The 115,343-nt window shown below is 41.2% G+C and carries 70 protein-coding genes, 1 tRNA gene and 1 pseudogene (2 of these 72 cut by a window edge); 27 read left to right on the top strand and 45 right to left on the bottom strand.

What is annotated here, in order from left to right; all coding sequences use genetic code 11:
- The 4 genes from DW036_RS22175 to DW036_RS22155 all read left to right on the top strand — a co-directional run.
- On the top strand, positions 1–1,056 hold the 3' end of the coding sequence (locus DW036_RS22175; protein ID WP_233560516.1) for a TonB-dependent receptor. Its footprint begins 2,004 nt before the window's first position; 1,056 of the gene's 3,060 nt are visible here — the last part of the coding sequence; its start codon lies off the left edge, out of view; it ends in the stop codon at positions 1,054–1,056.
- Positions 1,057–1,076: 20 nt separating this feature from the next.
- On the top strand, positions 1,077–2,801 hold the full coding sequence (locus DW036_RS22170) for a RagB/SusD family nutrient uptake outer membrane protein (RefSeq protein ID WP_118466229.1): 1,725 nt from the start codon (positions 1,077–1,079) through the stop codon (positions 2,799–2,801).
- 321 nt (positions 2,802–3,122) lie between these two features.
- Entirely contained in the window at positions 3,123–4,658 is a 1,536-nt protein-coding gene (locus DW036_RS22160; protein ID WP_233560515.1) for a glycosyl hydrolase family 79 C-terminal domain-containing protein, read from the top strand.
- Positions 4,659–4,660: 2 nt separating this feature from the next.
- Positions 4,661–6,736, top strand: a complete 2,076-nt coding sequence (locus tag DW036_RS22155) for a polysaccharide lyase family 8 super-sandwich domain-containing protein (protein WP_233560514.1) — start codon at positions 4,661–4,663, stop codon at positions 6,734–6,736.
- A 53-nt stretch (positions 6,737–6,789) separates the two neighbouring features.
- Here the strand turns inward: DW036_RS22155 and DW036_RS22150 are convergent, their stop codons facing one another.
- Entirely contained in the window at positions 6,790–10,845 is a 4,056-nt protein-coding gene (locus DW036_RS22150; RefSeq protein ID WP_118466227.1) for a response regulator, read from the bottom strand.
- A 242-nt stretch (positions 10,846–11,087) separates the two neighbouring features.
- Between DW036_RS22150 and DW036_RS22145 the strand changes: the two genes are divergently transcribed.
- The 10 genes from DW036_RS22145 (at position 11,088) to DW036_RS22100 (ending at position 34,021) form a co-directional block, all read left to right on the top strand.
- Entirely contained in the window at positions 11,088–13,763 is a 2,676-nt protein-coding gene (locus DW036_RS22145; RefSeq protein WP_118466226.1) for an alpha-L-rhamnosidase, read from the top strand.
- Between the two features lie 530 nt (positions 13,764–14,293).
- Positions 14,294–17,455: a TonB-dependent receptor gene (locus DW036_RS22140; RefSeq protein ID WP_118466225.1), complete on the top strand. Its 3,162-nt coding sequence runs from the start codon at positions 14,294–14,296 to the stop codon at positions 17,453–17,455.
- Positions 17,456–17,467: 12 nt separating this feature from the next.
- Positions 17,468–19,156, top strand: coding sequence for a RagB/SusD family nutrient uptake outer membrane protein (locus DW036_RS22135; RefSeq protein WP_118466224.1), 1,689 nt, complete (start codon positions 17,468–17,470; stop codon positions 19,154–19,156).
- A 33-nt stretch (positions 19,157–19,189) separates the two neighbouring features.
- Positions 19,190–19,567, top strand: a complete 378-nt coding sequence (locus DW036_RS22130) for a hypothetical protein (protein ID WP_118466223.1) — start codon at positions 19,190–19,192, stop codon at positions 19,565–19,567.
- 73 nt (positions 19,568–19,640) lie between these two features.
- The gene (locus tag DW036_RS22125; protein WP_118466222.1) at positions 19,641–21,071 is read left to right on the top strand and encodes a glycoside hydrolase family 28 protein; all 1,431 of its coding nucleotides are present in this window, start codon (positions 19,641–19,643) and stop codon (positions 21,069–21,071) included.
- A 184-nt stretch (positions 21,072–21,255) separates the two neighbouring features.
- Complete coding sequence (locus tag DW036_RS22120; protein ID WP_118466221.1) at positions 21,256–23,955, top strand: glycoside hydrolase family 2 TIM barrel-domain containing protein; 2,700 nt, start codon at positions 21,256–21,258, stop codon at positions 23,953–23,955.
- A 4-nt stretch (positions 23,956–23,959) separates the two neighbouring features.
- Positions 23,960–26,554 carry a glycoside hydrolase family 2 protein gene (locus DW036_RS22115; RefSeq protein WP_118466220.1) on the top strand — a complete coding sequence of 865 codons (2,595 nt, stop codon included), beginning with the start codon at positions 23,960–23,962 and terminating at the stop codon, positions 26,552–26,554.
- A gap of 25 nt (positions 26,555–26,579) precedes the next feature.
- Positions 26,580–27,770, top strand: a complete 1,191-nt coding sequence (locus tag DW036_RS22110) for a glycoside hydrolase family 88 protein (protein ID WP_118466219.1) — start codon at positions 26,580–26,582, stop codon at positions 27,768–27,770.
- 13 nt (positions 27,771–27,783) lie between these two features.
- On the top strand, positions 27,784–29,247 hold the full coding sequence (locus DW036_RS22105) for a glycoside hydrolase family 28 protein (protein WP_118466256.1): 1,464 nt from the start codon (positions 27,784–27,786) through the stop codon (positions 29,245–29,247).
- Between the two features lie 10 nt (positions 29,248–29,257).
- On the top strand, positions 29,258–34,021 hold the full coding sequence (locus tag DW036_RS22100) for a family 78 glycoside hydrolase catalytic domain (protein ID WP_233560513.1): 4,764 nt from the start codon (positions 29,258–29,260) through the stop codon (positions 34,019–34,021).
- Between the two features lie 587 nt (positions 34,022–34,608).
- On the opposite strand, the gene DW036_RS22095 is transcribed toward DW036_RS22100, so the two are convergent.
- From DW036_RS22095 to DW036_RS22070, 6 genes are all read right to left on the bottom strand, one after another.
- Complete coding sequence (locus DW036_RS22095) at positions 34,609–35,940, bottom strand: TolC family protein (protein WP_118466217.1); 1,332 nt, start codon at positions 35,938–35,940, stop codon at positions 34,609–34,611.
- 107 nt (positions 35,941–36,047) lie between these two features.
- Positions 36,048–38,219 (bottom strand): peptidase domain-containing ABC transporter, encoded by a 2,172-nt coding sequence (locus DW036_RS22090; protein WP_118466216.1) that lies wholly within the window; start codon positions 38,217–38,219, stop codon positions 36,048–36,050.
- A 120-nt stretch (positions 38,220–38,339) separates the two neighbouring features.
- Positions 38,340–39,020: a hypothetical protein gene (locus tag DW036_RS22085; RefSeq protein WP_233560512.1), complete on the bottom strand. Its 681-nt coding sequence runs from the start codon at positions 39,018–39,020 to the stop codon at positions 38,340–38,342.
- 7 nt (positions 39,021–39,027) lie between these two features.
- Positions 39,028–39,258 (bottom strand): hypothetical protein, encoded by a 231-nt coding sequence (locus tag DW036_RS22080; protein WP_118466214.1) that lies wholly within the window; start codon positions 39,256–39,258, stop codon positions 39,028–39,030.
- Between the two features lie 128 nt (positions 39,259–39,386).
- A complete protein-coding gene (locus DW036_RS22075) occupies positions 39,387–39,623 on the bottom strand; it encodes a DUF1653 domain-containing protein (RefSeq protein ID WP_118466213.1) in 237 nt (78 codons plus the stop codon).
- Positions 39,624–39,700: 77 nt separating this feature from the next.
- On the bottom strand, positions 39,701–40,888 hold the full coding sequence (locus DW036_RS22070; protein WP_118466212.1) for an HlyD family efflux transporter periplasmic adaptor subunit: 1,188 nt from the start codon (positions 40,886–40,888) through the stop codon (positions 39,701–39,703).
- Positions 40,889–41,064: 176 nt separating this feature from the next.
- Here DW036_RS22070 and DW036_RS22065 point away from each other — a divergent pair.
- Positions 41,065–42,323 (top strand): annotated as a pseudogene (locus tag DW036_RS22065) (AAA family ATPase).
- 1,668 nt (positions 42,324–43,991) lie between these two features.
- Here DW036_RS22065 and DW036_RS22050 read toward each other — a convergent pair.
- From DW036_RS22050 to DW036_RS25645, 7 genes are all read right to left on the bottom strand, one after another.
- Positions 43,992–44,309, bottom strand: coding sequence for a hypothetical protein (locus DW036_RS22050; RefSeq protein ID WP_118466209.1), 318 nt, complete (start codon positions 44,307–44,309; stop codon positions 43,992–43,994).
- A 51-nt stretch (positions 44,310–44,360) separates the two neighbouring features.
- Positions 44,361–44,552: a hypothetical protein gene (locus DW036_RS22045; protein WP_118466208.1), complete on the bottom strand. Its 192-nt coding sequence runs from the start codon at positions 44,550–44,552 to the stop codon at positions 44,361–44,363.
- Between the two features lie 12 nt (positions 44,553–44,564).
- Complete coding sequence (locus DW036_RS22040) at positions 44,565–44,771, bottom strand: class IIb bacteriocin, lactobin A/cerein 7B family (protein ID WP_118466207.1); 207 nt, start codon at positions 44,769–44,771, stop codon at positions 44,565–44,567.
- 57 nt (positions 44,772–44,828) lie between these two features.
- Positions 44,829–44,999, bottom strand: coding sequence for a hypothetical protein (locus tag DW036_RS25655; RefSeq protein ID WP_158585985.1), 171 nt, complete (start codon positions 44,997–44,999; stop codon positions 44,829–44,831).
- A 22-nt stretch (positions 45,000–45,021) separates the two neighbouring features.
- Complete coding sequence (locus tag DW036_RS26210) at positions 45,022–45,147, bottom strand: hypothetical protein (protein ID WP_255421323.1); 126 nt, start codon at positions 45,145–45,147, stop codon at positions 45,022–45,024.
- 148 nt (positions 45,148–45,295) lie between these two features.
- Positions 45,296–45,469, bottom strand: coding sequence for a hypothetical protein (locus tag DW036_RS25650; protein WP_158585984.1), 174 nt, complete (start codon positions 45,467–45,469; stop codon positions 45,296–45,298).
- Between the two features lie 733 nt (positions 45,470–46,202).
- Entirely contained in the window at positions 46,203–46,364 is a 162-nt protein-coding gene (locus tag DW036_RS25645; RefSeq protein WP_158585983.1) for a hypothetical protein, read from the bottom strand.
- A 132-nt stretch (positions 46,365–46,496) separates the two neighbouring features.
- Here DW036_RS25645 and DW036_RS22035 point away from each other — a divergent pair, with 132 nt between their 5' ends.
- Both DW036_RS22035 and DW036_RS22030 read left to right on the top strand, forming a co-directional pair.
- Positions 46,497–47,798, top strand: a complete 1,302-nt coding sequence (locus tag DW036_RS22035; protein ID WP_118466206.1) for a sensor histidine kinase KdpD — start codon at positions 46,497–46,499, stop codon at positions 47,796–47,798.
- A complete protein-coding gene (locus DW036_RS22030) occupies positions 47,795–48,493 on the top strand; it encodes a response regulator transcription factor (protein ID WP_118466205.1) in 699 nt (232 codons plus the stop codon). Before DW036_RS22035 ends, DW036_RS22030 begins: the two co-directional genes overlap by 4 nt.
- A gap of 212 nt (positions 48,494–48,705) precedes the next feature.
- Here DW036_RS22030 and DW036_RS22025 read toward each other — a convergent pair whose 3' ends face one another.
- The 7 genes from DW036_RS22025 to DW036_RS21995 all read right to left on the bottom strand — a co-directional run bounded on the left by DW036_RS22025 (position 48,706) and on the right by DW036_RS21995 (position 64,167).
- Entirely contained in the window at positions 48,706–51,492 is a 2,787-nt protein-coding gene (locus DW036_RS22025) for a glycoside hydrolase family 2 protein (RefSeq protein WP_118466204.1), read from the bottom strand.
- Between the two features lie 18 nt (positions 51,493–51,510).
- Entirely contained in the window at positions 51,511–53,145 is a 1,635-nt protein-coding gene (locus DW036_RS22020; RefSeq protein WP_118466203.1) for a glycoside hydrolase, read from the bottom strand.
- A gap of 82 nt (positions 53,146–53,227) precedes the next feature.
- Positions 53,228–54,844 (bottom strand): RagB/SusD family nutrient uptake outer membrane protein, encoded by a 1,617-nt coding sequence (locus tag DW036_RS22015; protein ID WP_118466202.1) that lies wholly within the window; start codon positions 54,842–54,844, stop codon positions 53,228–53,230.
- Between the two features lie 19 nt (positions 54,845–54,863).
- Positions 54,864–57,875, bottom strand: coding sequence for a TonB-dependent receptor (locus tag DW036_RS22010; protein ID WP_118466201.1), 3,012 nt, complete (start codon positions 57,873–57,875; stop codon positions 54,864–54,866).
- A gap of 19 nt (positions 57,876–57,894) precedes the next feature.
- A complete protein-coding gene (locus tag DW036_RS22005) occupies positions 57,895–59,235 on the bottom strand; it encodes a hypothetical protein (RefSeq protein ID WP_118466200.1) in 1,341 nt (446 codons plus the stop codon).
- Positions 59,236–59,358: 123 nt separating this feature from the next.
- Positions 59,359–62,682, bottom strand: a complete 3,324-nt coding sequence (locus DW036_RS22000; RefSeq protein ID WP_118466199.1) for a DUF5107 domain-containing protein — start codon at positions 62,680–62,682, stop codon at positions 59,359–59,361.
- Between the two features lie 99 nt (positions 62,683–62,781).
- Positions 62,782–64,167: a sugar porter family MFS transporter gene (locus DW036_RS21995; protein ID WP_118466198.1), complete on the bottom strand. Its 1,386-nt coding sequence runs from the start codon at positions 64,165–64,167 to the stop codon at positions 62,782–62,784.
- 183 nt (positions 64,168–64,350) lie between these two features.
- Here DW036_RS21995 and DW036_RS21990 point away from each other — a divergent pair, with 183 nt between their 5' ends.
- Positions 64,351–65,229, top strand: a complete 879-nt coding sequence (locus tag DW036_RS21990) for an AraC family transcriptional regulator (RefSeq protein WP_118466197.1) — start codon at positions 64,351–64,353, stop codon at positions 65,227–65,229.
- Between the two features lie 90 nt (positions 65,230–65,319).
- Here the strand turns inward: DW036_RS21990 and DW036_RS21985 are convergent, their stop codons facing one another.
- A complete protein-coding gene (locus DW036_RS21985) occupies positions 65,320–67,833 on the bottom strand; it encodes a YfhO family protein (RefSeq protein ID WP_118466196.1) in 2,514 nt (837 codons plus the stop codon).
- Between the two features lie 109 nt (positions 67,834–67,942).
- The gene (gene ahcY, locus DW036_RS21980) at positions 67,943–69,361 is read right to left on the bottom strand and encodes an adenosylhomocysteinase (RefSeq protein ID WP_187374662.1); all 1,419 of its coding nucleotides are present in this window, start codon (positions 69,359–69,361) and stop codon (positions 67,943–67,945) included.
- Positions 69,362–69,532: 171 nt separating this feature from the next.
- Here ahcY and DW036_RS21975 point away from each other — a divergent pair, with 171 nt between their 5' ends.
- Complete coding sequence (locus DW036_RS21975) at positions 69,533–70,705, top strand: PAS domain-containing sensor histidine kinase (protein ID WP_118466255.1); 1,173 nt, start codon at positions 69,533–69,535, stop codon at positions 70,703–70,705.
- 75 nt (positions 70,706–70,780) lie between these two features.
- Here the strand turns inward: DW036_RS21975 and DW036_RS21970 are convergent, their stop codons facing one another.
- The 4 genes from DW036_RS21970 to DW036_RS26110 all read right to left on the bottom strand — a co-directional run bounded on the left by DW036_RS21970 (position 70,781) and on the right by DW036_RS26110 (position 76,626).
- Positions 70,781–72,427 carry an AMP-binding protein gene (locus DW036_RS21970; protein ID WP_118466194.1) on the bottom strand — a complete coding sequence of 549 codons (1,647 nt, stop codon included), beginning with the start codon at positions 72,425–72,427 and terminating at the stop codon, positions 70,781–70,783.
- A 110-nt stretch (positions 72,428–72,537) separates the two neighbouring features.
- Positions 72,538–73,113 (bottom strand): helix-turn-helix domain-containing protein, encoded by a 576-nt coding sequence (locus DW036_RS21965; RefSeq protein WP_022391605.1) that lies wholly within the window; start codon positions 73,111–73,113, stop codon positions 72,538–72,540.
- Positions 73,114–73,232: 119 nt separating this feature from the next.
- Positions 73,233–75,587 carry an outer membrane beta-barrel protein gene (locus DW036_RS21960; RefSeq protein ID WP_118466193.1) on the bottom strand — a complete coding sequence of 785 codons (2,355 nt, stop codon included), beginning with the start codon at positions 75,585–75,587 and terminating at the stop codon, positions 73,233–73,235.
- An 811-nt stretch (positions 75,588–76,398) separates the two neighbouring features.
- Entirely contained in the window at positions 76,399–76,626 is a 228-nt protein-coding gene (locus tag DW036_RS26110; protein WP_233560519.1) for an outer membrane beta-barrel protein, read from the bottom strand.
- Between DW036_RS26110 and DW036_RS26105 the strand changes: the two genes are divergently transcribed.
- Positions 76,564–76,764: a hypothetical protein gene (locus tag DW036_RS26105; protein WP_233560511.1), complete on the top strand. Its 201-nt coding sequence runs from the start codon at positions 76,564–76,566 to the stop codon at positions 76,762–76,764. The genes DW036_RS26110 and DW036_RS26105 overlap by 63 nt on opposite strands.
- Positions 76,765–76,870: 106 nt before the next feature.
- Here the strand turns inward: DW036_RS26105 and rpsO are convergent, their stop codons facing one another.
- Complete coding sequence (rpsO, locus tag DW036_RS21950; protein ID WP_009132440.1) at positions 76,871–77,140, bottom strand: 30S ribosomal protein S15; 270 nt, start codon at positions 77,138–77,140, stop codon at positions 76,871–76,873.
- A 157-nt stretch (positions 77,141–77,297) separates the two neighbouring features.
- Here rpsO and typA point away from each other — a divergent pair, with 157 nt between their 5' ends.
- Positions 77,298–79,097, top strand: a complete 1,800-nt coding sequence (typA, locus tag DW036_RS21945; RefSeq protein ID WP_118466192.1) for a translational GTPase TypA — start codon at positions 77,298–77,300, stop codon at positions 79,095–79,097.
- An 84-nt stretch (positions 79,098–79,181) separates the two neighbouring features.
- On the opposite strand, the gene DW036_RS21940 is transcribed toward typA, so the two are convergent.
- The 3 genes from DW036_RS21940 to pckA form a co-directional block, all read right to left on the bottom strand.
- Positions 79,182–79,829 carry a nitroreductase family protein gene (locus DW036_RS21940; RefSeq protein ID WP_118466191.1) on the bottom strand — a complete coding sequence of 216 codons (648 nt, stop codon included), beginning with the start codon at positions 79,827–79,829 and terminating at the stop codon, positions 79,182–79,184.
- Positions 79,830–79,913: 84 nt separating this feature from the next.
- Complete coding sequence (locus tag DW036_RS21935; RefSeq protein WP_118466190.1) at positions 79,914–81,218, bottom strand: DNA mismatch repair protein MutS; 1,305 nt, start codon at positions 81,216–81,218, stop codon at positions 79,914–79,916.
- Between the two features lie 135 nt (positions 81,219–81,353).
- Positions 81,354–82,961: a phosphoenolpyruvate carboxykinase (ATP) gene (pckA, locus tag DW036_RS21930; RefSeq protein WP_118466189.1), complete on the bottom strand. Its 1,608-nt coding sequence runs from the start codon at positions 82,959–82,961 to the stop codon at positions 81,354–81,356.
- A gap of 285 nt (positions 82,962–83,246) precedes the next feature.
- Between pckA and upp the strand changes: the two genes are divergently transcribed.
- Positions 83,247–83,900: a uracil phosphoribosyltransferase gene (upp, locus tag DW036_RS21925; protein ID WP_118466188.1), complete on the top strand. Its 654-nt coding sequence runs from the start codon at positions 83,247–83,249 to the stop codon at positions 83,898–83,900.
- 75 nt (positions 83,901–83,975) lie between these two features.
- On the opposite strand, the gene DW036_RS21920 is transcribed toward upp, so the two are convergent.
- The gene (locus tag DW036_RS21920) at positions 83,976–85,754 is read right to left on the bottom strand and encodes a LuxR C-terminal-related transcriptional regulator (protein ID WP_233560510.1); all 1,779 of its coding nucleotides are present in this window, start codon (positions 85,752–85,754) and stop codon (positions 83,976–83,978) included.
- A 108-nt stretch (positions 85,755–85,862) separates the two neighbouring features.
- On the opposite strand from DW036_RS21920, the gene DW036_RS21915 reads away from it, so the two are divergent.
- Positions 85,863–89,351, top strand: a complete 3,489-nt coding sequence (locus DW036_RS21915) for a hypothetical protein (protein ID WP_118466186.1) — start codon at positions 85,863–85,865, stop codon at positions 89,349–89,351.
- Positions 89,352–89,467: 116 nt separating this feature from the next.
- On the opposite strand, the gene DW036_RS21910 is transcribed toward DW036_RS21915, so the two are convergent.
- Positions 89,468–90,076: a hypothetical protein gene (locus DW036_RS21910; RefSeq protein ID WP_118466185.1), complete on the bottom strand. Its 609-nt coding sequence runs from the start codon at positions 90,074–90,076 to the stop codon at positions 89,468–89,470.
- 133 nt (positions 90,077–90,209) lie between these two features.
- On the opposite strand from DW036_RS21910, the gene DW036_RS21905 reads away from it, so the two are divergent.
- Positions 90,210–91,412, top strand: coding sequence for a sensor histidine kinase KdpD (locus DW036_RS21905; RefSeq protein WP_118466184.1), 1,203 nt, complete (start codon positions 90,210–90,212; stop codon positions 91,410–91,412).
- Positions 91,413–91,469: 57 nt separating this feature from the next.
- On the opposite strand, the gene DW036_RS21900 is transcribed toward DW036_RS21905, so the two are convergent.
- The 4 genes from DW036_RS21900 to DW036_RS21885 form a co-directional block, all read right to left on the bottom strand.
- The gene (locus DW036_RS21900; protein ID WP_187374661.1) at positions 91,470–94,904 is read right to left on the bottom strand and encodes a bifunctional proline dehydrogenase/L-glutamate gamma-semialdehyde dehydrogenase; all 3,435 of its coding nucleotides are present in this window, start codon (positions 94,902–94,904) and stop codon (positions 91,470–91,472) included.
- 251 nt (positions 94,905–95,155) lie between these two features.
- Entirely contained in the window at positions 95,156–96,025 is an 870-nt protein-coding gene (locus DW036_RS26100; protein ID WP_233560509.1) for a hypothetical protein, read from the bottom strand.
- Positions 96,026–96,426: 401 nt separating this feature from the next.
- A complete protein-coding gene (locus tag DW036_RS21890) occupies positions 96,427–97,431 on the bottom strand; it encodes a 2-oxoacid:ferredoxin oxidoreductase subunit beta (protein WP_022392641.1) in 1,005 nt (334 codons plus the stop codon).
- Between the two features lie 24 nt (positions 97,432–97,455).
- A complete protein-coding gene (locus DW036_RS21885; protein WP_118466183.1) occupies positions 97,456–99,303 on the bottom strand; it encodes a 2-oxoacid:acceptor oxidoreductase subunit alpha in 1,848 nt (615 codons plus the stop codon).
- A 449-nt stretch (positions 99,304–99,752) separates the two neighbouring features.
- Between DW036_RS21885 and DW036_RS21875 the strand changes: the two genes are divergently transcribed.
- Positions 99,753–99,824, top strand: a tRNA-Arg gene (locus DW036_RS21875).
- A 62-nt stretch (positions 99,825–99,886) separates the two neighbouring features.
- Here DW036_RS21875 and secDF read toward each other — a convergent pair.
- The 5 genes from secDF to DW036_RS21850 all read right to left on the bottom strand — a co-directional run bounded on the left by secDF (position 99,887) and on the right by DW036_RS21850 (position 107,825).
- Positions 99,887–102,886, bottom strand: coding sequence for a protein translocase subunit SecDF (gene secDF, locus DW036_RS21870; protein ID WP_118466181.1), 3,000 nt, complete (start codon positions 102,884–102,886; stop codon positions 99,887–99,889).
- Positions 102,887–103,035: 149 nt separating this feature from the next.
- A complete protein-coding gene (locus DW036_RS21865) occupies positions 103,036–105,120 on the bottom strand; it encodes a M3 family metallopeptidase (protein ID WP_118466180.1) in 2,085 nt (694 codons plus the stop codon).
- Positions 105,121–105,154: 34 nt separating this feature from the next.
- A complete protein-coding gene (locus DW036_RS21860; protein ID WP_187374667.1) occupies positions 105,155–106,255 on the bottom strand; it encodes an endonuclease/exonuclease/phosphatase family protein in 1,101 nt (366 codons plus the stop codon).
- 15 nt (positions 106,256–106,270) lie between these two features.
- Complete coding sequence (locus DW036_RS21855; RefSeq protein ID WP_118466178.1) at positions 106,271–107,161, bottom strand: rhomboid family intramembrane serine protease; 891 nt, start codon at positions 107,159–107,161, stop codon at positions 106,271–106,273.
- On the bottom strand, positions 107,142–107,825 hold the full coding sequence (locus DW036_RS21850; protein ID WP_187374666.1) for a rhomboid family intramembrane serine protease: 684 nt from the start codon (positions 107,823–107,825) through the stop codon (positions 107,142–107,144). The genes DW036_RS21855 and DW036_RS21850 overlap by 20 nt, the downstream gene beginning before the upstream one ends.
- Before the next feature lie 292 nt (positions 107,826–108,117).
- Between DW036_RS21850 and DW036_RS21845 the strand changes: the two genes are divergently transcribed.
- Both DW036_RS21845 and argS read left to right on the top strand, forming a co-directional pair.
- Positions 108,118–108,390, top strand: a complete 273-nt coding sequence (locus DW036_RS21845; RefSeq protein WP_007661934.1) for an HU family DNA-binding protein — start codon at positions 108,118–108,120, stop codon at positions 108,388–108,390.
- A gap of 125 nt (positions 108,391–108,515) precedes the next feature.
- Positions 108,516–110,333, top strand: a complete 1,818-nt coding sequence (argS, locus tag DW036_RS21840; protein WP_118466177.1) for an arginine--tRNA ligase — start codon at positions 108,516–108,518, stop codon at positions 110,331–110,333.
- A 76-nt stretch (positions 110,334–110,409) separates the two neighbouring features.
- Here the strand turns inward: argS and topA are convergent, their stop codons facing one another.
- The 3 genes from topA to DW036_RS21825 form a co-directional block, all read right to left on the bottom strand.
- On the bottom strand, positions 110,410–112,767 hold the full coding sequence (gene topA / locus DW036_RS21835) for a type I DNA topoisomerase (RefSeq protein ID WP_118466176.1): 2,358 nt from the start codon (positions 112,765–112,767) through the stop codon (positions 110,410–110,412).
- Between the two features lie 134 nt (positions 112,768–112,901).
- Complete coding sequence (locus DW036_RS21830; protein ID WP_118466175.1) at positions 112,902–114,557, bottom strand: TonB-dependent receptor; 1,656 nt, start codon at positions 114,555–114,557, stop codon at positions 112,902–112,904.
- 41 nt (positions 114,558–114,598) lie between these two features.
- On the bottom strand, positions 114,599–115,343 hold the final stretch of the coding sequence (locus DW036_RS21825) for a tetratricopeptide repeat protein (RefSeq protein ID WP_118466174.1). 2,288 nt of this gene lie beyond the right edge of the window; only the last 745 of its 3,033 coding nucleotides appear in the window; its start codon lies off the right edge, out of view; the stop codon is at positions 114,599–114,601.

Below are 115,343 nucleotides of genomic sequence, written 5' to 3'. Positions count from 1 at the left end.
GGGTTGTTGTCAAAGAAGTATTATAATTATAAAGATAATATGGTAATTGGTTATACTTCCTCCAGCTTGCCGGATAAAACATTGACTTGGGAAACTACCGGACAATGGAATGTAGGTGTTGACTTCAGTTTTTTCCGTGGACGTTTGAGTGGAACAGTTGATGCTTATCTGCAAAATACACATGATTTGCTGCTTGACCGTCAGTTACCTGCTGTCTCTGGCTATACGAGTGTACTTACTAATGTTGGTAAGACGAGGAATAAAGGTATTGAAGTTAGTTTATCTACTGTAAATATACAAAATAAGAACTTTACATGGTCTACAGATTTTATGTATTCAACTAATAAGGAAGAAATTGTAGAATTGTATAATGGGAAAGTAGATGATATAGGCAATAGCTGGTTTATAGGCGAAGCGCTTGGGGTATATTATGACTATAAGAAAATTGGTATTTGGCAGGATACTCCGGAAGATCTTGCAGAAATAGAAAAATATAATAAGAATGGTCACAAATTTGCGCCAGGAATGATTAAATTGCTAGATATTGACGGAGATCATAAAATTACTGCGGATAATGATCGTATGATCCTTGGACAAACACGTCCCAAACATATTTTTAATCTTAGTAATACATTTGTTTATAAAGGCTTTGATCTGAATGTTGTTCTTTATGGAACTTTAGGCGGAATGTTGAGAAATGCAATTCGCGTGAATCACCAGTCTTATCGTAATAATAGTGTGAAATTTGATTATTGGACTCCAAATAATCCGACTAATGCTTATCCGCGTCCTAACAGGTTGTATGATAATATAGAGTATGAGTCTTCATTGTATTATGAAAAATCAGATTTTTTACGTGTTAAAACAATAACATTAGGGTATACATTACCTAAGAGTCTGGTTAATAAAGCAACCTTGTCTAATTGTCGCTTATATGTTACTGCACAGAATCCTCTTGTGTTTACGAATTATACAGGAGTCGATCCGGAAGGAGCGGCAACCTATGCTTCACCGAGTGTAAGCAGTTGGATATTTGGTGTGAATGTTTCTTTTTAAACTAATAAAATAAGAATAAAATGAAAACTATAAAATATAGAAAAAGCATCGGCATAATTCTTACGATGGTTTGCGGATTTACTTCCCTGATAAATACAGGTTGTGATGATTTTCTCTCAGAGAAAGAAGTTCCTCGTATCACAAGTGATTTTTATAAAACAGAACAAGGCATACTGGCTGCTGTTGATGCGACCTATGCTTATATGCGCTTTGGAGTTGGTGGGGAGTTCTCTAATGTTTTTACAGAGTTAGGCACTGACTTGATAACAGGTGCGGAGGGAGCATTAAGTTATCCGTATAACTTATATAGTGCGACTTTGTCACCAACAGAATCGAAATTGTATAGTTTATGGGAAAACCATTATAAAGCTATCGGAGTGACAAATCTTGTCTTAGATGCCCTGCCGGAGGCGAGTATATCGGAAGCAGAGAAAGAGAGTTATGGAGCTGAAATGAATTTCTTTCGTGCATACTTTTATTTCGATTTAGTTCAGCAATTTGGCAAGATACCTTTGGTTACTGAAGCAATCCAAGAACCTCAGACAGACTTTAAACGTTCCTCTGTTGCAGATGTTTATAAACTAATTGTTAGCGATTTAAGATATGCAGCAGAACATCTCAGGGAATCAGCTACAGGTGCAGACCAAAGTAAGGCTACTAAATACGCTGCTGCTCATTTATTATCTAAAGTTTATCTTACACGTGGTAGTGCAATAACTGATCAGCGTGGGCAATTGTCAACTGATATGGATAGCGCTTATTACTATGCTAGAAGAGTGATAGATAGCTCTAAATATACTCTATTGAACAACTATTCAGATTTGTGGGATGCTAACAATATGGGAAATCAAGAGGTTATCTTTGCTATTCAGTTCACTCTTGATCCGATATATAATGGAGATGGAAATAAATCTCATTTATATTGGGGATCATGGTATGAAGATCAACCAGGTATGATGCGTGATATAGCTAATGGTCGTCCTTATCGTTTTCATCGCGCTACCAATAAAACGATGTTTGAATTGTTTGACCGCAAAAATGATTCTCGCTTTTATAAGAGTTTTAAATGGACTTATTATTGTAATAAAGCAACTTCTTCTTTAGCTATAGGAGATACTGCAATCTATTATAGCTTAAATGCTCCTAAAAATAGAACATATAAGTATAAATATTTTCAATGGGATAAGAATGATCCAAGTAAGAATAACAGATATTATCCTATTTTGCTGAAATATGAGGACCCATTAAGAGAAACAGCAAATGAACAAAAAGGTGTACGTGAATGGGTGCGCATGCGTCTTGGTGAGACTTATCTGATTGCTGCGGAAGCGGCAGGACGTAGGGGAGATTACAATTTGGCTGCTGATTTGATTAATGTTATTCGTGAACGTGCTTCTTGGAAGTCTGGTGAGAAAAAGGTACCTCAATATTGGTTGGAAGAAGGTGGAGAAATGGACAACACGGAATCTACTTATGAAAATATAAAAGTGACAGCAGATGATTTGAAGGTAAACTTTGTAGATTTTATGTTGGATGAAAGAGGACGTGAGCTTTTAGGTGAATACACAAGATGGGAAGACTTGGTACGTTGCGAGAAATTAGTTGAGTATGTAAAAAAATGGAATCCAGATGCAATGAAGAATATTCAAGAGTATCACAAATTGCGTCCAATTCCTCAAAAGCATATTGACCGACTGAATCCTCGTGGTTCTGATGAGGAAGAACAGAATCCTGGATATTTTTAATTATAACTAAGTAGTTATGCAATGTAAGGAGTTAGTTTATTATTTAGCTGACTCCTTACTAAAGATGGTCTCATTTTTTGTAAATTAAGAACCTAACATTTAATGCCGTGAACTTGACTAAATATTTTAAGGGAAGTGCCATTCTTTTATTGTTTTCTTCTTTTATTATTTCCTGTCATGATAATGATGTGATTGAAAAAGAAGAGGATGGTCAGAGCCCTGATACAGAATAAACTGTCAATTTGGCTTTAGGAAAGACCGTCGAAACCAGAATTAATAGCATAGCTGGTTCAGGCTTCTAATACTGAAAAAGCAAATCTAATGACTGATGGTGATTTAACAACGTATTGTGAATTTGTTGACTCATATAAACATTCTATTCTAATTGATTTAGGGAATGTATTACTATACAAAATATGTCTCAAACAGGTTTTTGGAAAGATATCAATGATGAAAAAGTTGCGCTTCATTATTATTGTGTTCCTTTTTACCCGAACAACTGTTTTATTTGGGCTGGATATAAAAGGTGAAAAAGAAGTACCTGTTACAGTGACTGTACTTTCCGATTATCGGTTACATACCATCATACCTTCTGACTTTTTGGGGTTCAGCTATGAAATGTCTCAGTTGACCGATAATTCCTGTTATCTGCATCCTGATAATCTTGTATTGATTCAAATGATGAAAAATTTAGGAAATGGAATCTTACGGTTAGGAGGAAATAGTAGTGATAAGATTTCATGGACAGGTATGCCTCGTATTGATTATATGAGAAAGGATTCTTTAACTACTACAGATGTAGATACTTTTTCAAAATTTGTAGATTTAACTGGATGGAAGGTTATTTGGGGACTGAATTTGGGAGAGAATAATCCTGAGAAAAACTCGGATGAAGCTGCATATGTAACAAAACGCTTAAAGAATGCTCTTTATGCTCTTCAGATAGGTAATGAACCTGATTTATATTACAAACATCTGCGCCCTGTAAATTATACAGTGAGCGATTATGAAAAAGAATGGTTTCTACATTATATGAAGATAAAGGAGAGGTTACCTGACATTGCTATAGCAGGACCAGCAGTTGCTGGAGATATCCGTTGGTTTGAGTCTTTCTTGAACAGTTATTCTGCTAAAATAAGTTTGATGACCGGACATCATTACAATTCACCGGGTAAAAATGCTACAGTGAATTGGAAAACTATATTGGAGCCGGATAATCATTTATCAGGTTATTTACAAGTATTGAATTGTTTATGTCAAAGATACGGGACTACTTATCGTATGGCAGAATGTAATACAGTCTCTCAAGGTGGAAAAATAGGAGTGAGCAATGTTTTTGCTTCTGCTTTGTGGGCGTTAGACTATATGTGGAGTGTAGCTTTGAATAATGGGGTGGGAGTGAATTTTCATGGTGGTAGTGTTAGCAAATATGCACCTATTGTATTGAATGAGAAAGGAATTCCTACTCCTCGTCCTATCTATTATGCGATGCTTGCTTTTAAATATGGAAGTGAAGGTGGCAACATTGTTCCTTCTGTGATTTCACCTTCTGTTCCTAACAGTAGTGCTTATGCTTGTGTCAATGGCAAAACGTTGAAAGTTACTCTTTTAAATAAAAGTGAAGATGATATTTCCTTTACAGTTCGGCTGAATGACACTCCTGCTTCGGTTCAGTTGCTTAGACTTACAGCACCCTCTCCGGTTTCTTCATCTGGAATACGTTTTGCCGATGCCGAAGTAGAAGCTGATGGAAGTTTTCAACTAAATATGAGAGAGAAATATCAACCACAGAATGAATATATTAAAGTCTCCGTTCCGGCAATGAGTGCGGCGGTGATGATTATAGATAAAGAATGATTATGAAAAGGTTACTACTTATATGTTTGGTGTTATGCCTTTGGGGAGAATACGGCTATGCTGTAGAGAAACAGAAGGATATAGAGATTTTATATAATAGATTGTTGAAGGAATATTTGTCGGATTCGGTAGACGTTTCTCAAGCGGAAAAGGATTTGGCTGTTATGCAAACTGATGGTAGCTGGAAAGATATTGATTATAAGACAGTGACTTTCTATTTCGATGCAGAGCGTCATCTCAAGAGATTAAAGAACATGGCATTGGCTTATAGTAAACCCGGAAATAAATTATTTCATGAGCAGGAATTGCGAAAGAAAATAATTCTTGGGTTAGATTATTTCCGGATAGCTAATCCAGATTCTGGAAATTGGTGGTACCGGGATATCGGTGCCCCTTCCCAATATATGATTCCTCTTCTTTTGCTGAAGAAAGAGTTGAAAAGAGAAGATGTGACGAGGCTTTCTTCTTATCTGGCTGATAAGACAGATAATGTGGCCCATAAAGGAAAGAATAGAACATGGGTATCTGCAGTCTTGATACATAAGGGCTGTATAGAAGATAATTATGAGTTAATTGCCAAAGGATTTTCTTCCATTGCTTCTACCATATATGTAGAAGAGAAAGATGATGAAGGAATGAAAAGAGATAATAGTATTCATCAGCACCGTCCTCAACTTTATTCGGGTGGATATGGAATGTCACTACTGTCCGACTTGGCAGAGTATATTACTTTAGCTAATAAAACATCTTTTATGAAGTTCTTCACTTCGGATAAGATTAAGTTGGTATCAGATGTTTTTCTGAAAGGGACACAGATGTTCGGATATAGAATGGCATATGATTTTGGAACGATTGGGCGGGGGATATGTCGCCCGAATTGCTTGAGTAATATGTCCACGCATACATTGGATTTAATGAAAGAAGTTGATCCCGCTCATGCAGAAAATTATGAGGCATGGAAGCGGCATATTAGTGGCGAAGCCTTTCCGGTACCAGGAAATACACACTTTTGGAAATCAAACATCATGACTCATCATGGATCTGATTATTATATGTCTGCTAAAGTCATATCTGTACGAACAAACGGTACGGAAATGCTGAACGGGCAGAATTTGAAAGGTTATTATCTGCCGTTAGGAGCAACTAACATAATGACTACCGGTCATGAATATGATGACGTCTTTGTTGTCTGGGATTGGACACGGGTACCGGGAACAACGGCAGTTGCTAATCAGTCGACTGCCGATCTACGTTGGTATTTGTTTGGTTCGAATCAATTTGGCGGAGGTGTTAGTAATGCTCATAATGGTGTAATGGCTTATGAACATGCCTATCAGGGTGTGGAAGCTCGGAAAGCTTACTTTTTTATGGGAGATGCTATGGTATGTATGGGAAGTGGCATTAAGGCGGCCCGTACGCAGGAAGTTCGTACTTCGGTAAATCAATGTCTGGCAAATGGTGAGGTTACATATGGCTTGTCAGGACATGCATACCGGCTAACGGATAACTTGTCCGACAAAAAGATAGACTGGGCTTACCATGATAATGTAGGGTATATTTTCCCGCAAAATGAGAGTGTAACGTTGAGAAAAGCCAAGCAAACGGGTTCCTGGCGAGAACTTGAAGTAACGGCAAGTGAGAAACCTGTTACAAAAGAGGTTTTTAGTTTATGGATTTCGCATGGCACTACTCCACAGAATGAGGATTATTGCTACATAATAATGCCTGATAAGCCTCTCTCTTATTTTACAGATAAGAAGTTTGAGAATGAAATCAAAATTATAGCCAATACGGAGCGGTTACAAGCGATTACCAATGAGAATAAGAGACAGTATGCTGTCGTCTTTTATGAACCGGGTGAAATACGGTTCTCAGATGATCTGGTAGTGGCAGTCAATAAAAAAGTTTTGTTATACATTGAGAAGAAAGACGGACAATATGAAATAGCTGTAGCTGATCCTCTGTATAAAGAGAAGTCTGTTCAATTAAGCCTGAATGGAGAACAGATGGATATAACATTCCCTTCCGGTGACTATTCCGGTAGTTCGGTGATAAAGCATATAGCCCAAAAGCATTAATAAGTACGCAAAGGCACTACTTACGTAGTGATTGCTAAGAAATAAAGACCTCGTCAAATAAGGGAATCATCTTTTTGCTTATTGGCTTCCCTGTACTCCCTGGGAGTTTGATTATAACGTTTGGCGAATTCTTTATAAAAATGCGATCGGTTGGTAGCCGCTATCCGGTACATGATTTCTTGTATATTTAATGTTGTTGTTAACAGCAATTTTGCAGCATATTTCATTTTTTGCTCTTTTATGAAGTCTTTGGGAGATGATTGGTTTAGTTTTTTGAACTTTCGGTATAAATTTCTGCCACTGGTTTGCATCGCCTTGGCTAATTCATCGGGCCCGAACTCTGCATTATCCATATTTTCATTGATAATCTCTATAGCGGTTTGCAGGTATTCTTTATCCTCATTCTGTAATAACTGTCCTCCACTATAGTCAAATGCACTTGCAGAAGAGTTATAGTATTGCTTTAACTCTTCTTGTTTTTTTATAAGTTGTTTGATAATGGTTCTAAGGTATTGTGTATTGAAAGGTTTGGGAATGTAAGCATCCGCTCCGGATTCTATACCTTCTATTTTCTCATCGGTTGTATTCTTGGCCGAAAGAATTACCAATGGAATGTGCGCAGTATGCTTATTGTTTTTCAGCTGTTTAGTCAGGGTGATTCCATCGATTTTAGGCATCATGATATCTGTGATAATCAGATTCGGAGTTTCTTGTTTCAATAGTTCCAACCCTTCCTCTCCGTTTTCGGCAGTTAAGATTGTATATTCGTCTGATAATATATCTTTCAACATCCACAACAATTCTTTATTATCATCAATAATCAGTATTGTGTTTTCCGGTTGGTTAGTTTCTTCTTCGTTATTGACAGTTTCGGGCAGTGTTACCTCTGTTTTATAATTGGGCAGTTCAATTTTGGCAGTTTCGTGTGGTTGTATATTTCCCATTTTTTCTGTGGCTTCAAGCGCAGGCAGAGTCACAATAAATTGGGCATATTGATTTACTTCACTTTCTACGTTAATGGTTCCATGTAGCAATTCTACCATACTCTGGCAAATGGCAAGCCCTAATCCGTTTCTGGATGATAAGCCTTTTATACTATTTTCTTTGATGTTGTCGAGTATACTGTACCGGTTAAATATTAACGGAAGGTTTTCTTTACTGATACCTTTTCCCGTATTATACACTTTAATGCTCAGTTTATTTTCTTCTTTTTTTATGGATATACGGATAGTCCCATTTTCCGGTGTGTATTTGAAAGCATTGGAAATAAGATTATTGAGGATTTTAGTAAAGCCGTTGTGGTCACTTCCCCAAATGATATCCGGAGTGATGTCTGTTTCCAACTGAATTCGATTCTGTTCGGCCAATTCATCAAATGATTCAATGATTCCGTTACCCAATTCGCTGATATTCAATTCTTGTATGTGGCATATCTGGTTACCGGTTTCCATACGGCGGAAATCGATGACTTCTTGTATCAGGCTGTTAAGCCGCTCGGTATTTGATTTTATAATCTGGGCATATTTTTTTATAAAGTTATCACTATGTTCATAATTGAGTATCCTTTCGCATGGTCCGTAGATAAGTGTGAGCGGAGTACAGAATTCATGTGTTATATTGGTGAAGAAACGTAACTTCCCTTCATACATTTCTTCTTTATATTTTTCTTTCAGCCTTCTGTCGATAGAAGCTTTTCTCCGTTCGTACTTCCAACGAATATATCGGAAAAGCCCTACCCCTGCTCCTATAAGTAGTAGAACGTAGATTGTTTGAGCAGCAATACTCCAGTACCAGGGAGGAAGGATGGTGATGTATATACTTTGAGTTAAGTTTTCATTACTACTGATCCCATCATTATACTTCACTCGCAAGATGTAGTTACCGGGAGGAATATTGGTAAATTGCGCTTCATTGGAGCGCGTGTCCATCCACACATTGCTAAAATTTTCCAGTTTATAGGAGTACTTGCTATTTTCTCCATTGATGAAGTCCATGGCAACAAAAGAAACAGCAAAGAAATTTTGATCGTGCTTCAATACAATTTCTCTTTTATTACCTTTGCTTTTTTCAAATTCGGATATGTTATAGTCTTTATTGAATATCCTGAGCTTGGTAAAGAAAATATCCGGAATGAAATCTTTTCTTTTTTTCCCCCCATTTTCTATCCATACAATACCATCTACGCCTCCAAAGAAATATCGTTTTTTTGTATTGTCTTGAAAGTAAGCGTTATCACTAAACTCTATAACCTTTAATCCTGTTTTATGATTAAGGTTTCGGAATGTATTCTTATGTGAATCAAATAGAATGATACCAGTATTACTGCTTAACCATAAGTTACCTTGAGGATCTTCTGCGATACCATGTATTGTATTATTAGGTAATCCTTCATTTTCATTGAAGTTTTTATAATCGTATTCACCATTGGGTAATAAAGTCAATCTGGTGAGGCCGTAACTGCTGCCTATCCATATAATTTTATTTTTGTCTTGATGTATACAGAGAATGTCGTTCATTGGAGCTATTCCATTTTTATCGAATGAGATAAGCTGATAGGCTTCGGTCTGTGTATTCAGGCGAATGACTCCATTTCCCCGCATTCCAATCCAGAGAATAGAATCATTCTCCGGATAAATGGAATATATTTGATTGTACTGCTGTCTGTTGGGGACTCTGAAATAAATGGTACGTATATCTTTGGCTTTAATCGTATTTCCATGTGCTTCAATGCTGATTCGGAGCAATCTGCTTCCAGAACCTACCCATAGCAATGAGTCGCAGGTCTCACTCATGGAATGTACGCGTGCAATTCTAGAGTTTGTATTGTTAATAAGCGAGTGTATTTTGTTGTCCCGATATGAATAATAGTTTAGTTCAGGACCGTCCGACCCAATCCATAATATAGGATGGCTCTTACTTTCAGTAAAAGCAAAGACTGCATTATTGGTTAATCCGTCTTTGACAGTGAAATGGGTTATATTAGCTGTCGAATATTCCTGAGCAACATCGTAATCTTTAATTCTGATGATGCCATTATCTTTAGTTCCCAACCACAGAGTGTTTTGTTGATCTGTATGAATGGCCCGGATGGGTCTTCTTTTATTTATGGGCAATTGATTTAATGACAGGTTGTTGAAAGCGTACTCATCTTTGGTCCATGCATATATACCTTGCCCGTCTGTACCAATCCAGATAATGTCTTGTTGTTCATCTTTCCATAATGAGAATACTCCACAATTAATTTCTATTTTTTCCAATTCATATCCTTTAGCTGCATCAAGCCGAATGAGGCCATTAGTTCTAAAGCCAATGAGGAGATCATCGTTATCGAAAATAATAGAGCCGATTTCTCCGCTCTCATTAATAAGCTTATTCAGATTTTTAACAAAATGAATGCCTTGGGTTGTTATATAATAAATGTCTCCGATAGAATCGACTATGATGATTTTCTCCTTATGGTAGAATGCATACTCTATGGGCTGAGCATGTTTAAAATCACTATGCCTTTTAATGTTGGGTTGATCAGAGCCTGTGTCAGATACAGTATATCTCTCCAGAATTCCTTGGTGATTGATCCAAATAGTATCTTGGGCATCAATCAGCATACCCAACACTGTATTATGTTCTATTCCTTTATGTACAGGAAGGTCGATAAATTTATTTTCAACTTTAGAATAGAAAGACAAGACATCCGGTTTGCTAAGAACATACAAATTATCGTGGCTGTCTTTAGCCATATAAGAGTTTTCTCCGAATTCATTGTAATACGCCTCTATGGTATTGCTTTGTTGCGATAGCTTGTTAAGTCCCCACTTGGTGCTGATCCACAGATAAATGCTGTCTGTCTCTATAATATTTCTGATAACATTGCTTGATAAACTGTTTTGGTTGTTGATATCGGGCTTATAAATATAGATATTCCGGCTGTCATACATATTAAGCCCGTCATATGTTCCGATCCATAAAAAACGTTCATTGTCTTGAAACAGGCAAGTGACAGAACTGTTGGATAAACCGTCCCGATTACTGATCTGTCTCAGATTGTACGAACAAATGTTGCTTGTTAAACAAGAAAAAAATAATAAAAGCAGCAATGTATGTTTTCTCATGGGGTTATTCGTATTTATTTAAGTATTAGAATGCAAACAAAGATATGTTTTTTTTCTGTGCTTCAATCTGAAAAATATGCTTTAAAATGGTATAATTATGTCTTAGGACGATAACCATACAAAAATGGCGAAGATGGGCACGTTCTTTGTCTTGTCAGCGTATACTATTGGCGCTTTTGTAGATATTACTATATTGATTATTGCCTATTTTTGTATCATTCACTAAAAAAGTAATCTATATTATGAAACGAATCTTATCAGTATTCTTTTTTATTTCATTATTTCATCTATCATTATTAGCCGGATCAACGGGGAAGCTTGATGTTCTTCGCTGTGAATATTTAGTTGCCCCGTTAGGAATAGATGTGCCTTCTCCGCGTTTGAGCTGGCAATTGCCAGTTGATGTTGATGTTCAGGAAGCCTATCAGGTCATTGTAGGCACAGATTCCGTTCGGGTTGCTCAGGGGATGGGTGATAGCTGGAACTCCGGTAAACAGACTATATCAAATGTTCTGGCTGTTTATGCCGGACAAAAACTTCAACCTTATACACGATATTACTGGAAGGTGTGTGTCTGGGATAGTAATAAGATGTATACAAGTGATGTAACTTACTTTGAAACCGGAGTAATGGATGAACATAACTGGAAGGGGAACTGGATATCAGATACCCATAATATACATTTGAAGCCCGCTGCATATTTTAGAAAAGAATGGGATGCAAAACGTACTATTCGGGAAGCCCGTGCATACATTGCTGTTGCTGGATTATATGAACTTTATATTAATGGCTCACGGGTTGGAGATCATCGTCTGGATCCTGCATATACTCGCTTTGACAGACGTACCTTATATTTGACACATGATGTAACGCAACTATTGAAGCAAGGAAATAATGCCATTGGTGTACTGTTGGGAAATGGCTGGTACAATCACCAGTCTACTGCTGTGTGGAACTTCAATCAGGCGCCTTGGCGTGGCAGGCCTAAATTCTGTATGGATATCCGTGTGGTATATGAGGACGGAAAGGTAGAATTTATTTCTACTGGTCAGGACTGGAAAACCTCTTTGAGCCCGGTAATTTTCAATAGTATTTATACGGCTGAACACTATGATGCACGGTTGGAACAACCTGATTGGAACACTCCGGGATTTGATGATAAGAAATGGAAAAATGCAAGTTGCACTTCCGCTCCGTCACCTCTGATTGTGTCGCAGCAGATGCATCCTATCCGGGACGTGGAGATGCTCCGTCCGGCAAAGATGATTAAACTTTCCGATTCTATTTATTTATTTGACTTGGGCAGGAATATAGCAGGTGTCAGCCAATTGACAATCAAAGGAAAACCTGGTACGGAAGTTCGTTTGAAGCATTCTGAGAGAATCGGAGAAGATAATAGAGCAGATATGTCTAATATTGATTATCACTATCGCCCTACAGATGATTCAGATCCTTTTCAAACGGATATCTTTATTCTGAGTGGTACGGGAGAAGAAACATTTCGTGCCCGTTTTAATTATAAAGGTTTTCAGTATGTTGAAGTAACAAGTAGCGAGCCGGTTGAACTGACTGATAATAGCTTGAAAGCCTATTTCATGCACAGTGATGTTCCTGTTGCCGGCAGAATCTCATCATCTGATGAATTATTGAATAAGATATGGAAGGCGACGAATGCTGCATACCTGTCAAACTTGTTTGGCTATCCTACGGACTGTCCTCAACGGGAGAAGAATGGGTGGACGGGAGATGCCCATATTGCCATTGAGACCGGACTTTATAATTATGATGGCATCACGGTCTATGAAAAATGGATGGCCGACCATCAAGATGAACAAGCCCCTAACGGAGTGCTCCCTGCCATTATTCCTACTGCCGGATGGGGGTATCATTGGGGGAATGGTGTTGACTGGACAAGTACGGTAGCTATCATCCCCTGGAATATTTACCTGTTCTATGGAGACAAACATTTGCTTCAATCTATGTACAACAATATCAGAAGATATGTGGATTATCTGAATTACACATACCCTTCGGGCATCACGGACTGGGGATTAGGAGATTGGATTCCTATAAAGTCACATTCCTCTAAAGAGCTGACTTCATCCATCTATTATTATGTCGATACGGATATTTTGGCTAAAGCAGCCAGAATATTGAACAAACAACAAGATTATGAAAAGTATTCTGCTTTAGCGCAAAAAATAAAGAATAGCATCAATGCCCGCTTTTTGAATGAGGATACAGGTATCTATTGTGGTGGAAGTCAGACCGAGTTAAGCGCACCACTCTATTGGGGAATAGTCCCTGAACATCTGAAAGAATTGGTGGCTTATAACTTAGCAGAGAAAGTGAGTAAAGACGGCAGTATGGATGTAGGCTTACTGGGTAGTAAAACTATTCTGAATGCTTTGAGTGCGAATGGATATGCAGATTTGGCTTATCAACTTGCTTCTAAAGGAACCTATCCGTCCTGGGGCTGGTGGATAAAGAATGGAGCAACTACTCTTTATGAGAATTGGCGTATTGATGGGAAAAAAGATATTTCATTAAACCACATCATGTTTGGAGAAATCAGTGCTTGGTACTATAAAGCATTGGGAGGGCTTTACCCTGATTCTTCAATGCCCGGCTTCAAACATATTATATTAAGACCCAATTTTGTAGCAGGTTTGGATGCTTTTGAGGCAAGTCATATTTCCCCTTATGGAGAAATAGTTTCATCATGGAAAAAGAACAGGGGCAAGGTGCAATATACGATTACTATTCCTTCAAACAGCTCTGCTACCTTATATATAGATGAGGCTTATAAAATAGAATGTAAAGAGATAAATGCCGCTACTTTATCTGCCATGCGCAAGAAGGGAGGTGGCATCGAACTGCTAACCGGTAATTATCATTTTGAAATTAAAACTAAATAATTGAGGGCACAGCTTTGGAGCTGTGCTTTTTTTATCTTCTCCTCACTTACTCCCTACCTTCTCCTTGTCCTATATAAGGGGAAGGTAGGGGGCAGATACAATTCTGATGCAGTTTAAACACGTCTGAAGTACCGATTTATTCCGTAATACATGTCCAGTCTCGCCCAAGATGTATGTTTTTTCAATATGTCCGTTTTTGTCATATTAATGGCAATGTTGGATGCGTTTATGTACCATTAACCGTCTAATTTTGCTGGTATAAACAACATCATTAGTATGTTTTCAATATGCATTGATTACGCATTAAGGTAAAAAAGATTTCTAGTAAAGTGAGGAGGTGAAGATTGCATGTACATGATTCACCTCTCCTTTCAAAGAGTAGAAAAACATTTATTTAACCTTTAATATTTTTATAAGTATGGAAAAACACTCTCCTTGATTTTCTTAGAGTAAGAAGAATTTATTCTTTGCTATACTCTCTTTTGGTAAGTTTCTTAATGAACTATTTCTAATATTAATAATACACAATTATGCGAAACAAACTCAATGTCCAAAAGAAAATGATTCTTAGGCATTACTGGCTGAAAGATATCATGCCACTTTCTAAGAAGTCCATTTTAATGGCGACACTTTTGTCGCTTGGCTTAGTTACAACTGCTGACGTTTATGCTGCTAAAGACAATCAGACACACATCGGCGAAGTCGTGGCAAGTACTCAAGGTGTTATGCAAACTGCTAAAAAACTAACAGGAAAAGTAGTGGATGCAAAAGGTGAGTCTATCATTGGTGCAACAATTAAAGTGAAAGGAACCACGCAGGGCGCTATCTCTGATATTGATGGTAACTTTAATTTGCCTGTTGATGGTCCTAATCCCGTAATAGAAATTTCATTTGTTGGTTATCAAACCAAAACAATGAAGGCTACGGCTGGAGCATCTCTGGTTATTACTTTAGAGGAAGACACCCAATTACTTGATGAGGTGGTGGTGGTTGGTTACGGTACTCAGAAACGTATGACAATGAGCTCGGCTGTTGCCACCGTACAGGGGGATAAGATTAAGGCTCCTGTTGCTAATGTGTCCAATCAGTTGGGAGGACAGATACCGGGCATTATTACCCGTCAGACTTCCGGTGAGCCGGGAAAAGATGAGGCGACTGTGTTGTTGCGTGGAAATAAACCGCTGGTTCTGGTCGATGGTATCGAACGCCCGTGGGAAAAAGTAAACCAGGCTGATATTGAATCTATTTCTGTACTGAAGGATGCTGCTGCGGTTGCTCCTTACGGTTTGAAAGGGGCCAATGGTGTAATCCTGATTAATACGAAACGAGGAAAAGAAGGTAAAGTAACCTTGACTTATGATGGTTCGGTTGGTTTCCAGACTCCGATGAATACTCCTGATTTCCTGAATGCTTATGATGCATTGACCTTATACAATGAAGCATTGAGAATGGATGGACGTGACAAAGAAGTATATGGTGATGATCTGCTGCAGAAGTATAAGGATGGTACTGACGACCGTTACAAAAATACAGACTGGATGGATGAGTACATGAAGACTACCACTACTACTCGTCACAATGTCTCTCTGAGTGGTGGTAATAAGTTTATCAATGCGTTCGCCTCTTTCGGATATATGTATCAGGGCAGTATGATGGGTAAAGATACCGGATATGACAGATTTAATCTCCGTTCTAATGTCGATTTCCATCCGATAGACATTACTAAAGTGAGTGTTGATATCAATTTGGCTTACGATACTAAAAAGAGCCATTATTATGATGGTAAAAAGATGATGGAAGACCTGTATCGTTTGTGTGCTCCGACAGTTCCCAATATGGTTGGCGGAAAACCGGCCATGCAGGGTGGTGGTTCCAGTATGTATATGGGAGTACATGATGGAGCTGATAAGACATACAATAATAACTTTCAGAATATAACAGTTTCTTTAGATCAGCAACTGCCATTTCTGAAAGGTTTGTCTGCAAAAGCTTTATTCAGTTATGACCGTCAGATTTATGATGCAAAAGAATGGCAATATCCTTTCACGGCTTATGCCTATAATGATGCCGGTGAAATTGAAGAACAACAAGGTGGTGAAGCGAAACCGTCTCTTAACATCACAAATAAGCAATGGACTTATTATACTATTCAGGCTCATTTGAATTATGAAAGAAGATTTGGTAAGCATGAGGTTGGTGTATTAGGTGTATTTGAAAGGAGATGGGGGAATACGGTAGAAACCAAAGCCGGTAGAAAGAACTATGATTTTATGATTCCGGAATTGAATATGGGTAGTCCGGTTGCGGAATTTATCAGCAACTCCGGTACCACCACCCGCTTTGGTCAACAGGGATATGTTATGCGTCTGAATTATAACTATGCCCAGAAGTATATGCTTGAATTAGCAGGACGTTATGACCAGACTTACCAATATGCTCCTGACCGTAGAAGTGCATTTTTTCCTTCCGTATCTTTAGGTTGGAGACTTTCTGAGGAATCATTTATAAAAGATAATTTCTCATTTATCAATAACTTAAAGTTGAGAGCTTCTTATGGTAAATCTGGTAATCCTGTCGGTGATGCATTTTCTTATCTTTCACAATATAAAATTGAAAATGGTGCAGTGTTCGGCAAAAATCCTACCCAATTGCAGAGTTTGGTGGAGGGGGCTGAACCTAATATTTTCCTGACTTGGGAAACAGTATGGAAAGCTAATATAGGTTTAGACATAAATTTTTGGAATGATTTGTTGATTGCTGAGTTTGATGTATACCGGGATAAGCGCACGGATAAAATTTTGAGTCCGAATGCGATCGTATCTTCTGAATATGGTATTGGACTGGCTAAGGAAAACGCTGGTGAGGATGAAAGATATGGTTTTGATGCAGCATTGAGTAGCCATTATACTTTCAATTGTGGATTAAAGATGTCTAATTCGATTTCTTTCGGGTTTACTCGTGACAAGCAGATTGAGATTCGTGAAGCTCCCGGAACTAAGAATAATCCAAGAAAGCGTAAGACCGGGCAACCGAGTGGACGCACGTGGGGATATAAAGCTGCCGGATTATTTAAGGATCAGGCAGATATTGATAACTGGGCTTATCAGAAGGGCGTATTACCTGGTGATATCAAGTATGTGGATATCAATGGTGATGGCAAGATTGATAGTGAAGACCAAGTTATTATTGGTTTCAACGAGACTCCTGAAGTGATGTGGGGGTATAACCTTCGTTTGGAATATAAGAACTTCGATTTCAGTATGTTCATTCAGGGAGCTGGTGGTTCTGACTATTATTTGGGTAGCAATGGAGACCGTAATGTCCGTTATCCATTCAAGGATGCCATTCATCCGCGCCGTGAGCACTTGGATTCATGGACAGAAGCTAATCCGAATCCAAATGCAAAATATCCGCGTTTGTCTGCCTCTATCCGTAACCAGAACTATGAAACGTCCTCTTACTGGATGGTAAATACTGCTTATGTGAAACTAAAATCATTGCAGATTGGCTACACTTTTAAACCGCAATTACTGAAGAAAGCCAAGATGCAGAGTTTACGTTTATATGCTGATTTCTATAATTTGTGGACCATTTATAGCAAAATGCCTGACGACTTTGATGTTGAAAACCAAGCTTTCAACTCATATCCACAACAGATTATCAGCTCTTTTGGTGTAAGTGTAACCTTTTAATGCATTAAAATTATGAAAAGAATAATATATGGTATCCTTTGTTCCATACTTTTGTTGAATGCTTCGTGCACGGATTTTATGGACAATATAAAACCAACGAATTCTGTTACCGATGAAGGTATCTGGTTGACAGAGTCGAGTGCTATGCTGTTTATGAGTAAAGTTTACAGAGACTTGGATGGACCTTATTATAGCGTAAATGGCTTGAACGACCATGCTGTTGATATCCTGTTTACGGATGATTGTATCCAGATTGGTGAGAAGGCGTCTAATCAATGGAATCTGTTTGACTTCAATGCTTCTTCTGCTCCGATTGACAGATGGGGTAATCGTTATTCTTCTATTCGTAGAGCTAACATTGCTTTGAAGAACTTGCCGGACTCTCCGTTACCTGCTAATGTGAAAGAACGTTTGATGGGAGATTCATACTTTCTGCGTGCAATGTTCTATCTGGAATTATTCCGTTATTATGGAGCGGCTATACTGATTGACAAACCGCTTGATCGCAATACAGATGATATTTTCCTGGCTCGTGCTACACCGGAGGCTACATTGCAGTTCATTATTTCTGATTTCCAGAATGCTGCCGACCGTTTACCGGTGACGGTGCCTGATGACGAATTAGGGCGTGCGACTAAGGGAGCTGCATTGGGTATGATGGCGGCCACTTATTTATATGCAGCCGGAATCATAGATTCCAAATATTATGCAGATGCGGCTAAAACTGCCCGTGTTTTAGTTAGTGGTGATCTGAAAGGTACTTATTCTTTGTACCAGAATGGGTTTGCTGAGATGTTTTATGAGGATAATGAACACAATAGTGAAGTTATTTTTGATATCCAGTTTGCATATCCCTATAGATGGTCGAGTGCACAGACGGTTTTGGCTCCGCCTGAGCCCGGCACACCGGCTGAATATGGATGGAGCAAAGACCACCCGACTGCAAGTCTGGCTGATGAATTTGAAATGGCTACCGGTGAACCTTTTGATTGGAATAATCCGGAACATGCTGCAGCTCCTTATGAGAATCGTGACAAGCGCTTCTATGCAACTCTCCATTACAATGGAAAACCTTGGAAAAACAAGATATTGTATACAGCCCAGAATACTCCGGGTAATCTGAATCTGAAGGAGAACCCCAACGGAATGTATAGTGCTGGTAAACCTTCATGCACAAAAACCGGGTATTACATTGGGAAATATATGAATCAGGATGTGCTCTGCGGCTATGATAATCGTGGGCGTGGTGTAGGCGGCGGACATAACTTTATCGTTTTGCGTTATGCAGAAATGTTGCTTACCTTGGCCGAGGCAGAGAACGAAGTGAATGGACCGACTGCTGAAGTATATGGTGCAATAAATGAAATACGTGCCCGTGCCGGACAACCTGCACTTCCTGCAGGCTTGGACAAAAGTGAAATGAGAAAACGTATTCGTCATGAGCGTCGTATAGAACTGGCTCTTGAAGGTAAAAGATGGTTTGATATTCAGCGGTGGAAGATTGGTGAGGAAGTGTTGAATAAGGATGCACAAGGTTGCCTTGTGACTTACATTCAACGCCCTGATGGAGAAATCGTTCCTACTTATGAAACGGTATTTGTATGCAAGAAGACATTCATGGCACCTCGCGACTATTTGCTGCCGATTCCACAGTCTGCGCGTGACAAAAATCCTAATTTGGACCAGAATCCTTTGTGGTAAATGATGATTGTATAATTTAAAAGTAGCTATAAGATGAAAAAGATACTATTTTTTATGTTCGTTGCTTTGGCGCTGACTTTTGTGTCATGTGGAGATGATGACTATGCAGTAGACGAAGCTTATGAAAAAGCAGAGATTACAAATGTGACAGTATATAATAGAGCAGAGGGAGTTATGAGTGATAAGACTCAGATTGACTCTGAAGCTGGGACTGTCACGGTTACTCTGAAAAAAGACGCTGATATTACTGATCTGAAGATGATAGCAACCATTTCTGCGGGAGCAACCCTGACTCCGGGTATGGCTGTTGGTTTTCAAGATTATTCTACTCCCCGTACATATACGGTGACTTCACCGGGTAAAACGGTCGTGAAGCAATGGACGGTGACTGTAATACCTGCAGATAACTAATTAATTAATAACTATGATGAGGCTGTGTCAATATTATTTTGCCGCAGCCTTATTCATTTAAAGATTTTGAATAATGAATAATACTATAGCATGGGGACTGTTTTGCTTCTGTTTACTGTTTATGGCTTGCACCAATAAAGAACAGAATAGTTCGGAACCTATAACAGACAAGTATGCGATTCACGCAGATGGGAAGACCTTAACGACTGCTGGTCTTCAAAAAGCAATTGATGACTGTGCCAGACAAGGGGGAGGCGTTGTATCTTTACCTGCCGGAAAGTATCTGACCGGAACACTGGTGTTGAAGAGGAATGTTACTTTAAATCTGGAGAAAGGTGCCACAATTCTGGGTAGTAAGAATATTGCTGATTATCCTGATAAAGGAAGACGCAAAGCTCTGGTTTTTGCAGAAAGAGCAGACAATATTTCAATTACAGGCGAGGGAGAAATAGATGGTAATGGATCGGCTTTTAATAAAGGGAATGATGCTCCGAACCGTCCCACTCTGGTACTCCTGTTCGATTGTAATAAGGTTCATGTAAATGGAGTGAAATTATCAAACTCTGGGTTTTGGACATTCCGTTTTGTGCGTTGTGATGGGGTTGATATCAGTAAAGTGTATGTGGAAGGACATGCAAACTGGAATAATGATGGCTTTGATATTGAGAGCCGGAATGTTACTATCACAGATTGTGTAGTTGATACAGATGATGATGCCATTTGTTTCAAGAGTGAAGATCCGGATTATGTTGTCGAGAATGTTACAGTGAAGAATTGTGACCTGTCTTCTAATTGTAATTTTATTAAATTTGGTACTGCCAGTGCCGGAGGATTTCGCAATATCCGGGTTTCTGACTGCACCCTTCATAAATGTAGCAAATCTTTGCTTCGCTTTTGGGAAAAACGCGTTCCGGGAGTTTCAGACCCGATTACTGGTATAGCGGGTATGGCCCTTGAAGTGGTTGACGGCGGTTTTATGGAAGATGTTGTCATTTCCGATCTGACGATGGAAGATGTGCAGACACCCTTATTTATTCGCTTGGGTAGACGTAAAACTTCAGAGAAATCTTATCTGAAGGATGTATTGATAAAAAATATCACAGCAAGTTCTGCCAGTTATGTTGCAAGCTCCATTACAGGTGTTCCCGGACTTCGTGTTGACAATGTGGAGATTCGTGATATAGACTTTAAGTTGAAAGGCGGAGGAAAAGTTTCGAATACGATGGTAGAAGTACCGGAGGTTGAAGATGCCTATCCTGAGAATCGGATGTTCGGCATGATGTTACCTGCTTATGGGGTTTATATACGACATGCTGACAATATTCGTTTTATAAATATGAAGCTTTCAACCGTTGGTGATAAGGAAGAACGGCATGCGGTTGTTGCTGAAGATGTAAACGGACTTGAAATTACCGATTCAGCAATGCAATCTCCGGGTAGTGAACTCTCTGTGATTCGCTTGAAAGATTGTAAGAATGTGAAGGTGCCTAAAGAATTGCAATAGCTATAATTGATAAATAGCCAAAGGGCGGCTTGCTTTTTTATATAGAAACTTGTATGTATCCTTGTCAAAAATGTATGCTGTGTGTATTTTCCCTTTTTCTATCTATATCTGGCAAGAATGCGCACGTCTCGTTTGGAACTCATTGGCTATATTTGCTTGCAGAAAAAAATAAATAAAAAATAAGATGAATAAACTATTGACTTTTTTGCTTTTGTTCCTGCCTCTCTCATATTCTGCACAGGGCAGTAATACAAACTATGCAAAGCCAACCGATAGAATCTGGTTGGATTCGAAAGAAGTGCATCAGGGAGAATATATCTGGAAGATGATGAAAGTGGGAGACGTGAAAGCATCGGCTGAGGAAATTTCATCACTTGGGTATAATACGAGCAACTGGTTGCCGGCCATTGTTCCGGGAACTGTGCTTAACTCTCTTGTGTACAATAAGAAGTATCCCGAACCCTATTACGGGTTGAACAATAAAATAGAATCCAATAAGATACCGGATATTTCAAAAGTAGGTCGTGAATTTTATACTTATTGGTTCCGCACAGAATTTGAAGTCCCTGCTTCTTTCGCAGGAAAAAATATATGGTTGCAGCCTGACGGCATCAATTATCGGGCAGAAGTATGGGTAAATGGTAATTTGCTGAGTACAATCAATGGAATGTTTGTCAATGATTACATTAATATAACCGACTTTGTGGAAGTAGGTAATAAGAATGTTCTTGCCGTCAGAGTTTATCCGGTAGATGTGCCGGGAACTACTATGCCAAAGCCTTGGGGTGCTGTAGGTGAATTCCATAATGGAGGCAATGGAAACATTGGCTTAAATACTACCATGCTTATGAGCGTTGGATGGGATTTTACCTTTATGGATGGTATTCGTGACCGTAATACTGGTATCTGGAAAAGTATATCCATGTATACTACAGGGACATTGGCATTGCGTCATCCGTTTGTGAAGTCGGAACTACAAAAGCCGGGGTATGATGTAGCTCATGAAACTATATCCGTTGAAGTGGTTAATCCGCTTAATTCGATGGATACGATCAGCGGAGTGATCAGAGGAGAGATTACGGGAGAGAATATTGTAGTGGAAAAAACTTTCCGTATATTGCGGGGTGAGGAGAAAATGGTTACTTTCACTCCGGAAGAGTTTCCTCAGCTTACTATCCGTAATCCACGCTTGTGGTGGCCGGTCAACAAAGGTCCTCAGAACTTGTATGAACTGAAATTGACAGTAAACGTAAAAGGTGCAGTTTGTGATTCTGTCAAGACACGATTTGGCATCCGTGAGATTACCTCTGATACAAATACTCCCGATAAATCGCGTGTATTTTACGTGAACGGTAAACGTATTTTTATTCGTGGCACAAACTGGATTCCTGAGGGAATGCTGCGTACTTCGGATGAACGTACCTATGCTGAGTTGAGGTATACCCGTCAGGCAGGTATCAACTTAGTTCGTTTCTGGGGTGGTGGCATAGCCGAGTCTGATTATTTTTATCAACTTTGTGATGAACTGGGATTATTGGTCTGGCAAGAATTCTGGATGACGGGAGATACACGCCATCCGCAGGATAAGAGTGTATATCTGAATAATGTGGCATCTACTGTGAAACGTATCCGCAATCATCCGGCTCTGGCCTATTATGTGGCGTCGAATGAGAGTTCCGAAGTTAGCGGTACGCCTGAACTGCTGAAACAACTTGATGGAACACGTGGCTATCAGATGCAATCGGAATGTGCAGGTGTGCATGATGGAAGCCCATATAAACAGGTGAATCCGATGCAACATTATGAAAACACTGCTTCTGCGAGAGGTAGCCGTGTGGATGGTTTTAATCCCGAATATGGTGCTCCTACACTTCCTACGGTAGAAATTCTCCGGGAAATGATGGACGAAAAAGATTTGTGGCCTATTAATAAAGAGGTTTGGGATTATCTGGATGGGAATGGATTCCATCTGATGTCTACCATGTATACTGACTTGGTTAATAATTATGGGCAATCTTCTTCTATTGACGAGTTTGCACAAAAAGGGCAGTTTGTAGGTGCCATGAATTCAAAAAGCATTTGGGAAGTATGGAATTATAATAAACTTGATTATGGTGACCGTTTCTGTTCCGGTTTACTATTCTGGTATCATAATTGCCCGGTGCGTCAGGTCTGTGCCCGTATGTGGGATTGGTCGTTGGAACCAACGGCTTCACTCTATCATACAGCTAATGCTTTGGAACCTTTGCATGCACAATTCGATTATCTGAAGAATACGGTATCAGTAGTGAATGATTTCTATCAGGAATTCAAAGGTTATACAGTAGTGGCTCAGGTTTATGATATCAACAGTAAAAAGGTATTCGAAGGGTCCGCGAAGGTTGACCTTCCTTCGGATGGTGTGGCAAATGATGTATTGGCCATTCGCTTTCCTGAAGATATTTCACAGGTACATTTTATTAAGTTGAGATTGAACGATGAGAAAGGCAAGGAAGTCTCATCTAATTTCTACTGGCGTTCCAATGATAAGTATGAAGGTAAGGAAACACTGACCGGGCCTACTTCTTCAGGCTTTGAAACATTGTCTCAATTGAAAAAAGCCAAATTGAAGACTACTTATAAGATAAGAAAGGGCGAAGGCAAGTATTTCGTGGATGTTACAGTGAAAAATGTGTCCGGTTCTATCGCCTTTTTCAACCAGTTGCAATTTCTCGATCAGGATTTGAGACCTATCCGCCCTTCTTTTTATACGGATAATTTCTTTTCTTTGATGCCGGGTGAAAGTAAATCCGTGGTTATCGAAACGAATGCTGAAAAGATAACTGAAACACCGGTATTAGTGGTGAAAGGATGGAATGTAGACCGTAAGCAAATAAATAAATAAAGAAATGAAGACGAAAGTAAAGAAAAGAACCTGGATAGCCTTATTGAATTTGCTATTTCTGTTTACAGCAGTCAATGCGCAGCCTGTCCGTCAGTACCTGCATGAAGGATGGAACTTCCGGCAGGCGAGGGGGACTAACTGGTATGCAGCCACTGTTCCAGGAACAGTTCATACAGACCTGATGGATAACAAACTGATAGATGATCCTTTTTACAGGCTCAATGAGCGCGGTGTGCAGTGGGTGGATAAAGAAGACTGGATTTATCGGACGACGTTTGATGTAACCCCTGAGTTGCTGGCAAAGAAGAATATTGTGCTACATTTTGAGGGACTGGATACGTATGCTGATGTAACATTGAACGGAAAGAAGATTCTTTCTGCTGATAATATGTTTTGTAAATGGCAGGCGGATGTCCGTTCTCTCTTAAAAGAGCATGGCAATGAATTGCAGGTTTATTTGCATTCTCCCATTAAGATAGCTATGCCGAAATGGGAAGCTGTTCCTTTCCAGTATCGCAGTTCGAATGACCAGTCCGAGAATGGAGGTTTGCTTAACCGCAAGGTCGGAGTGTTTGTTCGTAAAGCGGGTTATCATTTTGGTTGGGACTGGGGACCTCGTTTGGTTACTTCGGGTATCTGGAGGGCCGTTAGCCTGGAAGCATGGGATGAGGCTCGGATAAATGATGTTTTTTATAATCAGCAGTCGGTGACAGCCCAGCGGGCCGTAGTGGATGTCACGGTAGAAGTATTGGCAGATAAGGAGACAGAAGCAAAGGTAACTGTGATTAATCGTACGGATAATCGCGCCGAGTGCCGGAAATTGATTCGTTTGAATAAAGGTTTGAATAAAATTCCGGTATCTTTTACCATGAAGAAGCCCCGGTTATGGTGGACTAATGGTTTGGGAGAACCTTTCTTATACGACTTTGCTACAACACTGGAACTGAATGGAAAGCAAATAGATATAACAGAAGAAAAACTGGGGATCCGTTCATTGAAAGTGGTAACGGCTCCTGACGAATATGGTGAAAGCTTTTATTTTGAACTAAATGGAAAACCTTTGTTTGCCAAAGGAGCGAATTATATTCCTTGTGATAACTTTCTGACTCGTGTTACCGATTCCATTTATGAAAAAACAATCCGGGATGCAGTCAGTGCAAATATGAATATGCTACGCGTGTGGGGTGGCGGAGTTTATGAGAAAGATATCTTTTATGACTTGTGTGATAAGTACGGTATTTTAATCTGGCAAGACTTCATGTTTGCGTGCAGCGTATTTCCCGCCGAAGGCGAATTGCTGGAAAGCATTCGCAGGGAAGCCATTGATAATGTACGACACTTGCGCAACCATAGTTGTATAGCCCTCTGGTGTGGTAATAATGAATGTTTGGATGCCTGGTTCAACTGGAATTGGAAAAAGACATATGACAAACAAAATCCTGCTTATTCGGATATTATATGGAAACAGTTCAAGGATCAGTATTTTGTGACGTTGCCGGCTGTGGTAGAAGAATTCCATCCGGGTGCGTGTTACCGTAAGTCGTCTCCTTATTCAGATGACAAGGGAACACGCAATCACACGGTGGGTGATATGCACTATTGGGAAGTCTGGCAAGGGCTGAAACCTCTTTCTGAATTTAATCATGAGCGGAGCCGTTTCTTCAGTGAGTATGGTTTCCAATCATTTCCGGAATTCGAGTCAATCAAACGGTATGCACCTTTACCTGAGGATTGGAATCTGACTTCGGAAGTAATGATGTCGCATCAGCGAGGGGGAACAGCAGCTAATAAGCGTATCAATGATTTCCTTGTATCGGAATACCGTCAGCCGAAAGATTTCCGTTCGTTTACCTATATGAGCCAGCTTTTGCAGGCTGATGCTATGAAAATGGCTATGGAGGCACATCGGAGGGATATGCCCTATTGTATGGGGTCGTTGGTATGGCAGCATAATGACTGCTGGCCGGTGGCATCCTGGTCCAGTCGTGATTATTACGGGCGTTGGAAAGCGCAGCATTATTTTACGGTAAAGTCTTTCGCCGATTTGCTGGTGTCGCCAATAGAAAAGGAAAATATATTGCAGATACATATGGTATCGGACAGGCTGAAAAGTACTTCTGGTAAATTAACGGTCTGTATGCTCAGGCTGGATGGTAGTGGAGTAGTGAAAGAATTCAAGAAACAGATAACTGTTCCGGCTAATACAAGTACAGTCGTATGGAAGGAAACAGTGGATGGATTATTGAATGGAGAGAAAAAAGAAGATGTGGTTATACACGTTCTTTATAAGGATAAAACGGGAACAGAGTATACTAATGATTATTTTCTGGCAAAGCAAAAAGATATGCATTATGCAGGGGCCCGGATTAATAAAGACTTTGTTCCGGTAGAAGGGGGTTATGAGGTGACTTTGTCTTGTGATGTGTTTGCGAGAGGGGTTTTCTTGTCACTCCAAGGAGATATCGACAATTTCATATCCGATAATTATATGGATATTTTACCTGGTAAACCGGTTACGGTTAAAGTGACTACTAAACTATCTTCGCTGCAGTTTGCCGAAAGATTGCAGGTCACTTCTTTCTCGGATGCAGTGGAATAATAGAATATAAATTTAAAATATAACCATGAAAAAGAGTACATTATTGTTTGCTACGATTCTAATTAGTTTTTTTTCTTCCGGTGATTTATTCGCCGGTGGTAAGGTAAAAGTAGATAAAGCATTAGAGCATGCTGCTCGTCAATATCTCTATATGAGGGGTGAACTGCAGGGAAGTAACCAGTTCCCTAAGACGTATGACAAACACATGCAACGTCTGAAAACCAGTAACTCGGAATGGTGGTGTAGCGGCTTTTATCCCGGAACTCTGTTCTATCTGTACGAGAATACAGGGAATAAGGAGTTGTATGCTGAAGGAGTACGTATGCTGAAACTGCTGGAACCGGAACAATACAATGTGAATACACATGATGTCGGTTTTATGATGTATTGCAGTTATGGCAATGCTAACCGCATTGTTCCGAAACCTGAGTATAAAGATATTATGGTGAACAGCGCCCGTTCGTTGATTTCCCGTTTCAGCCCCGTGGTAGGCTGTATTAAATCACATAATCGCAAACCGGATGACTATGTCGTTATCATTGATAATATGATGAACCTGGAATTGCTTTTCTGGGCTACTCAGGCCACAGGAGACAGCACATTTTATGATATTGCTGTGAAGCATGCCGATACAACTTTGAAGAATCACTTCCGGGCGGACAATAGTCTTTATCATGGATTGAATTATAACCCGGTGACCGGTGAAATAAAGCACTACCAAGCCGGGCAGGGCTTTTCCGAAAAATCTGCTTGGGCTCGTGGACAGGCTTGGGGATTGTATGGCTATACAATGATGTACCGTTTTACCAAAGACCGGAAATATCTGGAGCAAGCTATAAAAATAGCAGAATTTACGTTGAACCATCCTAATATGCCCAAAGACCTGATTCCTTACTGGGATTATAATGCTCCTGATATACCGGATGCTTTGCGTGATGCTTCTGCGGCAGCTATCAACTGTTCGGGATTATTGGAACTATCTCAGTATGTATCTGGAGAACGGGCTAAGAAATATTATAAGGCAGCCGAAAAAATGCTCCAGACATTATCCTCACCGGCATATACGGCAGAGGAGGGAACTAACGGCGGATTCATTCTGAAACATTCGGTAGGGAACATCCCTTCTGGTACAGAGATAGATATGCCTTTGACCTATGCTGATTATTACTATGTAGAGGCTTTGTGCCGATATAAATCTTTAAATGATAAACCCTAAAAACAATGATATCATGATGAATAGATGTAATATAGTCTTGTTTGCAATATCTTTGCTGTTTTCTTCTTCCCTTATAGCCGGAACAATTGATGTGACTAAGCGTGGAGCTAAAGGAGATGGTGTAACGGATAATACAATTATTATACAGAAAGCCGTAGATGAATGTTCGAAGAAAGGAGGCGGAACTGTTTTGATACCATCCGGATCTTATTTGATACGTCCCATTGAACTGAAATCAAATGTGAACCTTCATCTGGATTTTGGCACTTTATTGTTGGGGAGTACACGTTTGTCGGATTATGATCATGCTTTTCCCTTCAAGGATGGTAATATGAATCAGTCTTCCGGACTTTTGTTTGCACGTGGACAGAAGAATATCTCGATTACCGGATTCGGAACGATTGACGGACAAGGTGGAAATAAAGCGTTTCAATTCGGCAATGATGCGGACGGCGGACCGAAACGCCCTAAGATAATCTATTTTGTAGAGTGTCAGGGTATCGTTGTGACCGATGTCACTCTCCGTAATTCTGCCTATTGGGTGCAGCATTATGAGAAATGTGAAGATGTAACTATCCGTGGCTTGAAGGTATTCAGTCATTGTAATTATAATAATGACGGGCTTGATATAGATGCTAAGAATGCGACTATATCCGATTGCTACATTGATGTGGAAGATGATGCCATTTGTTTCAAGAGTGACCATCCTGATTTTTGCGAGAACATAACGGTTACGAATTGTGTCACAGCAAGTAATTGCAATGCAATTAAATTTGGTACTGCCTCTCATGGAGGCTACCGGAACATCGCGGTTTCCAATTGTGTTGTTCGCCGGGCAGCGGAAGATAATATTCGTCATTGGAGTAAACAGCTTGAACATATTTCGGCCGATGTTACCGTTATTTCGGGTGTTGCCATAGAAATGGTTGATGGAGGCATTATTGATGGCATCACCGTTTCCAATATTTCTATGCGCGATGTCCAGACTCCCATATTCATCCGTTTGGGAGACAGACACCGCACTTACCGGAAAGAGGGTGGTGTATTGAAGAATATAAATATCAGCAACATTGTAGCAACCGCAGAAAGCCTGATAGCCTGTTCAATAACTGGTGTGGAGACAAGCTATGTAGAAAATGTTTCGATCAATAACGTGCAAATCAGCTATCCGGGGGGCGGGACCTCGGACATGGTTAATAAACCCGTTCCGGAAATGACTAAAAGCTATCCTGAGAATCGAATGTTTGGTAATACATTACCGGCTGCCGGTTTCTATGTACGCCATGCCAGGAATGTGAGATTTAATAATGTACGTTTTGATGCGATGAAGCCCGATGTACGTCCGTTATTCTTTCTGGATGATGTTGTCGGGGCAGAACTGAACCAATGTAAAGGTGCCGCTCCTGCTGATGCGAAATTTATTCGTACAGTGCATAGCTCAGGGATAGTAGCTGATGGTAAGTATCTGGATAAATAGGAGTATGTTTATGAAATGCTTGAAACTAATATTCTGTTTGCTTTATCTTTGTTGCTCTTTGGCTGAGGCTAAAGAGGTGCAAGTTGATGCGCAAAAGGAAGTGGACGAAATGACAGGGAGGCTGGTCGCTTCCTATTTGGAAACGAAGGTGGATGAGGACATAATAGCGGGTTATGCGAGTGCGTTACGCTCGGACGGAAGTTTTCCGGATCTGGATTATGTAACTGTACACGAAGGTTCTTTTTATCCGGCCGGTTCTCATTTGAAACGGTTGAAATCAATGGCTATTGCATATCGGAAACCTGGAAATAAGTATTATAATTCAGGAAAACTGTTGAAACAAATCGTTGCAGGTATCGATTACTGGTATAAAGTACGTCCTAAATCCAGGAACTGGTGGTTCGGTGATATTGGTGCTCCCCAGGACTACATGGTTCCGTTAATTCTGCTGAAAGGCAAAATTAGTGAAAAGAAGCTATTGCATTATTCTTCTTATCTACAGGATTTGACTGGAAATAAAGGACATAAAGGCAAAAACCGTACATGGGTATCTGCCGTTACTATTCATAAGGGATGTATTGAAGATAATATAGAGCTGATACGAACCGGAATTGAGTCCATAGCTTCTACTATTAAGATTGTTCCGGAACAAGGCGACGAAGGTATTAAGGTGGATGGCAGTTTCCATCAGCATCGTCCCCAATTATATTCTGGCGGTTATGGTTTATCGTATGTAGATGATATTGCATATTATTTACGGTTGGTGAAAGGAACTGTCTTTGAATCTTATTTTACACAAGAGAAGAAAGAGATATTTATTAATCTCCTGATGGGTGGTCATCGGTTGTTGGGTTATCGGGAAACGTTTGATTTTGGTGCAATCGGTCGTAATATATCACGTTCAGAAGGATTGAGTAATATTTCTCCTGTCACACTGGAATACATGGAACAGAATGATCCTGAACGTGTTGCTGATTATTCGGCTTGGAAGAAACACCTTTCCGGTGCTCCCTTTCCTGCTCCCGGCAATAAGTACTTCTGGAAATCGGACATAATGGTTCAGCACGGTGCTGGCTATTATCTTTCAGCTAAGGTGATTTCTACCCGGACCAATGGAACCGAAATGCTCAATAATGAGAACCTCAAAGGCTATAACTTGCCGCTTGGTGCTACGAATATCCTTACTTCCGGAAAAGAATATGGGGGTATCTTCCCTATATGGAATTGGAATAAAATACCGGGTACTACAGCTATCCAACATCCAGACTCTGCCCGTCTTGAAGGATATCTGTTCGGAAAAAACCGGTATGGAGGTGGTGTAAGTAATGGCAAGAATGGAGTCATTGCTTATGAGCATTGCTATAAGGGTGTAAAGGCTAAGAAAGCTTACTTTTTTATGAATGATGTGCTTTTGTGTTTAGGAACAGATATTGCGTCAAATGCTCCCGAAGAAGTGGTTACAACTGTTAATCAGTGCCTTTTTAAAGGCGAAATGGTAGTTGGCAAAGAGGAAGGGACTACGTCTGTTTACAAAGAAAATGCATCTGCAAAGAATCCGGCTTGGGTATATCATGATAAAGTTGGTTATTTATTTCCTTCAGGAGGAGATGTAACTGTCAGCAGCCCGAAACAAACGGGGGCTTGGAAAGATATTAATATCAGTGGAAGTGGAAAGAAGATTTCTGCTGACATCTTTAATCTCTGGATTAGTCATGGTGTAAAGGCTAAGGAAGGGAAGTATGCGTATATGGTGGTTCCTGACAGGTCTTTGAAGGAGTTCCAGACATTTGCAGCTACACAGAATTATAAGATTATTCAAAATAGTTCTGCGGTGCAGGCTGTTAGGGTGAATCATCAGTATGCCGTTGTTTTTTATCATCCGGGGATAATTGATTTAGGAGAGGGACTTACACTGGCTGCTGATAAACAGGTGATTGTCTATCTTGAGCAGAAGGGAACTGATTATGATATCTGGGTTGCTGATCCGCTTTATAGTCAGAAGAGAGTTTGTCTGACTCTTAATGGCAGAGAAGTGCAGATTGCTTTTCCGGGGGATGAACTGACCGGCAGTACGGCTTTCACCAATATTGCCACTCTCCAACCTTTTGATTTGCGATGTGAATATCTTAGTAATCCTTTAGGTATTGACATACAGCAACCCCGTTTGAGTTGGAAAATGGGAGCCACTGTTCCGGCACGCGGGCGGAGACAGACTGCTTATCAGATTCTTGTAGCAAGCTCCCGGGAATTGCTCGATGCAGATCGTGGAGATCTTTGGGACAGCGGTCGCGTTAATTCGGCTGAGTCGGTGAATATTGTTTATGAAGGAGTGCCTTTGTCTGCCGGAAAAAGATGTTTCTGGAAAGTCCGTTTCTCAGACGAACATAATCATTGGTCGGCATGGAGTACTACTGCGAACTGGCGTATGGGGCTATTTGCTGCCGATTGGTCGGCACGATGGATAGGCAGTGCAGAAATGGAGTCGCAGAGTGTAGGAGGCAAGAAGGTGAATAATGTAATGGCAGATCCTTGGTTTCGCAAGACCTTTGAACTGTCGGAAATTTCGCAGGATGCTATTATTTATGTAGCTTCCATCGGTTATCATGAACTGTATGTCAATGGACGGAAAGTGGGGGATGCTGTCCTTTCACCTTCGGTGACGGACCATAAATCACGTGCCCGCTACATGACATATGATATCAGGAACTATCTGAAAAAAGGTACTAATGTTATTGCCTTGTGGCTGGGCACTTCCTGGGCTGTTTTTCCGGCTTATCAGCAGAAGGACAGGCCGGCTATTCCGATGGCATTGGCTCAAGCTGAGATCACATTATCTTCCGGAAAGAAATTACGAATTGTTTCAGATAATACTTGGAAGACTCATGCTAGTCCCAATACCTTGTTAGGTTACTGGGAGGCGCATCACTTTGAAGGAGAATGTTATGATGCTGCTTTGGAGAAGGATGGGTGGAATACTCCGGAGTTTGATGATTCCGGTTGGGCTATGGCAAAGGCTTATTCTACCGACGTTACAGTATCATCTGACCGTACAGAGCCTAACCGGTTACTTGATGAAATAAAACCACTTTCTGTTCAGGAGATAAGTCCTGGAGTCTATAGGGTTGATATGGGAATCAATTATGCAGGCTGGTTTGAGATGCAGCTCCAAGGCCAGCCCGGTGATTCCATTGTATTCCAATTTTCTGAAAGGGAAAAGGATGCTTGCAGCTATGGTATACATAGCATTTATAAAGTCGGTCCCAAACGGAAAGGAACCTTCTGTAATCGTTTTAATTATATGACAGGACGTTGGATACAAATTACCGGTCTCCGGTATAAACCGCAATTAGACCAGATACGTGGTTGGATGATTCGTCCGGATTATTGCCGGAGCGGTGAATTTGAATGTGATGTTCCTCTGTTAAATGATATTTATCGTACCACTTTGTGGACGTTTGAAAATCTTAGTTTGGGTAACTATGTGGTCGATTGTCCTCACCGTGAGCGTTGTGGCTACGGGGGAGATGCACTGGCTACTACACGCACAGCTTTGGGAAATTATCAATTGGGGGCTTTTTATAACAAATGGATGGAAGATTGGCGTGATGTACAAGATCCCGAAGGGAATGTTCCCTATACCGCTCCTACCCGCATTGGTGGAGGCGGACCATCCTGGAGTGGTTTCTGCATTACTTTACCTTGGGAGTTTTATCGTCAGTATGGTGATGTACGTATTCTTTCAGAAAGTTTTCCTACTATTCAGCGCTGGCTTTCTTTTGTAGAAACCAAGTCGCAGAATGATATGTTGGTACGTTGGGGAGGTAAATGGAGTTTTCTGGGTGACTGGCTCTGGCCGGATGCATGGCCGGAAAGGTCGGCTATGGAGAAACAGGGAAAAGCACTTGGAGATACTCGGGAAACTTTATTCTTCAATAACTGTCACTGGATTTACAGTCTTGAAACTGCTGCACAGATAGCCGATGTGTTGGGAAATGAAAAGGCAGCTTCCACCTATCGGAACCGGGCGTCAAAAGTGCGTAAGGCTGTCCATGCTACTTTCTTCAATTCGAAAGATAATAGCTACGTGAATGGCTATCCTTCTTATCTGGCTATTGCATTGATGGTCGATTTACCCCCGAAGCATCTGAAAGCAAAAGTCTGGAAACGTCTTGAACAAGAAATACAGGTAAAGCGCAAAGGACATTTCTGGGGAGGCATTACTGCCGGTTCGTTCCTGCTGCACACTCTATTGGATAATCATCGTAATGATTTGATTTTTGAGATGGCTACCAAAGAAGATTTTCCCGGCTGGGGAGATATGCTGAAGCATGGCAACGGTACATTCTTTGAAGATTGGCAATGTCGTGGTTCGGGTCTGCATAGTTCCTATTTGTATATAGGTAGCTGGTTTATAGAGGCTTTAGGAGGAATCCGCCGTCCGGAGGCCGGCTATAAGGAATTTACCATTGAACCTTGGATCACGGAGAAAGGGCCTCAGCAGGTTCGTTCACATTATAATTCGATGTATGGGAATATAGTGTCCAACTGGGCGGTGAATTCTGGTGTCCTGAATCTTGAAGTTACTGTACCTGCTAATACTACGGCTATTTTGAAGCTGTCCGATATAGATTTGGGAACTCTAAAAGAAGGAGATTCTATATGGAAAGAAGCGAAAGGAGTTAGCTTGTACATGCAGAAGGGAAAGACTATCTCGCTTGCACTGCAGTCCGGAACCTATCGTTTTTCAGTTACCATGAACTCAAGCGTTCAATAAAAAGTTGGATCAAGTTACTCTCACTTTCACAGTCGCCCCATATCGGGGCGATACATTTATTTACTCAAGTTTCGCAAGCTTTGATAAGGTTTATAAATGATAATTTAGGGAACTGAATACCTGAAATCAAGACAGGCTGAAAGCCTGATATTACATAGCGTAGGGCAACGCCCTACGTGATTATGTATATCTTTAATTTAAGCCCTGAAAGGGCGCAATTAAGCATCAACCTTTATATCGCCCTTTCAGGGCTTAGAAATGGGGATGCACATTACGTAGGGCGATGCCCTACGCTATATAATGCAAGCCTTTCAGGCTTAAAATTCAGCCCGCTAAATTATCATTTATAAGCTTTATACAAAGCTTACGAAACTTAAATTATTTACTTTATGGCAGATGTTATTCTGCTAATAGCCAGAGGTATATCCCTTTGTTCTTAGAGATTTCCGGGTGTTGACCAAGGTTGGCAGGCCGGTTGACCAAGGTTGACAGGGCGGTTAAACAAGGTTGACAGGCCTGTCAGTCAAGGTCAACACCCGGTAGTGCTTACTGTGGAGATGCGAAACAAGCCGGGCAAAAAGAAATAATCAATGGCTTAGCGCTGATTCTCTGCACGAGTAGAATGCCAATACCCGCTCCTTTAGCAGATATGCATATTTTGCTTGTGATTGTTTCGATAACGCCTCTGCCAGTTTCATCTTTATCTCGTTGTATTCATATACGGCCGACTTGCCGGAGGCATACTTCTCCAAAGCATAGCGATGTGCCTCTTCATTGGCAACGACGGCTTTGGAGGTCGATTCGTATTTTTCCAACGCGTTCACCGCATCTGTATAAGCCTTTTCAATCTCTTTATATAGATTCTTTTTCTCATTTTCCAAAGACAGACGGGCATTGCTCTCTTCTATTCGTGCGGCGCGGACTTCATTCCGGGTTGAAAAGCGGTCGAAGAGAGGGATACTCAGTGATAAATAGACACTTTTCTGCATATTGTTTTGGAGTTGCTGCCTGAAGGATGGATTTATACTGTTCCCCGAATGATAATAGCCGGTGCTGATACCCGCACCTAATGAAAGGGTAGGGTAATATCCTGCTTTGGCTACTTTGATGGCTTTTGAACTGCTTTGCAGTGAATAATAGGCCTGTTTTATTTGAGGCATGCAGTTCAGTGCGGCTGCATAGATGGTTTGGGGCATGATGGTATCTGTCCGGGATATGTTCTCATCAAGAGAATCTATGTCGAACTCTTCATGTTCTTGCAACTCCATGAGCTGTATGAGGTCGAGTAGGGAGAGACGGAGCGAGTTCTTGGCTTCCGTTGCCGTCAGTTCATCGTCTGCCAATTGGGCTTTGACGTCATATAGTTGAGATTGCGGCGCCTTGCCGTTTTCTATCAGAAGCAATGTCCGGTCTTCCTGCTCCCGGGTCAGACGGATTTGTTCCTGAGCAATCTTATGAATTTCCTTGTTCAGCAGAATCTGGAAATAGCAGCTTGTGACATTCAACGATAAGTCGTTTTCTATAAGTTCCTTATCAGCTTCGGCTGCCATCAGGTCGAACTTGTTGCGTGATACGGATGCACTCCGCCTGAAACCTGTAAAAAGAGGCATTTCTGTGCTTACGGAGAAGGAGGAACTTTGTGTATTGCTGTCTTCGTATGCGTTGCTGCGGTTGAGCGAGCGTCCGAAGTCGAACTTCTGAGAAGTTCCGGCACTGAGGTCGGGCAGGAAGCTGTTTTTTAAAGTACTTTTTTCTACTTTTAGTTTTTCAATGCGGTTCCGGCTTTGTTTTACTTCAATGTTGTGCCGGATGGCGTGGTCGATACACTCTTGGAGAGACCATCTTTTATTTTGCGCCTGTACATTACCGGCAAAGGTGAGACTTACAATTGCCAGGCCTATCATCATTAATTTTCTCATAAAAATAACATTGTTTGATTACTGTATGGTTCTATCTTTTTGTTGTTGCAAAAGTAGGACAATGACAGGTCAAACAATGTTATAAGAATGTTATCGCTATGTTAAGATTATTCGAACATGGCAAACTGTTCGTTCCACAGTCTGAAGTAGGGTCCGCCTGCATCGTAGAGTTGGCTGTGCGTACCGGTTTCCGCCACTTTCCCCTTATCAATCACTACGATGTTGTCGGCACATCTCACTGTGGTCAGGCGGTGGGCGATGATGATGACCGTCTTGCCTTTCCCGGCCAGTGCATCCAGTGTTTCTTTTACGTAACGTTCGGCTATGGAATCCAGTGACGAAGTGGCTTCATCGAAAATCAGGATTTCCGGTTCTTTATACAGGGCACGGGCAATGGCAAGTCTCTGACGCTCGCCTCCGGAAAGGGTTGCGCCATGTTCGCCTATTTGAGTCATATAGCCGTTGGGCAATCTGTCAATAAAGTCCATCAGGCCGAGCTGCCTCATCAGGCTGCCAATCCGTTTCATATCGGGTTCCATGTCACCAAGCGCGATGTTTTCAACAACGGTTCCGGCAAACAGTTCAATCTGTTGGGGGACGGTGCCCACCCGGCGGCGGAGGCTGCGGTTGTCAATCTGTGCAATGTCATAGTCTCCAATGCGGATACATCCGGACTGGATGGGATAGATGTGCTGCAATAGAGAAATCAATGTTGTTTTGCCCGAACCGCTTTCTCCGATGACGGCGGTAGTCTTGCCCTTTTCTATGGTCAGATTCAAGGAGTCGAATACTTCCTTGCGCGAACCATATCTGAAGGAGACATTCTCAAAGGTGATGTCGCCCATCATATCCGGTTCCAGAATGATCTTTTGTTCATTGTCCTGCTCTCTTTCCAGATCCATAATCTGAAACAGGCGGTCGGCGGCTATCAATGCATCCTGAATAGTCTGGTTGGATGATATCAGCGAACCGATGGGCGAGATGACGTAACCCACCAGAGAATAGAATACCATGAGCGTGCCGGGTGTCATCTCCTGATCGATAACCAGAATACTGCCCAGCCACAAGATGGCGATTGTGATTCCTGTAGATACGAATTGGATGCCTCCTTGCGCCATGATGGAGCCGTAGATGCTTCGGTAGGTATTCTTCAATAAATGTACAAAACGACTTTCTGTCTTCAGGTTGGCATACTCTTCGATGCCGAAACGCTTAATGGTTGAAATGGAGTTGATGGATTCTACTAATTGGGATTCCAGATCGGCACTGCTTTCCATGATGCTGCGTTGGTACTTCCGGTTCAGTTTGTTGAACCCCCAGAAGATGAGCAGGAATAGCGGCGCTGATATCAGGGTCATGACTGCCAGCTTCCAGGAATAAATGAACATCAGGCACAGGGAGAACACCAGTATCATGATATTCACTACCAGATCGAGCGATACGTTGTTGATGAAGTTACGTATTTTTACGGCATCGTTCACGCGTGAAATGATTTCTCCTACGCGCATGGTGTCAAAGAATTGTTGAGGCAGGGTCAGCAGATGTTTGTAATATCCCAAGATCAGGGCCGCGTCGATTCTTTGTCCGGTTTTCAGTGCCAGAATGCTTTTCATTGCACCGATGAAGGTACGCAGCAACAGGATAATGAGCATAATCACTCCCATCAGATTCAGCAAATTGGTGTTTTTGTCGACCAGTACATAGTCTGTGATTTTGCCTACATAGATGGAAGTGGACAATCCCAAAATACTGAAAACAAGCGCACCGAAGACGGCTTGCAGCATTACGGACTTGTGGGGCGCCATCAATGAAAGGAATTTCTTGCTCATGCTGGTCTGCTGATTTCCCTTTTTGAAGGTCTCTTCCGGTTCCATCAATACCAGTATGCCTGTCCAGTCGTGCCGGAAGTCTTCGTGCCATACCTTATGCATCCGTCCGTCTCCGGGATCCATGTATGTGATGTGTGTCTTCGTCACTTTGTAGATTACAACAAAGTGTTGAAGTTGTTTGTGATTTACCAGCACATGTGCAATGGTTGGCTTGGGAATCGTGTACAGTGCATCGAACTGTGCGCGGACGCCTTTAGCGGACAATCCCAGTTTGTTGGCGGCTTCTATCAGTCCTAATACATTCGTACCTTTCTGGTCGGTGAATGCATATTGGCGGATGCGCGATACCGGGAAGCGCAGTCCGTAGTGTGCACATACGGAAGCCAGACAGGCTGCTCCGCAATCGGTGATATCATGTTGTTTGATCTTAGTACCCTTGTTTAAAAACATATCTTCTTTTTTTAGTGGTTAATACATTTGTTTCAATAATGAGACAAAATTACACTGATAAAAAAAGAAGGTATGTTATAGGAATGTTATTGCTATGTTAAAAGTGGATGGTAGTTGATTTTACTTGGTGCGTTCTCTCACTAAATGTGGAATATATCTATTCTTTTCATGAATATCTCCTAATCCTAATTTAGGATACACCATGCCTCCGATTCCTGGTATGACCTGCCCATGCTCATCCCTTTCGGTATCAATTGCGAAAGTTAAGAAGTTGAATTTGCTACTTATATCTTCCGGAAATTCCATTTTCAGGTTTGATTCTGCATCTTTATACATGACGGGAGATACAACGAATATGTATTTGGGCGTTATTTCGTTTACGAGTCGGGTTAATTGAGTTTTTACAACACAAGAAGTGCTGATAATGGATTTTACAAGAATTAATGTCTCACAATTATGGATAGGCTCTATATATGATTTTACGATAGGGCTATATTCAATCTTTTTTTCCGCATCGAAAGAAAGTCTTTCGTTCCAGAACACTGCCAATGAAACTTTTTTTGGGGTAAGAGAATTCAGTACCCCATGCGCTAACCAGTCTGCGTCTTCAGAAGCACATGCCAACATTGTGTTTCCCAATTTATCATGCATCTGCTGACTCAGCAGGAGCCCCAATGCTTTCCCTAATTGATAAAATGCATCACGATAACTTTCAACACTGGTGTGTGAGTCAATCAAGGCCAGCATTGAGTCAATAATGCTATGCTTATTGTCATTTGTGATATTTACATACGTTCTCATACTCATTTTATCCTAATAATTCGATTAAAGCCCATTTATCTGTGGGATTTATATTCTGTATTATACTTTCTAACTCTTCAGCCCAGGGAGTACTTCCGGTCATATATCCACACGACCAATATAAAGTAGTTCCATTTACGTTATAGGTGAATCCTTCTATTTTATTGAATATATCTTGGCATTCTTGTGAAATGGCTCTGGTCGGATAGGTAACCATGTTTACATATCCTTTTCCCATTTTCTGTATATCGTCGACAATCTGCTGTAGAGAGATGTTCTCTTGTGCGCAGGAATACCATACCCCTAAAATAGCAGATGCGATTCCGGATAATACTTCATCTGTAGCCTCCTGTACCGTTATTTGTTTTATAGCATCTTTAAATGGAGGATAACGTTTTTTGATATTTCTTTAAAACGATTTACTTTAATATTATTATAGATAACCATGTCGAAGAACATAGATTTAGGGCGGACCCAAATACTATGCTCTCCGTATAAGGCTTGGTAGACGATCATTTCCTCCAGCGTTTCGCTGTGTTTGGCTATGCCTAACATTTTATATAATCCACCTTTAAAATGTAAGAAATATCGTTCCTCGTTCATACTGTTATGCATTATTTGAATATAAAAGTAGTAATTTCTCGAAGAATAATATCTATCTCACTTGATTATTTGTTTTTTTAACGTTGTGTAACTGGTGCTTTTACGCTTGCCATCATCTCGTTAGCGGTGTATTGTCTTGGATTTGCCCAGTCGTCAATCTTCTGATAAAGCAGATCGAACAGGGAGCGGCGTGTCACCATGAAGTGTGCGCTGGCGGTCATACCTTTTTTCAGCTTTCCTATCTGTCCGTTTTTCAGTGTCAGGTAATCTTGTTCCATTTCACATTTCACTTTATAGAAAGAGTTGCCTTGATTGTCCGTCAGGAAGTCGGAGGAGATTTCTTTTACCTTTCCGGGCAGTGTGCCCCATTCGTTATAATTGAAAGATTCCACTTGCACATTGACCGGCATACCTATGCTCATAAAACCGATATTCCGGGGAGTGACGTATACTTCGAGGCAGAGTGTGGAGTCGGGGCTGATTACTGCCAGTGATTGTCCGGCTTGAATGCTACTTCCCCGGTATATGCCGGAGAACTGGTCGAGCGTGCCGTCTACCGGACTGCGGACAATGTACATATCCTGGTCTTTCACCTCTTGCTTGAGGCTGGTACTCATCTCATTGCGTGAATTGCGGTAGCTGTTCAAGTCAGCTTGCCAAGTGCTGAGTTGACTCTGTGTCAATGAAGCCAGTTCGTTTTGCTGGGTTTGATATTGATAGTAGTATTTGTCATATTCTTCTTCTGAAATTACTTTCTTCTCAAACAATGTCTTGTTCCGTTTATACTCTTTTTCCGCTTGTGTCAGGGAGGTTTCAAGTTCTTTCTTCTTTTTGGTGAAGTAAGTGTACTCCTGCCGGCGAACCGGAGAGCGGAATGTGGCAGGATGCTCGCCTTTTGCCAGATATGCCAGGTCGGCAAGATGTGCCTCGTAATCATTCAGACGGTTAGTCTGGTAGTTGATTTTGTAGTCGGAACTGTTTGTGCGGAAACGCAGAAGGATATCGCCCTTGCTGACTTGTTCGCCTTCGCGAACATAAATGGAGTCTACCAGTTCCGTGATAGCTGATTTAATTTCAGTCTTTTCCGTTACGGGGCGCACTACTCCACTGCCTTGTACGGAAATGTCTACATAAATAAAGGGAAGTGCGATCATGGTTGCCGTAATGGCTAATAGAACGACCCAGTAAATAATCTGGGACTTTGTGGTGTGCTGATAGATGTAAGTTTCTAAACTGTTTTCTATCCATTCGTTTGGTAATAGCATATCTTTTTGTCTTTTAGTGATTTATACTTTTCTTTTTTTTCTGTGAAGCAAAGGTACGGGGTTGGCGGCGGAAGATAGGTTATAGGAATGTTATCGCTATGTTAAATAGTTCGTGAGTTGAATTATCCGGAAATAATGATTAACTTTGAATTACTAAAAAAGGAAAAACTATGGCAATGAATGACATACTTCGTAAACTTCCTATCGGAATACAGACCTTTGAAGATATACGGACAGGTAATTATCTGTATGTGGATAAGACGGCTTTTATCTGGAAGATAGCCAATACCGGCAAACCTTATTTCCTTAACCGTCCCCGCCGCTTCGGTAAGAGTTTGTTGCTTTCTACTTTCGAGGCTTACTTCGGAGGAAGAAAGGAGCTCTTTGAAGGACTTGCCATCGAACAAATGGAGACAGAATGGAAAAAGCATCCTGTGCTGCATCTTGACTTGAATGCGGAAAAGTATGATTCATCGGAGCGGTTGTATGATATTCTCAGTCGCCAACTGAGTCAATGGGAACTTCAATATGGTAAAGGAATTGATGAAAATACTCTTTTCGGCCGCTTTTCCGGCATCATCCGCCGTGCCAGCGAGAAAACCGGATGCAGTGTCGTGGTTCTGGTTGACGAATATGACAAACCACTGTTACAGGCCCTTGGCAATGATGAGCTGCTGGAAGACTATCGTAAAACTCTGAAAGCTTTTTATGGTGTTCTGAAAAGTGCCGACCGTTACCTGCGTTTCGCCTTCCTTACGGGAGTCACGAAATTCTCGCAAGTCAGCGTATTCAGTGATTTGAACCAGTTGCAGGATATCAGCATGAATTATTACTATTCTGCTGTGTGTGGCATTACGAAAGAGGAGTTGTGCAAGGTCTTTGTCCCGGAAATAGAACATTTTGGTGAGATAAACAATCTCACGTTTGACGAAACGGTAGATGCACTGACCAAAAACTATGACGGCTATCATTTCCACCCGAGAGGAGAAGGTATGTTCAATCCGTTCAGTGTTCTGAATGCATTCAGCAATATGGAGCTGGGAAGTTATTGGTTTCAGACCGGTACTCCGACTTTTCTTGTTGAAATGTTGCAGAAGACGGAGTACGACTTGCGCACCTTGCTCGATGGCATTGAGGCACCCGCTTCCGTATTCTCCGAGTATCGGGTAGATTCCAACAATCCTATTCCGCTGATTTATCAGAGCGGTTATCTGACAATAAAGGGTTTTGATGAGCGTTTCCGCAACTACCTGTTGGAGTTTCCTAATGATGAAGTACGCTATGGCTTTGTGGATTTTCTTGTGCCTTGAAACAGATTGATGAAAAAGGCTACCTGATACCTTATCAGGCGGATGGACGCGAAGTGATAAAGCTCGGTGTGGAGTTCAGCGCCGAAGAACGCAATATTAGTCGTTGGCTTAATGAAATTCCTTGAATCTTATTAGGAAATTGTTCTATTGTATAATTTTACTCCATTTAATACAATCATCCGGCTCAGAACTTTAAGTAATAATGCCGAAGAGCCTGTTCCGGAAAGAAAGCGAAGTGATCGGAAAATTAGGGATATAGTTGCAAAGAGTCATCAGAATAGACTATAAACTAACAACTACTGTTTCCAAAAAGTATAAAACAGAGACTTATCAACCGGATTACAGCCTATATATGTAGCATATTCACATCTTTCTTTTCGAATATGGAGAATTGAATCGTTGGATATATATATCTTGCAAGTCAGTTCCCCATATCCGGTGCGTCCGGTCTCTATTTCCTGTGCGTTGGATATAGAGATCCAGCACATTGGATGTTGATATCCTGTAGATAGTATCTTAATACTTGGCACATTGCTTGTTCCGATGCAGCAGATTGCTTGTTATTTTACTGTAGAATGATTGTACGTATTTCTGTATCGAACTGTCAAATAGTAGATTACGGATTTTTATTCCCGTCTTTCCTTTGCAACGTCCTTCCGGGCGTAAAGAAACGATTCTCGGAGGGGTGATAATACAAAATGTCAGAATGATCACTTTACCTCATAACTCTACCGATATGAATTAATTCCGCCAACAGGTTGCCTTATTATTTTTGAAGAGCACTTATTGTTTTACCAACTTCTTTTCCGCCATAATAAAATAAACAGAATATAGCTGCTGCACACCCTATAATAATGAGGTATCTAAAAAAGTCATTTTGTATAAAAAGCTCTTTGAGCTTAATTATTTTTTTTTCAATGTAAAACATAATCATATTGGTTGTGAGATTCTATTGAGATCTTTTGGTTTTTCAATAGAATCTCGGGATTTATTTTTTAGTTGCTAATCACCTTTCATTGCGGCATATGCACCAATAAACATGCAAATAAGAAAAACAATAAAAGCAAAAGTTATTAGCATCTTTTTACTTTGAGAGTTCATATCAATAGTTTGTTATGCTCTGAGTTAATGGACGAAATTAACTAATATTTCGTGATAAAAATCAGTGCGTTGATTAAATCGGTGGTAAATATAAATAAATTTCGTGAGAGTTTTATGCTGGAGTACTACTTTTCAACCATTAATCAACGAGCTATCTTTAATATTGGCCATTCAATGAAATTCCTTGAACCTTATTTGGAAATAGTTCTATTGTATGATTTTACTTCATTTTAAACGCCAGTTTAAAATGAAGTAAGTACATATACCGCTTATGATAATGGCAATGATGTCATATAAATCAAAAGTGCCATGTATATTGAGAAGACCCAGAAGCTCATAGAATATATATGTCAGTGTGATTATAAGAGTGAGCTTCCCAATATAATATTTATCAGTGAATCCATAAAATAATAAAGTAGCGGCAGGTACGCAAACAATGCTCCCGATAGTATCGGCAATATGAAAATCGTATATGTGATTCTCGTATATGTAAGGGCGGTACGTATGTGATAGGATTAATCCTATTATCCCAACTGAAACTCCTGATATTATATACTTTTTGTTTATCATATAATTAAAACTTTGAAGTAATTTCTAATTGTACAAATATATAGGCCTCATTCCCTTTTTGCTTAATTCGGTAACGGAGAAAAGAATTTTTCTAACTGGGGAAAATAAGGGAGCAATAGACTTCAACGAATAAATAGGTTATTCCTTTTTATTATGAGAAGAATGCAACTCATACAGATAGAACCTGCTATTTTGTATAGGTCTCCATACAGTCCACAAAAAGCAATCCCGAATGTGACGATTGTCAGTAACTCTTTTCCTGACAATGTTCTCTCAAGAAACAAACGAGAGATGAAAAAGGCAGTCAACAGAAACGCCATGCCGTAAAGAATGTCACCGATATGGTGGTCATCCGGAACAACAGTTTTCCATACATTCCCCAAGAAGGCTATGAAAAGAAAGCAACAGACCAATCCGGTCAATATCCATTTAGTTTTCATTTTATCTATATTTTAGAAGGAGAAGTAGTTACACTTCTCCTTTGGGTTTATTTATATGCCTCTTATCGCTTGATGGGTAAATTCACCATCACTTAGGGCGGCCATAGCCGAACTTATTGATTCTGCAACGTTAGCTACATATCCGGCGGCTTTTCCTAACAAAGCCGAAAAAGAGAAATTCGGTGATTCCTTACCACCGTAGATGTTTTGTATCTCTTGTCTTGATAATTCTTGATAGTTCATATGCTTCACTTGTTAATTTCTTACACTGTTGTATCCTGCCTGAAAATTAGCTGCGGCTTGGTCTGAGTCATATATCACTTCAGCTGCAAATCCTGTGACAATGGTAGACACCGCTACTTTAACAATTAGGACAATTAGGGGAGCGATTCCACCATTTACTTCTTTCATCTCTTGCAAGCTCATTTCTTGCATTAATGTGTTTTCATTTAAATTTCTCATAATTCTTAGTTTTTTATTGTTATTAAAATAGTGTTTATTTTCAATAGAACTGCCTGATCAATACCATTTGGTGAAATCTTTCAGACTATCCAACTCTTTAGAAACATCTGGAAGACCTGTGCTCGGATTAATGATGAGGCGATTTCCGTCTTGAGCGAATCCTCCTGATACGTTTCTCTGTTCTTTTTCATTCAATGGTTTTACCATGTAATTTTCATTCTTTTTCATAACTGTGTTTGATTTTTATTTGTTAATACTGATAATACTTTTGGAAAGTATGGGGCGTTACAAATACACTGATTATACTGGTTTCTTCGCTGTAGTTGTAACAGCCGCCATACGTATTGATACATTCTTCTAAAGTTAATGCTTTCATGATTTACTATGTGTTGTATTGTCACATCACCAATATTGGCTTTTCTTTTTTTAAAAGCAAGAGACAAACGTTTCTGCTTTAAAGATTTGTTCGAAGATTCCTGGTGTTCCCGGACAATGACCATGTGGTGGGATGCAATTTGTTTCTGTTAAATGAAGATAGGTGGTCTGCCTATATCGAATGGGGAATCTATTCCTGGTATTTTAAAAATATCTTCTATATGTGGGCGGCCATCCGGATCCGTTATAAAATCATAGCCGTATCCGCCATTTACATTTCTCAGTTCATTCGCGCTAAGCGCTTTCATTGTTTTTGTCTTCATAATAATTGTATTTTAGTTATTAAATTGTTTGTAAGATATTTCTTTTGTTTCTTGTTGATGTTGCAAAGTTAAGCGATTTCTTTCAGTGCTTATGTTATTGCTTTGTTATCGTTAGGTTAAATATCTTTTGTTATTTTGTTGAGAGTTCATCTGATACATTATATATTGTATTTTTAAATTCGGGCAATCTCTCGAACGGGTATTGCAGTTAATAAATCTCTTTGTCTTCATATAATCTCTTTTTTAAGTTTGTTTCTTTGTTTCTGATTGATGTTGCAAAGTTAAGCGGTTTCTTTCAGTGCTTATGTTATTGCTTTGTTATCGTTAGGTTAAATACCTTTTGTTGTTTTGTTGAGAGTTCATCTGATACATTATATATTGTATTTTTAGATTCGGGCAATCTCTCGAACGGGTATTGCAGTTAATAAATCTCTTTGTCTTCATATAATCTCTTTTTTAAGTTTGTTTCTTTGTTTCTGATTGATGTTGCAAAGTTAAGCGGTTTCTTTCAGTGCTTATGTTATTGCTTTGTTATTATTAGGTTAATATTTTCTTGTTTTGTTCTGAAGAATTCACTCGATACATTATATAATGTACAGACCTTGGAACCTCCTGAGATTTGTTTGGTTTCCCAAACATTCAAATCATTTAGATACTTCTTGCTTTTCATGATTCATTTTCTTTAATTTGTTTTTCTTGTTCTGATTGATGTTGCAAAGTTAAGTGCTTTCTTTTACTGCTTATGTTGTTGTTCTGTTATCGGAAGGTTAATATTTGCAGAAGAAACTGATGTCTTAACCATAATCCATTCTCCATTAGAAAATACCCATTTATATGCACCACCATAAATTGCCACTTTTTCTTCTTGTGTTAATTCTTCTATAAGCTGTTTCATAATTTATAATTTTTAGTTATTTCTTTGTTTTTTGTTTGACGTTGCAAAGATATAGGCGTTTTTTTTTAGAAAATGTTATCTAAATGTTATCTAATATTATCCAAATGTTTTTTATCTTTGCAAAAAATATACATGAATAGAAAACACATTATATTATTTACAACTTTAGGATTAATAGCTATATTGTCATTACAAACGATATGGCTATATAATACTTTTATACTGGTTAGAAATAATATATATGGAGAAACTAATAATATTTTAGATGAAGCATTAACTGAGGCCATTGCAGATTTTAGTAAGTTAGGCGTTCCTGAGGGGACGACAATTTCATCCGGACCTATAAATGATTCCATACCGGCAAATACTTATTTTTATGATGGCTTGTGGAAATTAGGGATTGAAGTCCCTTTATGTGAGGTAGACTTTTTTGCTTTTAAATTGTTGAAGAGAGCTGGTCTTGAAAGTGAATTTCTTTCATGTTTGGCTGATCCCAAAAGCGGAAAGATTTATCAAAAGAGTAAAGTGCAAACTATACCTGTGTGGGGAGTTATTAAATCTGATATAATCCCTATACGAACAGATTTATCCCAAGGTATTCAGCTTGTATTGCTGAATCCTTATTGGGCTATCTTTGAGCGTATGGGCCTCTTAATGATAGCTACCGCCATCATGATGATAATGGTAATCACCTGTATCATCTACCAGATTAAGATTATCATCCGTCAGGATAAGATAGCCAAAGTACGTGAAGATTTCTCTTATGCCATGATACATGATATGAAAACTCCTCTCAGTTCCATTCTGGCTTGTACGAGTTTCCTGCATAGTGGCAAAATGGAGAGTATGCAACTGAAAGAGCGATATTTTTGTATTATAGAGGACGAGACCGGACATTTGCTAAATTTGACAAATAAGGTACTTACGCTTTCTAAATTAGAGAACCATAAGTTGGAAATGTCAAGAACGGTATTTCCGCTGGAGCCTATGATAGACGATTTGATAGAGAAGTTCTCCACTAAGTGTACCAAGCCACTGCATTTCACTACGAATCTTCAGGCGAAGGAAGTTTGCGCTGATGAAGAATATTTGAAAGAGGCTATCAGTAACCTGATAGATAATGCTATCAAGTACTCTAAAGAATCGGTTGAGATAGATATAAGTTCGCTCAGCAATGCTACGCATACCCTTATCAAAGTGCATGATAACGGTATCGGTATTTCGGAGAAAGACAGGAAACATATCTTTGAGAAGTTTGAGCGTGCCTCGGCTTTCAAGCGTTCCAGGCTTGGCAAAGTTGCCGGTTTTGGGCTGGGGTTGAACTATGTTTATCAAGTGATGGATGCCCATGAGGGTAGTGTGACTGTGAACAGTGTTGAAAAAGAGTTTAGTGAATTTGTTTTGTATATACCGATAAAAAACGAAAAACTATGATTAAATTGTTAGTAGTAGAAGACGATCCTACTTTGCTTTATATTGTGAAAAGCGGATTGCAGGAAATTATTGGGGGATATGAAGTTTTTACGGCAACCAATGGCGCCGAAGGACTGAAGGCATGGAAAGAACATCATCCGGATATCATTATGTCCGATGTGGATATGCCGGTAATGGATGGTTATGAAATGGTGGCGCGCATCCGTGAAACGGATGGCAATACACCTATTCTGTTTGCTTCGGCCATGAGCTCGCCGAAGGATGTGACGAAAGGTTACGATATAGGAGTGGACAACTACATAAAGAAACCTTTTGTGCCCGATGAACTGGATGCTCATATTCGTTCTTTGCTCAGAATGAAGGAAGGGGCAAAGTCGCGTAATGAAAGCGACCATTGCAGGATGGGTAGATATTTGCTGGACACCAAACATGCTACTTTGCGGGATGATAAAACCGGTTCTATCAGAGTGTTGACCATCAGGGAGGCGAAGATTATACATTTGCTTTACGAAAACAGGGGCGAAACAGTGGATAGAAGTGCCATACTCAGCCGTTTCTGGGAAACGGAGGATGATTTCTTTGCATCACGCAGCTTGGATGTGTTTATGAGCAAAATACGGAAGTATCTGCAAGATGAACCCTGTGTCGAAATAAAGACGGTGAGAGGGGTAGGATTTATGATGCCGTTGGATTAATGTCTCAGCATATATCGTTTCCTTATTTGGCTATTCCGTCGACAAAACCTCCCCTTTCGTAGATTTTATTTTCAGCTCTTCTTTCTCTCCCTTACATTTGCATTAAAGTTTGTAGAGACTCTCTCTAAATAGCGTTTTTTCATGTATTATTGACTGTGCCGTTCCACCCCCGTGAGGGGAGGGAACGGTTTTATTGATTTTAGAAATTTAAATTACTCATAGATTGATTTCTTTTCTTCCTTTGTCCGGTTCACATTATGGAGCACCTGCTTTATCTGCTTAAATGCAACCTCTTCTTGTGGATTGAACTTATCACTTTCCATATATTTCAGGAGGCTATAGCGTAATTGGCGGGCTACAGGTCGGGTATTGAGATTCTTTGCCAAGTCTGAACTACATACTAATAGCTTTCCGTCTCCTGCTTTTACCTCGAATAGTAAACCTAAGTTTCTGTTCTTATAGAAGTTGTCTACCATTCTGACAATCGGTTGCATATTGTTCTTTAAACTGTCGAGTTCCATGGTTGTAGCATTCTTGCAAATATCCCACCATTGCCAGTTACTGTGCATTTCAGTTGGAAAGTCGGCTAATGCCGGATGGGCGGGATCACAGAGGATTCCCATTGTTCCCGGTTGGTTAGGGAAGTGCACAGGACTCCAGAATACTTGTACAAATTTGCCTTCCAGCCCATTAATTTCTTCTTTTTCCGGGTTTAGCAATACCTTTTTCCCTTGACTTAATGCTTTCTCTGCATCGGCAAAGCTACGGGTGTAAAAGATTTCCTTACCAACTTCCGGTACTTCCTGAGGATATACCCAAACATTCCAGGAGTTTTGATACTGGGTTCCTGTAAAACGGATGGATAAAGTTAATTGGTCGGCAACGGATATGGATTCCAGAGGAACAGAGATGCTTCCCAGATTAAATGCATTCCCCACAGGTATTTCTTGCTTATCCAGATAGCCTTGTGCAATGACCGTTCCTTTTGAATCACTTAATCTCCATTCCGGTTGAATATCACTCAGGACTTTATCGCTGAAGTTTGCAGCTTCAAACTGAGCTTTAAAGGTTTCGTTATTTACATAGGTCGCTTTCTCAAAGCGTGCTAATGGTACTATCGGAGAACAGAAATTCCGGAATTCTTCAGGAGTGATTAAACCTTTGCTCTCCCAGAATGCATCGATAATACCAACGAGTGCAGTGCCCTGTCCGGGGAAGTCATGCAGGTCCAATAGTTGGAAACCACTGAATCCGGGAGTCTTTAGTGCCCGTTCTATTTCCTCTTTATATAAAATAGTTGCCAGTTTGCCACTTGCCATCAGGTTGTCTTCTGCCAAATGAAGCCGTCCTTTCTTCTTAAGGTCTGCGGCTACGGCTTTGAAGTTTAATGGTATCAGATTACCTGTATATTTATCAATCTCTTTTAGATTGGGGAATACACTGTATTGTCCGATTTCGTGGGTAATAAGTGGGACAGGCAAACCCTCTATAGCACTGGAGAAGTCTTTATTGAAACTTACAGGTTGATCGTCGAAAATTCCTTGTCCGCGTACCCAGCCGTTTTTAGTCCACTGTGTAACCCAGAAGTCGTCATTAGGTTCGGGCCAGCTACCATGTCCTGGTTCGAAGGTAAATGTAGTAGTCATATACAAATGACGGCTATCCTGCTGCTTAATGGTGGTGAGTAATTTATCCATGACACTAAAATTTCCTTGTAGTTCATTACCCAAACTCCAGAAACAGAATGATGGGTGATTACCATATTCTTTCATGATGTGGGCAGCTTCGTTATACAGAAAATCGACAGTGCCTTTATCTTCACCTACGTTGAGTGTCCATAGAGGCAATTCAACCTGAATGTAGAATCCCATTCTATCAGCTACGTTGAAAGCTGCTTCCGGAGGACACCAGGAGTGGAAGCGCAGGTGGTTCATGCCATAATCACGGGCTGCACCGAATACTTTTTCCCAACCGGATTCGTCCATCGGTGGATATCCCTTTAGCGGGAAAATGCAACACTCCAGTGTTCCTCTGAGGAAGAGTCTTCTGTTATTAATCTGTAGGAGAGCATTTTGGTTCGTCAGTTTTCTCATACCGAATGTCTCACATTTCGAATCAGTCATGCCTTCCGTTTCAAGAGTTGCGGTTGCTTCGTAGATATTAGGGTTGAATTCATCCCACAACATTGGGTTGTTAATGGGATAAGTGAATGTCATTTCAGTGTTGTTTATTTGTATTTCTTTATCTGCCAGCTTATTTCCTTTAGGGTCTTTGACAGCGAACAGAAGTTTACCGGATACCGGGGATGAACCGTTACTTCCGATTTTTATACTGACATTGACCGTTTGGTTATCAATATCGGGTGTTAAGCGCAATTCCTCAATCTGTACCTTATCTTTTGCTGTTAATGCTATTTTTCCGAGGATGCCATTCCACATAGTCTGGGTATCGTTCGTATAAGCATGTGCAAGGTTTTTGACTGATATATCATGTTGTCTCCGGTTATCGATGCGTATAACGATTTTGTTATTCTCTCCTGGAACAAGATACTTACTCAAATTGAAGTAGTGAGGAGTGGTAAGGCTTTCATTGAATCCTTCTACTTTAGTACCATTGATCCATACTTGTGAATTCCATATCACGCGTTCAAGAGTGAGGAAGACTTCTTTTTCGTTCCATTCTGCCGGAATGAAGCATTCTTTCTTGTACCAGGCTGGACCAAGATAGTCGAATTTACGTTTCAAATTTAAGAATATCTCCTTGTCCATGGTAGGTTCGAGGGTACATGGAGTTCCATAGCTGGCATCACAAAGTGTTCCGGGGAGGGTGATCTTATCTGGAAACGATTCCAGATACCATTTTCCTGCAATGCCTTTATCCAGACTGTCCAGTGCTACTTCCCATTCTCCGGAGAGATCAATCTCGCGTACTACTTGTTTACACGAGGTTATTAATAGGGCTATGATGCCCCAGGCGATTAAAACTCTATTTATTCTCATAATGTAAATTTAAAGTATTTATTCCACTTCTCCAATATAAGTCACGATTGATTTAGCAGGGATGACTATATTATCTACAGCAACTTCTTTACCTTTCTCCAGGTTTGACCCCTCGGAGGTAATATAAGGAATCAGACTTTGATTCTTTATTTGTCCGTCAATATCGAGTTGATATGTACGTTCATTTTCATTCGTATTGATGGCTACAATTACAAGTATCTTGGTTGCTGCATCTTTGTATGCACTGATCATGACATCTGTTGCTGCCTGTACCGGGTTTTGATTTTCAACTTCTATCCTTTTCATACCCGGACGTATAAAGCGTGAATAGTTTCCCAAAGCCCACATCAATTTAGAAGGGCGGGCATATCCGTCTTTCTTGCAATATTCCGGACTTTGTGAGCCGGTACTGTTACCATCGTCCAGATAGATAAGTCCGTCTTTGTAGTCGGCTCGCGTAAGAGAAGTCCACCATTGCCAGGATGATGCGTTTGCAACCGCCAGGTCGTTATGGATAATACGGGCTACAAAAATGGCAGTCTTCATTCCTAAATCGCGTTGGCCGCCACCTCCGCCGGGAATTTCACCCTCACCGGGATTCTCAAGAACGCAATACTCTGTTTGCCAATATTTAAGACCAGGGTATTGTTTGACTTTTGCGTTTAATTTCTGGCGATATTGTACCTGATCGTTGGTAGGCCAGACAGAGAAATAGCTGTGTCCGGTTATTACATTCTCCACATTCGGCAGTGAAGTGATAGATAGGGGTGATGAGGTTTTCCAGAATTCATCGATCTGATTGTCGCGTGTTTCACCATTCACATTTTCGTATAAATAATTAATGGCGGCTGCTTCTCCCAGTGCTATTTTAGTTGTAAGTCCGCGGTTGTGCAATCTTTCAGATAACAATGAGGTAAGCTGATATACTTCTTCATTGGTAGCAGGAGTACCTTCTTGACTTGCCTTTCCGTTATTGCCGGCCATCCAATCCCATTGAGGTTCATTTACCGGACTTAAATAGTTGAATGTAATTCCTTCATTTTTCTGTAGGTTATCAATACAATCAACTAAGAAATCTGCATAAGCAGGCATCATATCTTCTTTGATATTCATTTTTTGCTTCTGAGATGAGAAAGCTTTTCCGTTCAATGTCATATGGACTGGTGCACTGATTGTAAAAGCCAGATATTTTTCAACTCCCCGTTGGCGGGCAGCTTGCAGAAACCATCTTTGTCCTTCTTGCTTCTGCCAGTTGTATGTGCCATCGGCAGCCTGGAAACATTCGGCACGGCGCCATTCATCGGAAATGTCACTTTCAGGTCCTTGTTCCATACTGCCTGCACCCAGATAAAATCTCCAGATAGATAATCCTATTCCTTTAGGATTGCCTTTTTCGTCTACTTCTTTACTAAACAGTAAATCGGCTATGGCATTCTTTTTTGCTTCCGGCCAGTATTTACCTACCATTTGACAGCGCCAGGCATCCGATGCGCCGAAACCGTCAATGGTTTGTTGTTCCTGATTCAACCTAATGGTCATTGTTCTCGTATCGGAATAGACTGGCGGGGGAGGTGTTTCTAACTTTGAAGCACATGATGCAAATGCGAATGTAGCACCTAATATAATTTCAATGATGTTGATTCTATATTTCATTCTTATAATCTATTAATGTTTCATCCGAAAGTTATATGATCATGGTGATCAGATGTGTTTCGGATGAAACGATTCTACATAATTAATAATTCGGATTCTGTGTAATCTTGCCGAAGCTACGGTCTATTTCTGATTGTGGGATCGGCCATAACAAGTGTTTGTTTGGATCGAAATTGATGCCTTTATCTTGCAATTCCTTTTTATTGGTAGTCTCATATTCGTCTGATGACTGTGCCGTGTTATACAAAACAAAACTACCATTAGGTCCCATCAAGCCATTAATGACTGGCTTGTTGGTTGCCGGGTCTATTTGTCTTCTTATGTCGAACAAGCGTAATCCTTCAAAAGCAAGTTCCATGCGGCGTTCTTTCCAGATGGCATATAGAATGTCTGTTCCTGATATTGTTCCTTTCTTGGGAGCAAGTTTTACTCTGGCTCGTATGAAATCTATATCATCCATAGCTTCTGTGAGTTTATTCAAATGGTAAGCAGCTTCAGCTCTGGTAAGGTACATCTCTGCTAAACGTATGATAGGAGTGTTAAGAGGAGCGTTCATTCTTTTATCTACCAATATTCTTCTTGTAGCAATCGGGAGATAATATTTACGAATAATGCGACCAGACTTATTTTGGGCAAGATCGAAGATGTGAGTTGGATTTAACTCTTCGTCACCGTAAGCGGCCTCTCCACATCTTGTAATAGTGCTGCGACGTCTGACATCATCACCTTCGGACAAATAGCAATTCTCTAAATTGCTGGTAGGTGTACACCATCCCCAACCATCCATGACATCATCTGTGCTGTTGCTGGGAAAGTTCTCTTTCTTTTCTCCACGTGCTCCGGTAAATGTACAAAGTTGGTTACCTAATTGTTTGTCAGAGTCAGTGCCCGTTTGTGATTCGATAATAGACTCTACTCCATTATGATTGTTCACGCTCCATATATCTACGAAATTAGGTTCAAGCTTGTGTCCGCTATTTACGATGGTGGTGTCTGCATAATGATAAGCTTCTTCCCATTTTCCCTGATAAAGGTTAACACGTGCCAACAAAGCAGTGCATGCCCATTTACTGGCTCTTCCTTTATCTGAATCACCATATGACGTTTTTACTTTTAATAAAGCTGCTTTCAGGTCACTTTCAATTTGTTGATAGATTCTTTCTTTGCTGTCACGTTCCTTATCCATTTCACTGGATGACAGAACATTGAGAATTAGTGGAACATCTCCGAAATTAGAAACCAAATCTAAGTAATTGTATGCACGCAAGAACAAGGCTTCACCTATATATTGTTCTCTTTGTCCTTCGGATATGGGTGAATTGGGGATGGAATTGATTGCAATGTTACATCCCATTATATTCTCATAGCGTATTTTATACAGAGAAGTAAGATATCCCATTCTGTTGGGAGTTATCAGATATTGGGCAGCAGGTTCGAAATCTGCTGCACTTTGTCCGGTGTTTCCCATCCAGGCATCATCGGTGGCAGTTTCATTAGCCAGCCTGGCGGCAACTATCTGATTCCAGTCATAATGCATGAAGGCACGTTTATATAAGTCGTTTACAAATTCCTGACACTCTCCGTCTGTTATGAAATAGTTGTCCAGGTTTTGGGTTCCTCTCTCATCATGCTCGATAAAGTCTTCACAGGAAAAAAGTCCTAATGATACTGTTATGATTGCCAATATTATTTTTTTCATAATTGTTCTCTTTTATTAGTTAGAAAGTGATGTTTACTCCTGCTGCATACATTCTTTGTACAGGATAATTCCATCCGCCGAAACCGAAACTTAGTACATCACCGGATACCTCAGGTTCTACGCCCTTATAGCCGGTCAACGTAAACAGGTTTTGTGCAGATACATACAGGCGTAATTTTGTGAGCCCGGGAATTTTCTTGAAAGTATATCCCAATTGAAGGTTTTTCAGACGGAGGAATGAACCATCTTCGATATAGAATGACGAGAATTTAGAGAAATTCTGGTTGTTATCTGTAGTTGACAGACGTGGAATATCGTTTGATGTTCCTTCACCATGCCATGCTTCATTAAGCAAGCCGCTTAATTTGTTAGTTTTTCCTACTGCATTGTTGAGCTCATCCTTATTCTGATTCACAAGATCGTTACCTATGCTGGCATAGAAATTGGCAGCCAAGTCGAAGTTCTTATAACTGAAGTTCAGATTCAATCCCATTGTGGCATCAGCCCATGGCGAACCAATTTTAGTGCGGTCATCAGCATTTAAAACACCGTCTCCATTGATATCAAGGAATCGGATATCTCCTTCTACTGCATAAGGTTGCAGGAATTCTCCCTTGTTATTAGTATGTCTGTTGAGTTCTGTTTTATTCTGGAAGATTCCATCAGCTTTGTATCCATAGAAGAATCCTGGTTCTTCTCCTTCAATGGTCATTGTCTTTTCGCCGTTTCCATATAATGGTTCTTTATCACCTGTCAACTCGGTCATTTTTACATTGAACGTAGTCAGAGTGAAGTTTGCTCCCCATTGGAAATCACCGATTTTATCATTATAACCAATGCTTACCTCGAAGCCTTTGCTACGCATTGATCCCACATTGGTCCAGATTTTTGCATCGCTGGGGTATCCGGAATAGCTGGGATAAGCTTTTTGGAAAAGCATATCTTTAGTGTTCTTTACGTAGTATTCCAATGAACCGCTCAGTTTACCTTTAAATAAGCTGAAGTCAATGCCAGCATTGATATCTTCCACTGTTTCCCAACGAATGTCTTCATTTTTAATGGCACTCGGATAGGTGGTATTAACTGTATTATCACCGAATACATAATAATTTTGTCCCAGTTTGGACATGTATACACTTGATGGAAGATTTTGATTACCTACACGTCCCCAACCTACTCTTACTTTCAGGTCATTGATGATTTCTGCAGTACTGCTCATGAACGGTTCGCTGGATACACGCCATGCAAGGGATGCGGACGGGAATGATGCCCATTTATTTTTCTTCATGAACTTGGAAGAACCGTCTATACGATAGGTTGCTGTAAGATAATACTTGTTATCGTAATTATAGGTAATTCTCCCTAAATAGGACATAACGGAATTTGTATAAGAGCTACCACCGGTTTTCGGGTTTAATGTACCGGCATCCAGTTCTTGCAGGCTATCGGAGTTATTAGGAATCTTTTCCTGGCTTCCCGAAAGTGATGTTCCATTCCATTCTTCAAGTGTATTACCTACCATAAAACTTACATTATGTTTTTCTACAAATGTTTTCAGGTAAGTCAATGTGTTCTGTAAACTCCAGTTACGATACATCGGTTGGCTACGTTCTACTTTATTGTTTGTTTGGAACTCATGGGCCGGGTCAATTACAAAATCGGGGGAGAACTTATCGGTAATACGTGAATCCAGTTCAATGGAGAATTGGGAACGGAAGATAAGGTCTTTTATAGGCTTAATCTGCAAATAAGCAGAAGATGACAAAGCATAGCTCTTATTACTCTCTTTCCATCTTTTTACAGTAGCTACAGGGTTCCATACATAGGACGGAGAACGGGCGTATATACTATATTCATTTTCTTCTCCTGTCAGTTCTTCAGCAGGCTTATAGATTGGAGTGATAGGGTCTATACGGTCAAAATCGGCCCAGTTTGTCGGGTTACCCCATGATTCGTAGCGTGGATTCAGCATAAAGCCGACAGACACAACTTTATTAAAGATGTAGTCGTTCGTGAAACGAGAAGTAAATCTCTTATATCCTCCTTTATCATAGAAAGAGTCCTGGCTGTAATAGTTTAAACTTACGGCATATTTATTCTTCTCAGTTCCGCCTTGTACACCGAGGCTGACATTCATTTGCGGAGAATATTTACGAATGCCTGCTCCCCACCAATCAGTGGTTTTGCCTGTGTAATCTGCCGGATTATCGAATTCCTTGGGGTAGCCTGCATTTTCGGCTGCCTTGTTTAATATCTCAGCATATTCCACTGCGTTGGCCATATTATACGGGTTTTTCATCTCTTGTACTCCGTAGTTCATATCCAGGTAAAAAGCAGGTTTTCCTTCCACGCCTTTACGGGTGGTAATCATAATAACTCCGTTAGATGCACGGCTACCGTAAATAGCACTGGCAGAAGCGTCTTTTAGTATTTCCATACTCTCGATTTCGTTCGGATTAAGGAAGTTAATTCCTCCACTCATCGGCACCCCGTCCACTACATAGAGGGGATCGGTAGTAAGGTTGATGGTAGAGATACCTCTGATGAGAACTTTCGGTTGCCCACCCGGATTTCCTGCTCCGATGATTTGTATTCCGGCAACCTTTCCCTGAAGACTTTCAGTAGCATTACTGACATTCATACTCCTTACATCACTACCTTTGACGGAACTGATAGAGCTTGTCAGATCACTTTTCTTCACGGTACCAAAGCCTACTACCACGACTTCTTCCAATGCTTCTGCATCTTCTACTAATGTGACGTTAATGGTACTTCTTTGCCCAACTTTCTGGGTTACCGTTTTGTATGAGATATATGAGAATGTGAGTTCAGAGTTACTATTGGCAACCGTAATAGTGTATGCTCCGTTTATGTCGGTAATAACCCCGTTGGTGGTTCCTTTCTCTACAATATTAACTCCTACCAAAGGTTCGCTGAGTGCATCGACAACAGTACCTTGTACTTTTATTTGTCCTTTTGCCGTAAGGCATGATAATGACAAAAATATGATTGATATTAGAATGTTCTTCATTTTAGTATGCTTTTAAATATTATTCTTTCACTAAGGTAGCACGTTCTAATTCGGTATCCATTACGAATTTATAAGTGCCTTCTGCTCCTTTATATGAGAAGTTTGCTCCGCCGAGTAATACGGTTATTCCATTTTCATCCAGACGCCAGAAAGGACTTCCCCATCCTGGTGATGTGATAGTTATTGCTACATCGCCTCCGGTCAGTGTCAGTGTTCTTTCCAGTTGATATGGGTTATCCGGGTTTGTGGATAATAACAAATCTGTATTATTGGGGTCCCAGTCACCTAATGCCATACCATTACCGCAAATGGTGATGCGGGCAGGATCATATACAGTGGATGTCGGAGTGTATTGAGTTGCTGTATAGCTCATTGTAGATACATCAACAGATATTTCATAATATCCTTTTTGGGGAAGTATAACCGGTTGGGCTGAGGTGCTGTTTTCCAGTTTACCTTCTTCCGGTGAACCAAAACAATGAGGTTCGAATGAAGTTTCTTGTCCAAGGAAATAGATCTCCTTATTGTCACGGTCTGCATAATATTTGAATGTAAATATGCCATCTTTTTTCTTGTGATAGTACATCGGCACTCCAAATATGTCTTCTGCAAGATCTGTACTAACAGGTACATCCGCAAGATACATTTCGGTCAAACCGTCAGCAACACTAAATTTGATGCTCTGGCTTTTCTTATTAGGCTCAACAAAGTTATCTACAGTTGTAATGATGATTTCATAGGATCTCAAGTCAGATGGAATTGCAAAAGTCTTTTCAAAGGTGTATTCTTTCTGACCACCGACTTTGATCTTCTCATTGATTTTAAGATCGTCTACGGTGACTATCACAGAATCAATTCCGGTGACGTCTGTTACATTAAAAGAGATGTCAAGCTGCATGTCTTCACTTTGGAAAATAACACTTCCATCAGTCGGTTTTACGTTACTGAGGTTGGGTGCATTAAAGTCACCGTCAAGGTGTAGTGTCAGCTCTTTGGTGACACTGTTGCCTGATACATCTGTCAATAATAAGTTGACTTTGAATGTATCTGTGCCTTTGGTGTCGGCAGGTGCAAGAAATTCATAAGCTAATTCATATTCTGTAACCAGTTCGTTTGTTGGAAATGTGATCTCTTTATCCAGATAGAATTCAGGAATACTGATTTGCAAACTTTTCAACCCTAAATCGTCCTTCAGGTCTGCCTTGATTACAAATTTCCGGTTGGGAAGCGAATACAGCTCATTCCTTTTTACTACTATTTCAGGTGCAGCAGAGTCGGGGTACGATGATTCATTATCGTCCTTGCATCCTACTAGTAGCAGAAGCATAATTGATACAAATAGTAAATAGTTCTGTTTCATGGCTTATAGATTATTGTTAACATAATAATTCAAGATACTTAGATGTACTCTTTTGGAGTATTTATGATATTATCGGACTTACCGTAGAGGAGAAAAAAAGATTCTCCTCTACCGGTATTAGCCCTACTCCCTGAAAACTTGCTTGTTAATATCAAGCTCTTTTACCAATGAATAATATTTTTCTGCAAGTTCCTTCTGACCTAATCCGCTGTAACCTAATGCCATTACGTAATAGCAGTGTATTTTGTTACGGATATTCAGATTGTCTTCCCATATGGCAAGTTCCGGCAATGATACTGCGAAATAATCAATTTTACAGTCATCGAAGAGGTGCTTTTTACCGTGGTCGATTAACTTGTTAAAGCGGCTTCTGGCTTTATTCTCTTCTCCTAATGCTCTCCAGGCAAGTCCTTGATAGAATATCTTGTCAGGTTGCTGGTCATTATAGTAGAATGCTTGCTGAGGTTCTGTGGAACCTTGGGTTGCTTTCATTAAATATTTGGTTGACTCAGTATCATTACCCAGCTTCTGATAAGCTATTCCTTTGTAATAATCGACTTCATTTTCTTCAGCATTACTCAGTTTACCTTCTCCCAAGTTATGCGGATAGAATTCTGTCTCTTTTAAAAGTGCAAGAGCCTCTGAATATCGATTCTCTTTAATCGCCTTTTTAGCTAATTCTACCCGACAGAGTATGTATTGTCCTGTCACTTTGCCTTCACCGCCTTCCCATGGGTGGAATTTTCGATTGGATATCAGATCTTTTGCTTTTTCATAATTCCCTAAAAGATTGTAGAGCGTTATCCGTTCGATACATAAGTCGTCCCGTTGTTCCACCAGTTCCAGATGTTCTTCCAGGAGTGCCAGACGTTCTGCATGTTCCCTTCCCATCTTCTTATATAACTGGTCCAGTTCCATAAATATGCGGGAATCTGTTTTATCCAGTTCGAAAGCCTTTTCCAATAGTTGGCGTGCTTCTTCTTTCTTATTCCTTTTATTGTAATAGGCCAGTGAAAGGTTACGCAAAGCAGTGGGGAACCGATTGTTTATTTCTACAGATTTCTCCCAGCAGCTGATTGCCTCTTCATAGCGACGATGTGCATACCAGAAATTACCCAGATAATAAGGAGCCTTATAATCAGCAGGATTCATTCTCATAGCATCTGTCAGTACATTGATTTCATTGATTCTGTTGGGGAAGCACTTATCAGGAGATAGACTTTGTGCTTTCTGATACCACTGACGGGCTACTTCCTCGTTTCCAGATCTTGATGCAAAGTATCCTAACATATAAGCTGCCATAGGATAGATATCAGTTCGTCCTTCCATGTAGATATGCATAATTCGGGATGCTTCTTCATACATTCCTGCGGAGGCAAAATCAAATGCATACTCAATATAGTTGTGTACGCTGCCATTGAGCATACTTGTCATTTCCTGTAACTCAGTAAGATTATTCCCAATGAAATATTTCTCAAACCGGCATCCCAGGTTAAACTTATCAATAGTCAATGACTCTTCGATGAACTTCAGAGCTTTTTCAGTTTCTCCGGAATGTCTCAGGATGGAGGCTTTCAACTGGCGTGCTTTATGGTTATGCCAATTATGGATAAGGGCCAGATCGACATGTTCCAGAGCGACATTCCAATCTTTTCTGATACTGTCTATCTGAGCTACACCGAAGTATCCGGCATCTCTCCAGGCTGCATTCCAGGTGGCTTTGTAATAGGCACTATATGCTTCATCATACTTACCCTGCATTTTCAGGCTCCATCCTAAGTTATAATAAGGTTCTCCATCATATGGATTAGGATTGCGCTCTGTCAGTGTCTTTATTGCCGTATGGAAGTACTGTTCAGCTTCTTCAAATTTGCCCCGGCGCATATTCAGTAAGCCTACGGCATTATTACAACGTATATCACCCGGTTCTCTTTCCAGTGCTTCCATATAGTAAGCCATTGGATCATACGTTGCATGGCGGTATTGCTCCAAATGTAATCCGGTCAGGAAGAGTTGCTCAATAGAAGCTATCTCTTTAGGCTGTTTGGCAGCTTTAGCCGGATCCGGGGTCGGTTTTATTTCTGGTTTATCGGCTTTATATTCTAAAAGTAATTTGCCATTATTATCATATAAAGATAGGATCAGATTTTCCGGCAGTTGTTCCGCTATGCTTACTTGGCTTTTGAAAATATTTTCCGGTGAAAGTGTGGTTACTTTATCAAACAGGATTTTTCCTGCTATGTCTCTCAATTCTACTTTGATATTTTCTTGTCTGCCGGTTGCATATACGATGATATGGGCCGTATTTTTCGCTACATCCAGGTTCAGAATGAAGTCTTTGGTTGCGTTCTTTACATATCCCACTTCACTATATGGCAGGAAGTATTGCTTCCATGACTTTTCCTCATAGGGTTGTAACCATGTGAAATCAGGTTGGTTATCTGTATAAACACCTGTCATCAATTCTATGTAAGGACCATCTTCATCGGTAAGGTTTCTGTCCCATGCGATGCCGAAATCACCATTTCCCCAAGTCCATTGTTTCTTTCCCGGTGAGAGGTGATGATCGGCTACATGTAATAGTCCTGCCTGTACATGCTCTTCGTAGCCACCTACAAAGTCATAACGTGACTTTATGGCCATGTATGAAGTGGGGACAGGGATATTCTTATATTTGGAAATATCGACACCTTCCGAATAGTCCTGTTTGTAATATATGCCTGTAGCTATGGGAAAATTGGATACATCTCTTTTTCCATGATCGAAAACAGCATGCACATCGGGTGGAAAAACCGAGTGATAGTGGTCGTTCACAACAACGGCAGGGTTTGCCCACCAAAGGAAAGTTTGAGGGAACGGAGTTCGGTTATAAACTTTCACGTTAATTTCCAGATAAGCTTTGTCCGGATGAAGTGTAAATCCTTGCATCCCTTTCGTATTGAACATACGCTCTACTTCATTGCACCAGACCGTTTTACTACCGTCTGCATTTTCTTCAATCATACAGTCGGTGGGTAAGTATGTGCTTGGACGATGATGCTGAGGCCAGTTGAATTCAATTCCGCCTGATATCCAGGGGCCGGTCAAACCTACTAAGGCTGGTTTAATGACTTGGTTGTAGTAGACAAAGTGGCGTTTCTTCACTTTGTCATAAGCCATTTGTACTCGCCCTCCCAATTCCGGCAAGATCATAATTTTAAGGTATTCGTTTTCGAGGAAGTAAGCCTGATAGTCTTTTTCTTTTTTCTCATCGCATATCTTTTCTACGACAGGATAAGGGTAAACTACTCCTGAACTTCCTTGATAAACACGCTTTTCCAGAAAGATGGGATTTTTTTCTTCCTCTCCGATCTCATAAGTCGGAAGTTTGATTGTTTCTTTCCAAACTTTTACAACTCCTTTTTCTGAAAGTGTTGGCTTAATTAAATATTCTGTAATTTTCTCCATAAGGTATTTATTGTTTTTTTAGACAATAAGGAATCAGTTAAGCGGTGATCTCCTGTCATCGCCTAAGTGAAATTTAATTCGATAAGTGATATGTTGTTTTTAACTAGTTAATTCTTTCTCAATGCTTTCCAGTGATTTTCCTTTTGTTTCAGGTAGCCTGATTTTAATGAATACAAATCCGAGAATACATATAATTCCGTATAACCAGAAAGTACCATAGGCACCTAATCCGGAATTTAATAAGGGGAATGTATATGTCAGTACAAAACAAGCTGCCCAAAGAGAGAAGGTGGATACTGCCATTGCCATACCACGGATACGGTTGGGGAAGATCTCAGATAATACGACCCATGTAACGGGAGCAAGTGTCATTGCATAGCATGCTATAGCTAATACAACCATAATTAGTACGGCCATTCCGGTTATATTGAGATAGTAGCATATGCCCATAATGATATAAATGATGGCAAGACCTGACGCTCCGAATAACATGAGGGAGCGTCGTCCCAGCTTATCTACAGTGTACATGCCTACAAAGGTGAATATTACATTCGTCACACCTGTTACTACGATATTGAATAGGATATCAGAAACACCATAACCTGCAGCTGCAAAGATTTCCTGGGCATAGTTGAACACTACGTTCAGTCCGCACCATTGCTGGAAGGCTGCAATAACGATGCCTATTAACAATATTCCCGGTATCTTGCCTTGAAAAAGCAGGCGGATATTTAACTTCTCTTTAGTGGCACTTATAACTGTTTTAATGCTTTCAATTTCTTTTTTGGCATATTCTTTTCCACCTATGTGGCTCAGAATATTTTCAGCTTTACCGTATTGTAATTTTGTGGCTAGCCAACGTGGGCTTTCGGGAATGAAGAATATAAGGATGAAGAAGAGTGCCGAAGGTACTACTTCTGCCCAGAACATCCAGCGCCATCCCATTTGTCCATTCCATGTTTCCAGCATGTTTTCGCCGGAAACTACCGGTTCAGCGATCAGCCAGTTAACGAACTGGGCTACCAGAATACCTAATACAATTGTCAATTGGTTGATTGATACGAACTTTCCTCGTACATGGCTGGGTGATACTTCGGCTATATACATGGGTGATAGGTTGGAAGCAATGCCGATGCCAATACCACCGAATATGCGGTAAAAGATAAACCAATTGAGGTCATTGACTGCTCCTGTACCTATTGCAGAAACGGTAAAAGTGATAGCTGCTATTATCATCAAAGGTTTGCGCCCATATTTATCAGATAAGCTACCTGCGATTGTTACCCCTATTAAACAGCCAAGAATGGCACTGCCCATAACCCATCCCTGCATACCGGGAGAATTCTCAATTGCAAAGAAGATTTCATAGAATGGTTTGGCACCTCCAATGACTACCCAATCGTATCCGAAGAGCAGCCCTCCCATAGCAGATACCAGTGAAATAAGTAATAAGTAAAAATTGTTGCTAAATGATTTTGTTTTCATGATATACGATTTATTGTATGGCAAATGTATGCCATAAAACTTAATAAAAAAATGCAGATTGTTATCAATTTAATGTATAATCTTATTATATTTATGGTTGTAAATGCTTGAATATGCTGGCTGAACAAGGATTCATGTAAAATACTATGATATATATGTAAAATACCACCAAAATCAAATACCATGGAAAAGGTTGCAGAAGGTTTTAAAGGAGAGAAGGCTATCGTTACACCTTATAATATACGTAACCTTCAACGAGAGAATAATATTACAAAACAATTATTTGTCAGTCACATTGGATACTATCCTCATGCAGAGCATCATTTCAGGGAAAGGGAAAGGGGAACTAACGAGAATGTCTTTATATATTGTGAGAGTGGCTGCGGTTGGGTTAGTTACAAAGGTGAAAAGTACATCCTGACTAAAAATCAGGCTTTTATATTACCGGCTAATGAGCAACATGCATATGGAGCAGACGAAGTGAATCCCTGGAGTATCTATTGGCTGCATTTCTGTGGCGAGGGTGTGGCTATGTTCTCCTCTATAATAGGTAAGACTATATCTTTGGAGGAGTCGGATAAGAGCCGTTATAATGATCGCTTTCAACTATTTGAAGAAATGTATCAGAATCTGGAAATGGGATATAGTCCTGAAAACCTGGAATATGTTAGCTTTTGCCTGATGCATTTTCTGGCTTCTTTGAAGTATATTAATCAGTTCAGAGAAATAAAGAAGGTGAGAGAAACGGATTTTGTACAGAAGAGCATTTCTTTTATGAAAGAGAATATGGAGAATAAGATTACGCTGGAGGATATAGCTCAGTATGTGGGCTATTCCGCATCTCATTTCAGTGCATTGTTTTCGGAGAGAACTTCTTATGCTCCAATGGAATATTATAACCAATTAAAAATTCAACGGGCTTGTTCGTTCTTGCAGTTCTCCGATCTAAAGATCAAAGAGATTGCTTTCCGTTTAGGGTATTACGATCAATTCCATTTCTCAAAAGCTTTTAATAAAGAGATGGAAATTACTCCCAAAGAATATAGGAGGAGATATAAATAACTTCAGATATAATGTGAAATACCCCCTAAAAGTTTACTACAGACTTTTAGGGGGTATTTTGTAATAAAGAGAAATTAATTTTGTTAAACTTTAGCTTTTGGGAGAGCTTAGCCTCTTTCTATATACAATCACCATTATCATAATACCTATCACCATCAGAGCCAATGCTGCATAAGCGATGCCTTCCGTTACATGCAGGCTATTCGGATCGAAGCGCATTTCAATGGTGTGCTTTCCGGCAGGTACATACATGGAGCGCAAGATATAGTCTGCACGGGCAATGTCGGCAGGTTCTCCGTCGATGGTAGCTATCCAGCCATCCGGATAATAGATTTCGGAGAATACGACTACACCATCTTTTGAATTATTTGTTTCATAAACCAGACGGTTCGGTTCGTAACTTGTCAGAAGCACGCTGGAAAGACTGTCTTTATGAGCGGTGGTAACACCTTTCAGAATATCTTTGAAGCGTGCATCTACTACGGCAGTTTCCGTTGGCAGTATAGTATTCAATGCATCTATTTCCTGATTTGCATTATCCACATATTCCACTTTTTCTACGAACCATGCATTGCCGTAAGCATATGGGTTCTCGATAGGCACTGTCTGTCCTTGTCCTGTAGGGAAGATAAAATACTTCGTATTCAGCATGTTCAGGACACGAAATTTGGAAGCATCCACGCTGTCCATTTCTCCGCCTGCGGTGGCAATAACTCGATAGGTAGCTTGCATTTCAGGATAAATGTGCCGTTCGACCATTTCCTGATAACGACGCAATTTGGCAGCATGATATCCGCCTACACTTTTGTGCCAGTAGGAAGTATTATTTTCGTTGAATGCATCTCCGGAGAGATTCAGTACACGGTAGTTCGGGTCAGTATCCTGCAGGATGATTTCGTCAGCTTTCGTTTTTTTGAAAGTATCAACTTGGGTAGAACGTGGAACGAATTGGTCATCGTGCAGATAACGCTTGTTAACTCCCCACATATCTGCCACGCAAAGAATGGCAATACCTGCAATAATATAGGGTTTCTTTAATTTCCCGCTATAGTAAAGCCACAACAATGCACAACCAATTACGATAATAATAAAGCTACGCAGTGCATCGGCACTAACCATTGCAGCACGCATTTCCGCCATATTAGAGAGGATGCCGGACAACTCGTTTGCAGGAATCATTTGCTGATTGACCGCATTCTGTAGCATTTGTGCTTCCTTTGCAGGGATGAAAGTCGAACTGAAAGCTCCGGGAATAATGGCTAATATCAAGGCTACACCGGCAGTAAGTGCCAAGCTGACACCTATAAACTTCATCTTCTTCTTGAGTATTTCTGGTTCATCCAGAATCTTTTTCAGCGCAAAGATAGCTAGTAGTGGAATTGTAAATTCTGCAATAACGAGAATGGACGATACGGCACGGAACTTACTATACATAGGTATATAGTCAATGAAGAAATCAGTCAGTGGCATGAAGTTCTTACCCCATGAAAGAACAATGGAGAAGAATGTAGCTCCGACTAATGCCCATTTCAATGGACCTTTAACTATAAAACAACCCAAGATGAAAAGGAAGAGTACAAAAGCACCTACATATACAGGACCTGAGGTCATCGGCTGGTCACCAAAGTATTGGGGTAATTGCTGGTATAGTCCGGAATAGGTTGGATTGGCTTTTTCCATGGCTGTCTCATTCAAGATGAGAGGTACGGAAGCACCACCTTTAAAGTTAGGCACTAACAAGGTCCAGGTTTCACCGATACCATAACTCCATTGGGTGATGTAGTCACGGTCCAGCCCACTACTGGTTTGTTTGGCTGCATCGCCGGTTTCTACAAGCTCGCTTTTACCACGCATGGTTTCCTTGCTGTACTGGTAAGTGTGATACAGGTTCGACAGATTGACGGATACACCAATCAATGCAGCTACTACAAGCACACCACTGGCCTTAAAGAATTGTGGCAAGGTCTTGTTACGCCATGCATCTTCAAAATAGGCTCCTGCAATGAAGAGGATGACGAACAGGAAGTAATAACTCATCTGTACGTGGTTCGACAGAATTTGCAGGGCAATGAACAATGCTGTAACGATGCCTCCTGCCAGATATTTACCCCGGTATGCCAGTACGATACCTGCTATCGTGGGCGGTATATACGCCAGTGTGATAAACTTCCAGATGTGTCCGGCAGATATCAGAATGAAGAAGTAGGACGAGAATGCCCACATTAATCCGCCTAACCCTGCCAGCCATGTAGGTATACCGAATGCACGCAGCAGGATGAAGAAGCCCAGCATCAGGATAAACGTCAGGTTGACATATGTGGGTAAAAACAGTCGGTACACCTTCTGCACCCATGTCAGCGGTTGGGTTGAATCGTAGCTGGGGGCTATCTGATAAGTCGGCATACCACCGAATAGGGAGTTAGTCCAGCGCGTATACTCACCAGTTTCCTGGCGATACAGGCTCGCTTCTTGTCCGGCACCTGCACCGGCAGCCGTGTCATGTTGGAAAAGAATGCGGTCTTCTATATCCGCCGGAAAGAAGTAGGCGAATGAAAGTACTGCAAACGTAAGGATGACCAGGAGGTCAGGGAGGAGTTTTTTCATAAAAACAGAGTTTTTATGAAGTTGAGAGTTGAGAGTTGAGAGTTGAGAGTACTATGCAGCATTATAGCGCAGCTAACTCTCAACTCTCAACTCTCAACTCTCAACTTCGTTAATAACGATAGTGTTCGGCCTTATACGGTCCGTCTACAGTTACACCGATATAGGCAGCTTGCTCGGGAGTCAGCTTCGTCAGTTTTACACCGATTTTCTCAAGGTGCAGACGTGCTACTTCTTCATCAAGATGCTTAGGCAAGCGGTAAACACCGGTTTCATATTTCTTGTTGAACAACTCGATCTGAGCCAATGTCTGGTTGGTGAATGAGTTGCTCATTACGAATGACGGATGCCCGGTAGCGCAACCCAAGTTCACCAAACGACCATCGGCTAATAGAATAATGCTGTGTTCGTCGGGGAAATAATAGCGGTCTACCTGCGGCTTGATGTTAACACATTTGATACCGGGATAATGCTTAAGAGCATCCACCTGGATCTCATTGTCGAAGTGACCGATGTTGCAGACAATTGCCTGGTCTTTCATCTTCTCCATGTGATCAATGCGAATGATGTCGATATTACCTGTTGTAGTAACAAAGATATTGCCTTGTGTACAAGCTTCTTCCATAGTTACTACCTCGAATCCTTCCATTGCAGCTTGCAGGGCGCAGATCGGGTCTACTTCCGTAACCAGTACACGGGCACCGTATGAACGCATGGAATGTGAACATCCCTTACCTACATCGCCATAACCGCAAACCACTACTACTTTACCGGCAATCATTACGTCTGTGGCACGTTTGATACCATCGGCTAAAGATTCGCGGCAACCGTAAAGATTGTCGAATTTAGATTTCGTCACTGAGTCATTCACATTGAATGCCGGGAACAGCAATTTTCCCTCTTCCTGCATCTGATACAGACGGTGTACACCTGTCGTAGTTTCTTCTGAAACGCCACGCATTTCGGCAGCTACACGATGCCAGCGGGTAGGATCTGCAGCCAATACACACTTCAGGATAGCATTCAGTTCTATTTCATCTTCTGCATGAACTTCTTTATCCAGAATAGAAGCGGTACTTTCGGCTTCGTACCCTACGTGTATCATCATGGTAGCGTCACCACCATCGTCAACGATTACCGTAGGTCCTTTGCCACCAGGGAAGTTCAACGCCTGAAGCGTACACCACCAGTAATCAGTCAGTGTTTCACCTTTCCAGGCAAATACGGGAACGCCACTTGCAGCGATAGCAGCAGCAGCATGGTCTTGAGTCGAATATATGTTACATGAGCACCAGCGTACTTCGGCACCCAGTGCCACGAGGGTTTCAATCAGTACCGCCGTCTGGATGGTCATGTGCAGGGAACCCATGATACGAGCACCTTTCAACGGTTTTGTTTCTCCATACTTTTCGCGAAGAGCCATAAGGCCGGGCATTTCTTGTTCTGCCAGATCGATTTCCTTGCGACCGAAGTCGGCAAGCGTAATGTCTGCCACCTTGTAGGGCAGAGTAGAGAATAATTCTTTAGACATATTAATCAATGATTTAAAATAAAAAGTGATGCAAAGATAGAACATTCTGATTAGTAGGGCAAAAGCTATTGGTTTTTTTTAAATAAAAGCTCGCAATATATGTTGATATAATTGAAAAGAATAGTATATTTGCTTCCCGAAAATAACACTCAGCAACATATCTACCTTGAAATGAGGGACTATAAGGATAAAACAAAAGAAGAACTACTGGAGATAATCCGGAATTTGGAAGGGCAACTGGAAAGTCGTTCTCTTCCGGAACTCCCATGCCAGGATGAAGATTCGGATCGTTTCCGTAAGCAATATGGTAAAGAAATACTGGAAGCTATCCCTGATATGTTGACCGTTTTTGATTATAATCTGGATTATATAGAACTACTGTCCTCTCCTGATACCAATCATGTGGAAGGCTTGTCCGGTGAGGATAAGTCTCATCCTAATCTGAAAGATATAGTACCGGAATCAGAATACCGCAAAATCCGTGCGAATATGGAGAAAGTGGTGCGTACCGGTTGTCCCAGTATAGGAGAACATTCATTGCAGTTTGAAGGGGAGACGCATCATTATGAAAATCTGGTATGTCCTTTGGGAGATAAATATTTGTTGTGCATGTGCCGGGATGTGACGAGCCGGGTGAATGCGCAGCGTGAACTGGCTGCTGCCCGTGTGAAAGCCGAAGAGTCCGACCGGTTGAAGTCTGCATTTCTTGCCAATATGAGTCATGAAATTCGTACGCCGCTGAATGCGATTGTTGGATTTTCAAGATTGGTTATTGATCCGGGGCACGAAGGAGACAAAGAGGATTATTGTAATATTATCGAGAAGAATTCGGAACTGTTGTTGTGCCTGTTTAATGATATTCTGGATTTGTCTGAAATGGAATCAGGTACTTTGCAATTTATCCGCGAGAAGGTCAGTCTTTATCATGCTTGTGTTGAAGAATATGAGAGTCACCGGTTGAAAGTGAACGAAGGTGTGACATTGATACTGGATGATGTGGATGAGAAGTTGTGTGTGATGGGAGACAGGATGCGTATTATGCAGGTTTTGATGAATCTGTTGAGCAATGCTGTTAAATTTACTCCTACAGGGGAAATACATTTCGGCTATCAGTTGCGGGGAAATATTGTACAATTCTATGTAAAAGATACAGGTATCGGTATTCCTGCTAACCGGGTGGCAAAGATTTTCGAACGTTTCGGCAAGATTAATAATTTTGCACAAGGCACCGGGCTGGGGCTGACTGTTTCCCGTATGTTGGTGGAACGAATGGGTGGACGCATTTGGGTACGTTCTGGCGTGGGAATAGGAACGACGTTCTACTTTACACTACCGCTGGGGTAATTGAAAACTGCGAAATTAAGTATAAGAAACAGGCAGCACAATTATGTTGCAGCCTGTTTCGTCATATTTAATTCTTTAGATTATCTCAATTCCTTGTTCTTTGCAAAGTTGTAATCCTACATCTTTCAACTTGAATTTCTGTATCTTACCACTTCCCGTCATTGGGAATTCGTCAATGAAGAATACATATTTCGGTATCTTGTAACGCGAGATCTTGCCTGTGCAGAAGTCGCGTACATCCGATTCGTGTATATCTGCTCCTTCTTTTAGGATGATGAAAGCGCCTACTTCTTCACCGTATTTCTTCGATGGAATGCCGGCAACTTGTACGTCCTTCACGCCTTCCAGTTTATAGAGGAATTCTTCTATTTCACGCGGGTAGATATTCTCACCACCACGAATAATCATATCTTTGATACGTCCTGTAATGCGATAGTTACCATTTTCATCTTTTACTCCGAGGTCTCCGGAATGGAGGAAGCCGTTCTTATCGATGACTTCGGCCGTAGCTTGCGGATTCTTGTAGTACCCCTTCATGTTGTTATATCCCCGGTTACACATTTCACCTTGTACACCTACCGGACATTCTTCTCCGGTTTCGGGATCGATCACCATGACTTCTGTGTGTTCAAAATCATGCCCTACGGTATTGCAACGTACATCGAACGGATCGTCAATACGTGAGGCGGTCATACCGGGTGACGTTTCAGTCAGACCGTATACACTGGTCACCTTCATGTACATTTTCTCTTCTACCTGTTTCATTAATTCTACGGGACAAAGAGAACCGGCCATGATGCCGGTGCGCAGGCTGGACATATCGAACATGTCGAACATGGGATGATGCAGCTCGGCAATGAACATGGTGGGGACACCGTACAGAGCCGTGCAGCGTTCCTTATGTATGGAAGCAAGCACTACCAGCGGGTTGAAGCGCTCTACCATGACTTCCGTGCAACCGTGCGTCAGGCAGTTCATTGTGGCAAGCACTACACCGAAACAGTGGAACAGAGGTACACAGACACATAGTTTGTCATCGGCTGTGAACTTCATGTGTTCTCCCGTCAGATAACCATTATTGGTAATGTTATAGTGGGTGAGCATAACTCCTTTCGGAAAACCGGTTGTACCTGATGTATATTGCATATTTACCACATCGTGGCAGGTTACCTGGTTTTTCAGATTGTTCAGACGTTCGTCTTCCACATTATTACCCAGCAACAGGATTTCGGATGTATTATACATGCCGCGATGTTTCTCTTGTCCTACATAAACGACGTTGCGCATGTGTGGGAAACGTTGGCTCTTCAGATGTCCACGTTCGCAGTTTTTCAATTCCGGCAGCATGGTATATGTCATTTGCACGAAGTCGCTGTCTTTTTCACCATTCACAATGCAAAGGGTGTGCATATCCGAGTTTTCGCACAAGTATTCCAGCTCGGCTTGTTTGTAGTTGGTGTTTACGGTTACATAAACGGCACCGATTTTGGCGCAGGCATACAGAAGGGTAAGCCAGTCGGGTACATTGGCAGCCCATATACCTACATGTGTGCCGCGTTCTACGCCAATAGAGATTAGTCCTTTCGCCATGTCGTCTACCCGGCGGTTGAACTGGCTCCAGGTGAAGCGCAGGTTACGGTCGGAATAAACAATATATTCTTTATCGGGCGTAGTCTCTGCCCAGTGCTCCAGCCATTGGCCGAGTGTTCTTTCGTATAACATGAAAAATAATGATTAGGTGTTTAGTGATAAGTGATTAGTACTGGGATAATTAGTGTCAGGTTAGTGATAAGTATTGCGCTTATCACTAACCTGACACTAATCATTTATCACTAAATGGGTGTATAGATTACTGCAAGAATTTTTGCCGCTTTGCCTTCGTAAGCATGTACGTGGTGCGGAACAATGGAGTCATAATAGATGCTGTCTCCTTCTTCAAGCAAGTATGTGTTTTTGCCATAACTGATTTCCATAATACCTTCCATAACCATAATAAACTCTTCACCTTCGTGTGAGGAGAGTACAAAGTCACTGTCTTCCGTGGCAGCCACGTCAATGATGAACGGTTCCATGTGACGGTCGGCCTTTGCTTTGGACAGGGAATGGTATTCCATGTGCTTGCGGCTTTGGATAGCGTTGTTGGAGAAACTGATGGTGTCTTTGGCTTCCGTCTTGCGGCAGATAGCCGGACCGGTTTCATCCTGATCGTCAAGGAAAGTCCCCAGTCGTACGCCTAGAACACGTGCTATTTTGATAAGTGGAGCCAGTGATGGCAAGTCGATGTTTTTCTCAATGCGTTCAATCTGTTCCACGGCTAAACCGGAACGTTCGGCCAGTTGCTCAATGCTGATTGACTGGCTTTCACGGAGCGACTTAATCTTTTCTCCGACAATCTTGCTTGTATCCATAATTGATAATGTTTTTCGCCTATTAGGTTATAAATTGTATTGTTAAACTGCAAAAATAAAACAAACTTTTACTTGTTGCAACAATCCGTGCGGAAAAAAAGAAGCTTTTATTGATTTTATCAGTTTACGATTCTATTGATTTCTTCTGCATTTGCTTTATTCTTCTGGAATACATTCTTGAAGTTATTCAAATTATATTTAATGGAAACCATTATACTCTGGCTATCAGGGTCTAAAAGTTTCTGTGACCAGACATTGTTGATATGGGTGGTGGAATTGGCTTGTGATTTGTGCAGAATGTCATTAGCGGAAATAACAATCTGCAATCGGTTATCTTTAAAGAATGTTTTCATGATTCCTAATGTAAGATTACAGGCGGATTTCATTTGGGTACCGAGTGAATGGTATTTTGATGACAGACTGCAATTGCAAAAGAGCATGGTTTGTCTGTATATATCAAACTGATTGACAGTGGACAGACTGAAGTGCGGATATAGATTACTGTTTTCTTTGCCCAGATAGGGAAGTTTGGTAACATCATACATGATAGAACCATTATAAGAAAAACGGTATATACCCCATTTATCCGAATAATTGGTTGTTAATAAATAATAGGATGCGTTTACGTTTATCGGAGTGTTTACAAGACTACCTTCTACCTGTGGATTCGTCTGGAATACATACATTGAAAGATTCTTTTTGTGGGTATAACTCGCTTCAATGGAAAATTTACGGTGTAGGATAAGAGCTAAATATGCGTTATGTGAATTCATCAGCTTTAGTTTCGGATTTCCTTTTTCGTATAGCATGGCGTTGATGTAGCGGATAATTGGAGATAACTGGCTGAAACTTGGGCGGCTGCTTTTATTCTCGTATCCGCCTGTTATAATAAGATTGGGATTGATTGTATATTCACATTCTATTGTCGGGTATAAAGTGAATCTTTTTTTGCTGTACAACTCTTCTCCGTCCTGATTATAATCGGAATTGATATATTCGCCACGTATACCTGCTGATACATAGAGTTTGTTGAACTGATGGCTGAGTGTTAAATAGCCGGCAAGCATACCGTCTTTCAGCAAGGTCTTGTTCTTGTAGAAGAAATTACCATCGGACGGATTATATGATTCCGAACTGCCGGAATTGCGGGTACTGACAAACTTTCCGCCTATTTGCAGTTCATAATCAGAGAATATGTTTCTCGTATAGTTGGCTTCCAGGGTTGTTACATGGTAATCGTTGTTTCCGCCAATCTGGTTTAGTTCTATCTTATCCGTATTTACAAGATTACTGAGATCGTCTTTGGAGTAAATATATCCGCCGGTCAATGAAAGAGATTCTCCTTGTGTACCTTTGTGAATAAACATTGCTTCGATATTGTGTAACTGGCTTTTATTCTTTATACTTTGGTCAGTGGTATGGGCAATAGTTTCTTTGTTCAGTGATGTAGCTTCATCCGTATTTGCATAATTGCGACTGTTGTCGAAATCCAATATGTATTGAACATTCAGAGTGTTTTGGGGATTAAACTTATAGTTGCTACTCATAATAAGATTGTGGATGTTTGAGTGTCCAGTAGCGCGATTGTCCGAACTGTTATTGCTAATCAGATTGTTTGTTGCAGGGTCATAGAGTTCGTATCTATTGTTTGCTTTGTCTTTAGATCGGTAATCTTTGATTTGGTAAGAAAGGAAATGCGACCATTTTCCATGCAGTATATTTATATTTGCTCCTTCTCTGTCACTGTATTTGCGGGCAAATGTAGAAGTATGGAAAAGCTGAGTGGAAACATAATCCTTTAGTTTGCCGATTGTTGTGATAAGAATGACACTGTTACATTGTGAACTGTATTCGGCAGAGGGGTGATTGTCTACGCTGACCTCTTTTATCTGATCAGGTTGCAACACTTCCAGCTCGGAAAGTGAGCGCACTTCACGTCCGTTCAATATAATTAGCGGAATACCTTTTCCGATGACGGAGATGCCATTGGCAGATGATAAAACACCTGGAAGGAATGAGAGTACATCGAATACTGTTGCTTGCTTTTTTAACTCAGACTTGTTTACGTGTAAAACATATTTTCCTTTGTTCACCGATAACGGATTCTGCTTGGCTTTGATAATGATTTCGTTTAATGTGACATTATCTTGCTTCAGTGTTATGTCTCCTAAGTTTATACTTTTTTTGTTAGATACTTGCAGCTCCATTGGATGTGGCTGATATCCTACAGCTGAGATTCTGAGTCTGTAGTTGCCTTGTGGAATGTCGTTAATGTGGAAGATTCCGTGTTCATCACTTATGGCTCCGGCAATCAGAGCGGAGTCTTTAGTTTGATATACTGCAACATTGATATAGGATAAGGCATCTTGGTTCTCGTCAATGATTCTTCCTTTCAATGATTGTGCACGAAGAGGGTAGGTCAGACAGGAAGAGCAGAATAAACATAAGATAAAAGAAAAGATTTTAGAATTCATGTTTGTACTTTTTAGAATTATGTAGTGCAAATCTATGCGTATTTTTAGGGAGAGGAGATAGTAAGTTATTACTGAAATATTATAGGTTCAATAATACCTGCCTTACGTGTACTTAAACTATATGTCGACGAGCCCTTACCTTATTATCTTTTTGACATTTTGTATTTTTTATCTGCTGAGAATGCCTTATATTCGTCCGGTAACTCATAAATACAAAAGCATTCAAATTAAAATCAGCAAGAGTCAGATTATTAGATTGATATCGAAATACTTACATTTTATTTAGATTGAAATGTCCTTTGAAATATGCACTTATAGGTGCGGAATCTGACGCAAATAAGTGCGTTGCTTGTAAGAAGCAAGTCTTTCACTCGTAAGAAGCAAGTCTTTCACCTGTAAGAAGCAAGTCTTTCACCCACAAGAAGCAACTCTTTTCTGCATAAGAAGTATAGATAAGTGAAAGAATATGCAGATATGGTGTATCCTTATTCTTTATCTATTCATAAAATATTCTGGATTGTGCCTTTTGAAAAAGGCGCCTGTCGCTGAAATGATAAAAATGGAATCATTTTGGTGATGAAGTTATCGTATATATGTGATTATGATACTAATTATTTCTGTGCAGGAACAACTTTCATCTTTAATTCGTCTTGCATAGAAGATATGGTTGTTGTGTGACATCTCTTTTATAGTCTTTCCATGTCCTTGTCCGATACATGCTTTCCTTTGTAGGCTTTGCTATTGGAATTAATGCGGTAGCTGACGGTCAGTGACAGTCGGCGTGAATCGGGACGCGTCCGTTTACTGTATGTCAATTTGGGGGGGCGAACAGCATGAAGGGATATTGGTAACTGATGCTGAATTGCAGCCAGCGGTATAAAGTGCTCAGTTGCAGATTGTGGTAAGTTGCGGGCGTCAGAAGCGGGTTGCCGACTTCATAAATGAAACGGTTGTTATAACTCATGGAACTATGTAGTTGGAAGAAGGAAAGCCGGTTATTCTTTACCGTATAGCTGAGGCTGGCTTCTCCCTTTCCGATAGGGAAGTCTATGGAGAAATTGGGATACCAGTCATTGTAAGTACGGCTTTGTTCCGGAATGTATTGGGGTGGAAGTCGGGGCGTACGGTAAAACTCGTAGGCGGTTCCGATATCTACAAAGTGTATCTTTTATACTAAATATGTCTTCCATGGAAGGCATATTTACCTGACGGATAGTAAGCAAACAAAAAAGGGAAGCTTTTTGACGGCTTCCCTTTTTAATGCTTTTGCTGCAAGTAACGGATTACTTACGCAGACCGAGCTCTTTAACGATGGCACGATATCTTGTGATGTCGCGATCCTTCAGGTAGTTCAGCAACGCACGGCGTTTTCCTACCAACATTGTCAAGGCTCTTTCAGTACTATAATCTTTTCTGTTGAGCTTAAGGTGCTCAGTCAGGTGGGAAATACGGTATGAAAACAAAGCTATCTGGGCCTCAGCTGAGCCAGTATCAGTGTTAGACTTTCCGTACTTGCCAAAGATCTCTTGCTTTTTAGCAGCGTCTAAATACATAACTTTTAATTAAATTGATATATAAATGTTCTTTTACGAGGCTGCAAAGATAGAGATAATCTTTTATACTGCAATGGTATTCAATGAAATTTTTCTCTTGCTGCAACTATATCTAATGCAAAATTCGTACCTTTGCACCCAAATATATAGGTATTGTATGCAAAATATTAGAAACATTGCAATCATTGCCCATGTTGACCATGGGAAAACGACGCTTGTCGATAAGATGCTCTTGGCGGGAAATCTGTTCCGCAGCAACCAGAGCACAGGTGAATTAATGCTGGATAACAACGACTTGGAACGTGAACGAGGGATAACGATCCTTTCTAAAAACGTTTCTATCAATTACAAAGGAACAAAAATCAATATCATTGATACTCCGGGACACAGTGACTTCGGAGGTGAGGTGGAACGTGTATTGAACATGGCGGACGGATGTATCCTGTTGGTGGATGCCTTTGAAGGTCCGATGCCTCAGACACGTTTCGTGTTGCAGAAAGCTTTGCAGATCGGTCTGAAACCCATCGTTGTAGTGAATAAGGTGGATAAACCGAACTGTCGCCCGGAAGAGGTATATGAAATGGTGTTCGACCTGATGTTCAGTTTGGAAGCTACGGAAGATCAGTTGGATTTCCCCGTCATCTACGGTTCTGCAAAGAACAACTGGATGAGTACGGACTGGAAGACTCCTACTGATAATATCTTCGCATTGCTGGACTGTATTGTAGAGAATATACCGGCTCCCACGCAGTTGGAAGGTACTCCGCAGATGCTTGTAACTTCTCTGGATTATTCTTCTTATACCGGACGTATTGCCGTAGGTCGTGTACATCGTGGTACGCTTAAAGAAGGGATGAATGTATCTCTGGCTAAGCGTGACGGAAGTTTTGCGAAATCAAAAATTAAGGAACTGCATACATTCGAAGGCATGGGACGTGCGAAGGTATCGGAAGTTTCTTCCGGTGATATCTGTGCATTGGTAGGTATCGAAGGCTTTGAGATCGGAGATACGGTTTGTGATTTTGAAAATCCGGAAGCATTGCCGCCAATCGCTATTGATGAGCCGACCATGAGTATGCTGTTTGCTATCAACGACTCTCCTTTCTTTGGTCGCGATGGTAAGTTTGTTACTTCTCGTCATATCCATGACCGCTTGATGAAGGAATTGGATAAGAACCTTGCCTTACGCGTACGTAAAAGTGAGGAAGATGGTAAATGGGTAGTTTCCGGTCGTGGTGTACTTCATCTTTCTGTGTTGATTGAGACCATGCGCCGCGAGGGTTATGAACTTCAGGTAGGACAGCCGCAGGTTATCTTCAAGGAGATTGACGGTGTGAAATGTGAGCCGATTGAAGAACTGACTGTGAATGTACCCGAAGAATATGCCAGCAAGATTATTGATATGGTAACCCGCCGTAAGGGCGAGATGGTGAAGATGGAAAGTGCAGGCGAACGTGTGAACTTGGAATTCAATATGCCTTCACGTGGTATCATTGGTCTGCGTACGAATGTACTGACTGCTTCTGCCGGTGAAGCTATCATGGCACACCGTTTTAAAGAATACCAACCGCATAAGGGAGATATCGAACGTCGTACCAACGGCTCCATGATTGCCATGGAAACAGGAACGGCTTTTGCTTATGCCATTGATAAATTGCAGGATCGTGGTAAGTTCTTTATCTTCCCGCAGGAAGATGTGTATGCCGGACAGGTGGTAGGTGAACACTCTCACGATAACGACTTGGTAATCAACGTTACGAAATCCAAGAAGTTGACGAATATGCGTGCTTCCGGTTCGGATGATAAAGTTCGTCTGATTCCACCCGTACAGTTCTCACTGGAAGAGGCTTTGGAATATATCAAGGAAGATGAGTACGTAGAGGTTACGCCAAAGGCGATGCGTATGCGTAAAGTGATTTTGGACGAGATAGAACGTAAGCGTGCGAATAAGAGCTAAAGTTGTTTGTAAATAGATAGAAAAGGAGTGCTTCACTGTAATGGTGGCACTCCTTTTCATTTATACGTTACTTGCAGGAAATGATTAATCTATAAATCTGATCTTTTCTGCATTTCTCGGTTTTGCAGCAGGAGTTTCATTCGGATAACCGAATGCGATACAATAGAGCAATTGATATCCTTCGGGAATATCCAGTCTCTTCAGATATTCGGCTGCTTCCGGTGTGGAGTTTATAAATCGTGTCGGTCCGCCCAGGCAACAGGAACCTATACCCATGGACCAGGCTGAAAGAATCATATTTTCACCCAGCAGGCCACAGTCTATTTGTGACAGGTCATAAGACTTGTCATTGGCAATAAACACTACGGTAGAGGCATTGCGGAACATATTCTTGAAATTAGGATCTTCCGTTGCTTTAGGATTTTGCTTTTTGTAAACTTCAGTAATACCGTTGATGAACTCCGGATTATCCACTACCCGTATTTCCCAGGATTGTTTGTTTTGTCCGTTAGGAGCATTGATACCGCAGTTCAGTATAATCTGCATAGTATCACGGTTTACCGCTTGCGGTTTGTACTTGCGAATACTGCGGCGTGACATCATGTTTTCAATCACCGCATTCTCTTTACTTTCATTTCCACATGTGGCTTCATTCTCTTTTTGTACTTGCGTACCGCATCCGCAGAGCAACAACAGGCTGACGCCTGCCAACATCAATTTGATACTTTTCATATTGCTTTGTTCAATATTGGTTTCCGCAAAGCTAACAAAAAAAGCGTAGTAATGAAGTAGTTACTTGGAAAAAAGAACCTTTATTTATATTAAACCTTCCAGTTCCTTTCTTACCAGCCAATACCCAACTTGTGCTTCAGATATGCCTTCAAGCAGTTGGTAAGGACATATGAATTGATCATTCTCAATTTTTGAATCCATATAATAGAAACAGCATGTATTATCTTTCTCGAAATGTTTGGCATATTCCAGAATGTGAGTCGATATGAGGAATAAACAATGCGGATATTTCCTGAGCAATTCATTCACGGCAATAGAGGCTTCAAAAGCATCCTGTGCATTTGTTCCGCGGAACATTTCATCCAGTATTATCAGGCATCGTTTACCGGATTTTGCTTTTTGAAGTACTTCTTTTATCCGCAGAATCTCCGCCATAAAGTGACTCCTGCCATCGCGCAGGGAGTCTGGAAGATTGATGGAGGTGTAGATTCCATCAAATACAGGGCAGGTCATTGAACGGGCGGGAACCGGCAATCCGCAGTGTGCCAGCCATACAGCGATGGTAATGGCTTTGAGAGTAGTTGATTTGCCAGCCATGTTGGAACCTGTAAGAATACATATATTACCGTTCGTCATCTTCCAGTCATTATTCCGTCCGCCTTCGGTAAATGGATGTACAAAGCCGGTGATGGACAAATCCATTACTTCCGTCATCTCCGGGCGACAGCAGAAACCTTTGCTGACTGCTATGCGGTGTGCAGTACGGCATACATCCAGTATATAGATATGCGAAAGCAGCCCTCTGATCAGTTCTAAGTGGATACAGCGGAACAGATAATCGTATTTATCGATGATATAGCTGGAAGGGGATTTTTCTTTTTTATAGAGTTCAACTACTTCTTTCAGCTCGCTGTTATATATCGTGTATTGAATGCTCTGTGCCAGTTCTTTCAGAAGTAAAGGGGCATTTTCCGGGAGATTTATTCGTAATGATTCCAGTTGATTTAATAATCGGATAGTCAAAGTAACACCTCGTTTAATAACATAGCGTTGAGCATCATGTCTTAATAAACGGTCGAATGCTGAAGTTAGCGAAACTAAAATATTAGGTCTTCTGATCTGATCGCGGTATTCCAAATAATATTCGATGAAGTCGAGTTCTTCTTCATCTAAGGGAAGTCCGGGTAATTCCTGCCAGGCAATTGCTTCTTGTCTCTTTTGTATGGCGGATATGTCATTTAAGGGAGAGGTAATCCAGTCTAACATCAGACGTTTTCCGTTCTTGGTCTCTGTTGCAGAAAATAAGGAGTAGAGAGGATATTCGTCGTATATTCCTTCTACAATGCTTAGATCAGCCTGCGTTTGCTTGTCGGTATCCAGATAAGTCATATTCCCAATATTATGGTGTTGCGCAAAATTAGGAAATTATTCATGAAGAACAAATGAAACGGATAAAAACAAAAAAGCGACTCTTGATACCAAGAGCCGCTTTCGCATATTATATCTAAACTGGTTTTATTCAGATTAGAGCTTCGGACCAGCAGCAACCAGTGCTTTACCAGCTTCGTTACCTGTGAACTTAGCAAAGTTCTTGATGAAACGACCAGCCAGGTCTTTTGCTTTTTCTTCCCACTGACAAGCACATTCGTAAGTGTCGCGAGGATCAAGGATCTTCGGATCAACGTTCGGCAATTCAGTCGGAACGACGAAATCGAAGAAAGGAATAACCTTAGTAGGAGCCTTGTCGATAGAACCGTCAAGGATAGCGTCGATGATACCACGAGTATCTTTGATAGAGATACGCTTGCCGCTACCATTCCAGCCAGTGTTTACCAAGTATGCCTTAGCACCTACCTTATTCATCTTCTTAACCAGTTCTTCTGCATATTTAGTCGGGTGCAATGACAAGAAAGCAGCACCGAAGCAAGCAGAGAATGTCGGAGTCGGTTCTGTGATACCACGTTCTGTACCGGCCAACTTAGCGGTGAAACCAGACAGGAAGTAGTACTGAGCTTGTTCCGGGTTCAGGATAGATACCGGAGGCAATACACCGAAGGCGTCAGCTGACAGGAAGATTACCTGGTGAGCGTGAGGACCTTTAGATACCGGCTTAACGATGTTGTTGATGTGATAGATAGGATAAGAAACACGAGTGTTTTCTGTAACGCTCTTATCAGTGAAGTCAATCTTACCATCAGCAGCAACAGTTACGTTTTCCAACAGAGCGTCACGTTTGATAGCATTGTAGATATCGGGTTCGCTGTCTTTATCCAAGTTGATAACTTTAGCGTAGCAACCACCTTCGTAGTTGAATACGCCTTCGTCATCCCATCCGTGTTCGTCATCACCGATCAGCAGACGTTTCGGGTCAGTGGACAAGGTAGTCTTACCTGTACCAGACAGACCGAAGAAGATAGCAGAGTCAGTACCTTCCATGTTAGTGTTGGCAGAGCAGTGCATAGAAGCGATGCCACGCAGCGGGTTCAGATAGTTCATGATAGAGAACATACCTTTCTTCATTTCACCACCGTACCAAGTATTCAGGATAACTTGTTCGTTAGTCTTCAGGTTGAATACAGTAGCTGTTTCAGAGTTCAGACCCAGTTCCTTGTAGTTGTCAACCTTAGCTTTAGAAGCGTTGAAAGAAACGAAGTCAGGTTCACCGTAGTTAGCAAGTTCTTCAGCTGTAGGGCGGATGAACATGTTAGTTACGAAGTGAGCTTGCCAAGCAACCTCCATAATGAAACGTACTTTCAAGCGAGTAGCAGGGTTAGCACCGCAGAAAGTATCAACAACGAACAGACGTTTGCCGCTCAATTCCTTTACAGCCTTAGCTTTCAAGTCAGCCCAAGCTTCTTCAGAGCAAGGTTTGTTGTCGTTTTTGTATTCGTCAGAAGTCCACCATACAGTGTTTTCACTGGCTTCATTCTTAACGAAGAATTTATCTTTAGGAGAACGACCGGTATAAATACCTGTCATAACATTTACAGCACCCAGTTCAGTTACCTGACCTTTTTCAAAACCTTCCAAACCTGGTTTGGTTTCTTCTGCGAACAGTACATCATAAGACGGATTGTGGATGATTTCCTTCACGTCTTTGATACCGTACTTGCTTAAATCTAAATTTGCCATTTCTTTTAATGATTTAAAATTTGGTATTTGGTTTATTAATCTCTTGCTAATATCTTTTTACCTTCTCTTTTTCAAGGGGGAAATTGGTGTGAATTGGGTTATATTTCAAACAGCCCCTTGTTTTTCGCGTACAAAAGTAGTATTTTCTTTCGAAACAAACACCTGATTAGAGAAATTTTTCTTTAATGAGAAATCTTTTATAACTCCATAACAATATCTGCAAACTGAATGTTGCAAATTGCGCAAGAAATCGTTTACTTTGCGCATATAAATTCAAATCACATCATGAAAATTATTAATTTTGCCGAGACAAATTCCATCCTGAACCAGTATGTTGCCGAGATCCGGGATGTACAAGTACAAAGCGACCGCCTTCGCTTCCGCCGAAACATTGAACGCATAGGGGAAATTATGGCGTATGAAATGAGTAAGGAGTTCGCCTATTCTCAGAAGAATATCCAGACTCCGCTGGGAATAGCGCCCGTGCAGACCCCGGATAACCAACTGGTATTAAGCACTATCCTGCGTGCGGGACTACCTTTCCATCAAGGCTTTCTAAGCTATTTTGACGGTGCGGAGAATGCTTTTGTTTCCGCTTACCGAAAGTATAAGGATACGCTGAAGTTTGATATTCATATAGAATATATTGCTTCTCCACGTATTGACGGAAAGACGTTAATTATTACGGATCCTATGCTGGCAACAGGTAGTAGCATGGAACTGAGCTATCAGGCTATGCTGACGAAAGGGCATCCGTCAGAGATACATGTCGCTTCCATTATTGCCAGCCGTCAGGCGGTAGAACACATTGCTGAAACATTCCCTGAAGACAAGACTACAATATGGTGTGCTGCCATTGACCCGGAGATAAACGAACATTCATATATCGTTCCGGGGTTGGGGGATGCAGGAGATCTGGCATTCGGCGAAAAAGAATAGATATTATCAAGCTGCTTACTGCCAATCTTCAGAAATTGGTGGTAAGCAGAATGAATAAAACAAATAAAATAGAAATTAGATATCCCGCAGATAGTTTTCCAGTGTAACATCTTGTCCGAGTTGCATCTTCTTACGGATTCTGTATCGGCCTGTATTTATTGTTTCCGGTAAAACGGAAAGCATCTGTGCAATTTGTTTTGTTTCCATACCAGTGCGTATATATGCACATAAACGTAGTTCATTTTCCGATAAATTGGGATGAATGGAACATAATTTCTTAAAGAAATCGGGATGTACTTCTTCAAAATGATGTTTGAAAAACATCCATTCGTCTTCTGTATCCAAGTGTGATTTAATTTGTTGTTTTAGTGTTCTTCCTCCTGGCGTAGACAGTTCTTTACTACCTTCCAGTTCCTCTATTTGTTTTAATAAACCTTTTAGAACCCGATTCTTTTCAATAGAGATCATGGAGTTGGATGTCAATTCCCTGTTTTTTAGATCTAACTCCATATGATATTTTTCATTTTGTAATTGTTGGCGTTGAAGGCGTTCGTTTAGTTCGCGATTTTCTGCTTCTTTCAGTTGCTTGGCAATCTTTTCCTTCTTTCGTGACAACCAGAATATATAACCAATAATGCAGCAAATCATTAAACCTATTAAGAAGCTGGCTATAGTTAATTTTTTATGGAGTTCGATACGCTCGGAAGCTTCATGCAATTCATTCTCATATTGTTCGATTGCCATTTTCATTTCATACTGATTGATTTCATTTGATTTGGCATATCCGGTTGTTTCTTCTTTATATTGCAAATACTGTTTTAGGTACTGATAAGCACTGTCGGGTAAGTTTTTCCTATCATATATTTCTGCAAGGCCATATAAAGTGTGAATGGCTGAAAAGGCATCCTTGTTGGCTTCAGCAGAATGGCGTGCTTTTTGAAAATAAAAAAGAGCAGAGTCTTTCTCATTCTTATAAATGTATAATGCTCCCATATTAATGAGAGTATAAGTTTGTGATGTCTTATTTGTGATTTTTTGAGCGGTTTTATATGCTTCGCGCGCGTACTTTTCTTTATCAGGCAGAGTTTGTGAAACAAAATAGAGTGAGGTCAGCACATCGGTTCTGAAAGGAAGGTCTTCTTGCGCTATTTTCTCATCAAGTAAAGCAGTCAATATCTCTATGCCTTTTTGTGGGTGTCCAAGATGATATTGACTAATTCCTATATTGTGTCGATTCTTAATTTCATCATCAATGAATCCACCTTTCTTGAATATTTCGTCGGCTTGCAGATAATATTTATATCCTTCTTGGTATTCTCCGATTCTTCTCATAATCGAACCTATATTGAGATATGTATAACCAAGACTATATAAATCATCTATGGATTTAAAGTAATTTTCTTGTCTCTTAAATGTGCGATAAGCTTGTGGGTATTTGTTATGTTTTGCCAAAAGCATTCCCTTAACGAAGAAAATACGGGCGTGATCATAAGTGTAATTAACGGAATCTACTTTTTCTAATGCTTCTTCTATAAGGGTTTCTGTTTCTTCGGTATTTGTTTCAAATTTCAGCCAGGCATCCCAATATAAGGCACGCGCTTGCAGGTTTCTATTGTTTTTTAGATTTGCTATCTGGTACATGCGTGTGACAAGTGGATAAAACTGCATTCGTTCATTATTCTTATAGTCCACCAGCTCGAGTTGCTTTCCTAAAGAGTCAAAAGAAGCATCGATAGGTTTCCATCGATATGAATTACTTCCTAAAACAGATTGTTGTAATAAGAATATACATAAATATATTAAAAACGCATTTTTCATGCTACAAAGATAACAAAAAAGGGTTTTGTACATCATTTGTCTATTCGGTTTTTTTCGATGAAATGGGGGCTTCCATTAATTTTGCCTATTATTGTTTAACGATCTCAAAGGAGTATTCTCTCTTTGGGAATAAAATGATTGCTTATGGGAAATATTACTTTTAAAATGTTTTTTCTGCTGACTGCATTGTTGGGTTACAACTTTGCTATGGCGCAGACGGGGGCTCCTCATACTTTAAGAGGAGAAAGTCAGGTTGCAAGTGTATCATTGAATTGGAAAAGTCCAGCCGAGGCTAAAACAATGCAATGGCATAATGATACACCTTATAACGGTGTGAGCGGAGTAAGCTTGAATGGGGAGATTCCTGTTCTTTATATTGCTAACCGTTTTGATAAAAACGATCTTAAAGAATATAAAGGTTCAGTAATTGATGCTATCTCATTTTGCAATTACAGTGCAGTGCTTGAGGTTAGCCTTTTACTGTATGAGAATGATAAAGTGGTACGTGAACAGAAGGTGAATCTTGAGAATCTGAAACTGAAAGAAATGCAGACTATCAAGTTGGACGAACCTTATACTGTGCGTGACGATGTAGAATTGACTGTAGCAGCTAAATTTGTTCATGGTACGAATCTTACTTTTGTTGGCATTATGGACCGCGTACCAGGTGTTACGGGCAAGGGTGACTTATATTCGTATGATGGAAAGAATTGGAAAAACGTGGTGAAAGGTAATTTCCTGGTATCTGCTCATATTGATATACCTGCTGCAGGAGAACCTGACGGATATAATGTATATCGTGGCGATACCAAAGTAAATACAGCTTTGCTGACGGAAAAAGCTACCTTGTTGAAAGACGAACCTAAGGGTACTTATGACTACTGTGTGTCGGCTGTTTATGGTGACAAGGAAGAAAAGTCATTCCCTTTATCATTGACTAATACTTCTGTAGAGGATGCCCGTCCGATTGCAGTAGATGTAAGAACTGTCGTTAATGGCTTGAATGCGACATTGAATTGGAAATCTCCGATTCTTGCTGATAAAACATTGACTTGGAGTAATGGGGAAAAAGGCAAGGCCATGGGAGGAACTTCCGGTACAGTGCGTAAAATATGGGCAGTAAATGCATTTTCCAGTGATGAATTGGCTTCTTATGCTGATCATAAAATTACAGCCATTAATGTTATGCTGAATTCCGCAGTAACGGAAATGCGTTTGGTAATTCTTGAGAATAGTAAAATTGTATATTCTCAGCAGGTACCAGCTGAAGAAATTGCTGCATTGGAAGTGCATAAATGGGCTAAAATAGCTTTAACAACTCCGTACGTTATTGATCCGAGCGCAGAATTGTCTTATGGTTATTATGTGGTTCATGCAGCAGATCTTTTCCCTGGATTGCTGGATAGTGGACCGGCTATTTCCGGTGCATGTTTTATTTCAACTTCTACGGCAAAACCTGATTTTGATACTACAGTTCCCAGTTGGACTAATATTGAGGCAGCAGCTAATGCAAACTGGATGCTAAGTGCTGATGTGGAAGCTCAGAGTGAGATTAAGACTCCGGTAGTGAAAGACTATACCGTATATCGTGATGGCGTGGAAGTCAAATCCGGAATAACAGGTTTAACTTATACGGAGGAATTAGCTCCAGGTACATATACTTATACAGTTGTGGCAAATTATGTAGATGGCCTTTCTTCAAAGGCTTCTGCTTCTGCTACAGCTATGGTTGAATTGCCGGCTGAATATGTACGTCCTACATTTACTGAAACTGATTTTGATAAAGGAAAGTTGTCTTTGAAATGGGATGTATATACAGATTTGCCTATGGAATTGAAACATTATGGTGAACCCAAATATAAATGGGGGATGACCAATGATGGAAAAGATGTGGATCTTTATGTCGGAGCACAATTTACCAAAGAAGAGTTGGCTCTTTATGCAGATTATGAGATAACAGGTGTTAATCTGTACTTAACGGATGATGTTAAGGAACTGAAAGTTGTGCTGTGCTCTGCCAATAAGAAAATCTTAGCTTCTAAGACTGCTACTTCTATCAAAACAGGTGAAATGTTTAGTGTTGCATTCGATGAGCCGGTAGCTGTACCTGTAGGAAGTTCTATTTATGTGGGATACTTTGCTCTGTTTGCTGATGGAAAAGAACCTATTGCTGCTGATGCCGGTCCACGTGTAACAGGAGGCGATATGCTTAGTTTGGATGGAACAACTTGGGTTGCTTACAGCCGGATCGATGCAGAATTTAATAGTAACTTTGTAGTAGGAGCACAGGTGCGTTTGAAAGGTTCACAAAAGGCTGCTACGACTACACTTAGGAAGACAGCACCTGTTAATAATCAAATGGTTCCACTTGAAAGTATGTCAGGCAGATCATTTTCTGATTTGAAATCGGCAACAGCCTTTGGAGTAAATGGTGTTGTTGCAACTCGTGCAACTGATAATAAGCCTACTATAAAGAACTTCCGTGTTTATTGCAACGGTTCATTGGCTACTGAAACAGAAAATCCGGAGTATACTGCAACGTTGAACTACGGTAAGTATGAATATGCTGTATCCGCTGTTTATACAAATGGATGGGAATCTGCTCTTTCTGATACTTATACTGTTGAATACAAGCAACCTAATCTTGCACCTGCTCCTTACGGTTTGAGTGGTACATTGGAGAATAAGAATCTGACTTTGACATGGCAATCGCCTGAAGCTGCTAATGAAATGAACTATCAAGATAAGACATCCGGTAGTAAAGCAATTGGATTGACTAGGAGTAGCGGGGTATATGGATACTTTGTAATTGCTTATGATGCTGATGATTTGGTTGATCAGGTAGGTAAATATATAACTCACATTAAATATAGTTTGAGTGATGTTTATTTGCAGACTTCTGCCATAGCTGTCTTTTATGATCGTAACTTAGTTTATGAACAAGAAGTTGATGTGAAGACTCTGGTAGCAGGAGAAAATGTTGTTCGTTTGGATAAACCGGTAGTAATTCCAGCTGGTCATGAAGTTTGTGTAGGATATTATGTTAGTCACATTAATGGAGTGAAGCCCAATATGACAGATGAAGGACCGGCAGTAGATGGAAAAGGCAATCTGATTACTACTGATGGAACAACTTGGAGAACGTTGAAGTCTATGAATAAGGATTTAGATTACAACTGGCGAATTTCCGCAGTTCTGCAGGATGCCGATAAGCAAGCTGTTACCCGTGCAGAAGAACCTGCTACAACTTATAATCTTTACATTGACGGTACACTCTTGAAAGAAGGGATTCAAGCTACCAATTATACAGTTGAAAATGCAGCAGACGGCTCATATACAGTAACTGCGGTAGTTGGCGGTGTAGAAACGGCTGCATCTAATGCTGTAATTGTAGGTGTACCGACAGGTATTGATAAAGTAGAAGATGGCAGTGCGAAAGCATATTATGACAGCCAACTTCAGAAAGTAGTATTACCAGAGGTGGGAACTGCTTATATCTACTCTGTTAGTGGTACTCTGATAAAGCAAGTTATGAATGTTGAGTTTGTAGATATGTCGGACTTGCCGGCTGGAGTATATGTTGTACGAGGTGTACTTGCCAGTGGAGAACAAATGATTAAAGTCCTTAAATAAAAATGTTAATAGATTGACAATGGAGGTTGAATAAGTCTTTCTCTCCAACAATTAAAAGTTCTCTCTACTCTTTTGGGTATGAGGGAACTTTTTTGTTATACATTGGGAGAAGAATTTTAGTCATTCTTTCCGTAATTGCGCTTTATCATAGTGGCCTGAAAAGCTTTTTTGCCGGCCAGTAGCAGGTCTTCATCATCAAAGGCACGAAGGCTGTACCAAAAAAGAAAATCTCCCGTACCACCCAGAATACCGAATAATCCCAAAAAGAATATGTTGGCTTCTCCTGTACAGAATCCATGGATTGCAGGCATCATTCCCAATAAGATGCCCGGTAATAATAAGGATACCCGATAGAACTTCAATGGAATAGGACGAGTCAGAGAAAATCCTACTCCAGTCCAGTCAAAATGCCAGTGTAGGAGCTTTTTGTCCTTTCCGCTAAACCAGTAAAGAATCCCTGCCTGGATTAGTATATAAAACACGAGGAGTAAAAATATGCAAAGCATAACTTGGGGACTACTGATTCCTTTTACAGCGGTACCCAATAAACGACCGGCACTATAGGATGAAGGTTCATCCCATACATAAACAAACAGATAGCTGCCTGTCAGGAACAGAATGAAAAAAAACAGAAATCCTTTTATGTTGATAGACTTTGCCGTGAGTTTCACTTCCACTCCATCCGGGCGATTGAATGGTTCCTTATTTGCTTCTTTTTTTTCCATAATTTCTTTTTACTGATTTCTACGCTGCAAAGATAACAAGAGTATGAAATTAATTTAGGTTATCAGAATGTTATCTTTATGTTAAGATGAAAAGAAAAGTTTATCTATATTTGCCTGAAATATAGAATGCTTGATGAAAAAGTCGTATTATATACTCCTTACAATAACTGCAACTGCTGCTGTTCTGTACTTACTTGGAAATTGGGTGGGACGAAGTTTCGGACTGAACCGGCAGCAAGTGATACGTAATATTCACGAAGCTTACGGCCGTGCGACGGATGCATTTGAAGCCGGACGAACTAAGGATTTGGCTACCTTTTTCCGTCATGAACTGGATGAAGTGAATTTGAAGCGGATCAAGTTCCGTTTGGATACAGTATCTTTACACAGTGATTCCATCGTATTGAAACAGGATTTACGGTATTTTTCTGATTATCGGAAGCTATTGGAACAGCACTATACTTTCGTGTGCCCTGTGAATGATACTCAAGGAGTACATGCTTACATCCAGAATCTTCGTGCGGGGTTCATCGGCAAGCTGCTTTATATGTTCTTCGGAACCATAGTGGCTTTAGGACTTCTATTATTTGCCATACGTAAGCAGGTGGATATTATTCGTCGGCAAGACGAACTGGCACGAATGCGTGAGGATTTCTCTTATGCTATGGTTCATGACATGAAGAATCCGATCAGTTCCATTCTGATTGGCCTCAAAGTGCTTCGTAGTGGAAAAGTAGATGATAAACCTGAGAAGAAAGAAAAACATTTCGACATACTGGAGGCGGAGGCTCAGCATTTGCTTGCACTTGCCAATAAAGTACTGACTATCTCTAAGTTGGAACATGGACAATTATTGCTGGACAAGAACTGGATTCAACTTCATCCTATGGTGGATGAGTTGGTACACACGTTCACTGCTAAGGCAGAAAAGCCTATTACATTTCAGGTGGATTTACAGGAAGAGGGAGTCTGTGCTGATGAAGAATATCTGAAAGAGGCTTTAAGTAACCTGATAGACAATGCTGTGAAATACTCTAAGGATACGATAGATATACAGATTACTTCCTGCCTTTCCGGGCAGTATACTCAGATCAAGGTGCGGGATAATGGAATCGGTATTCCGCTTGCGGCTCAACGGATTGTATTTGATAAGTTTGAACGCGTAATTACCCGGAATGAGGATGCGAAGAAGAAAGTATCCGGCTTCGGCTTGGGGCTGAACTATGTGATGAATGTGGCTCGTGAACATGGAGGATACGTCAGTGTGGAGAGTGTGGAAGGAAAATATAGCGAATTTACAGTTTCTTTGCCATTGCCGGTGGAGAACGAGGAATGAGCGTGGCCTGACCTGTCCGCTTTTCGACAGGCAAGCCGGACCACGTCTTTTTAATTGTTATTCTACGGGAGGCACATCCAGAATGCTGCCATATCGATGGTATTCGAAGGAGATGCTTTGCTCTTTAATATAATGTATCAACTCTACACGTCCATTTTTCACAGGTTTTGCCGTGGCAATGTATTTGTTTCTACGAGCCGCCTCTTCATACATTTCCATCGGAATATCAGCGCCACAAGTGCGGATGCGTTCATAGGTCCTCATTGTTTTGAGGAATTCATCCAATGTTTCTTTCTTTAGTGTACAACCGGTAGATGATAATGCAGTCGTGCGATCATCATTCGGGTCAAAGCTGATAGTCAGTGGTGTGTGGCAGAGCTTTGCAGCAAGTGCAATCATTTCCGCTTCTTCGTTACTATCTCCCGGGAAAAGGCGGAGCACCATATTCTTTAATGGCAGATAACGGAATGCATTCTGTTCGCCATATAACTTATTGATATCCCGTGCATGCGCAAATTCTTCTTCATAAGCATGAGGATAACTTTGCTTATAATCCGTATTACTTTCCGGTTTGTCGGTAATCTTCACAAGGCAGGCGCAATAGTTCGGTCCGCCTGCTTTTACACCACCACCGAAAGCAGACAGTTTCATCCCACCGAAAGGTTGGCGGTTGACAATAGCACCTGTGATACCACGATTGATATAAAGATTACCTGCCAGAATGGAGTCCTTCCAGAGTTTTTGTTCGTTTTCATCCAGGCTTTGCAGACCGGAAGTCAAACCGTAGTCCAGGCTGTTCACCAACTCTATTCCCTGTTGAAGATTGTCAATACAAGCCACACTTAACATGGGACCGAACAATTCTGTGCGGAATGAATAACTGTCCGGTTTTACTCCCCATTTCACCGTAGGGGCGAGGATGTATTGCTTTTCGTCAATAAACTTAGGTGGAACCAGCCAGGACTCGCCGGGTTCCAGTGTAAGGGCTTGCAGTAACTTGTCGTTCCGGTTGGTAATCATGGGGCCTACTACGTTACCGGCTTCCCATACACTGCCTACTTTCATACTGGTGGCGGCATCCTTCAGCTTATCCTGGAAGTTCTTGTCTTCGTATACAGAGCGTTCTACAAGCAGTAGGGAACATGCTGAGCACTTTTGCCCCGCATTTCCGAAAGCAGAAGCAACGATATTCATAATGGCATGATCACGGTCGCCCGAGGCTGTAAGGATAATAGCATTTTTTCCACCGGTTTCGGCAGAAAGTGGGGTAGACGGGTTGGTACGTGCAATGCTTTGGGCCGTATCCGTACCTCCTGTCAGGATGATATGCTTGATAGCCGGAGCTGTGGTCAACTCTTTCAGTGCTTCACGGTCGGTGATAATGACTTGCAATGCTTCTTTGGGCACTCCTGCATCCCAGAAAGCCTTGGCAAATAGCCATGCTACAGGAGCAGCTACTGTTGCGGGTTTCAGTATCACGGTATTGCCACCGGCCAATCCGGCTACAATGCCGCCGATAGGAATGGCACATGGGAAGTTCCACGGCGAAATGACGAGGATCGTTCCTTTGGAGGTGATGTCCACATCATGCTGTGCGGCGAACTTTTTCATTGTTGCGGTATAGAAGCGGGCGTAGTCGATACCTTCGGATACCTCCACATCGCCTTCTACCACTGTTTTACCTGTTACAGCACACATGCTGCCTATCAGGTCTCCGCGCATATCACCCAGGCGATTGGCTGCTTCGAACATGATTCTATGACGTTCCTCTAAGGTAGTGTTTCGCCAACCTGCGGGATCTTTCTCTGCAATGCCGATGATTTGCTTTATTTGTTCCGTATTGGCTTGCGACATTTCGCAAATACATACTTCATCATTCTGGCAGCGGTCCATGTACTTATGGCGTTTTTCACAGACGATGTTTTCGGTTCCTATTTGCAGAGGAATGATTTCCGGAGTATCGGCGGAAGACTTTTTCCATTTGGCAAAGATCTTTCGTACCCATTCCTGGTTTTGAGGCAGATCAAAATCCGTATCCGGTTCGTTTTTCATCACGTCGGATGGGGGGACGGGAGAATACGGTAAAAGCCTGTTCTGCGTGCGCGTAGGAATATGAGAAACGCTATCTTTCTTGTGATATGCTTCTTCAAACTGTTTTTGCAGGAAATTCCAGGTGTCAGTTCCCGGTTTCAGATTGAATGAATGAGTGAGGAAGTTATCCGGAGCTGTATTTTCGTCCATGCGGCGCACCAGATAAGAGACTGCATTCAGGAAGTGTTCATCTTTCACTACCGGTGCATATAGTATGATGTGATTACCCAGTTGCGACTGTGCACGCCATACATGGTCGGCCATACCTTCCAACATCTCAAATGTCATATACTCTGAACTGTTGTTTTTCTGGCTCAACAGATAAGCGTAGGCTATTGTGAACAGGTTATGCGAAGCCACTCCGATGTGCAACGCTTTTGCATTTTCGGGCAGCAGGGCGCGTTCCAGAATATGCAGGTAGTTTGCATCTACTTCCGTTTTTGTGGAAAGTATGGGGGTGGGCCAGCCGCGCAAGGAAGAAATCACGGTTTCCATTTCCAGATTGCAACCTTTTACAAGGCGCATTTTGAGTGGTGCACCTCCCTTTGCCACGCGTGCCTTTGCAAATTCCAGTAATTCCGTCTGGAAATCATAAGCATCGGGCAGATAAGCTTGTATAACGATGCCGGCTGAATAGTTTTTGAATTCCGGTTTGCTTAGTACAGTTTTAAACAGGCGTAAAGTAAAGTGTGAATCTTTATATTCTTCCATATCCAGATTGACAAACTTCGCACGTTTCACTCCGTTTTCATCTGTATGCGGGAAGTCTATTGCTTTTTGGTAAAGAGCGGACATGCGTTTCACCAGTTCCGGGAAACTCTCTTCATAATTCAAGGCATGCGTCTGGGCGTAGATGCCGGATATCTTTACGGAGATATAGTTAATATCCGGAGCTTCCAATGCTTCCAGGTAATGATGGTAACGGTGATCTGCTTCCCCATTGCCTAAAACGACTTCACCCAGTAGGTTTACATTTTGTCCAACCTTTTGTTGTGCACGTTCGGACAGGTGTCGGGTTAACTTGGGACGCGCTTCATCAAGGATAACTTTAGATGTATCCATGCGTAAGCGTTTCTTTATAATAGGTATGGCAATGAAATCGAAATGATGTCCGAAGGCTTGGTACATTTTAAAGAGGAAAGTATCCCGCTTATTCAGGAATTCAGGTACTCCATAGCGGTCTATCAGAGTCTTAATTCGGGCGGCAAGTTTTTTGCGATCACGTATCTGCGAAGATTCATCCAGCATTTTCACCAGGAACTTCTTGTCCTGCGGGCGTTGCACCATGACGGCATATTTATGCTGTTCCTTGCGCTCTTCGTTTGTGATGGTTTGCTCACACGTGTTGTGTAGCTTCAGTACCCATTCTTGTACCTCGGCTATGGTAGGTCTATTATCCATAATCTATTCATGTTTAGTAAATGACTGAAAATAAATATCACTCGCGAACTAAAAACATGAATAAAGGGTGGGACTGAACATTACGGCACGATACCGGTGCAAGGTCTGGAGAGCTTGCTGCGAAAACCGGTCAAAGATTAATCTTCTACCCATAGTACAGTGATGTTAAAGGTTAATGTATGCCTGATGCAAATATACACTAATTCTTTTATTATCAAAGAGAAAGGGCAGAAAAATCTTTGAGGGCGCAGCTATTCCAATATTCCTTCCGGAATTGCCGGAATGGTGTTGAATGTCCCAGTGATGGAATAGTCGGTATCATCCACCGTCATTGTCAAAAGAGGATTTATGATAATGTCACTTCTTGTAGAAGCGTCTTTGGGGGTAAGTTCTTTCCAATCTACATCCAGATAGCGTTGTATAAGGTTAAGTACGACATAGCTCGTGGTACCGTTTTCCATTTCAAACTTGAAATCATGCGGTGTGGGCGGAATTGTTGCATCTGTAAAGTTTCCTTTTGCATCGGCCGGATAGCTCAATGTGAGATAAGGTATGGCATCAGTAGAAGATGAAACTTCCGTGGCATGTTCTGTTTTTGACGAGAAGCTGTAGGTACCTTTGGCAATGAGGTGATCCGAAACTTTGTGCTTTGAATCAGCGTAAGGGAAGAAATAGCACTCTCGCTTTTCATTATTGACTAAATACATCACGATTCCCGATTTTAGTGCGGGATGATTGCTCTCTTCTATGGCATATACCAGATAGCGGTCAATTACTTTCACTTGCAGGATTTCCGTTTCATGTGTTACCGGGTCTGTAAGGGTGATTTTTGTTTCTCCTTTTTGTTTCCCCTCTATACGGATGATTCCTAAACAGCTATTGTCGGATGTGCCTTCCTGATAGCTGGCGCTAATTATCTGAGGGTTTCCTATCGAGAAATCTATCTTACCGCTGCCATTATTGATATATATATGAACGTATCCACCCTGCATGACTTCGTAAGATTGCTTATCAATCCGGAACGGTGTTGGAGTGTTGTTCTCTGATTTGTCGTCATCACAGCTCGTGAAGCTGATTACGGATATTAACAGGAATATCCAGAATAAGTGTTTTGTTTTCATCTTGCTTTATTTTAGGGCAAATATAGGCTTTTAAAGTTTAAATCCCAAAATTGTATATGATATTTGGGATTATCTGTTGACGGAATTGATTCTTTGCGGAAAAGATGTGAATCAAAGGTTGCTGATGACTTTCTTGTTAGTTTGTTGATAATCAGCTAATAGTATTTACCGAATGCTTATCATAAGATGTAAAAGAATTTACCGCCGTATGTAACGGCCTTTACCCCTTATTGTAACGACCTTTACCTTGGCGTGTAACGGTCTTTACCTTGGCATGTAAATGGAGTTACCGTGTGGAGTGAACAAAGTTACCATTTGCATTATTCCCAAAAAGCCTCATTACCGTACTATATAATAGTAGCGGTAATGAGGCTTTTGTCGAAAAGGAATAGTGTATTCGCTTACTTTACTTCCCAAATATCATTCGTCATCAACAGTTCCTTGAAGTTATGGTACTTCTTCTTTGCCGATACTTCTTCAATCTGTTCCATTACAGCATCGTCATAAGTCGGAGCTTCCACGTCACGGATTACACCGAGAGCAACCGGGAAGTCAGGACCTTCCATCAGAGCCAATTTCAGTTGCAATGTATTATCCATGCAGTGTGCATCATGAACGAGGATATCCTTTTCTGTGATACCGTTCTCGCCTAACTTCACAACTTTCAGTCCGAAGCCTTCCTGCATCAAGCCAAACTCTTTGTTCTCACCGAAAAGCATTGGCTTACCGTGTTCCAGGTAGATGGCATTCTTGGCACGTCCGTCTTTGTTGTATACAGAGTCGTAGGTTCCGTCATTGAAGATAACGCAGTGTTGCAAAATCTCACACACAGCAGTTCCTTTATGATTAGCAGCAGCCTTCAGAACTTCTCCTGTGCCGGGACCATCCGTAGCTACACAACGTGCAAAGAAACGTCCACGGGCACCAAAGCAGAGTTCAGCTGGGTGGAACGGATCTTCTACCGTACCATAAGGAGAGGATTTGCTGACGAAGCCACGGGGAGAAGTCGGAGAATATTGTCCTTTTGTCAGACCGTAGATGCGGTTGTTCAGCAACAGAATGTTGATATCTATATTGCGACGGATAGCATGGATAAAGTGGTTACCACCGATAGCCAGACCGTCACCATCACCTGAAACCTGCCAAACGCTCAGGTTAGGATTGGTTACTTTACATCCGGTAGAGATGGCGGCAGCACGTCCGTGGATAGTCTGCATCGCATACGTATTCATATAATAAGGTAGACGGCTGGAGCAACCGATACCCGAAATAACGGCAGTTTCCCAAGGCTTAACACCGATTTCTGCCAACGCTTTGTGCAGTGAATTCAAGAAGAAGTGGTCACCGCAACCCGGACACCAACGAGGCTGTCCTTTTTTGAAATCTTTAGCTGTATATTCGCTCATGTCTTTCGATACTTTACGGGGTTATTATTTATTTAAAATCTCGGTGAAGGCAGCCACCAATTCGCTTACTACGAACGGCTGTCCCTTGACTTCATTGAATTGATACGGAGTGAAATTATCTACCTTCATACGGAGATAACCGGCAAATTGTCCCAAGTTCTGTTCGGCAACTACCACTTTCTTGTATTTCTTCAATACCTCAGCCGTATTTTTAGGCAGCGGATTGATATAAGAGAAGTGAGCTAAAGCTACTTTTTGTCCGACTTTGTTCATCTCTTCCATAGCAGAATACAAATGTCCGTAAGTACCGCCAAAACCTACAATCAGCAGGTCTGCATCATCTGCACAGCCTTGTACTTCTACATCAGGTACAGCAATCTTTGCAACTTTTTCTGCACGTAGGTGGCACATCAGATTGTGGTTTTCAGGATCGGTAGAGATAGCACCAGTGTTGCTGTCTTTTTCCAGACCACCGAGAATATGAGTATAGCCTTCTTGTCCCGGAACAGCCCAGTAACGTACTTGGTTTTCAGGATTGCGTTTATAGGGAGTATAGTTATCCTTCATTTCAGGAGTAACATACTGAGGTTTGATTTCAGGATATGTATCCAGATTCGGCAGCTTCCATGCACCGGAACCGTTGGCTACGAAACCGTCTGTCAACAGAACCACCGGAGTCATGTGTTCCAAAGCCATCTTACAAGCTGCATAGGCTGCATCGAAGCAGTTTGTCGGTGAGGTTGCAGCAATAACCGGCATTGGGCTCTCACCGTTACGGCCAAATAAAGCCTGCAACAAGTCCGTTTGTTCCGATTTAGTCGGCAAACCTGTGGAAGGGCCACCGCGCTGTACGTCCAGAACAACCAGAGGAAGTTCTGTAATCACTGCCAGGTTCATAGCCTCTGATTTCAGGCAGATACCCGGACCGGAAGTGGTAGTCACAGCCAATGCACCTGCAAAAGAAGCACCGATAGCCGTAGCACAACCGGAAATCTCATCTTCGCACTGAACGGTAATGACACCTAAGGATTTATGTTTGGAGAGTTCATGTAATACGTCCGTAGCCGGAGTGATGGGGTAAGACCCGAGGAATAACTTTAGACCTGCTTTTTCAGCAGCAGCAATGAAACCGTAGGCTGTAGCTTTGTTGCCCATGATATCCATGTATATTCCGGGCGTCTTTATCTTACTTTCTATTTTATAAGTATGTGCTACGGAAGCGTGCGTATTGTGACCATAGTTGTAGCCGGCGTGAATCACTTTGATGTTGGCTTCTGCTATTTCCGGCTTTTTTGCAAACTTTTCTCTAAGGAAATCTTCTGCAATCTTCAGATCACGATTGAACAACCAGCATACCAGGCCGAGAGCGAACATGTTGCGGCATTTCAGCATTGTTTTGTTGTCCATACCTGTTTCTGCCAGACAGTCTTTCACCATTTGAGAAATAGGAGCAGCAATAACATCTTGCTTGATACCCATTTCTTCGATAGGATTGTCAGTCTTGAAAGCGGCTTTCTGTAAATCGGAAGCTTGGAAACAGTCTGTGTCGATAATGATGCAAGCAGTAGACTTAGCAAACTTGTACTGTGTTTTCAATGCGGCAGCATTCATAGCTACCAATACGTCGCATTTATCACCCGGGGTGAATACTTTGCTGGCGCCGATGTGTACCTGGAAACCTGATACGCCGGTCAGAGAGCCTTGCGGTGCGCGGATATCTGCGGGATAGTCGGGGAAAGTACTGATGTCATTTCCCACCGTAGCCGATACTGTTGAAAAGATGTTGCCGGCGAGCTGCATACCATCGCCGGAGTCTCCGGAAAAGCGGACTACCACTTGATCCAGTTCTTTTACCATCATGTCGTTTGCCATAATTTCGTATTACTATGATTAATTTATAGGATCACTTAAAATCTGTTCTCATGTTGGTTGGGGTACTTACAAAAAGTACTACGCTTTTTATAGGCGCGTTTGCAAATGTCGGAAAGTTATGCGACTTGGCAAAATCTTTTCGAGTTAATCTGTGATTGTGTACTAAAAGAATTGAGAAATGAGTGTTTTTTGATATTTGGAGTGAACAAAACTCTGACTATGTGTCTGACTTGGAGGTATAAAAGTTGCATATTATCATTTGTTTTAGTAATGTGTGTATTGACTAAATGTAAGATGTATTGCCTAAATAAATGCGGCATGAAGCAGATTTGACTTTACACTTTGATAAAATCTTGTGTTGACTGTATTTTCTTGACTTCTCGATAAAAGATCTGTCCGGCCTTGTAAAATCGAGAGAATGCCTTATCTTTGCAACCGCAAATGTTGCTGGTCCTGTAGTTCAACGGATAGAATAGAAGTTTCCTAAACTTTAGATAGGGGTTCGATTCCCCTCGGGACTACAAAACAAAAAGGGAAGTCGAACGAATCGACTTCCCTTTTTTATCGTTAACTTGTATAGTCCTTATTTAGCTACTTCAGCAGCCGGTTCAGCTATTTTTTTGTTCTTCAACATCATGTATGCGATAGGAGATGCAACGAACAAAGAAGACAATGTACCAATTACAACACCGAGAATCATTGCGAATGCGAAGCTGCGGATAGAATCACCACCAAGGATGAAGATACACAGCAACACAATCAATGTACTCAATGAAGTATTGATAGTACGTGCCAGAGTTGTATTCAATGAGTCGTTGAACAGTTGTTTTCTGTCACGTTTCGGATACAAGCCGAAGAACTCACGTACACGGTCGAAGATTACCACCTTGTCATTGATAGAGTAACCGATAGCTGTCAGAATAGCACCGATGAATGTTTGGTCAATTTCCAGTGAGAATGGCATCCAGCCCCAGCAGAGAGAATAAGCACCCAGGATCATCAATGTATCACTTGTCAGTGCAGCTACAGAACCTACACTATATGCAATGTTACGGAAACGAATCAAGATGTACAGACCAATAGCAATCAAAGCAAGCACTACAGACCACATAGCCGAAGTCTTGATATCATCTGCAATACTCGGACCTACTTTCTGTGAGCTGACGATACTACCACCAGTATGGTTTTCACGATCGATAAATGTTTCCAGAGTAATGTTTTGCGTTAATACGGGCTTCAATGTCTCATAGAGATATGCTTCTATTTCAGAGTCAACATTGTTACCGTCTTCTTCAATACGATAGTTTGTACTGATACGTACAGTTTTCTTATCTGTACCGATAGCGATTACACTAACGTTAGCGTCACCAAATTTACTGGAGATTAACTCGCGTACTTGTTCTGGTTCTACCGCATTCTCAAATTGTACCTTGAAGTTACGTCCACCTGTGAAGTCGATACTTTGGCTTAGGCCGCGTACAAAGAGTGAACCGATACAGATTACAAGAATAACACCTGTAATTGTCAACCACTTCTTGTTGCCACCCATGAAGTCAAAATGTACATTCGCCATCAAGTTCTTGGAGATCTTAGAAGAGAAGGTCAGGTTCAACCATTTATCTTTATTCATGAAGTACTCATAAACCAAACGTGTCATAAACACAGCGGTAAAGAATGAAATCAAGATACCGATAATCAAAGTCGTGGCGAAACCACGGATAGGACCTGTACCGAAGTTGAACAGGATTACACCTGTAATAATAGAAGTTAAGTTAGAGTCGAAGATAGCTGAGAATGCATTTGAATAACCGTCTGCAAGAGCCTTTTTCACACCCTTGCCTGCACGCAATTCTTCTTTAGTACGTTCGTAAATCAATACGTTAGCATCCACGGCCATACCCAGTGCCAACACCATACCGGCAATACCGGACATTGTCAAGGCCGCCTGGAAGGATGAGAGGATACCCAATGTAAAGAACATGTTCAATACCAGTGCACCATTGGCAACCATACCCGGGATGAAACCGTACATAGTGCACATATAAACCATCAACAGAATCAATGCAACGATGAATGAGAATACACCGGCGTTGATAGAAGCTTGTCCCAAAGACGGACCTACGATATCTTCCTGAACGATACGTGCAGGAGCCGGCATCTTACCTGACTTCAATACGTTCGCTAAGTCTTTTGCTTGCTCAGGAGTGAAGTGACCGGTAATTTGTGAGTTACCACCTGTAATTTCAGTATTTACATTCGGTGCAGAATATACATAACCATCCAATACGATAGCGATGCTCTTACCAATGTTTTGCTTAGTCAACTGAGCCCAGCGACGTGAACCGTCTGTGTTCATAGACATACTTACAGCAGGTTTACCAAATTGATCGTATTCGTCTTTAGCGCTTACCACAACGTCACCTTCCAACGGAGCACGTCCGTTACGTTCGGTTGAACGAATAGCGTAAAGTTCGAAAGTCTGTCCTTTAGGATCGTATTCATAAGCAGAGACACCCCATTTCAGACGGAGATCTTTCGGAAGTTCAGACTGGATTTCTTTCATAGAAAGATATCTGTTGATATCAGCTGTATCCTTATAATTAGCATAAGCTACAACGGGGCCTTGTCCGCTGGAGTTAATTTGCAGAACAGCCAGCAACGGATGTTCTTTCTTGATTTGTGCAAGATCGACAGATTGTGTTTTGCTTTCACCTTTCAATGCTGCAGCAAGACTATCGGCAGTGCTGGTAGCTTGTGCCACAACCGGAGCAGCAGTGCTGTCAACGGCTACACTGTCAGCCGGTGCTTCATTAGCTAAAATGCTGCGCAGTTTGTTATCGGCAGCTTGCAGATAAGGTGCAACATCCTTTGCGTTGTATGTTTCCCAAAACTCCAGATTAGCAGAGCCTTGTAGTAATTTTCTTACACGCTCTGGCTCTTTGATACCCGGAAGTTCCACCATGATACGTCCCATCTTGTCTTCCAGACTCTGAATGTTGGGCTGAACCACACCAAAGCGGTCGATACGAGTACGGAGTACATTGTATGAGTTATCAACTGCGGCTTTTACTTCCGAGCGCAGTACTTTTTCTACTTCAGCGTCGGGAGTCTTTTGGTTAACTTTGTCTTTTAACTGTTGAGTGGCGAAAAGTTCAGAAAGACGTGCATCCGGAGCTATTCTGTGATACTCTCTCACAAACAGGGTAATGACGTCATCCTGGCTGCTAATAGCCTGTTTGGCGGCAGTTGCCAATGCTTGGTTGAATGCTTCGTCGGTTTTATTGTCCGCCAATGCTTTGATTACATCGGGAACAGAAACTTCAAGGATAACGTTCATACCACCCTTTAAGTCCAAACCTAAACTGATCTCCATCTCGCGACACTGTTTCAGTGTCCAATTGCCGAACCACACTTTCTCGTTTGACAGAGAATCCAGGTAGTCCTGCTCTAACTTCAGATCGCCTTTTGCGTACTCTTTTGCCTTATTGTTATAATGGCGAGTCACAAAAGAGAAGGAAAGGTAGAACACACACACCAGTGTGAGCAAAATTGCAAAAACCTTTACAAATCCTTTGTTTTGCATGTTACTTTTAGTTTATTATGATTACTTTATTAATTGATTTCTATAGTGTACAAGGCTGCAAATATAGTTTTTTTTTCACATTCGGAAGTAAAAGGAACTCAAATATTTGCATCTGGCAATGATTTTGCTGCCTTTGTATGGCACTAATTTTACTTCATTCCACGATTTTTTAACATTGGCTCCAGTTGAGGTTCAGCACCACGGAAATTCTTGTAAAGTGTCATCGGGTCTTCGCTATTACCTTTTTCAAGAACATTATACCGGAAAAGATCTGCTGTCTTTTTGTCGAAGATACCATGCTCTTTGAAAGCTTCGAAAGCATCATTATCCAATACGTTTGCCCATAAATAGCTGTAGTAGCCTGCAGCATAACCACCGATGATATGATTGAAGTAGGTGGTACGATAACGCGGGGCTATTTCAGGGATAAGATTCAATTGATCCATGGCTTCTTTCTCGTATGCCAATACATCCAGATTCTTGGTGTCAGTCAGGTTGTGCAGATTCATATCCAGAATGGCAGCAGCCAGTAATTCTGTGGTCATGAAGCCTTGATTGAAGGTTTTCTGATTCAGAATTTTTTCGATAAGGCTGTCGGGAATGGTCTCTCCTGTCTGATAATGCTTAGCATACATTTTCAGTACTTCCGGTTCAGTAGCCCAATGTTCATTTATCTGGGAGGGCAATTCAACAAAGTCACGCACAACATTTGTTCCGGAAATACCTTTATAGTTACATTTAGTCAGTAATCCGTGCAGAGCGTGCCCAAATTCATGGAACAGAGTTTCTACCTCGTCAATTGTCAGCAATGACGGAGTGTCGCCTACAGGTTTGGTGAAACTGCATACGTTGCATACCAACGGACGAATATCGCCTTGTTGTTCACGATAATTGCTCATCCATGCACCACCGCTCTTGCCTGGACGCGGGAAATAGTCTACATAGAAGATACCCATATGAGAGCCATCTGCATCTTTTACTTCGAACACTTCTACATCAGGATGATATACAGGAATACCATTCAGCTTCGTTAATGTAATGCCATAGAGCTTGTTGGCAACTGCAAAAGCTCCTTCACGTACGTTTTCCAGTTTAAAGTAAGGCTTGATTTCATCTTCTTCAAGATTGTACTTCTCTTTGCGAAGCTTTTCAGTATAATACCACCAGTCCCATGCTTCCAGTTTTTCTCCTTTGCCTTCTTTATCCATGATCTTTTGCAATTCAGCAGCTTCGGCTTTTGCTTTTGGCAAAGAGTAGCTCCACAGGTTATTCAGGAAATCCATTACAGTAGCGGAATTTTTAGCCATTGTGTTATCCAGAACAAAATTGGAATAACAGTCAAAACCCAGTAATTGTGCTTTCTCAAGACGCAGGCTGACAATATCTGTAATGATTTTCTTGTTATCGTTCTTGTCATTGTTGTTGCCGCGATTGATATAAGCCTTGTATATCTGTTCACGTAACGGGCGGTTGTCTGAGTATTGCAGAAACGGAAGTCGGCTGGCATTCCCCAAAGTGAACAACCATTTTCCTTCCTGACCGTCTGCTTTTGCTTCTTCTGCTGCGCTTTGACGGAACCATTCGGGCAGTCCGGCAAGATCTTCTTCTTTGTCGATGTATAGTTTGAAAGCGTTGTTTTCATTCAGAATATTATCGCTGAATGTAAGACCTAATGTGGACAACTGTTTGTTGATTTCACGCAGACGTGCCTGCTTTTCCGGAGAAAGGTTTGCACCGGAACGAACAAAGTCTTTATAAGTCTCTTCCAACAGGCGCTCTTGTTCAGTGGTCAGTTTCAAAGATTCTTTTTGTTGGTATACGGCATTTACTTTTTTAAAGAGTTCCTGATTCAGTGAAATATTATCGCTGTGTTCTGATAATGTAGGAGCTATTTTAATGGACAGTTCATTCAGTCCGGGTGTCTTTTCGGCATCCGTCATATTATAGAAAATTGCACTAACCCGGTCCAGTATCGGAGCGCTATTGTCGAGAGCAACGATTACATTTTCAAAAGTAGGTGCTTCAGAATTAGTCACTATTGCATCGATATTCGCGTTTTGTTCTTCGATCCCTTTCAAAAAGGCGAGTTCGTAATGTTCCAGTTTAATTTTATCGAAGGGCGGTACGCCATGTTCGGTTTGGAACTCAGACAGAAACGGATTCGTTTCCGTTTGTGTGGTACAGGAGTACATCATACAACTTGTAGCTAAAATAAAAATACACTTCTTAAACATAGTTTTAAGTATTAGATATTAATCTTTTTTTTCTTTATTCTTTTTTCTTCAGATAACACCAGATTGGATAATGATCAGACTCTTTTATAGATCGGTCTACCGTACAGTTATAAGGCTTTAGGTTTTTACTTGCCAGGATATTGTCAATCCGGAAGTAGAATTTGTTTTGATTGTAAGAGACACCCAGTCCGCGACCCGATTGGGTGAAAGTGTCATTTAGCCCTTGACCGATAACTCTGTGGGCATAGGAAATGGGCGTATCGTTAAAGTCACCGCATACGATGATGTAAGGATGCTGTGACGATGCAATTTCTTGTGCGATGCTGTCGGCTTGCGAACCACGAATGGCAGAAGCTTCTGCCAGTTTGCGGATAAGCAGGCGGGCACCACTTTTCACCTTTTTTGTTTCGGGGGATTTGAGCATACTTTCATAGACAACTTTATCTTCTTTCGTCAGTTTATTAGATTCCAGATGGTTGTTGATAAGCATTACGGTATCTTCCCCTATTTTTAGCTCATAAACCGCAGAGCCATTGTATTCGCTGGCATAATCCAATCTGCGGGATGAAAGTATGGGATATTTGGAATAACAGGCTATCCGGTTGGTATGCCCTTTTCCGCTTCCTACAGTTTGAATCTTATGATAGGGATAATCTTTCAGGGCTTTCTCTACATCTTTCTGGCTGAGATAATGAGAAGATTCAATGGTCTGGTACTCCTGCAAGCATAGGATGTCTGCTCCACTGTTCTTCAGATAATTTAAAATAGGGTTCTCGCCGTCTTTCTTAACGGCTCCATCGAATCCCATTATATTGTATGATAAAACTTTGAAACTGTTCTCCGGTAGCTTGTCCGTATGGAAATTGATAGGAAAATAGGTCCGTATCTGCGGATAGCATAGAAGAAGACTAACCAATGTGACTAATGCAAACTTATAATTCTGGATAATAAGCCAAAAGACCAGAAAACAAATATTAATCACCAGAAAGATAGGAAATGCCAGTCCGAAACAGGACTCCACGGGATGTGCGGCCGGCTTAATATACGGGCTGTAAGCGGTAAGAAGCAACAAACCTATGAAGAAGATGTTGACCGCTAAGATCAGATAAGCGACGAATCTGCCAATATGCCTTATTCCCATATTTCTATATTATCGTTTGCTCGCATCGAAAAGACTTTTCTTTTCTTCCGTAGTCAGGCTTTCGTATCCCGATTTTTTTAGTTTATCGAGGATGCGATCTATTTCTTCTGACTGAACTTTCTTGCGGGCGTTGTAGTCGTAGTCTTTCTGACGACTGTTGCCATAATGCACTTTCATTTTGGGTTTGCGAGGCTTGAAACTGAATACTGAAACGATAGCATCCAGAATCTTATTAATCCAGGATGTAATGTCTCTGCCTTTACTCAGTCCGGCTGCAAACCAGACTCCTGCTAATGCGCCACCCAAATGGGCGATATGTCCACCTGCATTGCTGGATGTGATGAACAGTAAATCAGTACCGATAACAATCAGTGCCAGATATTTCAGTCGTATTGTGCCAAATAGGAATAATCGTATCGGATAGTTCGGTTCACGATATGCGGTCGCAGCTACAATAGCAAGCACAGAAGCAGATGCTCCCAGCATAAATGAGTAGTCAACCATCGGACGGAAATAAGGAAAAACGTTATATGCTACCATGTACAGCAATCCGCCGCAAATACCGCCCAATATATAAACTCCCCGCAAATGCTTTGCAGAGAAGAACATCAGGAACAATGCGCCAAACCAATATAGCCATAGCATGTTGAACAGAATATGCAGAAAACCTGCATGCATAAACATGTATGTGAACAGTGACCAAGGCTGTATGATGAATTGGGTAAATGAAGCAGGAAGCTCCAACCATTCAAATGCCCCTCCAAGACTACGGTTGAATAGCTGCAAAATAACTTCCGTCAGCGTAGTGACCACGAAGACGGCTACGTTGATATAAATCAGTTGGATATAAATATTCCCTCTCCGAAAAGCTTCTTTAAGATCAGTTGTAATAGTACCCATTTCCTTTGTCTTTTTTTCTCCAGTACATGATCAGTATAAAACCGAATATCATACCACCCAAGTGTGCAAAGTGAGCTACGTTGTCACCCGGATTGTTGGCAAATCCTGCATACAGTTCAATCAATGCGTATCCGATAACGAAATACTTGGCCTTGATCGGGAATGGCAGCGGGAAGATAAATAACGGCTGGTTGGGGAACAACATTCCGAATCCCAGCAGGATGGCATATATAGCTCCCGACGCTCCCACGGTAGTCATCATGTTGAGATACTCTCCCATCGGAATGACAGAATAGCCCGTGTTGACGCTGGTGTATGCAGAAAGCACCATTTCGTAATGTACATATTGAACGATTTCCTGTATAAATCCTGCACCGATGCCACATACCAGGTAGTAAAACAGAAAACGTTTCGGCCCCCACACTTGTTCGAGAATACGACCAAACATCCACAATGCGAACATGTTAAAAAATAGATGTGTGAATCCACCATGCATAAACATGTATGTGATAAGCTGTGCTATATTAAAGTTGTCAGCAAGAAAAAAGTGAAGTCCTAGATAACGGGTTAAATCCAGGCCGTAACTTTGAGCAACAATGGTCGCAAGAAAGACCAGTACATTGATGATTAATAGGTTTTTAGTAACTGTTGGTATGGCATTCATAATCTGTTTTTTCATTCATTGAGTTGCAAAAATAGTGCAAACCGAAAACAGAAGCAAGCTCGCTTGATTATGTTGAGGTGCAGCCTATTTTCGCTTTATTCGGCAAAAATACGAATAAATTCTGTTCTATAACAGAAAAACGACTTTCTATTCCTTTTTTTTCGCCAAAATCCAATCTTTTTTTAATGTTTTTATTTGATATTCAGAAATATTGCTCTATTTTTGTAGAGCTTTGTGAAATTCTATTGCAGATATTTTTTGTGTAACATATTAATTATTAAATTTTAAATTTATGAACAAGTCAGAACTTATCAGCGCTATGGCAGCAGAGTCCGGTTTGACAAAAGCGGATTCTAAGAAAGCATTGGATGCTTTCATGGCATCAATCACAAAGGCTCTAAAGGCTGGTGATAAAGTATCATTGGTTGGCTTCGGTACGTTTGCTGTGTCAGAAAGAGCAGCACGTCTGGGCATTAATCCTTCTACTAAACAGAGCATTACGATTCCTGCAAAGAAAGTTGCTAAGTTTAAACCTGGTATGGAGTTGACTTTGGCCATCGGATAAAGACGGCTACGAATAAAGAATAGGAAAGGAGATGCAGGAGCACCTCCTTTTTTATTATCCCTACAAACGGAGCACTTAATTCGCCAAAATATAGTATCTTTGCACTCGGAAAATACTTTTAAATCATGAATATAGAAGATAAACTGGTAACGTCCGTAATCAATGGACTGAAAGCACTGTACGGACAGGATGTGCCTGCCGCACAGGTGCAACTGCAAAAAACCAAGAAAGAATTTGAGGGACACCTCACGCTGGTCGTTTTTCCTTTCCTACGCATGTCAAAGAAGGGACCGGAGCAGACAGCACAAGAGATTGGTGAATACCTGAAAGTTAATGAACCCTCCGTTGCTGCGTTCAATGTCATCAAAGGTTTCCTGAACCTGACCATTGCTTCTTCTGCCTGGATTGAGTTACTGAACAGCATTCATGCCGATAAACAGTACGGTATTACTGCTGCCACGGATCATTCTCCGCTGGTTATGATAGAATATTCCTCACCCAATACCAACAAACCACTTCACTTAGGTCATGTACGCAATAACCTTTTGGGTAATGCCTTGGCTAACATCGTTATGGCGAACGGTAACAAAGTGGTAAAGACGAATATCGTGAACGACCGCGGTATTCATATCTGCAAATCCATGTTGGCATGGTCCAAATATGGAAATGGTGAAACTCCTGAATCATCCGGTAAAAAGGGCGATCATTTGGTAGGTGACTATTATGTAGCTTTCGATAAACACTATAAAGCTGAAGTGAAAGAGCTGATGGCTAAATTCCAGGCTGAAGGTGCGACGGAAGAAGAAGCTAAAGCGAAAGCAGAAGCTGCCTCTCCATTGATGAACGAAGCCCGTGAAATGCTGGTAAAATGGGAGGCCGGTGATCCGGAAGTACGTGCACTTTGGACAAAAATGAATAATTGGGTGTACGAAGGTTTTGATGAAACTTATCGTAAGATGGGTGTGGGTTTTGACAAGATATATTATGAGTCAAATACCTATCTTGAAGGTAAAGAGAAAGTTATGGAAGGTCTTGAAAAAGGTTTCTTCTATAAGAAAGAAGATGGCTCTGTATGGGCTGACCTTACTCCGGAAGGCTTGGATCACAAATTGTTGCTCCGTGCCGATGGAACTTCAGTTTATATGACTCAAGATATCGGTACAGCAAAATTGCGTTTTGCAGATTATCCTATTGACAAAATGATTTATGTTGTAGGTAATGAACAGAACTACCATTTCCAAGTGCTTTCTATCTTGCTTGATAAACTCGGTTTCGAATGGGGAAAGGGGCTCGTGCATTTCTCTTATGGTATGGTCGAGTTACCTGAGGGTAAGATGAAGAGTCGTGAAGGTACAGTAGTAGATGCCGATGACTTGATTGAGGAAATGGTGAATACTGCTAAGGAAACTTCAAATGAACTGGGAAAACTGGATGGTTTGACTCAGGAAGAGGCTGATAATATCGCCCGAATTGTAGGATTGGGTGCTTTGAAATACTTTATTCTCAAAGTGGATGCCCGTAAGAATATGACGTTCAATCCGAAAGAGTCAATTGACTTTAATGGGAATACAGGACCGTTCATTCAATATACGTATGCGCGTATTCAATCTGTATTGCGTAAGGCAGCTGAAGCCGGTATCGCAGTTCCGGCTGAAATTCCTGTAGGTATCGAGTTGAGTGAGAAAGAGGAAGGGCTTATCCAAATGGTGGCTGATTTCGCAGCTGTTGTGAAGCAGGCAGGCTCAGATTACAGTCCGTCTATCATTGCCAACTATACTTATGACTTGGTGAAAGAATACAATCAGTTCTATCACGATTTCAGCATCCTGCGTGAAGAGAATGAAGCGGTGAAAGTGTTCCGCCTTGCCTTGTCGGAGAATGTGGCTAAAGTTGTTCGTCTCGGCATGGGATTGCTGGGCATCGAAGTACCGGACAGAATGTAATTGCAAAAGTATTATAAACAATCAGCCCCGGAATGAGAGAATCATTTCGGGGCTGATTGTTTTATGATGAATCGCTTTATGCTTTCTTCTTGGCATATTTTCCACGCTTCGGTTTTGCCGGAGCCGATGCAGCTTTTTCACTTTGCAGTTTGACGATTTCCAAGCAGGCATCCAGACTTAAATCTTCCGGAACGATATCTTTTGGGATCTTATAATTGCTGCCTTTATAAGCGATATAAGGACCATATCTTCCATTCATAATTTCCAATTCCGGTTCTTCTTCGAATTTTTTAAGATGCTTCTTGGCTTCCGCTTCCGCTTTTTCCTTGATCAGTTCCAGAGCCTCTTCCAATTCTATTTCCATAGGATCTGCTCCTTTGGGAAGTGAGGTATAGGTTCCGCTATAATAAATATACGGACCGAAACGTCCGGCATTGACGCTGACAGTTTTACCCTCATGTTCTCCAAGGGTACGTGGCAACTTGAACAGTTCCATAGCCTCTTCCAGGGTAATAGTCTCGATAGACATGCCTTTCTTCAGAGGAGAAAAACGAGGTTTCTCTTCATCTTCCGCACTTCCTATCTGTACTACCGGACCGAAACGTCCAATCTTGACTGAAACAGGTTTGCCACTGACGGGATCGTCTCCCAATAAGCGTTCTCCGGTCTTATGTGCATTCTTGGCAGCGAGGGTACTTTCAACAGATGGATGGAACGTTTTATAGAACGTCTTCATGATAGTCGTCCATTTTGTATCGCCTTCTGCTATCTCGTCGAATTGTTTTTCTACGCTTGCCGTGAAGTTGTAGTCCATGATGCTGGGGAAGTATTGCATCAGGAAGTCGGTTACAACTGTGCCGGTATCTGTAGGTAACAGTTTGGCTTTCTCAGCTCCGGTAATCTCAGTGCGTGTATCATCTGCAATCTTATCTTTCTTCAAAGTGATTACATTATATAAACGCTCTTCGCCGGTCTTATCTCCCTTCTCTACATACTCACGCTGCTGTACAGTAGAAATAGTAGGTGCATAAGTTGAAGGACGGCCGATACCCAACTCTTCCAGTTTGCGTACCAGGCTTGCTTCTGTATAACGGGGTGGGTGTTGCGTGAAACGTTCCGTAGCAGTTATATTCTGGTACTGTAGTTTCTGTCCCTTCTTCAAAGGAGGTAGCAGATGGCTTTCATCTTCCTGCTCCACATCATCATCATAAGATTCTCTGTATACGCGCAGGAAACCGTCGAATTTAACCACTTCTCCGGTTGCATTGAATGTATCAGATGCATTGCTGATGCTGATGGTTGCTGTTGTCTTTTCCAGTTCGGCATCTGCCATCTGGGAAGCTATAGTACGTTTCCAGATCAGGTCATACAGTTTCTTCTCCTGTGCACTACCTTCTATTTGCGCCTGTTCCATATATGTAGGACGGATAGCCTCGTGCGCTTCCTGTGCCCCTTTGGTCTTGGTACTGAAGTGACGTGGATGCACATATTTATCCCCCATCATGTTAGCGATGGCTTCTTTACTGCCGTTGATTGCGTATTCCGATAAGTTTACCGAGTCGGTACGCATATAAGTGATACGTCCGGATTCATACAGTCTCTGAGCCACCATCATGGTTTGAGCAACCGTGAAACCGAGCTTACGTGCAGCTTCCTGTTGCAGGGTAGAAGTGGTGAACGGTGCGGCCGGGCTTTTCTTTACCGGACGAGTCGTAATATCTTCAATGGTAAACATTGCTGCCTGGCAATGCTCCAATAGTTTCTGAGCTTCTGCTTTAGTCTTGAGGCGGCGTGCAAGTTCTGCTTTCATCTCTACAAGTTTGCCGTCGGTGTCGGGAACCAGGAAAATGGCAGTGACTTTATAAGATGCTTCACTTTGGAAAGCATGTATTTCACGTTCGCGCTCTACGATGAGACGTACGGCTACTGATTGTACACGTCCGGCAGAAAGTGCAGGTTTTACTTTCTTCCACAATACAGGCGATAATTCAAAACCCACGATACGGTCGAGGATACGGCGAGCCTGCTGTGCATTGACAAGATTGATGTCAATGTTTCGAGGTTGCTCAATAGCCTTTAATATAGCGGTTTTGGTAATTTCATGGAATACGATGCGTTTGGTATGTTCCGGATCGAGTTTTAATACCTCATACAAGTGCCACGCGATGGCTTCTCCCTCGCGGTCCTCATCGGAAGCCAACCATACGGTATCTGCTTCTTTCGCTTCAGATTTCAGTGTCTTTACCAGCGCTTTTTTATCTTCCGGGATTTCATAGTCCGGTTCAAAGTTCTTTTCAACGTCAATACTGAATTCTTTTTTCTTCAAATCGCGTATATGACCATAGCTGGAAAGAACCTTATAATCTTTTCCCAGGAACTTCTCAATTGTTTTTGCTTTTGCCGGTGACTCGACAATGACAAGGTTTTTTGGCATAAATTTCTGTTTTATAGTGACTCCTGTCACTGAATTCGCCCGCAAAAGTAGAAAAAAACAATTGTTTCCACCTTATAATATGTAGAGAATATATTCTTTTTTAGTAAAAATGACTTTTTTTGCCTCGTTGTTTGTTAAAAACGGAAACTTACACCACCTGCGAAATTGAGACCTTCTGTAGGATATCCCCAATAATATTGATAGTCTTTGTTCAATAAATTGTTTACTCGGGCGTAAATAGAGATGCCTTTGAAGACTTCGTAGCTGCCACCGAGGTAAAGATTAGCAACGGGATCAACTCGTTCGTTTCCTATTTTTTCACGAGTGATGTGCTGGTATCCGAAGCTGATCAGGACTGAGGAGATCGGTCGGATATCTGCGTGAATGTTTGCTTCGAAAGAGGGCATATAGGCAAGTAGCCAATCTCCGTTATCCTCTTCTACCTTTGCAACTTTCCAGTCACGGTAGACACCTGAGGCGGAAAAAGAGATAATGTCTTTATAGCTGTAGCTGACCTCAATGCCTGCATAGATGTTATGCATGTTTCTTTGGAACAGTTGGAGATATGATTGGTTGTTGGTATCTACAATGTAGCTTGAAACTCCGACAGAGGCAAGGTTATTCTTTAAATCCTGGTATCCACCATAGAGGTTGAACCATAAACCTGTTACAGGACTGGTCTTGAATCCGAGTGCGGCATTCAGTTGCTCGTAAGTGGCATCCAGCTGCATTTCACTCTGTCCGTAAGGCGAAACGGTTTCCAGTCTGCGGAAGTCATTAGTTCGGCGTCCACCTGTAGCTTGGGCATAAAGAATGTAACTGTCAGAGAAGATATATTGGGCAGTGACGTCCGGTGATACCCGGAACTTCTTACCAAATCCGAAAGCAAAATCCACATGGGCGCCAAGCCGGATTTTCCAGTCATCATTCTGATACAAGTAGTAAGGATTGAGTTCTACAGATGTATAATCATCAAAAAGATTGTTCTTATAAAATACATTGTCCATTGCCAGGTCCACTCCTACAGATTGTTCTTCGGAGATAGAACCCATTGCACCTGCTTTGGTCCGTACCATCGCTTCCTGTGCATCTTTCTGAGACAGGTCATACTGGCGTTCATAGAACATCAGGTTCGTTTCGGCATGAAACTGAAAAGGCAAGTCTTCGCTTGTCGATTTGACTCCGAAATGTACATCGCCCGACAGGAATTTCTGTTTGTTGTTTATACTATAGGGTATAAAGTTGAAATTGCTCAGCCCAAAGTTGCCGGCTACATTTAAGTCCACTTTCCGGAAAGCATGTACATAGTCCATGCCAACGTGTGTACGGTAGTAATGTGCATCCCATTTCTCTGCAAAATCGGGTACTTTTAATTTGCCGTCCATGCCGTTCATATGGAAGTTCAGATTTAGCTTATCACTATTGGGAAGGATAAATAAGTAATTGGCGCGTGCGTCCAGATTCCCATAATTCCCATATCCCAGGCGCGCGTATCCACGTTGTGCTTTGTCCTGGCTTTCTGCTCCGGTATAAGCTTGCATGGTACTTGCGGGGATATTTCCTTCCGGTACCAACGTAGCGTCATATTCCACTGCTTTTTTGCTGACAGTTGGCGGTGCTACTTGTGGCAATACATTTACCTTGGAAGCATCCATGATGTCCGGATTATATTCTTGTTCTACCACGACCGTGCGGCTCAGGGTAGTGTCTTTAGCTTGCGTTTGGGCCTGTGCCCAGTTCGGGAAGGCTATTAGTGCCAATGCTCCGAATATATATTGGGATTTTTTCATATCGCTATTCTACTTTACTACTTACTACTTTACTACTCTTCTTATTTCAGTTTTTCCAGTCTCTCATTAATCATTTGTTCAATGTCATCGTCAGCATGGTAATTCTGCTGCAGGCTCAATAAATATTGGCGTGCATCCAGTTTCTTATCCATGGCTACATATACATCAGACAGCAGAATAAAGCTGCGTGCCAGCCAGTAAGCGTGTGGTGTACTTTGCTCGATGAAATTAAGTATTTCTTTCTCGGCGGCAGCATACTCATGAGCTTTATACAGTTGCAGGGAAACCAAGTATTTAGCTTCGGCTCCATAGAGAGTACGTGTATCCTTAGCCAATGCCTGAAGATCGTTCATCGCTTTCTTGTCGGCCTGTTGGTTCAAGTAAGCTTTGGCACGGAAATATAGGGCTTCGTTGCGCAGTTCCGGTGTCAGCTTAGCCTCGGCAAGCATGTCCGTAGCGGCAGCGATTGTTTCTACATCATCCTGCATCATGGCTGCACTGCGTAGCATACCGGTTGCTGCAAGCTGGCGACGTTCGGTGGTGGTAGCTTTAGCCTTCAACTGCTTGTAGTCGGTAAGTGCCTGGTCGAAATGTTTACGGTTGAATAGTATTTCAGCCCGTGCGATAAGTGCTTCCTGTGAGTAAGGAGTGTCTGGATATTCCAGCAGCTTACCGGCGTGTTCCAGTACTGCTTCTTCGTCTTTCTGCTCTTTGCCGATGACGCACAAGTAATAGTGCGCATTCAGGCTGAATGCACCGTTGGGATAACTTTGCAGATAGCGTGTA

This window comes from Bacteroides sp. AF39-11AC, assembly GCF_003474285.1.
Classification (GTDB): Bacteria; Bacteroidota; Bacteroidia; order Bacteroidales; family Bacteroidaceae; genus Bacteroides.
Note: the sequence above shows the minus strand (reverse complement) of the source record. Positions and strands in the feature narration are given on the sequence as shown.

Bases quoted from the DNA above. Each gene is read 5' to 3' on its own strand.
- DW036_RS22085 (WP_233560512.1), bottom strand. From the start codon at position 39,020: ATGAGAACGTATGTAAATATCACAAATGACAATAAGCATAGCATTATT.
- DW036_RS22020 (WP_118466203.1), bottom strand. From the start codon at position 53,145: ATGAAATATAGAATCAACATCATTGAAATTATATTAGGTGCTACATTC.
- DW036_RS22035 (WP_118466206.1), top strand. From the start codon at position 46,497: ATGAATAGAAAACACATTATATTATTTACAACTTTAGGATTAATAGCT.
- DW036_RS22030 (WP_118466205.1), top strand. From the start codon at position 47,795: ATGATTAAATTGTTAGTAGTAGAAGACGATCCTACTTTGCTTTATATT.
- secDF (WP_118466181.1), bottom strand. From the start codon at position 102,886: ATGCAAAACAAAGGATTTGTAAAGGTTTTTGCAATTTTGCTCACACTG.
- DW036_RS22015 (WP_118466202.1), bottom strand. From the start codon at position 54,844: ATGAAAAAAATAATATTGGCAATCATAACAGTATCATTAGGACTTTTT.
- DW036_RS21885 (WP_118466183.1), bottom strand. From the start codon at position 99,303: ATGGCAAACGACATGATGGTAAAAGAACTGGATCAAGTGGTAGTCCGC.
- DW036_RS21935 (WP_118466190.1), bottom strand. From the start codon at position 81,218: ATGACTTATCTGGATACCGACAAGCAAACGCAGGCTGATCTAAGCATT.
- DW036_RS21855 (WP_118466178.1), bottom strand. From the start codon at position 107,161: ATGGGTACTATTACAACTGATCTTAAAGAAGCTTTTCGGAGAGGGAAT.
- DW036_RS21985 (WP_118466196.1), bottom strand. From the start codon at position 67,833: ATGAAAAAACTCCTCCCTGACCTCCTGGTCATCCTTACGTTTGCAGTA.
- DW036_RS26210 (WP_255421323.1), bottom strand. From the start codon at position 45,147: ATGAAAGCATTAACTTTAGAAGAATGTATCAATACGTATGGCGGCTGT.
- DW036_RS22095 (WP_118466217.1), bottom strand. From the start codon at position 35,940: ATGAGAAAATTAATGATGATAGGCCTGGCAATTGTAAGTCTCACCTTT.
- DW036_RS22080 (WP_118466214.1), bottom strand. From the start codon at position 39,258: ATGGGAAAAGGATATGTAAACATGGTTACCTATCCGACCAGAGCCATT.
- DW036_RS25650 (WP_158585984.1), bottom strand. From the start codon at position 45,469: ATGAAGACAAAAACAATGAAAGCGCTTAGCGCGAATGAACTGAGAAAT.
- DW036_RS21965 (WP_022391605.1), bottom strand. From the start codon at position 73,113: ATGGATACAAGCAAGATTGTCGGAGAAAAGATTAAGTCGCTCCGTGAA.
- argS (WP_118466177.1), top strand. From the start codon at position 108,516: ATGAATATAGAAGATAAACTGGTAACGTCCGTAATCAATGGACTGAAA.
- DW036_RS21970 (WP_118466194.1), bottom strand. From the start codon at position 72,427: ATGTTATACGAAAGAACACTCGGCCAATGGCTGGAGCACTGGGCAGAG.
- DW036_RS21905 (WP_118466184.1), top strand. From the start codon at position 90,210: ATGAAAAAGTCGTATTATATACTCCTTACAATAACTGCAACTGCTGCT.
- DW036_RS22045 (WP_118466208.1), bottom strand. From the start codon at position 44,552: ATGAACTATCAAGAATTATCAAGACAAGAGATACAAAACATCTACGGT.
- upp (WP_118466188.1), top strand. From the start codon at position 83,247: ATGAAAATTATTAATTTTGCCGAGACAAATTCCATCCTGAACCAGTAT.
- DW036_RS21920 (WP_233560510.1), bottom strand. From the start codon at position 85,754: ATGATGTACAAAACCCTTTTTTGTTATCTTTGTAGCATGAAAAATGCG.
- DW036_RS21915 (WP_118466186.1), top strand. From the start codon at position 85,863: ATGGGAAATATTACTTTTAAAATGTTTTTTCTGCTGACTGCATTGTTG.
- DW036_RS21900 (WP_187374661.1), bottom strand. From the start codon at position 94,904: ATGGATAATAGACCTACCATAGCCGAGGTACAAGAATGGGTACTGAAG.
- DW036_RS22025 (WP_118466204.1), bottom strand. From the start codon at position 51,492: ATGAGAATAAATAGAGTTTTAATCGCCTGGGGCATCATAGCCCTATTA.
- typA (WP_118466192.1), top strand. From the start codon at position 77,298: ATGCAAAATATTAGAAACATTGCAATCATTGCCCATGTTGACCATGGG.
- DW036_RS21990 (WP_118466197.1), top strand. From the start codon at position 64,351: ATGGAAAAGGTTGCAGAAGGTTTTAAAGGAGAGAAGGCTATCGTTACA.
- topA (WP_118466176.1), bottom strand. From the start codon at position 112,767: ATGCCAAAAAACCTTGTCATTGTCGAGTCACCGGCAAAAGCAAAAACA.
- DW036_RS22150 (WP_118466227.1), bottom strand. From the start codon at position 10,845: ATGAGAAAACATACATTGCTGCTTTTATTATTTTTTTCTTGTTTAACA.
- DW036_RS22000 (WP_118466199.1), bottom strand. From the start codon at position 62,682: ATGGAGAAAATTACAGAATATTTAATTAAGCCAACACTTTCAGAAAAA.
- rpsO (WP_009132440.1), bottom strand. From the start codon at position 77,140: ATGTATTTAGACGCTGCTAAAAAGCAAGAGATCTTTGGCAAGTACGGA.
- DW036_RS22120 (WP_118466221.1), top strand. From the start codon at position 21,256: ATGAATAAACTATTGACTTTTTTGCTTTTGTTCCTGCCTCTCTCATAT.
- DW036_RS22160 (WP_233560515.1), top strand. From the start codon at position 3,123: ATGACTGATGGTGATTTAACAACGTATTGTGAATTTGTTGACTCATAT.
- ahcY (WP_187374662.1), bottom strand. From the start codon at position 69,361: ATGTCTAAAGAATTATTCTCTACTCTGCCCTACAAGGTGGCAGACATT.
- DW036_RS22125 (WP_118466222.1), top strand. From the start codon at position 19,641: ATGAATAATACTATAGCATGGGGACTGTTTTGCTTCTGTTTACTGTTT.
- DW036_RS21940 (WP_118466191.1), bottom strand. From the start codon at position 79,829: ATGAAAAGTATCAAATTGATGTTGGCAGGCGTCAGCCTGTTGTTGCTC.
- DW036_RS22130 (WP_118466223.1), top strand. From the start codon at position 19,190: ATGAAAAAGATACTATTTTTTATGTTCGTTGCTTTGGCGCTGACTTTT.
- DW036_RS25655 (WP_158585985.1), bottom strand. From the start codon at position 44,999: ATGAAAAAGAATGAAAATTACATGGTAAAACCATTGAATGAAAAAGAA.
- DW036_RS22075 (WP_118466213.1), bottom strand. From the start codon at position 39,623: ATGAACGAGGAACGATATTTCTTACATTTTAAAGGTGGATTATATAAA.
- DW036_RS25645 (WP_158585983.1), bottom strand. From the start codon at position 46,364: ATGAAACAGCTTATAGAAGAATTAACACAAGAAGAAAAAGTGGCAATT.
- DW036_RS21850 (WP_187374666.1), bottom strand. From the start codon at position 107,825: ATGAATGCCATACCAACAGTTACTAAAAACCTATTAATCATCAATGTA.
- DW036_RS22145 (WP_118466226.1), top strand. From the start codon at position 11,088: ATGAAACGAATCTTATCAGTATTCTTTTTTATTTCATTATTTCATCTA.
- DW036_RS22050 (WP_118466209.1), bottom strand. From the start codon at position 44,309: ATGAAAACTAAATGGATATTGACCGGATTGGTCTGTTGCTTTCTTTTC.
- DW036_RS26100 (WP_233560509.1), bottom strand. From the start codon at position 96,025: ATGAAAACAAAACACTTATTCTGGATATTCCTGTTAATATCCGTAATC.
- DW036_RS21830 (WP_118466175.1), bottom strand. From the start codon at position 114,557: ATGAAAAAATCCCAATATATATTCGGAGCATTGGCACTAATAGCCTTC.
- DW036_RS22115 (WP_118466220.1), top strand. From the start codon at position 23,960: ATGAAGACGAAAGTAAAGAAAAGAACCTGGATAGCCTTATTGAATTTG.
- DW036_RS22040 (WP_118466207.1), bottom strand. From the start codon at position 44,771: ATGAGAAATTTAAATGAAAACACATTAATGCAAGAAATGAGCTTGCAA.
- DW036_RS22090 (WP_118466216.1), bottom strand. From the start codon at position 38,219: ATGTTTTTAAACAAGGGTACTAAGATCAAACAACATGATATCACCGAT.
- DW036_RS21865 (WP_118466180.1), bottom strand. From the start codon at position 105,120: ATGTTTAAGAAGTGTATTTTTATTTTAGCTACAAGTTGTATGATGTAC.
- DW036_RS22155 (WP_233560514.1), top strand. From the start codon at position 4,661: ATGAAAAGGTTACTACTTATATGTTTGGTGTTATGCCTTTGGGGAGAA.
- DW036_RS22010 (WP_118466201.1), bottom strand. From the start codon at position 57,875: ATGAAGAACATTCTAATATCAATCATATTTTTGTCATTATCATGCCTT.
- DW036_RS22070 (WP_118466212.1), bottom strand. From the start codon at position 40,888: ATGCTATTACCAAACGAATGGATAGAAAACAGTTTAGAAACTTACATC.
- DW036_RS22005 (WP_118466200.1), bottom strand. From the start codon at position 59,235: ATGAAACAGAACTATTTACTATTTGTATCAATTATGCTTCTGCTACTA.
- DW036_RS21890 (WP_022392641.1), bottom strand. From the start codon at position 97,431: ATGAGCGAATATACAGCTAAAGATTTCAAAAAAGGACAGCCTCGTTGG.
- DW036_RS22140 (WP_118466225.1), top strand. From the start codon at position 14,294: ATGCGAAACAAACTCAATGTCCAAAAGAAAATGATTCTTAGGCATTAC.
- DW036_RS21910 (WP_118466185.1), bottom strand. From the start codon at position 90,076: ATGGAAAAAAAAGAAGCAAATAAGGAACCATTCAATCGCCCGGATGGA.
- DW036_RS22110 (WP_118466219.1), top strand. From the start codon at position 26,580: ATGAAAAAGAGTACATTATTGTTTGCTACGATTCTAATTAGTTTTTTT.
- DW036_RS21975 (WP_118466255.1), top strand. From the start codon at position 69,533: ATGAGGGACTATAAGGATAAAACAAAAGAAGAACTACTGGAGATAATC.
- DW036_RS21995 (WP_118466198.1), bottom strand. From the start codon at position 64,167: ATGAAAACAAAATCATTTAGCAACAATTTTTACTTATTACTTATTTCA.
- DW036_RS22105 (WP_118466256.1), top strand. From the start codon at position 27,784: ATGATGAATAGATGTAATATAGTCTTGTTTGCAATATCTTTGCTGTTT.
- DW036_RS22100 (WP_233560513.1), top strand. From the start codon at position 29,258: ATGAAATGCTTGAAACTAATATTCTGTTTGCTTTATCTTTGTTGCTCT.
- DW036_RS21845 (WP_007661934.1), top strand. From the start codon at position 108,118: ATGAACAAGTCAGAACTTATCAGCGCTATGGCAGCAGAGTCCGGTTTG.
- DW036_RS21960 (WP_118466193.1), bottom strand. From the start codon at position 75,587: ATGAATTCTAAAATCTTTTCTTTTATCTTATGTTTATTCTGCTCTTCC.
- DW036_RS22170 (WP_118466229.1), top strand. From the start codon at position 1,077: ATGAAAACTATAAAATATAGAAAAAGCATCGGCATAATTCTTACGATG.
- DW036_RS22135 (WP_118466224.1), top strand. From the start codon at position 17,468: ATGAAAAGAATAATATATGGTATCCTTTGTTCCATACTTTTGTTGAAT.
- pckA (WP_118466189.1), bottom strand. From the start codon at position 82,961: ATGGCAAATTTAGATTTAAGCAAGTACGGTATCAAAGACGTGAAGGAA.